Genomic DNA, 100117 nt, shown 5'->3' with positions numbered 1-100117 from the left:
TCCGGCCATCCTGGGGCACATGCTGTGGAACGGCGGCCCCGCGTTGTTTTTCGGGGACTTCTTCCTGTTCTACTTCCTGCTCCAGGTTCCGTTCTTCGGCGCGGCGGTCACCGGGGTGTGGCTGCTGCGCCGCGCGGAGCAGCGCCTGACCCTGCAACGGCTTTCCGAATACGCCATGGCGGGCTGGTTCACCCCCGCAGAAGTGCGGATGCTGGCCACCGGCGCCGGCCGCCGCCAGGCCATGGGCTGGGCACGGGCCACCGGGGCGGCACCGCACATGAAGGAGTTCATCCGGCGTGCCACCCGCCTGGCATTGACCCGGCAGCAGATAGCCTCCGGCCGGGATGTCAGCGCCAACATGGAGTATGAGCGGACCCTGCTGGGTGAACTCACCGGCATCCGGACCACCATGCTGGCCGGGCAGGCCCTCCAGGCCAGGTGAAACCCTGCAGCCCAGGTAAAACCCTCCAGCCCGGGTGAAACCCGCAGCCGAAGTGAAACGGCTGGAAACGCAGAAAAGACCGGCCCCGCGGGGCCGGTCTTTTCTGGATGCTTGGATCCTGGCTAAGCCAGCAGGGAGGGCTTCAGTTCCTGCAGCCGTCCGAGCAGGCCGTTGATGAAGGCCGGTGATTCGTCCGTGGAGAGTGCTTTCGCCAATTCCACGGCTTCGCTGATGGCCACCTTGTCGGGAACGTCGTCGTTGTAGAGAAGTTCCCAAGTGCCCAGGCGGAGGATGATGCGGTCCACCGAGGGCATGCGATCAAGCGTCCAGCCCTGCGAATACGTGCTCAGGAACTCATCGATCTGCTCCTGCATCGCAACCACGCCTTCCACCAGGTCCATGGTGTAGGGGTTGATGGTCTGGTCGGTCTTTTCGCGGCGGGCCCGAATGGCATCGAAGGCAGAAACCGAACGCTGTTCGGCTTCGAAAAGGACCTCCAGTGCCCGGGTCCGTGCTTTACTGCGTGCACTCACTCGTTAACGCGTCCCAGGTAGTCGCCGGTGCGGGTGTCGACCTTGACCTTGGTGCCCTGCTCCAGGAACAGCGGCACCTGGATCTCGTAGCCGGTCTCGATCGTGGCGGGCTTGGTGCCGCCGGTGGACCGGTCGCCCTGCAGGCCCGGCTCGGTGTACGTGATCTCCATGGTGACCGACGGCGGGAGTTCGATGTACAGCGGCGAACCCTCGTGGATCGCGATGGTGACCATCATGGACTCCATCATGAAGTTCGCGTTGTCACCGACGATCTTGCCGGGGACCGTGAGCTGGTCAAAGTCGGAGGTGTCCATGAAGACGTAGTCTTCGCCGTCCTGGTACAGGTACTGGTAATCGCGGCGGTCCACCGTGGCGGTCTCGACCTTGATGCCGGCGTTGAACGTCTTGTCCACTACCTTGCCCGAAGTCACGTTGCGCATCTTGGTACGGACGAACGCACCACCCTTGCCCGGCTTCACGTGCTGGAACTCGATGATGCTCCAGAGGTTGCCTTCAAGCTTCAGCACGGTGCCGTTCTTGATGTCGTTGGTCGTCGCCACAGTTTCTCTTCCGTTGTTCGTCAGTCGTTAGTCAAAGTACGTTCGTTAGTCAAAGTACGTTTTATTCAAGTCCGTCGACTATTCTACCCGCTCGCGCAGAACCTACAGGCTGAGGCGGATTCCGCCCTGCGGCTCGGAGGCGATCTCCTGGTAGGCCGCGAACAGCAGCGAGGTATCCGGCACCTCCAGCATGGACGGTTTCGCCAGTCCGTCCAGCACCACGAAGCGCAACAGGTCCCCGCGGGACTTCTTGTCCCGGCGCATGCCGTCCAGCAGGGCGGACCAACGGTCCTTGCGGTAGGTCACGGGCAGCCCCAGCGAGGAGAGGATCTCCTTGTGCCGGTCCGCAGTCGCGTCATCCAACCGGCCCACCGTCCGTCCCAGTTCCGCGGCGAAGACCAGGCCAACGGACACTGCCGCGCCGTGCCGCCACTGGTAGCGTTCCGCCAGCTCGATGGAATGGCCCAGGGTGTGCCCGTAGTTCAGGAATTCCCGCCGGCCGGATTCGCGCAGGTCCGAGGAAACAATTTCCGCCTTGACCCCGATGGAGCGTTCCACCAGTTCGCGCACGACGTCGGAAGCGCCGTCGGCCACTGCCTCCGGGTTCGCTTCGACCAGGTCCAGGATGGCAGGGTCGGCGATGAACCCGCATTTGATGACCTCGGCCATGCCGCTGAGCAGCTCGTTCCTGGGCAGGGTGGCCAGGGCGTCCAGGTCCGCCAGGACCCCGGCGGGCGGATGGAAGGCGCCCACGAGGTTCTTGCCTTCGGCGGTGTTGATGGCGGTCTTGCCGCCCACGGCCGCGTCCACCATGCCCAGCAGGGACGTGGGGATGTGCACCACTTTAATGCCGCGCAGCCACGTGGCGGCCACGAAGCCGGCCACGTCGGTGACCGCTCCGCCACCGACGGCGACAATGGCATCGGACCGGGTGAAATCGTTCTGGCCCAGGACCTGCCAGCAGAAGGACGCCACCTGGATGTGCTTGCCCTCTTCGGCGTCCGGGATCTCCGCGGTGACGGCGGTCAGGCCCGTGGCGGCGAGTTCGTCGCGTACGGTATCGCCGGTGGTGCGCAGGGCGCGCGGGTGGATCACCAGGACGCGGCGCACGCGCTCACCCAGCATGTCCGGCAGCCGGCCAAGCAGGCCGTTGCCTACGACGACGTCGTAGTTCTCTGCGGGGTTGGTGCCGGTCACCGGGATGATCGTGGGGTCGGAGGGCATCTAGTCTTCTCCTTTGATGAGGACGGAAGTCAGCCGGTCAATAATGGCCGGAACGGTAAGTCCCCTGGTGTCAATGGTGATGTCGGCCAGGGATTCGTATATGGGACGGCGGATGTCCGCCAGTTCCTGCCAGCGCCGGACCGGGTCCGGTGCGAGCAGGGGACGGTGGCCTGCACGGGTGATCCGTGGAAGCACGGTGGCAAGGTCCGTATCCAGAAACACTACAGTGGCGCGGCCGAGCAGTTGCTGGGTCCCCGAGTCCAGCACGGCGCCTCCGCCCAGGGAAATCACGGTGGGCACGCGGGCTTCAAGGGCAGCGGCAACGGTCCGCGCTTCGACCTCGCGGAAATAGTGCTCACCGTACGCGCTGAAAATGCCGGCAATGGGACCGTACCGTGCCACGACGGCCTCGTCCGTGTCCAGGAAGGGCATTCCCTGGCGGGCAGCGAACCCGCGTCCGACGACCGACTTCCCGGCCGCCATAAAGCCCATCAGGACCAGGTGCCGGTCGAGCCCGCTGGACCTGTCGCTCCTAGGGGACATCGGTACCGGCGGATTCCAGCGGCTGCGGAATGGCGGCCAGGTAGGCGTGCAGGTTCCGTGCAGTTTCGGGCACGGAATCGCCGCCGAACTTCTCGATCACGGCTTCGGCCAGGACCAGCGCCACCATGGCTTCGGCAACCACGCCGGCAGCGGGGACCGCGCAGACATCCGACCGCTGGTGGTGGGCCCGGGCCGGTTCGGAAGTACTCACGTCAACGGTGCGCAGCGCCCGCGGCACGGTGGCAATGGGTTTCATTGCGGCACGTACCCGCAGCAGTTCGCCGATGCTCATGCCCCCTTCGATGCCTCCGGCGCGGTTGCTTGATCGGACCACGCGGCCCTCGGCGTCCTGCAGGATTTCGTCGTGGGCAGCGGAGCCGCGGCGGGTGGCAGTGAGGAAACCGTCCCCTACTTCCACGCCCTTGATGGCCTGGATGCCCATCAGGGCGCCGGCGATGCGGGCGTCCAGCCGGCGGTCCCAATGAACGTAGCTGCCCAGTCCCGGCGGCAGGCCGTAGGCCAGCACCTCCACCACTCCCCCGAGCGTCTCGCCCTCCTTGTGCGCGGCATCGACTTCGGCCACCATGGCCGCCGAGACGCCTGCATCGAAGCAGCGCATCGGGTCGGCGTCGAGCGCGTCGACGTCGGCCGGGAGCGGCAAGGCCGAGTCGCCCGGCGCCATCACACCGGCGATGCCCACGGTGTGGCTGACCAGTTCAATGCCCAGCTGCTTCAGGAAGGCAGAGGCGACGGCGCCAAGCGCCACGCGGGTGGCGGTTTCCCTTGCGCTGGCGCGTTCAAGGACGGGACGGGCTTCGTCGAAACCGTACTTCTGCATACCGGTGAAATCAGCATGCCCAGGACGGGGACGGGTGAGGGGCGCATTGCGTGCAGAGTTGGCCAGGACCGCCGGATCCACCGGATCGGCAGCCATCACCTGTTCCCACTTGGGCCATTCGGTGTTGCCGATCTCGATGGCGACCGGGCCGCCCTGGGTCTTGCCGTGGCGGACGCCGCCCAGGATGCGCACGGCATCCTGTTCAAATTTCATTCGGGCGCCGCGGCCGTAACCGAGGCGGCGACGGGCAAGAGCAGCGGAGATGAGGGTGCTGTCCACCTCCACTCCGGCAGGGACACCTTCAACAATTCCAACCAAAGCAGGGCCATGGGACTCACCGGCGGTCAACCAACGCAACATGCTTTCAATACTGCCATGCCCGGCGTGGGCGTTCAGCGCCGCGGGATTCGCACAGCGTCACACATGGCGTTTATGACGCCGGGTTCGTCGAAGAACGCGTCCCCGGTAAACAGTTTTACCTGCTCCACGGCCTGGTAAAGCAGCATCTCGATGCCCGGCACCACCGTTCCGCCGAACCCGGACCAGACGGACGCGATCCGGCTTGGCCATGGGTCGTACGCGGCATCCAGGAGGATGGCGTCCTGCCGGACTTCGGAGATTGCGTCCGCGAGGCCGTCTGCACCGTGCGGCGGCAGCGTGCAGATTACGACGTCGGCCGCCTCGCAGGCTGTGGCTGCCTCCTCCCACGGCCGCGGGTGCACGGCAACGCCGGTTGCGTGGCCTGCCTCCAGCACCCCTGCCTGCCCGGGGGCAGGTACCGGGAAGCGTCGGGCGCAGACCACCGTTTCGGACGGGTCCAGCCGCGCCAGTGCCGCAACAGCGGCGCACGCGGTTCCGCCCGCGCCAAGCACCACGGCCCGCGCTCCGGAACCGACTCCGGCGTACCGCAGGGCGCCGACAATGCCGGCCACATCGGTGTTGTGGCCGGTCAGGACCGTGCGGGAGCCTGTCCGGGAGAAGGTCACGGTGTTCAGCACTCCGAGCGCCTTCACCAGCGGCCCGACCTCGTCCATCTCCTCCGCCATGACGGCCTTCAGCGGCATAGTGACGGACAGACCGGTCCAGCCCTCCTGCCCGCGGAGGGAGGCCGCGAATCCCGCGGCCTCCTCAACACGGAGGTCTATCGCCTCGTAGCTGCAGTCGAACCCCAGATGGTTGTACGCGGCCTGGTGCAGCCGGGGTGACTGGGAATGGCTGATCGGATGCCCCAGCACGGCTGCGCGCCGCGGGGCGCTATCCACCGCTAACCACACCGCCCGGCTTTTTGGGTACTGCACCAGTTCTGGTATTCCTCGACGTACTTGGCGTGCTCGGCGAGGGTGGAGGAGAACTTGGTTTCGCCGCTGTCCAGGTTGACGGTGACCCAGTAGTAGTACGGGACGTCATCAGGGTTGGCCGCTGCCTCAATGGCCTCCCGGCTCGGGGAACCGATGGGACCGACGGGCAGGCCGGGGTTGGCGTAGGTGTTGTACGGGTTGGATTTGTCCGCCTTTTCCTCCGCGGTGAGTTCATAGCTCTTGCGGTTCAGGCCGTACGTCACCGTGGCATCGGACTGGATCAGCCCGTTGGTTTCCTTGTTGTCCGGGCCCAACCGGTTCTCGATGGAGCCGGCGACGGCACCGTAGTCAGCCTCCCCGGCCTCGGCCTGGATGATGCTGGCCTTGGTCAGGATCCGGTACTGCTCGGCGGGATCGGTAATACCGGCCGCTTCGAGTTCAGCGAACGTGTTATCCACCATCTCGGTGATGATCTCGGTGGCGTCCTTTTCGACGTCGAACCGGTATTCGCCCGGATGCAGGTAGCCTTCAAGGCTTACTGCTTCCTCCGGCAGGCCGAACTGCTGCGGGTCCGCGGCCAAGGCCTGGAACTCAGAAAGCGGGATCCGGGTGGAGGTATTCAGGACTTCGAAGACCTCGCCCTGGCGCAGGTCGCGTGCCACTGCCGCGTAATGCACCTGGCTGCCGCCGTCCCCGAGCAGGGCATCCACGGCAGCGGAGGAGGACATCTGGTATTTCATTTCGTACGTCCCGGGCTGGATTTCCCGTCCGTCCGACTGGGCGGTGAAGGCGTTGACGAATTCCTTGGACGTGGCGACGATGTCTTCGGCTTCGAGCTTTCCGCCGATCAGCAGCGGGCCGTCACCTTCTGCCACGGTGAACGCCACGGTGCCGTTGCCTGCACCCTCGTAGTCCTGGATCTCGTTCATGCCCAGCAGGTCCCGCAGGAACATGATGAGGCCGAAAACCACGCCTGCGAACACGGCCAGCACGGTGACCATGATGATGGTGCGGCGACGGCGGCGGCGCTGCTTTTCACGGCTCGGCCGCTGGCTCCTGCGGCTGGGAAGGTCCGAGGGCTCCTCAAAGAACACGCCCACGGGGAGTTCATGACTGCCGCCCTGTCGGGGCCTGCGGTCAGGCTCCGCCATGGCCGGGTACTCGGGATATCTGTGGCTCACGGCGTATTACCGCTTTCGCGCTCGATGTCCTGCGAAATTTCGAACTCCTCGGTCGGGGCCGGCACCCCGCCGCTTTCGCGGCGCGGCCGGCGCAGTGTAACCAGCTCCCCTACGTCCCGGTTCAGGGATCGTTGTGTGTCAATAGACTGCTGCAGAATCGCTACAGCAGCCGCTTGATCAACCACTGTACGGTGATTCCGGCTGTTCATTCCAGCTTCGCGCAGGGAACGGTGCGCGGAGACCGTAGTCAGGCGTTCGTCCACCAACCGCACCTGCTGTTCCTGGCCGGCGTCGGCCAGGGCCCGGACCAGCGCCTGCGCGTAGTCCCGGGCCATCTGGGTGGAGGCGGTTTCGCCGCCGCCCAGGCTGCGGGGCAGGCCGACAAACACTTCGACGGCACCCCGCTCCGCAGCTTCCCGGACCACCACGCGGATGTCGCTGTTCTTCTTCGCGTCCCGCTTCAGCGTCCTGACCGGCATGGCCAGGACGCCGTCGGGGTCGCTGGCGGCGAGGCCGACCCGAACCAGGCCGACGTCGACACCCAGCTTCACCCCGTGCAGACCACTCAAGTCAGCTCCGCCCGGCCACGGCTTCGCGGATCGCCGTGAGGGCAGCTCCGATCCTGCCGGCATCGGAGCCGCCGCCCTGGGCGACGTCGTCCTTGCCGCCGCCGCCGCCGCCAAGCACGCCGGCGGCAACCTTGACGAGGGCACCGGCCTTGACGCCGGCGCCGCGGGCGCCTTCGTTGGTGGCGACAATCACTACGGGACGGTTGTTGGAGACACCGGCGACAGCCACCGCTGCGGGTTCGCTGCCCAGGCGGGAACGCAGGTCAAGGGCCAAGGTGCGCAGGTCATCCGCTCCCCCGACCTCGCCGGCATTGTGGGCCAGGAGCCGGACGCCGTCTACATCCACTGCGGTGCCTACGAGGGCGGCGGCGGAAGCGGCCAGCTGCTCGCGGCGCAGCTTTTCGAGTTCCTTCTCGGTGGACTTCAGCTTGGCCAGGGTGGCAGCGAGGCGGTCCGGCAGCTGCACCGAAGGGACCTTGAGCATCTCGGACAGCTCATTCACCAGTGCGCGCTCGGCGGCGAGGTGGCGGAAGGCGTCCATGCCCACGAAGGCTTCGACCCGGCGGTTGCCGGATCCGACGGACTGCTCGCCCAGCAGGGTCAGGCTGCCGATGCGGGAAGTCGAGGCCACGTGGGTGCCGCCGCAGAGTTCGCGGGACCAGTCGCCGTTCATTTCCACGACCCGCACGGTGTCACCGTAGGCTTCGCCGAACAGTGCGGTGGCGCCCAGTGCCTTGGCGTCCGCCAGGGACATGACCTTGGTCTCCACCTGGTAGTTGCTGCGGATCGCGAGGTTGGAGACCTCTTCGATTTCGGACTTCGCGGCGTCGGAGAGACCTTCGCCCCAGGAGAAGTCGAAGCGCAGGTAGCCGGCCTTGTTGAAGGAGCCGCGCTGCAGCGCTTCCGGGCCGAGGATCTGGTGCAGGGCCGCGTGCACGATGTGCGTGCCGGAGTGCGCCTGCTCTGCCTCGTGGCGGCGCTGGGCGTCGACGGCGGCCAGCACGTTGGCGCCGGCAGCGATCTCGCCTTCGCGGACAATCGCCTTGTGCACGCTCAGCCCCTTGACCGGGCGCTGGACGTCCTGCACCTCGAGGACGAAGCCGTCACCGGTGATGAGGCCGGTATCGGCGGCCTGCCCGCCCGCTTCGGCATAGAACGGCGTCGAGTCCAGCACCAGGGAGATTTCGGAACCCTGCCCGGCGTATTCCACCCGGGAGTTCCCCGAAATGATGCCGCGGACCTTCGATTCGGTCTTCAGCTCGTCATAGCCGGTGAATACTGTGGAGCCGGCGGCCAGCAGTTCGTTGAACACCGACATATCGGCGTGCCCGTGCTTCTTCCCGCGGGCATCTGCCTGGGCGCGCTTGCGCTGCTCGGACATCAGCGAGCGGAATCCGGCCTCGTCGACCTTCAGGCCCGCTTCCTCGGCCATTTCCAGCGTGAGGTCGATGGGGAAACCGTAGGTGTCGTGCAGGGCAAACGCTTCTTCGCCGCTCAACGGAGCTCCGGCGGCCTTGGAAACCTTGACGGCCTCTTCCAGGCGCTCGGTGCCGGAGGCGATGGTGCGCAGGAACGCCTTCTCCTCGGCATAGGCGATCCGGCTGATCCGGGCGAAGTCGGCTTCAACCTCGGGGTACGTGCCCTTCATGGCGTCGCGGGAGACGGGCAGCAGTTCGGGCAGCACGGCGGTGTCCACGCCCAGCAGGCGCATGGCGCGCACGGCCCGGCGGATGAGGCGGCGCAGCACGTAGCCGCGGCCTTCGTTGGACGGGCTCACGCCGTCGGAAATCAACATCAGGGCGGAGCGGATGTGGTCGGCCACCACGCGCATCCGGACGTCGTCCGTGTGGTGCGGGTCCGAGGGGTCTTCGGAGCTGGTGTAGGTCTTGCCGGAGAGCTCGGCGGCCTTGTCCAGCACCGGACGGACCTGGTCCGTCTCGTACATGTTCTCCACGCCCTGCAGGATCATCGCCAGGCGCTCCAGGCCGAGACCCGTGTCGATGTTCTTCTGCGGCAGTTCGCCGGCCACGTCGAAGTCCGTCTTGGAGCGCACGGCGGAGAGCTGGTACTGCATAAAGACCAGGTTCCAGATCTCGATGTAGCGCGTCTCGTCTACTGCCGGGCCGCCCTCCTGGCCGTAGGCCGGACCGCGGTCGTAGTAGATCTCGGAGCAGGGGCCGCCCGGGCCTGCCTGTCCGGTGTTCCAGTAGTTGTCTGCCTTGCCGGTCCCGATGATGCGGTCATTCGGGATGCCGATCTTGTCCCGCCAGATGGCGCGCGCTTCGTCGTCGCGCTCGTCGCCGTCTTCGTAAACGGTGACCCAGAGCCGCTGCGGGTCCAGCCCGTAACCGCCCTTCTCGACGTCGGAGGTCAGCAGTTCCCAGGCGTAGGTGATCGCTTCTTCCTTGAAGTAGTCACCGAAGGAGAAGTTGCCTGCCATCTGGAAGAAGGTGCCGTGGCGGGCGGTCTTGCCCACTTCTTCGATGTCCGCGGTGCGGATGCACTTCTGCACGCTGGTTGCCCGGCTGTACGGCGCCTTTTCGCGGGCGGTTAGGTAAGGGATGAACGGCACCATGCCGGCCACGGTGAACAGCAGCGAGGGATCGTTGGAGACGAGCGACGCCGAGGGCACCACCGTATGTCCCTTATCGCTGAAGTAATCCAGCCAGCGGCGTGCAATCTCGTGGGACTTCATGGTGGTTCTATACCCTTCCGGTAATGGTGTTTCAGCAGGCAGGTGGAGCTGCGTGCGTAATGCTGTGCTGCCAGTGACGAAGAAGTGCGGCGCTTAGCGGCGCGTGGACCTCAGGGTCTCGGCAACGTTGTCGGAGTTGTCCAGGCCCAGGGCGGCACGCAGCTCGCCCTCGCGCTGGCCCATGCCTTCACGCAGGGCTTCGGCGAAGCTCTGCACGGCACCGGCTGCGGAATCCACCGCACGGTTGATCCCCGCCTGGCTCAGGCTGGTCTTGGCCTCGGAAACCCGGCGGACGGCGATTACGCCGATGGCAACGCCAATGGACATCCAAAATACGCGCTTGATCATGGCTGGCTCCTGTAGTTGTTGGTGTGCTTAGCGGCTGCGCCGGCCACGGCCGGCGGTCCTGCGGGAGGCGAGGGCGGAACGTACGCCGTAGCTGAACGCCGAGACCTTGATCAGCGGGGAACCCACGGTGGCGGCCACCAGGGAGGACAGAGCGGACAAGTTGGCCGATGCGTCCGAAACGTTCGAGGAGATGCCGTCCACCTTCTGCAGCTGCAGGTTGGTGGTGGACACCGTGGTGGTGACCTCGTCGATCAGCGGAGTGGTCTCCTCGCTGAGCGTACGAATGGCGCCGCGCATCTCGTCGAAGACCTTCCCCAGTTTCCAGACGGGAACGGCCAGCAACGCGACCAATACGGCAAACACACCGGCCGCGATCAGACCGGCTATATCTCCACCCGACATGGGACTCCTTCTTGCGCAAAAATTCGTGGTTCGCATCGCCGTGAACGGCTCTGCCCGGAAGTCCCCGCCTGGATACGGCGAAAGACTCCGGTATGTACCTTACCTACTGCAACGCCGCGGCACTTACTTTTGCCGTGTACGCCACGAAAGGAGGAATACTGCCCCGGATAACGGAACAGCCCGCGGCACAAGGCCGCGGGCTGAACAGTAAACGGAAAAGTTTCCGTTATTAGCGTGCGTAGTATTCCACCACGAGCTGCTCTTCGCAGGTCACGGGGACTTCCGAGCGCTTCGGGCGACGCACGAGGCGTGCCTGCAGCTTGTCCAGGGAAACATCGAGGTAACCCGGAACGGCGGGCAGGACGTCGCGGTGGGCGCCGGCTGCGGCAACCTGGAACGGCGTCATGGTCTCGCTGCGCTGGTGCACGTGGATGAGCTGGCCTTCGGAAACGCGGAAGGACGGGCGGTCCACGCGGGCGCCGTCAACCATGATGTGACGGTGCACAACCAGCTGGCGGGCCTGGGCGATCGTGCGGGCAAAGCCGGCACGCAGCACGAGTGCGTCGAGACGCATTTCGAGCAGTTCGATCAGGTTTTCACCGGTCAGGCCGGCGGTACGGCGGGCTTCTTCGAAGACACGGGTCATCTGTGCTTCGCGGATGCCGTACTGGGCGCGCAGACGCTGCTTTTCGCGCAGACGTACGGCGTAGTCGCTGTCCTGCTTGCGACGGGCGCGGCCGTGCTCACCCGGGGGGTAAGGCCGACGCTCGAAGTACTTTGCTGCCTTGGGGGTCAAAGCAATGCCGAGGGCGCGCGATGCGCGTGCCTGCCGGCGTGCACGTGTGTTGTTAGCCACGTTCACCTTTCACTGTTTGGCGGTTTGGCCACGGCGGTAGTACGTGCCGTGACTGCTGCGAAATATGCTGGCCTCCATTAGGGAGAGCTCCGGCCAACCGCTGCCGTCTGCTACAGCCGAGGGTGTCGAAATCGACAACCGGCTTGCCAGTCAACCATCAATGCTAACACGCACTGCGGGGCCCGCCGGCAGGAACAGCCGGGGCCGGTCAGGACTTCTCGCCCCGGATGATTCCCCGCAGCCGCTCCAGCCTGGCGGAAATGTCGCGCTCCACTCCGTTGCCGGTGGGTTCGTAGTAGTTTTTTCCGACCAGGTCATCCGGCGCGTACTGCTGGCGTGCGACGCCGTGCGGGGAGTCATGCGAATAGATGTACCCCTTGCCGTGTCCCAGCTGCTTCGCGCCCGGGTAGTGGGCATCGCGCAGATGGGACGGAACGCCCTGCCCGCGTCCGGCCCGCACATCGGCGATGGCCGCGTTGATGCCGTTGTAGGCAGCGTTGGATTTCGGTGCGGTGGCAATATGCACCACCGCCTCGGCCAGGATGATCCGCCCTTCGGGCATGCCGATCAGCTGGACGGCCTGGGCGGCCGCGACGGCGGTCTGCAGCGCGGTCGGGTCCGCCATTCCCACGTCCTCCGATGCCGAGATGATCAACCGCCGGGAAATGAACCGGGGGTCCTCCCCCGATTCCAGCATGCGGGCCAGGTAGTGCAGGGCGGCGTCGACATCGGATCCCCGGAGGGACTTGATGAACGCGCTGGTGATGTCGTAGTGCTGGTCACCCGCGCGGTCGTAGCGCAGCGCCGCAACGTCCAGTGCCTCTTCGGCGTGTCTCAGGGTCACTTCGGGAATATCGTCGTCGTCCGCTTTTTCGGAGTAGGCGACGCCGGCGGCGGCCTCGAGCGCGGTCAGGCCGCGGCGGGCGTCCCCTGCCGCCAGCCGGACCAGGTGCTCCAGCGCCTCGGAGCTAAGCGTGACCCGTCCGGCCAGCCCCCGTTCATCCTCGACGGCGCGTTGGAGCAGGGCGGCGATGTCCTCCTCGGTCAGCGGTTTCAGTGTCAGCAGCAGCGACCGGGACAGCAGCGGGGAAACCACGGAGAAGGACGGGTTTTCCGTGGTGGCTGCCATCAGGACCACCCACCGGTTTTCCACCCCGGGCAGCAGGGCATCCTGCTGGGCCTTGTTGAAGCGGTGGATCTCGTCCAGGAAGAGGATGGTGGTGACGCCGTGCAGGTCCCGGTCCGTCAGGGCCTGCTCCATGACCCGGCGGACATCCTTGACGCCGGCCGTGATGGCGGAGAGTTCCACGAACTTGCGCCCGGCACCCCGGGCGACGACGTGCGCCAAAGTGGTCTTGCCGGTGCCGGGCGGCCCCCACAGCATGACCGAAGAAGGTCCGGCGGGATTGCGTTCATCGGCGAAGGAAGCCAGCGTGCGCAGCGGGGAGCCGGGGCCGAGCAGGTGCTGCTGTCCCACCACCTCGTCCACCGTGCGCGGGCGCATCCGCACAGCCAGGGGGCTGCGCGGCCGCACTCTCGTGCCCGGGGCTGCCCCGGCGTCGTCGAACTCTGCGTCGTCGTCTCCGTCTACGCTGAACAAATCATTCCCCGGCAAACCATTCACGCTTCAAGGCTACTCGTGCCGTAACCTGAGCAGGTCCACCCCGCTTTTCGTTGAAAGCAGACCCGGCCATGCCTGCCTCGCGCACCACCTATGTTCCGGCAGAGCGGCTGACCGGGTGGCTGGAACGGTTCGAAGCGGGCCAGGGTGCACTGGAGTTTGTCTCCGGGAATGAGGGTGTCCGGGTCCGTGCTGCGTCCGGCGCCGAGGCCGAGCTATTGGGGCCGTGGCCTGCCGACGGCCGCCCCGGGCGGGGAACCAACGACGTCGAACGCCTCGCTTCGCTGGCAGGGCAGGCCCGGACCCTGGGCCTGGTGCTGGTCCGCCGCGGCGGATATGCCGTGGGCGTTGCCCGGGAAGGCCGCCTGCTGGGCTCGAAGACGGGTTCGCCGAACAACCGCCGGGCAAACGCGGCCGATGCGTTGGCTGCCACCGCCGCGGAGCAGGCAGCGGCCGTATTCAGCAGCGCCGCTCCGGAGTACCTGGTCTTCGGCGGCGACCGGATGCTGGCCGAGCAGGTTGCCGGCCGGCGGGAGTTTGCCCGCTGGGCCGGGCTGCCCCGGCTGCGCCCGCTGGACGTACCTGACCCGAAAGCAGCGGTGCTGGCGCAGGCGGCCCGGGATGCGGCGTCGGTGTTTGTCCGGATCAGCCTGCCCTAGGAACGGTTACCGCATCCCCAGCCGCACGACAACGGCGGCGGCCGGCTCCGGCAGTGCCGAGTGGTAACCGGTTCCGGCCCAGAGGCTGGTGCCGTGCGGATTCCCCGACGCTGCCGCCTGTGCCCTGAGCCCCTTGGTGACCTGGTTGACCAGCGGGTAGGCGGCCGGAGCGTCAGAGTGTTGGGCCATAAACCGGTTGGCCAGTCCCCGTGCGGTGCGGCCGGAAAAGGCCCGGGTCAGTGCGGTCTCCGTAAACTGCGGGTCCTGCAGGGCCGCCCGGTGCACGGCCGCGGTCCCGGCCTCCGGGCTCAACAGCAGCGCGGTGCCGACCTGCACGGCGTCGGCCCCGGCAGCCCGCAGGGTCCGGACCTGTGCAGGAGTGCTGATGCCTCCGGCGGCAATGAGTTCAACATCGTCATTGAAGGCGTCCCGGACCGCACGCACCAGCTCATCCAACGACTGCGCGGACGGTTCCGCCGCGGCGTCGAAGGTTCCGCGGTGACCGCCGGCCGCCGGTCCCTGCAGGCACAGCATCCGTGCACCTGCCGCAACGGCCAGCTCCGCTTCCCATGAGGTGGTCACGGTGACGGCGACGGCGGTGCCTGCCTCCCGGAGCGCAGTAATAACGTCTCCGCCGGGCAGGCCGAAGGTAAAGGACACCACGGGTACCTGCAGGCGGAGGACCAGTTCGAGCTTGGCGTCCCATCCGTCGTCGTCCTCCGGGTCCGGCAGCGGCAGCAGCTCCGGCGGATAGTCCCGGGCCAGCTGCTCCCGGTAGGCCAGGGCGGCAGCGACCTGCCGGGATGTTCCGGAACCGCCGGTGTTCGCGGCATCCGGCACGAAGAGGTTTACTCCGAACGGCCGGCCGGTCAGCGCCCGGGTCGCCGTGATTTCCCCGGCCAGAGCCTCAGCGCTTTTATAGCCTGCCGCGAGGAACCCCAGGCCTCCGGCGTTGCTGACCGCCGCTGCCAGCGCCGGAGTGGACGGCCCGCCGGCCATGGGCGCGCCGACGACGGCGTGCGGAAGGGACCCCAGCATCAACATTCCCGCCGCCTACAGCTTTACGGTGCCGTCGATGCAGGTGGCGGTTTCCCCGCCGACCCAGATCTTCCGGTCCCGGGTAAAGATCCGCACCAGTCCGGAACGCTCCAGCACGGTGCCCTGCGTGACGGTGTAGCGCTCCGGTGCGAGTCCGGCTCCGATCAGCCACTGCGCCAGTCCGGCGTTGAGGCTGCCGGTGACGGGATCCTCCCGCACCCCGTGGCCGGGCGCGAAGGCGCGGACTTCGAAGTCCGTTTCGCCGCCGTCGGGCTGCGGGCCGATGACTCCCACGGCCAGGGAGCCCATAGCTGCCGGATCCGGCGTCAGGGACAGCACGGTTTCGGCATCCTTCAGGAGCAGACCCAGCCAGCCGGGACCGTTGTCGATCCAGTTCGAGGCGGAGACCTGGTCCCGGGTAATCCCGAGGGCGTCCACCGCCTGCTTCAGCACGGCTTCCTCCAGCTCGCCCGAGCGGATCAGCGGCGGTGCGCCGAACGCGGCCATCCCGGCCGAGGCGTGCAGGGTCACCAGGCCCACTTCGCATTCGGAAATCACCACGCCGGGGTAATGCGGGATGTTGCCGGCTTCGAGCCAGGCGTGGCAGGTGCCCAGCGTGGGGTGCCCGGCGAAGGGGATCTCTCCCCCGGGCGTGAAAATGCGGACCCTGTAGTCGGCGCCTTCCTGGGTGGGCGGCAGCACGAACGTTGTCTCGGACAGGTTGGTCCACCGGGCAAAGGAGGCCATGGCGGCGTCGGAAACGCCGTCGGCATCCAGCACCACGGCCACCGGGTTGCCCAGATAGGGCTTCGTGCCGAATACGTCCACCTGCTTGAACCAGCGATCTCTCATGCCCAAACACTATCGGGTGCCGGTGCCGGACTGTCCAGCGGAAGCGGGCATGTCAAAACACGGTTAAAGTACGGTACCCGGCCGCATGCTGCGACCGGGTACCGTACCTGCGGCGGGAAGCTATGCTTCCTTCGCGGCTGCTTCCTTGTCCTTCTTCGCCTCAGGCTTGAAGTCCACGCCGGCTTCCTTGCGCTGCTGCGGCGTGATCGGTGCCGGAGCCTGCGTCAGCGGGTCGTAGCCGCCGCCGGACTTCGGGAAGGCGATGACGTCGCGGATCGACTCGGTGCCGGCCAGCAGGGCCACTACGCGGTCCCAGCCGAACGCGATGCCGCCGTGGGGCGGTGCGCCGTACTTGAAGCCTTCGAGCAGGAACCCGAACTTTTCCTGGGCGTCTTCCTGCGAAAGGCCCATGACCTTGAAGACGCGTTCCTGCACGTCGCGCTGGTGGATACGGATGGAACCGCCGCCGATTTCGTTGCCGTTGCAGACAATGTCGTAGGCGTAGGCCACTGCCGACTCGGGATCCGTGTCGAAGGTATCCATGAATTCGGGCTTGGGCGAGGTGAAGGCGTGGTGCACGGCCGTCCAGGCCCCGCCGCCCACAGCCACGTCGCCGGCGGCAACTGCGGCCGACGCCGGCTCGAACATGGGTGCGTCAACCACCCAGACGAAGGCCCAGTCCTTGGGATCGATCAGGCCGGTGCGGTGGCCGATCTCCACGCGTGCGGCGCCGAGCAGGGCACGTGCCTCGCTCTTTTCGCCGGCACCGAAGAAGATGCAGTCACCGGGCTTGGCGCCCACCTTTTCGGCGAGGTTCTCCCGCTCGAAGTCGGTCAGGTTCTTGGCGACCGGTCCGGTCAGCGTGCCGTCTTCCTGGATCAGCACGTAGGCCAGGCCCTTCGCGCCGCGCTGCTTGGCCCATTCCTGCCAGGCATCAAGGGTGCGGCGTGCCTGGGAGGCACCGCCCGGCATCACCACGGCACCCACGTAGGGAGCCTGGAAGACGCGGAAGGTGGTGTCCTTGAAGAATTCGGTCAGCTCGGTGAGTTCCAGGCCGAACCGCAGGTCCGGCTTGTCGGAACCGTAGCGGGCCATGGCATCGGCGTAGGTCATGCGCGGGATGGGGGTGCTGATCTCGACGCCGATCAGCTTCCACAGCGACTTCACGATCTGCTCGCCCAGGGCGATGATGTCGTCTTCCTCAACGAAGCTGGCTTCAATGTCCAGCTGCGTGAACTCCGGCTGGCGGTCCGCGCGGAAGTCCTCATCGCGGTAGCACCGGGCAATCTGGTAGTACTTCTCGAAGCCGCCAACCTGCAGCAGCTGCTTGAACAGCTGCGGGGACTGCGGCAGGGCGTACCAGGAACCCGGGGCCAGGCGTGCGGGAACCACGAAGTCGCGGGCACCCTCAGGGGTGGACCGGGTCAGCGTGGGGGTTTCGATCTCCACGAAGCCTTCATCGTGCAGCAGTTCACGGGCCACGCGGTTGGCTTCCGAGCGCAGGCGCATGGCCGCGGCCGGTGCCGGGCGGCGGAGGTCCAGGTAACGGTGGCGCAGGCGTGCTTCCTCGCCGACCTCCACGTGCTCGTCGATCTGGAACGGCAGCGGGTCTGAAGTGTTCAGGATGACGACGTCGTCCGCGATCACCTCGACTTCGCCCGTGGCCAGGGCCGGGTTCTCGTTACCCTCGGGCCGCTTCTGCACGGTGCCGGTGATCTGCAGGACGTACTCGTTGCGCAGCCCGTGGAAGACATCCTCTTCACGCACCACAACCTGCGCCACACCCGAGGCATCGCGGAGGTCGAGGAAGGCAACGCCGCCGTGGTCGCGCCGTCGGGCGACCCATCCTGCGAGAGTAACGGTCTGTCCAATATGCTCGGCCCTCAGGGAACCAAGGGCATGAGTGCGCAGCACAGCTGTCCTTTCGAAAAACTTGCGGAAACCACTGTTTCCGCCCATTGTAAATACACGGTCTCCTTGAGAGTTTACCGGTGAACCGACCCCCACCCCGCCATGTACCTACCGATTGGATAAGCCTGTTGTCCGGCACTACCCAGCCGCGTGTTCCCCTGGGCGGCTTTGATGCCACCACTGCCGGCCTAGGCTCCATCGTCGGTGCGGGCGCGTTCGTCGCCTTCGCTCCGGCTGCGGCCGCTGCAGGACCGGCGCTGGGCGCGGGCCTCGGCATAGCCGCTGTTGTGGCCTTCCTCTGCGGGCTCTCCACCTTCCAGCTCAGCAGGGCCGTTTCGCGCCGGCTCCCCGAGGACCGGGGCGGAGACGCCACGGCGCGGACAGCCGCGCGGATCCTCCTGGGGCCGTACAGCGGTTTCCTTTCCGGCTGGACCCTGATCTGGGCGTTGCTGCTTTCCTCGGCTGTCCTGGCCCTCGCGTTCGGGGCGTATGTCTTCCCTGAGCATCCCCGGGCCGGCGCGGCGGGAGCCGTGTTTGTCATGGCTGCGGTGAACCTGCTGGGAGTGAACAGGAGTTCCTGGGTCACCCGCTTCATAGTGGCCTTTGTCTTCAGCGTCCTGGCCTTCACGGTGGTGGTGCTCTTCAACGAGGCGCCTCACCAGCCGGTGCGGGTGGGTGCGGAGATTGAGGCTTCCACCTCGGGCGTGCTGCAGGCCGCCGGACTGCTGTTCTTTATTTTCTCCGGGTACACGCGGCTGGCCACGCTGGGGTCCGGTGTGCGCAATCCCTCACGCAACCTGCCCATCGCGATCCCCGCTGCCATTGCCGTGGCCTTCGGACTGTATTGGTTCATGGGTTCATCAATGCTGGCCTACTACGGAGCGGCTGCCCTGTCCGCCGAGACGGCTCCCCTGCTTGAACCCCTGGAGAGCGTGGGCGCGGGCGTGGGCACGGGTGCCGTCATCCTTGCCGTTGCCGCCGCTGCCCTGGGCGGCCTGTGGTCGCTGCTGGAATCGGCAGGCCGGACAGCCTCCGACATGGCCGCCGACCGTGACCTTCCGCCCTTCTTTGGTGCGTCGAGGGAATCCCGCTTCGGCCGCGGGCAGACCCCTTGGGCCGCCGAAGCCGCGGCCGCCGCCGTCGTGCTGCTGCTTGTGCTGCTCGGGGATCTGGACGCGCTGCTGGGGATGGCGTCCTTCGCCCTGCTGTTCTACGCGGCCATCACCACCGTGTGTGCTTTCACACTGAAGGACCGCACGCGCTACGCACCCCGAGTCCTGAACCTGGCCGGGGCGGTGGGGGCGCTGCTGCTGGCACTCGCCCTGCCGCCGGTGTCCATCAGCCTGGCACTGATCATCCTGGTGGCGGGGCTCGTGGTCCGGTTGAGTTTCCGGCGGCCGCGGACCGCAAGGACGCCGCCGTTCTAGCCTCGTCCAGGGGCCGGCGCCCACCTAGGCGCCGGCTGCCTCCCACGCACGGACCTCACCCAGCAGTTCGGCGCGGCGTCCGGCAGAGGCGAACGAGGCTTCAATCGAGTTGGCGGCCAACCGGGCAAGCTGCGCCCTGCTGAGCCCGAAGGTTTCCTGTACCGCCCGGAAATTGTCATCCACGTAGCCGTCAAAGTAGGCCGGGTCATCCGAGTTCACGGAAATGTTCAGCCCGTGCTCAAGCATCCGCGGCAAGGGATGCTCAGCCAGCGCTGACACCGCCTGCAGCCGCACATTGGACAGCGGGCAGACGGTCAGCGGCACCTGATCGCGGACCAGCCGGTCCACCAGGTCCGGGTCATCCAGGCAGCGGATGCCGTGATCGATGCGGTCCGCCTGAAGCAGGTCCAGCGCCTCCTCGATGTAGGAGGACGGACCCTCCTCGCCTGCGTGGGCTACGCTCCGCAGCCCTGCCTCCCGGGCACGCCGGTACAGCTCGATGAACGACGACGGCGGGTTGCCCACTTCCGCGGAGTCCAGGCCGATTCCGATGATGGGCGCGTCCATGGCCAGCAGTTCCTCCAGCACCTCCAGCGCTTCGGCTACCGGGTGGTCGCGCAGGAACGCGGCAATCAGCTCCGTGGAGATCCCGAACTCTTCCTCGCTGCGGGCCAAAGCCGCCCAGACGCCACCCACGGAGACGCTCAGTGGGACGCCTCGGACAAGGTGCGCCTGCGGATCCATCATCATTTCCACGTGCCGCACCCCGGCCGCCGCTGCCCGGCGCAGGTAGGCACGGGTCATGTCGGTGAAGTCCGCCTCGGTCCGCAGCACATCCATATTGGAGTAGTAGAGGTCCAGGAAGGACTGCAGGTCCGTGAACCGGTACCGCGCACGGAGGTCCTCGAGGCTGTCGTAGGGCAGGTCCAGGCCGTTGCGGGCAGCCAGTTCGAAGATCAGCTCCGGTTCCAGTGTTCCCTCGATGTGGAGGTGGAGTTCGGCGCAGGGCGGGGTGGGAAGCAGGTCAACAGGCATGGTTAAAGCCTAGGGGCCTTATGCCTTGGACCGCCATTCACCAGGTCAGCGGCGGCCGGCACGTTCCCGGGGAGCGGTTTCAAACATTCCGTACACCGGACCGGCCAGCAGCCAGATCCCTGCGACCAGGCCGGCCCGCTTCACCCAGTCCCACAGCACCTCCGCTTCCCCGGGTGCGGCCACGATCCCGATCATGCCCACCAGGACGGCGACGGCAATCCCGGTGGCCAGCAGGACGCGGCCGTATTCCACCCACAATGACCGGCGATACTCCGGCGTCCCCTTCCCCGGCTTCACGGGTGCCGGTCCCCCGGCAAACCGGTGGGCAACCCGTACATCCGCCCACCGGATCAGGCTGCGGCCGAAGGCGACGCTGAAGCCAAGGTAGAACGCCGCAAGGCCGTGGATGGACTCGGCCCGTCCGCCCAGTGCCAGGTCAGCGGCGGATGCCGCCAAAAGCACGACGTCGAGCAGCGGAACGCAGGCGAGCAGCAGCAGGCCCAGCCGGCGGCGGTGAAGCAGGTAGCGGGCGCCCAGGCCGGCCGCCAGCAGGACCCAGAAACCGATCTCTGAGCCGATGATCAAATACACGAGGATGTCCATGACCCCAGCCTTCCGTGCGGAAAACCCGGTGTCGTCGGCGAAAGGTGCCACCGCGAGGGTGCCTTCCGTCATCCCTTTGGAGGACATAGCCCGCCGCCCGGGCCCAGGGGAACGCCGCTCATTTAGGCTGAACCCATGCAAAGAACCCCAAACCAGGGCACCGGGAACGGAATCTGGCCTTCCGGCGCCGCCGCTGCCGCCGGCTATCTGGTGGGCGGTACCGTGCTGAAACTCCTCGGGGTGAACGCCGCAGGTCTGTTCCCGCCGATTCCGGGCGCACCGGGCTGGGCCTGGGTACCGGTCCTGGTGCTGGGATGTACGGGCCTGCTGTTCCGCCGCCGGAATGTTCCGCTGATGCTGGCCGTCACCGGAACGGCAACCGGTGCCGGCGCACTGCTCGGCGGCGGAATCATTACCTACCTGCTCCTGTTCGAGGTGCTGTACGCCGGGATCCTCTTTGGCTCCCCGCGTGTAAGCCGCGGCGTGCAGCGCGCGGCGGTAACCGGCATGGTCGTCCTTCCCGTTTCCGTAGGACTGGTCTACCGGGGATGGCCGTACCTGCTCTTCGGTTTGTTCCAGGCGGTTTTTGTCTGCCTGGTTCCGCTCTGGTGGGCCGGCTCCCTGCGCCGCCAGACCGAGAGAGCGGAACGCGAACGGCAGCGGGCGGAAACGGAACGGCTCAAGGCCGAACGCACCGCCCAGCTGGCCGAGCTCAACCTGCAGGTTGCCGTGGCGTCGGAGCGCGGAGCCATGGCGCGCGAACTGCACGACGCGATTGCCGGGCATCTGTCCGCCATAGCACTGCAGTCCGGCGCAGCGCTGGCGGCAGGTGACGCTGCCCTGGACCGCAGGGTGCTGGCCCAGGTCCGGACGGAAAGCGTCTCCGCCCTGCGGGAAATGAGGTCCATGATCGACCTGCTCCAGTCCGACGGCCCGTTGGACAGTCGGGAGCAGGCGGAAGCCGCTGCGGCCGCAGGGGGCCTGGGCCATCTGGAGTCCCTGGCCGCTTCCGCCCGGCTGGCCGGAAGCCCGGTGGAGCTGGATCTGTCCGGCGACGTTGAGGTGCCGGTGCTGGTGGGCAGCAGCGTGTATCGGATCGTGCAGGAATCGCTGGCCAACGCGGTCCGGCACGCGCCCGGCTGCCCCGTGAGTATCTCGGTCCGGCGGCAGGACAAGCAGCTGGAGCTGCGGATCCGCAACGCGCTCCCTGCCTCCGAGGGCGGCAGTTCCGCAGCCGCCGGAAACGGTTCGGGCCTGCGGAATATGAAACTGCGGGCAGCTCAGCTCGGCGGCAGTTTCTCTGCCGGACGGGTGGCAGGTCCTGCCCCGGGACTGGATGCCGCCTGGCTCGTGGAAGCCACCCTGCCTACAGAAGAAGCCGACGGAGCCTCCGTGTTCCCCCGCGTGCTCCCCCGCGTGCCCCGCCAGCCCCAGGAGATGCTTTGAGCGCCGCCACTGTGCTGCTGGCGGATGACCACTCGGCCATCCGCGGCGGCCTGCGCATGATTCTGGAGTCCATCGGCGGCTTCACCGTCGTCGGCGAGGCTGCCGACGGAGCCGGAGCCGTGCGCATGGCACGGGCCCTGCGGCCCGACGTCGTCCTGATGGACCTCCGTATGCCCGGAATGGACGGAATCGCCGCCACCGCCGAGATCACCGGAGAGGGGCTGGCGGCGGTGCTGGTGCTGACCACCTTCGACATTGACGAGTACGTTTTCGCGGCGCTGCGGGCCGGCGCCGCCGGTTTCCTGTTGAAATCGGTGGAACCTGCCGAATTGGTCCGTGCAGTGCAAAGCGTGGCCGACGGTGACAGCGTCCTCTCCCCGGAGGTCACCGGCAGGCTGATCTCCGCCTTCGTGCAGTCACCGGCCGCGGCACCGGCAGCGGCTACCGGTGCCGGTGCCGGTGCCGGGACCGGAACCATGCCGGCGGAGTCCCTGACCGCACGGGAGGAAGCGGTCCTGGCCTGCATCGGCGAGGGATTGTCCAACCAGCAGATTTCCCGCCGGCTGGGCATCGCCGAGACCACCGTTAAAACGCATGTGTCCCGGGTCCTGGCCAAGCTGGGAGTCTCCTCCCGGGTGCAGGCCGCCATCGCGTTCCGGGGACGCGGCTAGCGGCCCGGGCCGCTAGGCGGACGGCACCTGTACAGGGGTCACCTGCACGGTGAGGTCCTCGGCCGGCGGAGTCCACAGCGCGGGATCCGCCGGCACCTGCTCGCCGGTGCGGATGTCCTTGACCTCGTGGCTGCCGTCCTCGGCGGTGAACCAGACAAACGGGATGCCCCGGCGGTCGGCGAACTTGATCTGCTTGCCGAACTTTTCCGCCTTCGGGGCCACTTCCACCGAAATTCCGCGGCCGCGCAGCTGGGCGGCGGTGTCCTGGGCTTCGGACCAGGACTCGTCGGCGGCCAGGGTCAGCAGCACGGTGGTGGGAACGCTGCGCGAAGCCTGCGCGAATTCCTGGCTGAGGATGCGCATGACCAGCCGCGTGACGCCGATGGAGAGTCCGACGCCGGGGAAGGTGCGGTTGCCCTTGCTGGCCAGGGAATCGTAGCGGCCGCCGGAGCAGATGGAGCCGAGCGCTTCATGGCCCACCAGGACCGTTTCGTAAACGGTGCCGGTGTAGTAGTCCAGGCCGCGGGCAATGCTGAGGTCTGCGAGGACCCGGCCCGGAGCGCGGCGGGAGGCTTCGCTGATGACCTGGAACAGCTCATCGAGGCCTTCGTCCAGCAGTTCATTGGACACGCCCAGTGCCCGGACCTGCTCCACGAACGAGGTGTCCTCCGTACGGATGGAGGCCAGCTTCAGGGCAGCCTCGGCCTGTTCGGGGGTGGCGCCGAGTTCTTCCTGCAGGAGCTCGGCTACGCGCTGCGCTCCGATTTTCTCCAGCTTGTCGATGCTGCGCAGCACACCGGCGGTGTCCGCCAGGCCGATGCCGCGGTAGAAGCCTTCGGCCAGCTTGCGGTTGTTGACCCTGATCTTAAACTCGGGGATGGGCAGCGCGCCGAGGGCTTCGGCAATCACCAGCGCCAGCTCGACGTCGTACCGGAACGGCAGCTCTCCGTCGCCCACCACGTCGATATCCGCCTGCGTGAACTCGCGGGCCCGGCCTTCCTGCGGACGCTCGCCGCGCCAGACCTTCTGGATCTGGTAGCGGCGGAACGGGAAGGAGAGGTGGCCGGCGTTCTCCACGACATAGCGGGCAAACGGCACGGTCAGGTCGAAGTGCAGGGCCAGCTGGTTGGGATCTTCCTTGCCGGCCGCCTCGCCCTCTTCGGCCTGCAGCCGGCTCAGCGCGTAGACTTCTTTGTCGATATCGCCCTTGCGCAGCAGCTGGCCCACCGTTTCCACGGCCCGGGTTTCGATGTTGGAGAAGCCGTGCAGTTCAAAGGTGCGGCGCAGTACGTCCAGGACATGGAGTTCAACAAGGCGCTCCTGCGGTAGCCATTCGGGGAAACCGGACAGTGAGGCCTTGCGTGCCATGGTGGCAACTCCTTAGGTGTGCGAAACGGCGCAGGCGGAACCCCGCCCGGCCACGGTGCACGCATGAGCGTGCATAAACTATGTGCGGCACTCATTTTAGCCGCTTGGGACGCAGCCCCCGTTTCAGACCGGCGCGCCGCTCCCAGCCCGATCCCGATCCGATCCAGTACAGGAGGCAACGGTGGCAGCAAACCGCACCAGCCGTGAAGACAGGCGCCGGCTGGCCCGGATGGAAGCACGGAAGGCTTTCGCCGCTGCCCGTACCAAGCGGCGCAAGCGTGACAACCTCTTCGCCGCAGCGGCCGCCGTCGTTGTCCTGGCCCTCGCCGTTGCACTGCAGGTGGCGTGGTTCAGTTCCGACCCCACGGCGAAGGACCTGGAGCTGCTGCGGGAACAGGCCGACGTCGCCGAGCTGCCCGACGTTCCGGATCCCTCTGTCGCCGAGGGCAGGACCTTCACCGGGTCCCTGGCGCTGGGCCAGGGCGAGATCGGCGTGGAACTGGACGGCACGGCGGCGCCGCAGGCGGTTGCCTCCTTCAAGACGCTTGCCGATGCGGGCTACTTCAGCGGCAAGGACTGCCACCGCCTGACCGCCACCGAATCCACGTCCGTGCTCCAGTGCGGTTCGCCGAACGGGGACGGAAAGGCCGACCAGGACTTCCTATGGGGGCCGGTGGAGAATTCGCCGGCGGACGGCTTTTACCCCGCCGGCACCATCGCCGTCGCCCGCGGTGACGACGTCATGAGCCACGGCACACAGTTCTTCATTGTTTACAAGGATTCGACGCTAACGCAGGAAACCGGCGGCTACACGATAATGGGTAAGGTAACGTCAGGTCTTGACGTACTGGAGGCCATTGCTTCCTCGGGGACAGCCTCCGGGGAGACCGATGGTTTCCCGAAAGACCCGGTGACGATTAACTCGTTCACCCTGAACTAAGTGGCGGCGCGGGCTTCGCAAACTGCCATCCATCGAGTGAAAGACTTTTAGCGGTGACAGACAGTCAGAAATCCGACGAAACAGCAGGCCCTTCCACTACGGAGACATCCCGGCCTGCCACTCCGAGCCCCGCAGCACTTGCGGCGCGTCGGCCCTCCCCCGCCGCCGTAGGCCCCCGGCCCGGCGCGGCAGCCCAGCCGGTGGTGGCTGTCCCGGCCGCCCACTCCACCCCGTTGGAGGAAGCCGCCCGCTTCGCGCGGGTCGAGGAGGACGGCCATGTCTTCCTGATCGTGGACGGCGAGGAATCCGCCGTCGGCCAGTTCCCCGACGCCTCCAAGGAAGAAGCGCTGGCCTACTTCGTGCGCAAGTACGACGACGTCGCCAGCCAGCTGCTGCTCCTGGAGCAGCGGGTGCAGGTCAAGGCTCCGGCCGCGGACATCCACAAGACCCTGAAGCACCTGGCCCAGCAGGTGGCCGAGCGCAAGATGGTGGGCGATATCAAGGCGCTCGATGCCCGCATCGAAGCACTCGAAGCCTCGCTCAAGGAAGCCGAGGCCGCCGAGCGCGCCGAGGCTGAGGCCGCCAAGGCCCGTGAGCTTGCCGCCCGTGAAGCCATTGTTGCCGAGGCGGAGGAAATCGCCGCCAAGGATTCGGCCACGATTCAGTGGAAGACCAGCAGCAACCGGATGAACGAGCTGTTCGATGCGTGGAAGACCGCGCAGAAGAACGGCCCGCGCCTGGGCCGCAGCACCGAGGACACCCTGTGGAAGCGGTTCCGTTCCGCCCGCACCGTCTTCGACCGCCACCGCCGTGCCTACTTCTCCCAGCTGGACAGTGAAAACTCGTCCGCCAAGGCTGCGAAGGAAGCACTCATTGCCCGCGCCGAGGAACTGGCGACGTCAACGGACTGGGGCAACACCGCCGCCGAATACCGGCAGCTCATGGACGAGTGGAAGGCGTCCAAGCGCGCCAGCCGCAAGGATGACGATGCCCTGTGGGCCCGCTTCCGTGCCGCGCAGGATCAGTTCTTCGCCGCCCGCCAGGCGGCCAACGAGGTTATCGACGAGGAATTCGCCGCGAACCTCGTAGTCAAGGAAGAGCTGCTGAGGGAAGCGCAGGCCCTCCTGCCGATCACGGACCTGAACGCTGCCCGCAAGGCCCTCCAGTCGATCCGGGAACGCTGGGAAGACGCCGGCAAGGTGCCCCGGGCCGATATGGGCCGCATGGAGGCCGGCATCCGCAAGGTTGAGGAAGCCGTGAAGGCTGCTGAAGACGAGCACTGGCAGCGGAGCAACCCCGAGACCAAGGCACGCACCAATTCGGCCCTGTCCCAGCTGGAGGCGACCATTGCGTCCCTCGAGCAGGACCTGGCCGACGCCGAGAAGGCGGGCAACGCGAAGAAGATCGCGGACGCCCGCGAGGCCCTGGAAGCCCGCCAGCAGTGGCTGGCAATGCTGCAGAAGTCCGCGCAGGACTTCGCCTAGGCCGCGTACCGGCTCCACGAAAGCCCCGCTCCTCCCGTTATCCACAACGGGCGGGGCGGGGCTTTCGCTTTGCCTGCAGGCTGCACATGCTGGTGTGCATGCCTGCGCAGCTCTTTCCCTACCCCGGTGCCCTCCCGCAGATCACCTCCACGGGCGGAGCGCTGTTCACCGCCGGGGACGTGTTCCGGCACGAGGAACTCCAGGCCATGGCGATGGACGGGTTGCTCCGGCACGTGTACGCGGGAACCTTTGTGCGCTGGGATGTCCGGCCGGACCCGGTGGTCCGTGCCCTCGCGGCGTCTGCCGAGCTGCCCGTGCAGCTGCGCCGCAGGCTGACCATGGGGAGACTGACGGCTGCCTGGATCTACGGCTGCGCTCCACGGCCGCCGCGGCTCGATGTCCTGGCGGACCGCCGCAGCCGCACCGGTGCCCTGCAGCCGTTCAGTACCGCAGTCCTCCACGAGGTCCTGCTGGGCCCTGCGGACCGCGCGGACGTAGGAACGGTGTCGGTTACCTCACCGCTGCGGACCGCCGTCGACGTCGCCCTCTATGCGGGCACCGCAGAAGCGGTTTCCACCCTGCGGCGCCTGGCGGCGCTCCCGGGTCTGGCTTGCCGGCTGGACCTCGTGCAGCGGGCCCTGGAAGCCGGACACCGGGTGCCGGGCAAGGCGGCGGCACTGGAACGCGTTGCGGCTGCCGCCGAGCCGACCGGTTAGTGGAACCCGGAGCCTAGACCCGCCGCTGCGACCCCGTGGTGCGGTAGACGTCGAACACGCCGTCGATCTTGCGGACCGCGCTGAGGATGTGGTTCAGGTATTTCGGATCCCCCATCTCGAACACGAACTTCGACATCGCCACACGGTCGCTGGAGGTGTTGACGCTGGCGGAGAGGATGTTCACGTGGTTTTCCGAGAGGACCCGCGTCACGTCCGACAGCAGGCTCTTGCGGTCCAGGGCCTCCACTTGGATCTCGACCAGGAAGACGCTGGACTGGGTGGGTGCCCACTCCACGGGGACTATGCGGTCCGGCGTGGCACGCAGTTCCTGTACGTTGCGGCAGTCGCTGCGGTGTACCGAAACACCCGAACCGCGGGTCACGAACCCGATGATCGGATCCGGCGGAACCGGGGTGCAGCAGCGGGCCAACTTGACCCACACATCGCCGGTACCGCGCACGGTGACGCCGGAATCGGAGAACTTGGGACGGCGGGCTGCGGTAGCCACCGGCGTTTCGGCCAGGTCCTCCTCGGCGCCCTGGTGCCCGCCCATCAGGTTGACCAGGTGCTCAATGACATTCTGGGCAGAGGTATGGCCGTCGCCCACCGCGGCGTACAGCGCGGAAATGTCCTGGTGGTGCAGTTCTTCGGCCACCGCCACCAGCGCATCATGCGTCATCAGGCGCTGCAGCGGCAGGTTCTGCTTGCGCATGCCGCGGGTGAGCAGGTCCTTGCCCTTTTCGATTGCCTCTTCGCGGCGTTCCTTGGTGAACCACTGCCGGATCTTGTTCCGGGCGCGCGGGCTCTTGACGAAGCCCTGCCAGTCCTGGCTGGGACCGGCGCCCTCGGCCTTGGAGGTGAAGATCTCCACCCAGTCGCCGTGCTGCAGTTCGCTGTTGAGCGGCACCAGTTTCCCGTTGACGCGCGCCCCGATGGTCCGGTGGCCCACCTCGGTGTGCACGGCGTAGGCGAAGTCCACCGGCGTCGAGCCGGCCGGAAGCGCCATGACCTCGCCCTTGGGCGTAAAGACGAAGACTTCGCGCGCATTGATCTCGAACCGCAGCGAATCCAGGAACTCGTCGGGATCCGAGGTTTCCTGCTGCCAGTCCACCAGGCTGCGCAGCCAGCCCATGTCGTCAGGGGCTTCGGGGCCCTTGTTTCCGTCCTTGTACTTCCAGTGCGCGGCCACGCCGTATTCGGCGCGGCGGTGCATGTCGTGCGTGCGGATCTGGATTTCCACGGGCTTGCCGCCGGGGCCGATCACCGTGGTGTGCAGCGACTGGTACATGTTGAACTTCGGCATCGCGATGTAGTCCTTGAACCGCCCGGGAAGGGGGTTCCACCGCGAATGCAGGGCACCGAGGGTGGCGTAGCAGTCGCGGACGGAGTCCACCAGGACGCGCACGCCCATCAGGTCATGGATGTCGTCGAAGTCCTTGCCCCGCACGATCATCTTTTGGTAGATCGAGTAATAGTGCTTGGGCCGGCCGGTGATGGTGGCTTTGATCTTGACCGCGTGCAGGTCATCGGCGATCTGCGACCGCACGGTGCCCAGGTACTTTTCCCGCTCCGGAGTCCGGTCGCCCACCATCCGGACGATTTCGTCATACACCTTGGGGTGCAGTGCGGCGAAGGAAAGGTCCTCCAGCTCCCACTTGATGGTGTTCATACCCAGCCGGTGGGCCAGCGGGGCGAAGATTTCCAGCGTTTCGCGTGCCTTCTTGGCGGACGATTCCGGCGATACGAAACGCCAGGTTCGGGCGTTGTGGAGCCGGTCCGCGAGCTTGATGACCAGGACGCGGATGTCCTTGGCCATGGCGACGACCATCTTGCGTACGGTTTCGGACTGCGCGGCGTCGCCGAAGGTGACCTTGTCCAGCTTGGTGACACCGTCCACGAGCATCGCGACCTCCGGGCCGAACTCGCGCCGCAGTTCGTCCAGGGTGTAGCTGGTGTCCTCCACCGTGTCATGCAGCAGGGCCGCGGCCAGAGTGGTGCCGGTCATGCCCAGCTCCGCCAGGATGGTCGCAACCGCCACCGGGTGCGTGATGTACGGATCCCCGCTCTTGCGCTTCTGGCCCTCGTGGCTCCGCTCGGCAACCACATAGGCGCGCTGGATCAGGTCCAGGTCTTCCTTGGGGTTGTTGACCCGGACCGTGCGAAGCAGCGGTTCCAGCATCGGCGAGTAGCCGGGGTTGCCCCGGCCGGCCAGGCGGGCGAGCCGGGCACGGGTGGAAGCACGGCGGCCGGTCGAGGGTGCACGGCCTGCGCCGCTGCCGGGTTTCACCGGTACGGGGGCCTTGGCCGGGCCGGGGACGGGAAGCAGGGCGTCAGTGTTGCTGGCGGCAGCATCCAATGCCGCAGCTTCGCGCGCTGCGGTGCTCTCGTGCCCCGGGTCGATCCCCGCGGTGCCGCTGTTTCCTGCCTCATCGGCAGGCGTTGCACTGTTGGCCACTGACGACCTTTCTTCGTACGCTCAAAAGCAGGTAATCAAAACGTTTTCGGCGGCCGCGCCTGACGCGGCTCCTGTCAACCAGTCTAAGCCTGCCCGCACCGCACTTAAACCGCCGGTTCCGTACTCCTTTGGCGTGGAGTACGGAACCGGATGGTCGGGGCGGGCTTTATTCCTTAGGCGCTGACCGCCGCGGAGCCCTTTGCTTCGTTAGCCCGGCGTTCGGCCACCCGCTTGGCCTGCTTGCGGATGTCCGGTTCGTTCCGGCGCAGCCACGCGTACAGCGGCGCTGCAATGTAGATGGTCGCGATGGTGCCCAGGATGATGCCCACGAACAATGCCAGGGACAGGTCCTTCAGGGTGCCCGCGCCCAGCAGCAGCGCACCGATGAACAGGATGGAGGCCACCGGGAGGACTGCCACCACGGAAGTGTTGATGGACCGCACCAGAGTCTGGTTCACGGCCAGGTTCACTTCTTCCGCGAAGGTCCGCTTGGTCCGCTTGTCCAGGTCCTTCGTGTTTTCCCGGACCTTGTCGAACACCACCACGGTGTCATACAGCGAGTAGCTGAGCACGGTAAGGAAGCCGATGATGGCCGACGGCGTGACTTCGAAACCGCTCAGCGCGTAGACGCCGGCGGTGACCACCATAACCACCAACAGCCCGACGACGGCGGCTACCGACATCTTCCAGGTCCGGAAGTACAAGGCCATCAGCACCGCGGCCAGTGCCACGAAGACGACGAGGCCCACCAGGGCCTGCCGGCTGACGTCGCTGCCCCAGGTGGGACCGATGAAGGTGGAGGTGACTTCGTCCTGGCTTACGCCGTAGGTCTCCGCCAGTGATTCCTTGACCTCGATGGTCTGGTCATCGCTCAGCTTCTCCGTCTGGATCCGCATGGTGCCCGGGGCGATGTTGGTGACCTTGGGGTCGGCGGTGCCGGCAACCTCGGCCACGGCCTTCTCGCCGCCGCTGACGTCAGTGTTGCTGACGTTGGAGACGGTGAATTCGGAGCCGCCGCGGAACTCGATGCCGAGGTTGAATCCGCCCTTGGCCACCGGTATGAGGATCGAAAGCAGCACGGCTGCCGCTGCGATGATGAACCACAGCTTTGCCTTGCCGACGAAGTTGTAGGACCGCTTTCCGGTGTAAAGGTCGTTGCCGAATGCGGCGAAACTGGGGAGCTTACTCATTACTCGCCGTCCTTCTCGGAGCTGCGGCCGGTACCGGCCATTGAATCCTGCTTTTCGGCAAGCCGCCGTTCGGCGATGGTCATCCTTCGTTCGGCTTCCTTGGCCGCTCCCTTGTTCTTGGTGCGCGCAGCCGGCGCTTCGGAGGGATCACGCAGCCGTCCGGCACCGCGGTAAAGCGGTACCGCACCCAGCTTGCTCGCATCGAGGCCGGAGAAGCGGTGGCCGTCGCCGAAGAACTTGGTTCGGGCCAGAAGCACCATGGTGGGGTGGGTGAACATAAAGACCACGATGAGGTCCGCAATGGCGGTGAGGCCCAGGGTGAAGGCGAAGCCCCGCACGTTGCCCACTGCCACGAAGTACAGGACGACGGCGGCCAGGATGTTCACGGCCTTGGAAGCCAAGACGGTGCGCTTGGCGCGTTTCCAGCCGTTGTCCACCGCGGAAACCAGCCCGCGGCCGTCGCGAAGCTCGTCACGGATGCGTTCGAAGTACACGATGAACGAGTCCGCGGTCTGCCCGATGGCGACGATCAGGCCGGCCACGCCGGCCAGCGAGAGCCGGTAGTTGTGGCTCCAGCCCAGGATGGCGATGGCCAGGTAGGTCAGCAGCCCGGCAACGACGAGCGAGATGATGGTAACGAAGCCCAGCGCGCGGTACTGGAAGAGCGAGTAGACGGCAACGAGGGCCAGGCCGATCAGGCCGGCGATAATGCCCATCCGCAGCTGGTCCGCGCCAAGGGTCGCCGAGACCTGCTGTTCGCTCTGGATCTCGAAGCTGATCGGCAGGGCACCGTATTTCAGCTGCTCGGAGAGCGCTTCGGAGCTTTCCTGCGTGAAGTTGCCGGTGATCTGGGGCTGGCCGTTGGTGATGACCGCGTTCACGGTCGGCGCCGAAATGATCTGCCCGTCGAGGACGATGGCGAACTGGTTCCGCGGGTCGCCCTGCGGGAAGGCGAAGAGACGCTCGGTCACTTCGCGGAACTTGTCGGTACCCTCGCCGTTGAACTCGATGTTCACGGCCCACTGGTTGGTGGAGACACCGTTGTTGCCCTGTGCCATGCCGAAGCTGGCGGTGGAGATGTCTACGCCGGGAACTTCGACCGGGCCCAGGATGTACTTGCCGGCGGTGCCGGGCTCGCAGGCCACCATCGGCTGGTCGGCCGGTGCCTGCTCAGCGTTGGCGATGGTGTCCGGGTTCAGGCAGTCAGTGGTTTCGAACTGCGTCTGCAGCTCGGGTGAAATCCAGTTGGTGTCCGAAGCATCCGTGGGTTCCGCCGACGGGGTGGGCAGCTGTTCCGCAGGAGTGGGATCCGTTACTGCTGCACCTTGTCCCCCGCCGCCGGCCAGGACCGGGCGGAACTCCATGTTCGCGGAAGCCTGGATCAGCTCGCGGGTCTCGGGATCGGGGACGCCGGGCAGCGATACCACGACGTTGCGGTTGGACTGCGTGCTGATCTCCGCTTCGGAGACGCCGCTGCCGTCCACGCGCTGGCGGATGATCTCCACGGCCTGGTCGAGCTGTTCGGTCGAGATTTCGGAGTCACCGCCCTGCACCTCGGGAGCAAGGATCATCTGGGTGCCGCCCTCAAGGTCGAGGGCGAGTTTCGGGGTCCAGCTGGCGTTGCTCCACATGGAACCACCGCCAAGCAAAAGGGCCAGGGCAGCAAAAATGACGCCCAACCAGAGGAGCGTCTTTTTCGCGGCCGAGCCGGGGCCGGTACGGGGCATAGGGAATTTTCCTTAAGGGCGAAGATCACCGGAACCGTCGTGGTCTCCGGGCGGCAAGCGGGGCACCGATGCCCCGCTTGGCTCGTGGAGAGTCTAGTTCTCTTTTTTGTCGTCGCGGTTCAGGCGCTTGAGTGTTTCTTCAGGCGTCTCGTCCTGCACGGCGTCGTTGCGCTCGGAGGTGTCCTTGCCGAGCGTGAGGGACGAGGCGTCATCGGGGACCGCGGCGGCGTCATCGGCCGGTGCTTCTTCAGCGGGAACAGTGACGACCTTGGTCAGTGCCTGAAGGTGAACCGTGGCGGTGTTGCCGGGGGAAAGCTCCAGCACGGCCTTGTTTTCTTCCTGGTCCACGGAAACGATCCGGCCGAAGAGCCCGAACTGGGTCATAACTTCGGTGCCGGGAAGCATTTGGGCCCGCTGCTGGACAACCGTCTGCTGCGACTTCTTCTGCTTGCGGAACATGAGGATGACGAAGACCGCCAGCAGCAGAGGGATAAAGAGATCAGCGATAGACACGTGGAGAGTTCCGTTTCTGTTGGGGTAGGGCGGGGCTGGTCCGGACATGGTGCCGGGACCGTGCCCTAGGGCCAGTCTAAACGGAAAACGTGGGAGCGGACGGTTAAGTTTCCGGCCCGGTCTCCTCGGCGGGAGCGGATGAGGTGTTGGTGCCGGGGCCGGAAAACATGTTCTGCGGCATCGCGGCCGCCACGTTCTCGGGCATCTGGAGCCCCAGATGCTCCCACGCGGCCCGGGTCGCGATGCGGCCCCGCGGGGTCCGGCCGAGCAGGCCTTCACGGACGAGGTACGGTTCGGCCACCGTCTCCACTGTCTCCGGTTCCTCGCCTACGGCGATCGCCAGCGTGGAAAGGCCCACCGGTCCCCCGTTGAACTTGGTGATCAGTGCGGTCAGCACGGCGCGGTCCAACCGGTCGAGGCCGAGGACGTCCACCTCGTACATATCCAGCGCCGCTCCGGCCGAGCGGGCGTCGATCTGCTCGATGCCGTGCACCAGCGCCCAGTCCCGGACGCGGCGCAGCAGCCGGTTCGCGATACGCGGGGTGCCGCGCGAGCGTCCGGCAACCTCGGCAAATCCCGCGGAGTTGACCTTCATGTCCATCAGCATGGCCGAACGGCGCAGCACCAGTTCCAGTTCATCCGTCGAGTAGAACTCCAAGTGGCCGGTGAATCCGAAACGGTCCCGCAGCGGACCGGGCAGCAGGCCGGCGCGGGTAGTGGCTCCCACCAGGGTGAACGGGGGCAGGTCCAGCGGAATGGCGGTGGCACCGGCACCCTTGCCGACGATGATATCGACGCGGAAATCCTCCATGGCCATGTAGAGCATTTCCTCGGCCGGCCGGGACATGCGGTGGATTTCGTCCAGGAACAGCACCTCGCCCTCGGTCAGGGAAGACAGGATGGCTGCGAGGTCCCCGGCATGCTGGATGGCCGGCCCGGAACTGATCCGCAGCGGTGCGTTCATTTCCGCGGCAATGATCATGGACAGGGTGGTCTTGCCCAGGCCGGGCGGGCCGGACAGCAGCACGTGGTCGGCGCTGCGGCCGCGCAGCCGGGACGCTTCGAGTACCAGCGACAGCTGTTCGCGGACGCGCTTCTGACCTACGAAGTCGTCCAGGTTCTTGGGCCGCAGGGCGGCTTCGATGGCTTTGTCGTCCGGATCGGGACCGGGCGCGACGAGGGAGTCGGCGGTGGACACCTCAGCCGGCCTTTCGGCGCGAGGAGGTCCGGGCGCCGTCGGTCCCGAGGCGCCGCAGCGTCAGTTTCAGGATTTCCCCGACGTTGCCGGCGGCAGCGACGTCGGGATGCTCGGCGGCGGTGTCGTCCATGGCGGCGGTGGCGTCCTTTTCGGACCAGCCGAGGCCGGTCATTGCGGCCAGGACCTGTTCCTGCCAGCGCGGTGCCGCCGGGTTCTCCACGGTGCCGTGCGGCACCAGCTTGTCGGCCAGCTCGAGGACAATGCGGCGGGCGCCCTTGGGGCCAATGCCGGAAACCTTGCTGAAGGCCTTGTCGTCCCCGGTGGATGCGGCCACCCGGATGGCTTCAGGAGTGTGGACGGCCAGGACCGCGAGGGCGATCCGCGGACCCACGCCGCTGACGCCGAGGAGGATTTCAAAGACCTCGCGCTGGTCCGCGTCGCTGAACCCATACAGGGTCATGGAGTCTTCGCGCACGATCATGGCGGTATGGACGCTGGCTTCACTTCCCGTGCGCAGCGAAGCCAGGGTCTGCGGGGTGGCCTGGACGAGCATCCCGAATCCTTGGACATCAATGACGGCAGAGGTAAGGCCCACGTGCGAAACGACCCCGCGGAGGGAACTGATCATGAAGGAACTCCAGAGGCTGTATAGAACATATCTACGAATACCCTACTTGCTGGCGCCCGCATTCCCCTGCTGTTCAGTAGCTTCCGCGTTTTGCCCGCGCTTCCGCTTCGGCCCACAGCCGCTGGGCCGGAGTTAACCCGGTAGCCGGTGCCGCGCCCCGCGAGGCGGAGCCGGCGGTGGGTCCGGGACCGGCGACGCCGCGGCGCCAGGCGTGGGTGATCGCCAGGGCAAGGGCGTCGGCGGCGTCGGCGGGCTTGGGCATCTCGTCCAGCCGCAGGATCTTGGTCACCATCTTGCCCACGGCGTCCTTGTTGGCCGAGCCGGAGCCGGTGACCGCCGCCTTGACCTCGGTAGGCGTGTGCAGGGCGACCGGGATGCCGCGCCGGGCGGCGGCGGCAATAACGACGCCGGAGGCCTGGGCGGTACCCATCACGGTGCTGACATTGAGTTGGCTGAACACCCGTTCCACGGCCAGGACATCGGGCCGGTGGGTGTCCAGCCACAGATCGATGGCTTCGGAAATGACCAGCAACCGGGCGTCAAGCGCGGTGCCGGCCACTGTGCCGACAACTCCGACGGCCACGAGGGTGGCCCGGCGGTTTCCCTCGACCTCAACTACTCCAAGGCCGCAGCGGGTCAGGCCGGGGTCCACCCCCAGGACGCGTAAAGACACAGGTACGTCTTAGTCGTCTTCTTCAAGCTCGGCCATAACGGCGGCCGGGATATCAGCGTTGGAGTAAACGTTCTGGACGTCGTCGAGGTCTTCCAGCGCATCCACGAGCTTGAGGAACTTGCGGGCAGCATCCGCATCCAGTTCCACATGCATGGACGGAACGAATTCGGCTTCATCGGTTTCATACTCGATGCTCGCCTCTTCCAGCGCACCGACGACGGCACGGAGGTCCTGCGGCTCCGAGATGATCTCGAAGTTCTCGCCCGATTCCTTCACTTCGTCCGCACCGGCGTCAAGGACGGCCATCAGCAGATCGTCTTCGGTGAGGCCGTTCTTGGGCAGGTTCACTACGCCCTTGCGGGTGAACATGTAGGCGACGGAACCGGGATCGCCCATATTGCCGCCGTTGCGGGTCACGGCAAGGCGGACCTCGGAGGCCGCACGGTTCTTGTTGTCCGTAAGGCACTCGATCAGGAGGGCGGAGCCCTGCGGTCCGTAGCCCTCGTACATGATCGTCTGGTAATCGACGGCCTCGCCGAGCAGGCCGGCGCCGCGCTTGACCGCACGGTTAATGTTGTCGATCGGCACCGACGTCTTCTTGGCCTTGGAAACGGCCAGTTCAAGGGCCGGGTTGCCTGCCATGTCGGCTCCGCCGGCGCGTGCTGCAACTTCGATGTTCTTGATCAGCTTGGCGAAGGACTTGGCGCGCTTGGCATCAATTACGGCCTTCTTGTGCTTGGTGGTTGCCCATTTAGAGTGGCCCGACATGCTCTACGCTTCTCCTCTGATCGATAAAAAAGTCCGGCTGCTTGCCACCCGTCCAGGACCCCGGGGAACCCGGGCCGAACAGGGAGACCAGCTAAGCTTCCCGAACGCACTGCCACAATTCTAGCGACCGAATCCGTTTCCGGGGCCGGAAACGCTTCCGCGCTCCGGGCCGGGGACGGATCCCGACGGATATAACACCGTTGACCTGCCCGGATGCGTGCAGCCTCACCCCTTGCGGATCGGTGCTGTACCAAGGGTGTGCGCTATATTCAGTAACCATGAGTTCTTTCTCCATCCTGGTCGGAAAACTGGTCCGCAGTGCCTCCAAACTGCGTGGCGGCGGCTCCGCCCTGCCGGGCCTGGTAGTGGAGAAGATCGATCCCGATTTCATTCGCCGTACCCTCGCAGACCTGCCGCTCGGCGTCGCCGTCGTGTCCGGAACCAACGGCAAGACCACCACTACCAAGATGGTGGTGGAGCTGCTGGAGAGCCAGGGGCTAAAGGTCTTCACCAACCGCACGGGCAGCAACTTCACCCGCGGCGTCGCAGCGGCGCTGCTGGGCGAAGTGAACCTGCGCGGGCACCTGGATGCGGACATCGCCGTCCTGGAACTGGACGAAGCCCACGCCGTGCACTTCGTGAAACTGATCCAGCCGCGCTACAGCCTGCTGCTGAATGTCCTGCGTGACCAGCTGGACCGGTTCGGCGAGATCGACAAGACCACCCGCCTGCTGGAATCCATTGCCCGCGCGACCACCGAGACGGTGGTGCTGAACCGCGAGGATCCCCGCGTGGCGGGCATTGCCGATTCCCTGAACGGCCAGCGTGCCGTGTACTTCGGTCTCGACGCGTCGCTGCGCAGCACCTTCCCCAACGACGACGAGATGCGCGGCAGCCTTGCCGAGGCGCTGGCCGCAACCCAGGAGGCCGACGTCGTCCTTGAACGCGTGAGTGAGACGGACGCGGATTTCCTGATCGACGGACAGGTCCGCACCTCGGGGCTGAAGCTGCGCGGCGTTTACAACATCTTCAATGCCGCCGCTGCCCTCGCCTTTGCGCGGACAATCAAGGGCAAGGACCTCGACTCCGACGCCTTGTTCGAGGCGCTTGCCAATGTGGAGCCTGCATTCGGGCGCGGCGAGTCCCTGACCGTCAACGGCCAGCCGCTGGAGCTGGTCCTGGTGAAGAATCCCAGCGGCTTCCGCCTGGGCCTGAAGTCCTTTGCCGCACACGGCTACTCAACAATGATCGCCATCAATGACAACTACGCCGACGGCCGGGACATGTCCTGGCTGTGGGACGTGGACTTCGAATCCCTGGCCGAGGGCGGAGTCGACGTCGTCAGCGGTGTGCGCGCCTACGACATGGCGCTGCGGCTGAAGTACGACGACGTACCGGTGCGCACCATCGAAGCGGACATCACGGATGGATTGAAGCGTTTCATCAAGGACTCCCCCGGGGTTCCCATGCGGATCTTCTGCACGTACACGGCCATGCTGGCCGTACGCCGGGAACTCTCCAAGATCACGAAGGTAGAGGTGGTCTCATGACCGAGGACCGCACAATCAAGATCCTGCAGCTGTACCCGCGGGAAATGAACATTTACGGCGACTGGGGCAACGTGCTGGTGCTCAAGCAGCGCCTGAAGTGGTACGGCTACACGCCTGTTGTCGAGGAGTACAACGCCGGGGACGAGTTCCCTGCCGATGTTGACATCATTGTCGGCGGCGGCGGCCAGGACAGCGGACAGGTGGTGATCCAGCAGGATCTCCAGCAGTTGGCACCTACCCTTCAGGGACTTGCCGAGGACGGCCTGCCGATGCTGGTGATCTGCGGTTTGTACCAGTTGTTCGGACGGTTCTTCAAGACGCATGAGGGTGCGCTCATTCCGGGAATCGGCATCCTGGACATGGAGACCCACGGCGGTGACGTGCGGTTGATCGGCAACGTTCTTTCCGTCAGCGAAGAGTTCGGCGAGATCCACGGCTATGAGAACCACAGCGGCCAGACCTTCCTCGGTCCGGGCGTGAAGCCGCTGGCGGAGATCCGCAAGGGTGAAGGCAACAACACCAAGGACAGCACCGAGGGTGCGCGGTACAAGAACGTGGTAGCCAGTTACCTGCACGGTTCCCTTCTTCCCAAGAATCCGGCAATTGCGGACTTCCTGATCGAGAAGGCAGCCACGCGGAAGTTCGGCAGCTTCTCCCCTGTTCCCCGTTCGGAACAGGACCTGGCCGAGCTGTCGAAGCTTTCGGAAATGGCACGCCAGCACGCCGGGCAGCGGCCGCGCTAGCCTCTCTTGCCTTGGCGGGCGTTGGGCGGCCTTCCGGTCCCGTCATGCAGGGAGACGTGCTGCGTCGTACCAGCGCAGAACCCGCAGTGCCCTGAGAGTGTTCCACCGGCTCGGCGTCCCATCGGGTTCTTCGAATCGAAAGTGGACAGCACCGGGGTGACTGTTCTCCAGCAGCCAACGTCCATCTGGCTGACGCCTGGCACGAACTTGTTCGATCGCCTCAACCAGCCGCGGATCGGCAGGGCCGCCGCGCAGAGCGAAATAGCTCGTTGCCTTGAGCAGGTCATAGTGCCAGCGGGGAGGGTAGGAGAACTGAAGCCATTGTGGGTTCACCACCTCGCCGGTGCGCAATGAGCGGAACAGGGTACGTCGAAGCAGATACTCCTCGCCGTCATGGCGAGCCCGGCGGACCTCATCGGATCCACCGGTGTGTCGTTCCCACCTGAGTAAGGCGTCAACCACGTCAAGAGTGCTGGCGAAAGAGCCCGGCGTCGAAGGCGTCTCTGCCCAGCAGTTCCAGCCACCGTCAGGCAGCTGGTCGGCCACGAGCCGCTGCACCACCGGGTCGACGTCGATGCCCAGGAAGGTGCCGATCAGGATAGTGCCGGCGTTGATGCAGCAGTCGACTTCGCCGGCGAAGAACGGCAACCCGTTGTACTCCCACCGGCAGTTGTGGACGACCAACTGTGCGGTCTCCCGCATCACCGCACTGTCCGGCGGTACACCCAAGTGGCACAGGTCGAGCAGCACCGGGTAGGTAGCGGTCCATGGTTGCTCCGGTTCCTTTCCCGGCTGTTCTCCGGGCTGCTCATCTGGCTGCTCATCTGACTGCTCGCCTGGCGCTTCGGCCGGTTCCGCGTCGGGTTCCGCGTCGGGTGACGGGAACGGAGGCGGTGGCTCGCCGGCAGCCAGGGCCTGTGCGGTACTCTCGGCGAACGCCGCGGTGTCCGGGAAGCATGCCCCGTTTGCCCACTGTCCGTCAGGTGCCCGCAGCGCGAGCAGTCCAGCGCCCCATCCTTCGTGCTCCACCCGTGCCCGCTCAGCTGCCACCTCATCCTGCGGGGCGTCGAGGATGTCGCGTAACACCTGCCAGCGGATCGCTGGATCGCCTTGCAGCAGCCACTGCACGACCGGGTCGTCCTTGGCTGGCGGCGGCGTCCGGGGGACGTAGGCATCGTATTTCCTCTGCGGAGTTTCCACCGGGACATCGTATGCGGGCATGGTGATTGTGGGTAGAAGTGGTTGTGCCGGTCAGAACCCGGTGAAGGTTGAGCCCTTGTTTATCGTTGCCTGTTCGTTCGCTTCGCTGTGACGAATGACCAGGGAGATTGTGATGAGTACGGCGGAGAGCAACACGAAGGTAACCAGTAACAGCAAATAGATCAGCGATACCGCCACGGCAACAGGTACTGTCTCCCAGACCGCGGAAAGCCTCATAGAGTTAAGACTGTCTGCTATACCGAAGTTCCTGTTGATAAACGGACCCAGGACGAGGAGGACGACCGCTGCAATACCGAACCTTGTGCCGAACCTCATCGTGGGCCGCGCCAGTGTTGCACCAGACATCTCACTCCTAGGGTTCGGTGGGCGGGTTCGTCCTGCATCTGCTGTCTGAGTATGCACACCGTCTACGGCAGCATCAACACTGGGTTCGGATCGGAACCACCCGCCAGCCAGGCGTCCCGGTCAAGGATCGGCTACGGGACATCCATAATCGACGGTGCAAACATGGCGCTGCGCAACCTGCCAACTAGCGCTGCGACTCAGGTGCCCGGCAGCGGCGGCGCCGTGGATTGATAGGTGTATCCGGTCGGCGTGGTGATTTCGACCGCGTGCCGGCCGGGACTTCCAACACTCCTTGCCTGCCAGCCGGGTGCTTCCTTGGCTTGGTTGCAGGCTTCGCACAGGCCCTGCAGGTTTTCGGCCTTTGTACTCCCGCCGATGCGGTGCGGACGGATATGGTCGCGGTGCCGGATTGGGGCGTTGCACCACGGTGTCCGGCAGGTTTGGTCCCTCACGGAGATGAACCTCGCCAATAATCCAGGGACAAACCGCGCCTTGGAGTCCAGGCCAATGAGTTCACCTGAGGTCGGGGCCGTGTAGAGGCGCCGGAGCCAGAGGTCCGGCGACGCAGATGCTCGGCGACGGCTGGTCGGTTCTTCGTGTCCGGCTTTGTGTGACCGGTCCTTTCCGGTCTTTTCACCGCCGGGGCTGACGCTGTCGGCGGTATCCTCTCCGCCGCTGCAGCTTCCGGCATGGGCCTCACCGCCCTTGCGGCTTCCGCCCAATCCGCGACCAGCAATGCCGCTCGCGGCCAGACCACCACCAGCCTTGCCGTTCGCCGCTTTCCGCACCGCGTCGCGTGCCCACATGGCCGGCACCACGCCGTATCCGCTGAGGTAGGCCGGTTCGTTCGAACCCGCCAGCAGCGTACGGTCGGTCATAACAAGCTGGACCTCCAGCGGCACCCGGTCAGCGTGGGTAAGACCGGTGATTCTTTCAACCAGCGTGTCAGCCATGATCTGGCCCCGGCCGCGTTCATCGCCACGTGCCCGGAGGGAATCTGCTTCGCGGCTGAGGGCGGCAAAGACCGCGACCCCCTGGGCCACCGGCAATAGGCCTGTCAGGTAGGTCATGGTGTCCGGGGCAGGCCGGCAGGAAACATAGCGGTCCGACTGGGCCTTGGCTGCACGCCGGACCAGCGCCTCTTGGTCGATCCGGTACGTTAGTTTCCGAATCCTGCCAATCAGACGCCCGTCTCCGAGCCCCTCGAGTCCGGCAACGTCTCCGGCTACCTCACGGTCCACCAAGCGACGGTCGGATACCGACAGGCATGCCGTCTCACGGACCAGAAGCGTGGCCCGCCATTCGTTGAGTCTGCCCTCGGACAGCGCCCGGAGTGTGCATGGCATTTCAAGTGCAAGCGCTTTGGAAAAGCCAAGAATCCGCCCGCCGCGTGCCGGCGATTCGCGCCGGGCGAGGGCAATTTGAGCAGCAATGCCTCTCCCCTGCTGCTCTTCGGGAATGCCGGAGCGTGCATGTGCTGCACGGACGGAGGCATCGAAGGCGGCGGCGACACGAACCTGGGCTGCTGCAGCAGCGGCCTTGAGTTCTTCCAGGACGCGCAGCCGGCTTATGAGACCCGCGTCTGTATCGGAGGCGATCTCTTCCAGAGCGCGCCCGGAAGACAGCTCGGCGATCCACGCGGCGACCGGCGAGGATGGCGGTTCGTTGCCGCAATGCGCCTCCGCGACGGTTGCCGGACCAGGGCGCTCACGGCTGGACAGCGCCGGCTCGGCCGCCGGACCAGGGCGCTCACGGCTGGACAGCGCCGGCTCGGCTGCCGGACCGTTGTTGCCACTGCGGTGCCCAGCGGCTGTACCGAAGCGGAGCTCAGCGCCCTCAACGGATGCTGGATAGTCCCGATTTGATTCGAACATGTGTTCGATGCTATGGACTCAAAACCAAGCCTGCAATAGGAGTTTTCGTCCTTGTGGAAAACTACCCACACCTCTGGGTACCCCGGCTCTGACTTGGGAAAACAGTTGAAAGAGAGGGTCCGGATGCCGCGGCCTGCCAGTCCCGGGTGCTCGTTGGAGGCGTGCCTTCGTTGGCCCGGAGGCGAGGCTGGATCCGCTGCAGTCTGGCGGCTGGGCGTCCCGACGTCGGTCCACCCCAGGTCCGCCGGTCGCCTCCGCCAGCCAGCCCCAGGTCCAGGTCCGGCACGCGTGCTACCGTTCAGGCGCGCACCCAGACCGAACCCATCCTGCTCCCCAAGTGAAAAACCACCGACTGAAACGAGCCGCATGACTCCATCGGAGCCCGGGAACTACTACGCCGTCCCTGAACTTGCTGCCGCCTATGACGCCGATACGGAAGCCCGCCAGGACCTGCCGTTCTATTTGGCACTGGCTGCCGAGCTGGGAGCCCGCCGCGTTGCGGACATCGGATCAGGAACAGGCCTGCTGTGCAGCCTGCTGGCAGGGCAGGGATATGAGGTCACGGGAGTCGAACCTGAAGAAACCATGCTTTCGCTCGCAGCCACCCAGCCGCATGCCGACGCCGTCACCTGGATCCGGGGAACCGCGGACCACCTGCCGGCAGCCTGGGCCGATTTGGTGCTGATGACCGGGCATGTAGCGCAGTACTTCCTTGATGACGCCTCATGGGTGCAGGTCCTCACCCATGCCGGACGGGCGCTGAGGCCCGGAGGCCGGCTGGCGTTTGAAGTGCGCAACCCCGCCGTCGAAGCCTGGCGCCAATGGGAGGGCACGCACAGCACCAACCGGGGAACAGTCACCCAGACCGTCCGGCGGCAAAAGGACCTGGTCACGCACACCGATACCTGGACCGACGATTCCGGAACGCGGACGACAATCGAGACCCTCCGCTTCCCTTCCTGGGACACGGTTACCGCGGGTTTGGAAGCGGCAGGACTTACGGTCGGTCAGTGCTGGGGTCACTGGGATCGAAGCCCGGTGCGGCAGGATTCACCGGAGTGGATCTTTCTCACCGAAGCGGTCTGACCCGCCCGTACGCGGCCCGCCACCCCCGCACACCCCACGCTTACCCTCCCCCGCCGTCCTGCGTCATCAGCCATTCATGCGCCCCGGCGTCGGCCGCCCCCAGAGATTCGACCACCGGAACAGTCCGTGCGCGCACCGCTTCCCGCTGGGCCGGCGGCGCGCACTCCCCCTGCGGCAGGTCCCCCGCAACGGAACACCACCGGTACGGATCCCGGACAATCACCGACGGCGCCCAGGCGAGGTCGCTGACCGTCCAGGCCCCGGCGTCGTCGCGGGCGAACTGCGCCCGGACTATCAGGCCCTCGTTATTGACGTCGTACGAAGGCGAAAGCTCCGTCACGGCATTGCCGAGCCCGTAGACAATCCACGTGCCGTTGTAATTCTCGATAGGCAGTACCGAATGCGTGTGGTGGCCGTAAATGAAGTCGAACTCGCCGCTGTCCGCCAGCGCATGGGCGGTTTCCACCTGCTGCGCATTGGGCACCGACGCGTATTCCTCACCTGCGTGGATGGCAGCGACGACGACGTCGGCCCCTTCCGCACGGGCCGTTCGGGCCTTGTCGATCATCGCGGGGGCGTCGATCAGATCCACCTGCCACGGATACTCGGCAACCAACCCGTTCAACCCGTAAGTGGCTTCGATGACGGCCAGGTCGCCCGCCGGAGCGGACAGGAGCATGGGCGCGCCGGCGCCGGTCTCGGCGGCGTACGATCCGGTGTGCGCCAACCCCAGGGAATCCAGTACGCCTAGCGTGCGGTTCAAGCCGGCCGTACCGGCGTCGATGGTGTGGTTGCTGGCGGTGGTGCAGCCGGAATAGCCGACGGCGGCCGCTGCCGTGAGGATCTGCGGCGGCACGTTGAACATGGGATAACCCGTATACGGCCCGTCCGGTTCGGCCACCGGAGTCTCCATGTGGCACACGGCCAGGTCCGATCCGGAAATGTAGGTCCGTTGCCCGGCCAGCAGCGGCTCGAAGTCCAGCGGTCCCTTACCCGAGGCACCCGCATCCGCCGAGGCCTGCTCCCACAGCTGCGGATGGACCAGCAGGTCCCCGGCAAGCATCAGGGAAAAGCAGTTCTCCGTGGGACAGGCCGGACCCTTGCCGGGGTTGCCGGGCTCGGCGGACGGTAACGACGGCGGCGCCGACCGGGCAGGCGACGCTGGGGAGGATGACGCTGCCGGGGATGACGACGCCGACGACGGCCCGCCGGCGCCCTCGCCGCCCTCCGGCCCGTCTCCACCGGCCGCCATGCAGCCGCCAAGCAACAGGGCCAGCACCACCGCGAGCCCCGGCACGCGGAACAGCCCCGCAGGACGAATACCCGGATTGCGTTTCATGAACTTCCCCACGCATCTCCCCAGGCCCGCAGGCTGCGGCAGCGGGGAATCGGACCGATCCTACTGCAGTGCCAGGTTGGAGCGGGATGCCCCGCTGTGCCAGTCTTGGGCTTTATGGACAACCCTTTCCTTTACCCGAGTAGCCTGCCGTACCAGCTGCCCCCGTTCGAGCAGATCAACGAAGACGTTTTCCTGCCCGCCTTTGACTCCGGAATTTCCGGGCATGCCGCCGAGATTGAGCGCATTGCCGCGAACCCGCAGGCTCCGGACTTCGAAAACACGATCGAGGCCCTGGAATTATCGGGCCAGGAGCTGGGCCGCACCGCCGTCGTCTTCTTCACCCTCTGTGCCGCGCACGCCACCGACGGCGTGCAGCGGATCCAGCAGCAGATCGGCCCGCGGCTCGCCGCGCATGAGGACACGATTTACCTCAACCGGCAGCTCTTTGCCCGCGTCGAAGCCGTCGCTGCGAACCTTGCCGGCCTGGATGATGAGCAGGCACGCCTCGTGTCCGAGTACCGCCGCCGCTTCATCCGCGCCGGTGCGCAGCTCGATGACGCCGGGCAGGCCCGCATGCGGGAGCTGAACGCCCGGCTTTCGGAACTGGGCACCGACTTTTCCCAGCGCCTGCTGAAGGACACCAACGATTCGGCCCTGGTGGTGGACGACGCCGCCGAACTGGACGGCCTGTCCGACGACGACATAGCCGCAGCGGCGACCGCAGCGGCGGAAGCGGGACACGACGGCAAGTACCTCCTGTCCCTCGTGCTGCCCACCCCGCAGCCGGCCCTGGCGTCGCTGACCAACCGTGAGAGCCGCCGTCGGCTGCATGATGCCGCCCGTAACCGCGGTTTCCGGAACAATGACGGGAACACGCTTGCCCTCGCCGCCGAAATGGCCGCGCTGCGGGCGGAAAAGGCCGCACTGCTCGGTTTCGCGAACCATGCCGAGTACGGCACGGATGACCAGACCGCACCGTCCCTGGCCGCGATCCACGCCATGCTGGACAAGCTCGCCCCTGCAGCCGTCCGCAACGCCAAGGCGGAAGCCGAAGAGCTGCGCGAAGCGGCCCGGCGGGACGGACACGAACTGGCCGCCTGGGACTGGGCGTACTACTCCGAGCAGGTCCGTCGGGAGAAGTTCGACGTCGACTCCTCCGCCCTGCGGCCGTACTTCGAACTGGAGCGCGTCCTCACGGACGGCGTCTTCTATGCTGCCAACCGGCTCTACGGACTGACCTTCACCGAACGGGCGGACCTCGCGGGCTATCACCCGGACGTCCGGGTCTGGGAGGTCAAGGACGACGACGGCACCGGGCTGGGCCTGTTCCTGGGCGACTATTACACCCGGGACACCAAGAACGGCGGCGCCTGGATGAACTCACTGGTCCACCAGTCCCGGCTGCTGGATGCCCCGCCCGTGGTCATCAACAACCTGAACATTTCCAAGCCCGCTGCCGGTGAACCGACGCTGCTGACCTTCGGCGAGGTGGTCACGGCATTCCACGAATTCGGCCATGCGCTGCACGGGTTGTTCTCTGATGTCACGTATCCCCAGTTCTCCGGCACCGCCGTACCGCGGGACTTCGTTGAATACCCGTCACAGGTCAACGAAATGTGGATGCTGTGGCCGGAGGTGGTCGGCAACTTCGCGAAGCACTACGTCACCGGGGAGCCGCTGCCGCAGGAGGAAATCGACAAGGTGAATGCGGCGGCCGTCTGGGGCGAGGGGTTCTCCACCACCGAGTACCTGGGGGCCGCCCTGCTGGATCTGGCCTGGCACGAACTCGCACCGGGCGAAACGGTGCAGGATCCGGAAGCATTCGAGGCCGCTGCCCTGGCGGCGGCCGGCGTCGACCTGGACCTGGTTCCGCCGCGTTACCGCACCGGCTACTTCAAACACATCTTTGCCGGCGGCTACGCGGCCTCGTACTACGCGTACATCTGGAGCGAAGTGCTCGACGCCGACACAGTCGAGTGGTTCCGGGAGAACGGCGGCCTGACACGGGAGAACGGGGACCGTTTCCGGACGGAGCTGCTGTCCCGCGGCAACAGCATCGACCCGCTGCAGGCGTTCCGGAACTTCCGCGGACGCGATGCGCAGATCCAGCCGCTGTTGGACCGGCGCGGCCTGGCCTAAGCCCGACGAGGCCGCAGCGGCAACCGCAGCCGATAAACAGAAGGCGGGAACCGGATCACCGGTTCCCGCCTTCTATTGCGCCAACTACGCCTGCCTAGGCAGGGTTGGCCATCCGCGCCTGCTTCCGCACGGTGTGCATCCGCTGGCCGATGGTCACGCAGCTGGCCAGGGTCAGCAGGATCAGGACCACCAGCAGCAGGACCTCGGGGACGCCCAGGCCCACCAGCCCGGTAGCGACCAGCAGGGAGACCAGCCGCTCCGCCCGCTCGGCAATGCCGACGTTGGCGGAGAAGCCCAGCGACTCGGCCTTGGCGCGGATGTAGGACACCAGCATGCCGACCACCAGGCAGAGGATGGCCGCGATGCCGATCGCGTCGTTGCCGCCGCCGGTGAAGAACCAGATGGCGACGCCGGCAAACAGGGCGCCGTCGGCGAAGCGGTCGAGGGTGGAATCCAGGAACCCGCCCCAGCTGCCCTTGCGCTGCTGCTGCCGGGCCATGATCCCGTCCACCACGTCGGAGAAGATGAAAACGGTAATGAAGATGGTGCCCCAGAACAGCTCACCCAGCGGATAAAAGACCAGTCCGCCGACCATCACACCGAGCGTGCCGGCGATGGTGACCATGTCCGGGGTTACGCCGCGGCGGAGCAGCCAGGTGGCCAGCGGGCTGAAAACGGCAGTGAAGAATCCCCGTGCGTATTTGTTGAGCACGTGTCAGTCCTCGCTGTCCGGGCCGGAGCCCTCTTCGGGCCAGGCATCGGCCACTTGCCGGCGCACGTCGCCCAGGGTCTGGGTGATGGCCTTGGTCTGCGCGATGATCGGCAGGAAGTTTCCATCACCGCCCCACCGCGGAACGATGTGCTGGTGCAGGTGGGCGGCAATCCCGGCCCCGCCGGTTTCGCCCTGGTTCATGCCCAGGTTGAAACCGGTGGGGCTGGACACCTTCCGCAGCACGCGCATGGCGGTCTGGGTCAGCGCCGCGATTTCCGCCGTCTCCTCCGGGTCGATGTCCGTGTAGTCCGGCACATGGCGGTACGGGCAGACCAGCAGGTGGCCGGCGTTGTACGGGAAGAGGTTCAGGATCACGAAGGCGTGCCGGCCGCGGTGGACAATCAGCGATTCCTCGTCCGACCGCTCCGGCGCGGCGCAGAACGGGCAGGTCTCCTTCGAGGAGACCTGCTTCTGCCCGCCCTTGATGTAGGCAAGCCGGTGCGGGGTCCAGAGCCGCTGGAATGCGTCGGGGACGCCGGCGAGTTCGAACGTGTCCGTCACCGCGGCGTCGTCAGGTTGTTCTCCCATAGCGTCCCCGCCGCCCTACTTGTCCCGGTTACGGACGGCTTCGACAATCCGTTTGACGGCTTCTTCAACGGGTACGCCGTTGTCCTGGCTGCCGTCCCGGAAGCGGAAGGAGACGGCGCCTGCCTCGGCGTCGTCGCCGCCGGCGATCAGGACAAACGGGATCTTGTCCTTGGACGCGGTGCGGATCTTCTTCGGGAAGCGGTCGGTTCCGGTGTCCACCTGGGCGCGGATGCCGTGCGCCTTGAGCTTGTCGACGACGTCGAACATGTAGTCGTTGAACGCTTCGGCCACGGGGATGCCGACCACCTGAACCGGTGCCAGCCAGGCCGGGAACGCGCCGGCGTAGTGCTCGGTGAGCACGGCCATGAAGCGTTCCACGGAACCGAACAGGGCGCGGTGGATCATGACCGGGCGCTGGCGGGTGCCGTCTGCGGCCTGGTACTCGAGCTCGAAGCGCTCGGGCAGGTTGAAGTCCAGCTGGATGGTGGACATCTGCCAGGTGCGGCCGATGGCGTCACGGGCCTGGACGGAGATCTTCGGGCCGTAGAAGGCTGCTCCGCCCGGATCCGGGACGAGGTCCAGGCCGGAGGCTTCGGCAACCTCGGCGAGGGTGCGGGTGGCTTCCTCCCAGATGTCGTCGGAGCCGACGAACTTCTCCGGGTCCTTGGTGGAGAGCTCCAGGTAGAAGTCGTCCAGGCCGTAATCCTTGAGCAGGTCCAGCACGAACTTCAGCGTGGTGGTCAGCTCATCCTTCATCTGCTCGCGGGTGCAGTAGATGTGGGCGTCGTCCTGGGTCATGCCCCGCACGCGCGTCAGGCCGTGGATGACGCCGGACTTCTCGTAGCGGTACACGGAACCGAATTCGAACAGGCGCAGCGGCAGCTCGCGGTAGGACCGTCCGCGGGAGCGGAAGATCAGGTTGTGCATGGGGCAGTTCATCGGCTTCAGGTAGTAGTCCTGGCCGGGCTTGGTGACCTCGCCGGTCTCCGGATCGGTGACCTCGTCCACGTGCATGGGAGGGAACATCCCGTCGCGGTACCAGTCCAGGTGGCCGGATACCTCGTACAGGTGGCCCTTGGTGATGTGCGGGGTGTAGACGAACTCGTAGCCGGCCTCGGTGTGGCGCTGGCGGGAGTAATCCTCCATGGCCTTGCGGATGATGCCGCCCTTGGGGTGGAACACCGGCAGGCCCGAACCCAGCTCATCCGGGAAGGAGAACAGATCCAGCTCGGTGCCCAGCTTGCGGTGGTCGCGGCGCTCGGCTTCGGCCAGGCGCTCCTGGTAGGCCTTCAGTGCGTCCTTAGTGGGCCAGGCGGTGCCGTAGATGCGCTGCAGCTGCTGGTTCTTCTGGTTGCCGAGCCAGTAGGCGGCGGCGGAGCGGGTCAGGGCGAAGGCGTTGGAGATCAGCTTGGTGTTGGGCAGGTGCGGGCCGCGGCACAGATCGCACCAGACGACGTCGCCGGACTTGCGGTCCACGTTGTCGTAAATGGTGATCTCGCCGGCGCCGACCTCGATGCTGGCACCTTCGCCGGCTTCCTCGGCGCCGTCCTTCTTGCCCAGCAGTTCGAGCTTGTACGGCTCGTTCTTCATGGCTTCACGGGCTTCGTCTTCGCTGACCACGCGGCGGGCAAATTTCTGGTTCGAGTTGATGATCTTCTGCATCATCTTCTCGAGGGTCTTCAGGTCCTCCGGCGTGAACGGCTCGGCAACGTCGAAGTCGAAGTAGAAACCGTCCTTGATGTACGGACCGATGCCCAGTTTGGCGTCCGGACGCAGCTGCTGCACGGCCTGGGCCATGACGTGCGCGGTGGAGTGGCGCAGGACATTCAGTCCGTCTTCGGAGTCAATGGTGACGGACTCCACGATGTCGCCCTGCTCCAGCGGCGTATCCAGGTCCTTGAGGACGGAGTGCACGCGCATCACGACGACGTCGCGGCGTTCGAAGAAGAGCTGAGCACCAGTGGTGCCAGTATCCACCGTGGTCTCTTCGCCGTCGACGATGAGGGTGAACTTCTCTGGCACTGACACGGTTGTCTCCTAGATTTCGTTGTACGGCGTCTGCTGCACGGCCTGGACACGGCCGCACTTCCGCCCGTACCGATGTTATCCGCTGCGCTTGGACCCCACCAACATGCCGCGCTGACGGCCGGGTTTCGGAAGCGAGTCCGGGTCCGCCAGGTTCCATGCTTCGAGTGCCTGGAGGCTGATGCCCCGCGGGCCGGTGCGGCGGGTCAAGCCGCGGACCAGCAGCAGCTCCGTGCCGAAAAGCAGCGGACCGGATTTCTCCTGCGCCTCGTGGAAGAACGTGCAGTCAATGCATCCGGTGCCGTCGTCGAGGCTGATGAACACCACGCGGCGTCCCCCGCGCATGGGAGGAGTCTGAGTGGCCACCCGGATCCCGGCGACCAGCACCTCGGTCCCGTTGCGCAGGTCCATCAATGCTTCCGCGGGAGTGACGCCGAGTCCGCGCAGCAATGGACCGTAGCTTTCCATCAAGTGCGCGCTGACGTCCACGGACAAAAGATCCAGTTCGGTGCGGACCTTTTCCCGCAGCCCGGGTTCGGGCAGGTGATGGTGCAGGTTCGCCAGCTCGGTATCCCCCAGCGGCAGGGCCAGCTGCCCGGGAATCGGATCATGCTTCCGGGACGCGGACTTGGCCGGTGCGGCGTCCAGGTACTGGATCAGGTCCGCACGGCTGCCCTCGGAGCCGGTCTGCTTGCTGAGCGAATCGAACGCTCCGAGCTGCGCCAGCCGGCGCAGCGTGGGCCGGGAGACCTTCGCACGTGCCCTCAGGTCCGCCAGGGAGTCATAGGGCTGCCCGGCGGCGATGCGCATTAGCTCGACGGCGGACAGCCCGTAGATCCCGGCCAGGGACAGCCGGATGCCCAGCCGGCCGTCGTCGAGCCGCTCCACCCGGTAGGTTTCGCCGCTGCGGTTTATGTCCAGGGGCAGGATGGGGATGCCCATCCGCCGCGCCTCGGCGACGAGCAGCCGGCGCGGGTACATGCCGGGATCATGTTCGAAGATGCCGGCGAGGAACGCCGCCGGGTGGTGTGCCTTCAGCCATGCCGACTGGTAGGTGGGTACGGCGAAGGCAGCGCCGTGGGCCTTGCAGAAGCCGAAGCTGCCGAAGGCCTTGAGCGTGTCCCAGACCTTGTCGATGGTTTCCGGCGTGTAGCCGCGGGCGGCGGACTTGCTGCGGAAGTATTCCTCCACGCCCGGCTCGGCGGATTCGTTGCCCAGCAGGCGGCGCAGTTCGTCCGCCTTCGCCAGCCCGCAGCCGGTGAAGACATTCAGCGTCCGCAGCACCTGTTCGTGGAAGACGGTGACGCCGTGGGTTTCGGCCAGCACCGGGCGCAGCGCCTCGTGCGGGTAGACCTCCGGGGAGAAGCCGTGCCGGTGTTCCAAAAACGGCCGGACCATGTCGGATTTCATCGGCCCGGGCCTGAACAGGGAAATGTCGATGATCAGGTCATTGAACTCCCGCGGCGCCAGCTTGCCCACCAGCTCGCGCTGTCCCGGGGATTCGATCTGGAAGCAGCCCAGGGTGTGCGTGCTGCGGATCAGTTCGTAGGTGGGTTCGTCGTCGAACGGAACGGCGTCGAGGTTGATCCGGCCGTCGTGTTCGACGAACTCCGGGTCCGGCTCCTCCGGCCCGTCCCGATGCTTCCCGGCGGCAATGACCTCTTCACGGGAGGAGTGCACCCGCACCACTTCGCGTACGGCAAAGGCCATGGCGCTCTGCATCCGCACACCCAGCACGTCGAGTTTGAGCATGCCCATGGGGTCCATGTCGTGCTTGTCGAACTGGGACATGGGCAGGCCCAGGCCGCTGGGCTGCACGGGGGTGCGGTCCAGCAGGGAGGTGTCCCCCAGGATCACTCCGCAGGGATGCATGGAAATGTGCCGGGGCAGCCGGTCCAGGCGTTCGGTGAGGTCCACCAGCAGGTCCAGCTGCTGGTTCTTTTCCACCTGGCCGGAGAATTCCCGCAGTTCGGGCTTTTCGGCGAGCGCCTCGCGGAAGTTGCGGGCCGAGAAACGCCATAGCTGCTTAGCCACAGCGCCGATCTCCTCCTCGGGCATGCCCAGGGCCAGTCCGGCGTCGCGCACCGCTCCCCGTGCCCGGTAGCCGTTCTGCATGCTCATCAGCGTGACCCGTTCGGAGCCGAAGCGTTCGAAGATGCGGTGATAGACGTTGTGCCGCTCGGCGCTTTCCACGTCTATGTCGATGTCCGGCAGCGTGGAGCGGTCCCGGGAGAGGAAGCGTTCAAAGATCAGGTCGTGGTCCAGCGGGTTCACGTGGCTGACGCCCAGCAGGAAGTTCACCAGCGAGGAGGCCCCCGACCCCCGGGCAGCGGCGCGTACCCCCATCCCGGTGATCATGGCGGAGACTTCCGCAACCGTGAGGAAGTACGATGCGAAGCCCAGCCGCTCGATGATGCCCAGCTCGTGTTCGAGCCGGTTGCGCAGTTCCACCTCGGCAATCGAGTCCCGGGCGCGCAGCCTACGGGTAATCCCCGCCTCGCAGCGCTGGTGCAGTTCGATCATGGGTTCGGCCTCGATGCCGATCACCGAGGCTTCAGGTACCACGGGCTGCTTCCAGCCCATATCCGCCACGGGGTCTATCCGGCAGCTATCCGCGAGCGCCGCAGTGTCGGCCAGCATCCGTACCGCTCCCGAGGAACCGTAGCCCGCCTCGGAGCTGATCTCGCGGGCAAGCGCAGTCATCTCCCGTACCCCCTTGAGCCAGCCCTGCCCGTTGGGCTGTAAGTCCGGAAGGTGGGAGAGCGACGTCAGCGAGCGCGCGGCGTCGAGCACGTCAGCGGTGGCGGCTCCATCCTCGTCCACGTAGCGCACGGCATTGGTGAGGATGCCGGGCACACGCATCTCGTCGGCCAGCCGGAACATGCGTACGGCGTGGGCAAGGCTGAGGTTCTCCCCCGGGGCGGACAGATGGGTAACCACCTCGACGGCGAGCGCCCGGGCAGGGATCAGCGAGCGCCAGCGGCCGAACAGGGTACGGGCGACGGCGTAGCTTCGGCTGCGCATGGCCTGGCCGACGTCGGACTGCGGGCCGACGAGGACGGTGAGGACAGGTTCATCCTCCCCCTCTGTGCAGACGTACCCGGCCAGTTGTTCCATGGTGACGCCTACCGGTTTGCCGGCGCGTGCCCGGGAGGCTGAGGTGGCGGCGTGCGCGGCGGAGATCAGCCTGCACAGGGCACGGTAGCCTGCTCCCCCGGTATGCCCGTGGGCAAGGATGACTACCCGGCCCGTAACCGCGTTCCCGTCATCGAGCACGGCCAAATCCACGCCCACGATGGGATCGATACCGGCTTCCATGCAGGCCCGCAGGTGCTTGACCGTTCCGTAGAGCCCGTCCCGGTCTGTGCAGGCCAGTGCGTCCGCGCCGTCGGCCGCTGCGGACTGGGCCATTTCCTCCGGCCAGGACACCCCGTAGTGGGCGCTGAACGCGGTGGCGGCGTGCAGGTGGGTAAAGCTCATTGCTTAGGCACTGTCCCTCAGCGCGTCATGAATGCGGATCAGGCGCCAGCGGTCGCTGCGGACATGGTGCGAGAGGTCGAGGGTGCGCAGGTCGGAGCGGTCATTGACCCGGGCCTGGACCCGCCAGATCTCGGTATCCACCAGCCCGGCGCCATGTCCGCGTTCGGCGCGGGTTTCTTCCTCCCACCAGTTACGGCGTTCATACCAGCGCACAGGATCAGCCCCCACCTTGTAGGTGTGCCCGCCCCAGATAAGCCGGAGAGGCTGGCCCGCAGGCGAGCACACCACCTCGATCGCTTCGCTGAAGGTACCCATTCAGCTTCCTCTCCGCCCACGGATGCATGCGCACCGCACACGCACCAACCCACTGGTTATCCATTGGTTTTCAGTTGATTATCAGTTCGCAACTAATTCGAACATATGTTCGAACAGCTCCGCCACCAGTGTACGACCAGCAGGGGACAAACGGCACCACACGGAGATGGACGGGTAGGGAGATCCGCTCAGAAGCAGCAGCGCCCAGGTGTGCCGCTGACGGAGCCGACCCCCGCATGGTGCACACTGTTTCCAGACAGCTGGATTCTGCGCAGGATGCCTTGGTCCAGGCAATACTCATCGGATGGGGCCGGTTATGACAGCAGACAGCAACACACCGCCTAATGGACGGCAGCAACCGGAACCATGGAATCCGTTCGGGCAGGAGCCTGAACTGCAGCATCGGAATCCATATGCGCAGGACGTCCTGCCTGCGGATCAGGGAGCGGTTCCTCCAGAAGCGGCCTCCCGGAAAACACGGTTCAGCGCGGCAGCGATAACGGGAATGGTCCTCGTGTCGATCGTCTGGGCGATCGTCGTCCGCCCCCTCATCGCCTTCGCCGCCTGGGACACCTCCGGCTTCTCCATTTTTGGCTTCTTCGCCTTTTCCGGCCTGCTCACCCTGCTCGGAGGAGTAACGGGATTCATCGCGGCGCTTATCCAGGGAAACAGGAGGCTTGCCGCCCGCCTGTACATCATTCCCTCCCTGATCTGGCAGGGAGCGACCCTGGCTGCACTTTTCGCGCTGGTGTTCTCCCTATCCGGTTATGACGGCACCTAACCGCACCTAACCGCAGGTCCTATCTCCCGCTGTCCATGTCCACCCGGGCCGTGGTGGACAACGGCTGCTGCACAAGAAACAGCGTCAGGACAAAGGCCGCCGCCAGGATCGGCACCCCGAGCAGGAAGATCGGCGGCAGCGCCTCGCCGAACGCGGATTTGATGAAGTCCTGCGCCGGAGCGGGCAGCGCCCTGATGCTGTCCGGGCTGATCGAATTGGCGCCGCCCGACGCCGCATCGCCGGCTCCGGCCGGTGCGGAGGCCAGCTGGTCATTCAGCCGGCGGATGAACAGGGAACCGAACAGGGCAATCCCCAGGGAACCGCCCATCTGCCGGAAGTAGTTGGCGGTGGAAACCCCGGTACCCATGTCCTTGGCCGGGACGCTGTTCTGCACAATCAGCACCACGTTCTGCATCAGCGCCCCGATCCCCAGTCCCAGCACGAACATGCCCAGCGCGGTGAGGGAGTACGGCGTCGTGCTGGAGATGCGCGAGAGCAGCAGCAGGCCGCCGATCATGGTGAGGGACCCGAGAATCGGATAGATCTTGTACTTGCCCGTGCGGGAGATCAGCTGCCCCGTCCCGATCGAGGTGGTGAGCAGCCCTGCGGTCATGGGGAGCATCATCAGCCCGGACATAGTGGGACTGGCTCCGTTGACGATCTGCAGGAAGGTCGGCAGGTAGGCAATGGACCCGAACATGGCCAGCCCCACCGCCAGCCCAACCAGTGTGCAGATCAGGAAGTTGCGGATCCCGAACAGGCGCAGCGGAAGGATCGGTTCGGACGCGCGCAGTTCCACCGGAATGAAGATGGCGACGGCGACGGCGGCCACTGCTCCCAGTGTGAGGATGGTGGGTGAGGTCCAGGCGTAGTTGTTGCCGCCCCAGCTGGTCAGCAGCACCAGGGCGGCGCTGCCGACGGCAAGCAGTGCGGCACCGGCATAGTCCAGCCGGATCCCCTTGCGTTCGGACCGCGGCAGGTGCAGGGCGGTGACGATGACCGCGAGCGCCACCGCACCGATGGGCAGGTTGATGTAGAACACCCACCGCCAGGACCAGTAGTCGGTAAGGTAGCCGCCCAGCAGCGGTCCGCTGACGGAAGCGATACCGAACGCCGCCCCGATCATTCCCATGTACTTGCCGCGCTCGCGGGCGGGCACAATGTCACCGATGATGGCCTGCGCACCGATGATCAGCCCGCCGCCGCCTACGCCCTGGATGGCCCGGTAGGTGATGAGTTCGGCCATGCTGTGCGCCTGCCCGGACAGGGCGGACCCGCCCAGGAAAACCACGATGGCGAAAATGAAGATGTTCTTGCGCCCGAGCAGGTCCCCGAGCTTCCCGTAGATCGGCAGCCCGATTGTGGAGGTCAGCAGGTAGGCGGTGATCACCCAGGACAGGTGGTCCATACCCTGCAGGTCCCCCACGATGGTGGGCAGGGCGGTGGAGACGATGGTCTGGTCCAGGGCCGAGACAAGCACCGCCAGCATCAGCCCGGCGAAAACGACGGCGATCTGGCGCCGCGAATGCCCGCCTCCCGCATCGGCGCTGCCCTGCACGCTGTCCCCGCCCGTTGGCGGGCCGCTCCGGGCCTGCGGCGTGTGCGCCACCAGAGGGACGGCGTTGACCGGCGCTCCCATGGCACCGGCCATCCCGGCTATCGGATGGGTTGCTGCGGTTCCGTGGGGAGTAAACCGGTCGGCCATGCACTCCTCCTTGGAAATTTCCGCCGGATGTGGGAGTCCGGCCGGGACTTCCATTCGACGCCCACCGTCCCGCCAAGTCAACGGTCGGCGGCGGCCACCCATGCCGCCGGTACCGGCAGGCGTCGTGGTGGAGGGCGTTGAAGTTACCTACTCTAAGGAACGGCTCCCTGCCTCGGCGTTGTTCCACGGGTAGGACAGGCGCACACTGGCACTGAAAGCGGACCGGCCATGATGTCGAAGCCGCACGGGATCACCTTCGGGGTACGCCATGAACCGTACAATAAGCGTCATTTTCCGCGCCATACCGCTTCTGATGGGCGCTGTCTGTCTGTCCTATGGCCTCTACATCCTGTCCGGGCGGAACGATGCCGATCACTTTGTCGCCGGACACGTCAACGTCGGGCTGACCGCCATCTGTTATGCACTGTTCACCACGGCGGCCACCATCATTCGGCAGCTCATCAACCGCTATGGGCGCGTATGGGGGATCATCCTGCCGCTCTCCGGCTACGTGGCTGCTGCCGCCGCCGTCATCTGGGGCATCCTTCTGGCCAACCGGGACAACACCGCGGAGAACCTCACGGCGGGCTTCGTTGTGATCGGCATCGGCTTCGTCGCCGCGTGCGTCAGCACCGTCGCGGCCGCGTCCACGAAATTCACTCTCATCCAGTCAGCACAGTTACTCGAGCCACAGGGCGGCCCGCCGGAAGGTGCCCACTCCCGCGCCGTCGGCGCCGGGCTGCTCGCAGTTCCGGTTGGAGCCGCCGTCGTCGGTTTCTCCCTTGCGATCGGCCTGTTGGTGCGCGGGGATACGCCCGGATTCGTTGCCGGCCACGTCCTGATCGGCCTGTCGGCGATCTGCACGGCGCTGATCGCCCTGGTCGCGAGCATCGTGCGCCAGGTGCGCAACGAATTCAGCGACGGCGAGCGTTCCGCTTGGCCCTGGCTCGTCGCTGCCGCGGGCACGATCAACGTGCTGCTCGGACTATTCGTGCTGTTCAGTTCAGACGAACCCTATCGGCTGGCCCCGGGATGCGTGCTGATCGGCCTCGGGCTGATCTGCTTCAGCATCCTGTCGAAGGTGCTGTTGCTCGCCCTCGTCTGGCGTCGCACGTTTGCCCTGGCCAACCGCATCCCGCTGATGCCCATCGGAACAGCGCTCAGCTGCCTGTTCTTCGCCGCGTTCCTCTTTGAAGCCGCAGGCACAGACCCGGCGTTCTTTGTCCCCGCGCACGTGCTGGTTGGACTCGGGGCTGTCTGCTTTACGCTCTTCTCAATCGTGTCGATCCTCGAAGCGGGAACGTCGGAGTAGCAGGGCAGCATTAAGGCGTGGAGGGAACTGCTCCCCGCCAGGTGCGGATGCCGGTGCGGACTGCCTCCGGCAGCCCGGCGTCGTCAAAGAGCCGGTCCAGCGAAAAGCCGTCCGCCGCCGCGCGGAAGGCACCGTCCATGCTGGTTCCCTGCCCGGCGCACAGTCTTTCGCTCTCTGCCTCCGGATTGGGCCGTCCTGTTGCTGCTGCGAAGGCATCCGCGTTGCGGACGGTTTCGAAGTAATCCTCCCGGATCTCCTCCGGCTCCGCGTCCACTGCCGCGAGCAGGACCATTGCGGTCATTCCCGTCCGGTCCCGGCCCGCCATGCAGTGGAAGAGCACCCCGCCGGGCGGGGCATCGGCGAGCGCCTGCAGTACGGCGCCCATCCGGTCCGGCAGCCGGGTGAGGTGCGGCAGGTAGTACAGCGGCGTGCCCATCAGTCCGTTGTTCCAGTACCCCTCCCAGAACTCCGGATTTTCCGCCAGCCCGTCCAGGTCCACGGGAACCGTGGTGAGCCAGTCCGGGCGGGCGGCGGTGTCCCGTGCGCGTTCGGGCGGCTGCCGGAGGTCGACGACGGTACGCACTCCCAGCGCATGCAGGGTGTCCCAGCCGCGGGGGCGGATCAGGTCCACCGTTTCGGAGCGGAAGAAGACCCCGTGCGGCGTGAGCGTGCCGTCGCGCCGTCGTCGGCCGCCCAAGTCGCGGAAGTTCACCAGCCCCTCCACGGGGCGAAGAACCCGCGCGTCGGCTGCAGGGAGGCTGGCCGTATCCGGGGAACTAGGCAAATTCCATTCCTTCCGCCGGACGGGGGCGGGTGAGCCAGTACTGGGTGCCGGCGGCATCCCGGGCCACAATGCCTTCATCCACCAGATAGCGGCGGATGGCAGCGGGGTCTGCGGTGAAGGCCGTCAGCCGGGTGGTGAGTTCCTTCTCCGACAGCACTGGCCGCAGCCCCGGCTCCGGCGGCCGGGCATGTTCAAAGACCTCCCCGGCCAGGAAATGCAGCAGCTCCAGCCGGTCGGAGCGTTTGCGCGGGTAGGCCTCGACCCTGCCGTTGACCAGGAAGCGGCGGGCCGACGTGTCGGTTGGCCGTATCCCGGCGGCCAGCAGATCAGCGAAGACGGACGCCACGGGTTCCACCCCGCGCTCGCCGACGCGGACCAGGCCGGCGTTCTGCAGCACCGCCAACGACTTGGCCTCGGCAGAGGTGAGGTCCTCCGGGTCCAGGCGTGCGCCGTCGTCGGCCGCCAACACGGCGCGGGCGTACAGGTGCAGGCGCCGGCGGTCTGCGAGCGCCGCCGCCACGGGACGCCAGCGGTTCGCCTCCGGCCTAGTTTCCCCCATGGCTCCCTTTCACATCTGTGTCCGGTTCCTGACCGTCCCTGACCGGCGGTGACAGCACCTGGACCGCCGGCGGACGGTGCAACATCCCCATGACCTGCAGTTCGGCGTACAGGTCCGCCACGGCCGGGGCACGCCAGTCCCTCACCGTGATGAGCGTTCCGTCCGGGTAGTTCTGCACGGCGGCAGCAGCAATGGGGAAGGGCAGCCGCCCGTAGGCCGTCCGGGAGAACCAGTTGAGGTATCCGACGGCGGGCTCCCGGAAAGATGCATGTCCCGGCAATCCCAACCGGGTCCGGCGCTCGCTGACCCTGTCATGAACTTCCCAGCTGGTCAGGCTCGCCGTCTCCGGCTCCCAGATGCGGATCAGCTTCCGGAACCAGGCGGAGGCTTCATCGGGGGTGCCGATAGTGAAGTCCGGCGGCAGTTTCAGGGAGATCTCGTTGGGCCTTGGGCCGAGGTTCCGGCCGGCGGTAACGTCCAGGGAGAACAGTGCTTCCTTGGCATCTGTGTCAGCGTAAAGCCGGAACTGTGTCTTGCTGGTGCCGGTGGAGAACGGCGAGTCGGGGGCATCGCGCTCGCGGAAACTTTCAATCGCCCTGCCCAGCGCGGACGGGTCGGCAAAGTCTGCCGCCTCCCTGAACACAAGTGCCCGGCCGTGCCACCGCATCTCCGCAGCGTCAAACCGTCCCCGGAACAAATCCAGCATCGGCAGGATCCGGGCGGCCACCTGCTCCGCAGTTTCCCTCCGGGCACCCCACACCAGCCGGACACGGACAGCCTTATCCTCCGGAAACAGGTCGGCCACAGTGAGTGTCATGCGGCACAACCTACCCGATTCAGGACCCGTCTCCGCCGGCAGGCGCATCCAGGACCTGGAAAGCAGGCATCGTGTGAAGCATTCCCATGGTCTCCAGCTCCGCATACAGATCGGCCACCGCAGCAGCGGTCCAGTCCTTGACGGCTATCAGGGTCCCGTCCGGGTCCTCCCGGGTTACTGCATCCAGGGGGAAGGGAACCCTGCCGTACCCGGTCCGCGAGAACCAGTTCAGATAGCCGACGGACGGGGTGTAAATCGAGCGGTTCCCTCTGCCTAGCCGTTTCTCCATCTCCCTGCAGGCATCCATGGTGTCCGGGGTAAAAAGGCAGGCGGTTTCCGGCTGCCAGATCCGGGCCAGCCCGCCGAACCAGCTGTGGGCCTCCTCCGGTGGGCCAATGATGAATTCTGCTGGCGGCCGCAGGGAGATGCTGTTTGCCGGGGTGCCCCAGACATTACTGCGGCCGGCAGAGATATCGAACTGAAACAGTCCGTTGTCCGGATCGCCGGAACCGGTCAATGAGAATTTTGCCCTGAGTGTTCCGGTGTCCACATGCGAGTCGGGAACATCGCGCTGGCGGGGACTTTGAATCAGCGCACCCAGCGCTTCCGGCGCGTCCGGGATGTCGACCCATTTAGGTCCGGGCCCGAAGAGGGTTTTCACGGACATCTGCCATCGCGCATCGGGATCCGGGAACCTGCTTCGGAACAAGGGAAGCGTCAGCAGGATCCGTTCGGCGACCTGTACCGGAGTCTCCTTGCGCGACCCCCATTCCAGGGACAGCCAGGCATGGACCCGGTCGGTCTTCGGGAACAGTTCCCCCACGGTTTGTGCCATGGGCCACAACATACCCGACATGTTTCCGGTCCAGGGAGACAACCCGGCCGGGACGGGCGACCGGTTTCCTAGCTGCGGCTGAAGGCGTCCAGCTTACGCTGGGTCTCCATCTCGTGGCGGACCTTCAGCTCGTAGTCGATAAAGGCCTCGATCATGGCCGTGTACGTGCGTTCCACCACATTGCAGTCGCCGTCCTGCTCCTGGGCCGCATGGCGGACATGGGCAATGACTTCCTCCATACGCTTGGGCGAGCGGACGGCGTCGTCGTTGTCCTTCAGTCCCCCGGCGAGCCGGACCAGCCGCTGCCGCCGCCAGATCAGCGCGACAATTTCCTCATCGATTTCGTCAATTGCTGTCCGGACATTATCGAGCTGTCCCGAAACGGATTTCTGCTCAGCTGGTTCCATGCCTTAAGAGTAACCACCCCCGGGCTGCGGGCGCCGCACCGGGCCTCCGCTGCCCGGGTATGGCCGTTCGGCGTCTTCATGGCAGGATCAGAGGCGTGAACCCCCACGTTTCCGTGGTCACCGTAGGCGTACGGGACCTCGAAGTAACTCACGCGTTTTACGTTTCGCGGCTCGGCTGGGAAACAGTCCAATACGTCCCCGACGAGGTGATCTTCTTCCAGATCAACCACGGGCTGCTCCTGGCCTTTTTCCGGGCAGACCATCTGGCGGCGGAAGCCGGCGCGGTCGGCGAGCTCCACAACGCCCCGGTCACCCTCGGGCACAACGTGGACTCGGCCGCAGAGGTAGACGCCGTGCTGGCCAACGCCGCCGGTGCAGGCGGGGTCATCACCGCCCCCGGAACCCAGATGAGCTGGGGCGGCTATTCCGGCTACTTCACGGACCCCGACGGGCTGCGCTGGGAAGTCTGCTTCAACCCCGGCCTCAGGGTGGACGACGCCGGCCGGGTCACCCTGGCAATGATTTCCGAATAGGCTCCCGCTAGAACAGCACGTCCTCCGTCGGCACCGTCTCCGCCGGGTCCGGATGCAGCAGGTACTCGCCGTCGTTGCGCACGTTGCCCACGGCGGGGTGGGCTTCGGACAGTGCCCAGTCCGCCGCCGTCGTGTAGGCCTGTGCCGTAGCCAGGGCTACCAGCATGCCGGCATCCCGCCGTGCCGGGTCCAGCCAGGCAGCCATTGCGTCCGGGGACAGCGGCAGCGGCAGCCGGTCATGCAGGCCGGCCAGTTCGCCCAGCACGGGTTCGGCGCTGTCCGCCGGAGGCGAGGCGACGGTGAGGATCGACGTCGAGAGCAGCCACTTCTCCGGGTCGCCTTCGGCCTTGGCCGGATCCCGCCACCACTCGTACAGGCCGGCAAAGTAGATCGGGGCGCCGTCGGCCCGGGAAACGTGGAACGGGCGGCGGACCTTGCCGGGGCCTGCCTTCCATTCGTAGTAACCGTCCACCGGCACCGCGCAGCGGCGCGAGAGAACTGCGTCACGGAAGGTGGGCTTTTCCAGGACGGTCTCGCTGCGGGCATTGAACGCACGTACGCCTACGGATGCATCGGCTGCCCACCCCGGCACCAGGCCCCACCGGGCAACGTGGATCTGGCGCACCTGCGTCCGTCCCCGGCCCGGCACCTCCACGAACCGTTCCAGGACAACGGGGACGTCCGACGTCGGGGCCACGTTCCAGGACGCGCGCAGTTCCAGACGGGCGTCAGCCTCCGCTTCAGCGTCGGCCACAAGGTCCCCCGCGGAGCGGGCCATGACGTATCTTCCGCACATGCCTCCAGTCTGCCACCGGGAATGCCGTCGGCCGGAATACTGTTGGATCAGGCAACAATCCATTTCGACGAAGAGGAGCAACCATCGTGGCTGCCACTGCTGAAGCTTTCACTCCCGCAACCGGAACCATCACCATGTTCTCCACCTCCTGGTGCGGATACTGCCGGCGGCTGAAGTCCCAGCTGGATGCCCAGGGCATCGGTTACACCGAGGTCAACATCGAGGACGTGGAAGGTACTGCGGATCTGGTGGCCTCGCTCAACGGCGGCAACCAGACCGTTCCGACCGTGATTTTCCCGGACGGTTCAGCGGCCACCAACCCTTCCGCTTCTGAGGTGAAGTCCCGCCTCGGCCTCTAGCGGGCGGGGCCCCTCGGGGCCGTCGGACGGCGGAACGACGTGCTTGACTCTCGGTTACTGAGTAGTAGTGTGGGGGCTCTTCCAGAGGGAACGGTACTACCGGGACACGAAGGAGCGAGATGAAGACCACGATGACACGGACCGCCGTCCTCCTATCGACAGCCGGACTGATCGCCGGTTCCGCGGTTTTTGCGGCACCAGCTTCAGCGGCCGTCACCGAATGCGAACCCGGATCGACGGCAACCACCTTCACCGGGTCCACCACAAGCCGGGAAACAGCCGGCACGGCAACGCTCACGAACAGTTCCACGGTCACTGCACCTGTCGGGCTCACCAGTGAACGTTCCGTGACCAGCCAGGCGTCTACCAAGGGGCCGGTACCGCTCAGTGCAATTCTCCCCGCAGTGCGGACCGAGGTCAGCCCGCTGGCGTTCGAAACCGCCAGCTGGCGTGCCGGACAGTCGATATTCCAGCTGACCTTGCCTGCGGGCCAGTCACACGATGTGACATACGGGTTCAACCTGATGTCGTTTTCCGGTTCGCAGCAGGAATGCGGACTCGACGGACGCTTCGGTCCCGCAACGGACTTCAGCGGCACCGTTCCGACCGGAACCTTCGTAGACTTCTAGCGCCGCGGGTGGGAACCTGCCGGGCGGTGAGTCAGGGACGCAGCAGTGCCTTTATGGTCCGCCGTTCGTCCATGGCCCGGTAGGCTTCCGGGGCCTCGCCCAGGGGCAGCTCCAGGGTAAACACCTTCCCCGGGTCGATTTTCCGCTGCAGGATCAGCCCCATGAGTTCGGGCAGGAACCGGCGTACCGGTGCCGGGCCCCCCAGCAGATGGATCTCCGCGAAAAAGAGCTGTTCCCCGGGCAGCTGCACGCCGTGCGGCACCCCCACGTAGCCCATATGGCCGCCGGGGCGGGTGCAGCCGATGCCCTGCAGCATCGAAGCCTGGGTTCCCACTGCCTCGACCACGCTGTGGGCGCCCAGCCCGCCGGTCAGCTCGCGCACCGCTGCCACGCCGTCGTCGCCGCGCTCCTGGACAATGTCCGTGGCTCCGAACTCCCGGGCCAGTTCCTGCCGGTCCGGGTGGCCGCTCATGGCGATGATCCGTTCGGCGCCCATCTGCCGGGCGGCCAGCACGGCCAGGAGGCCCACCGCGCCGTCGCCCACAACCGCAACTGTCTTGCCGGGCGCGGCTTCGGCAGCAGCCGCCCCGAACCAGCCGGTGCCGAGCACGTCCGAAGCGGCAAGCAGCGACGGGATCACCTCTGGCTCCGGCGCTTCCGCCGTCGCCACGAGCGTGCCGTCCGCGAGCGGAACCCGCAGATACTCGGCCTGCGCTCCGCCGACGCCGGCGGCATGGACACACCGGCTCTGATACCCCGCTGCACAGATCTCGCAGGTGTTGTCGGAGGCGAAGAAGGAACCCACCACAAACTGGCCCGGCTTGATCTGTGACACGGCCGTGCCCACTTCTTCGACCACACCCACGTATTCGTGCCCCATCGGGCGGGGACGGCGCACCGGCTCGATGCCCCGGTACGGCCACAGGTCCGATCCGCAGACACAGGCTGCCACGACCCTCAGGATGGCGTCAGTGGACTCCTTGAGCACCGGCCGGGGGACATCCTCCACCCGGACATCCCGCTCTCCGTACAACAGGGTTCCTAGCATGGGCACTTCCTGGTGTTGGCAGCCGACAGTCTCCGGACCCGTTCCTGCCTTCCATGCTAGGACGGTGCCCGGCCCGGCGGCAGGCCCTGACGGCTAAGCCCGGAGCGGAAGGGTAATTCCGGCTTCGCTCCCGGCGCTTGGGGTCCATAGGATGGGAAGCGGGATGCTGGACTCAGGCTTCCCGCCCGGACATCGAAAGAGGCAGCACACTCATGGTTCATAAGGTTCAGGCCGTAGTCGTCAAGGAAAAGAACGCCCCCGTCTCGCTGGAGACCATCCTGGTTCCGGATCCCGGGCCCGGCGAAGCGCTGGTGGACATCCTCACCTGCGGCGTCTGCCATACCGACCTGCACTACAAGCAGGGCGCCATCAACGATGACTATCCGTTCCTGCTCGGACACGAAGCCACCGGCGTCGTTTCCGCCGTCGGTCCCGACGTTACCGAGGTAGCCCCCGGCGACCGCGTGGTGCTGAACTGGCGCGCTGTCTGCGGCGAATGCCGCGCCTGCCGCAAGGGCGAGCCGCAGTACTGCTTCAACACCGCCAACGCCACGCAGAAGATGACCCTGGAGGACGGCACCGAGCTGACGCCCGCGCTGGGCATCGGCGCGTTCGCCGAGAAGACCCTCGTGGCCGCCGGCCAGTGCACCAAGGTGGACGACGACGTCGACGCCGCCGCGGTGGGCCTGCTCGGCTGCGGCGTGATGGCCGGCATCGGTGCCGCCATTAACACCGGCGCCGTGCAGCGCGGAGAATCCGTGGCCGTAATCGGCTGCGGCGGCGTGGGCATTGCCGCCGTCGCCGGCGCGAAGCTGGCCGGGGCCACCACCATCATCGCCGTGGACATCGATTCGGCCAAGGTTGAACTGGCCATGGCCCAGGGCGCCACGCACGGCATCAACTCCAAGGACGAAGATCCGGTGGAAGCCATCCGCGCCCTCACCGGCGGCTTCGGCGCCGACGTCGTGATTGACGCGGTGGGACGCCCGGAAACGTATAAGCAGGCCTTCTACGCCCGCGACCTCGCCGGCCGCGTGGTCCTGGTGGGCGTGCCGAACCCGGAGATGAAGATCGAGCTGCCGCTGGCGGATGTGTTCGGCCGCGGCGGCTCCCTGAAGTCCTCCTGGTACGGCGACTGCCTGCCCTCCCGGGACTTCCCCATGCTGGTGGAGCAGTACAAGCTCGGCCGGCTGGACCTGGATGCCTTCGTCACCGAGCGCATCGGCCTGGGCGACATCGAGGAAGCCTTCACCAAGATGCATGACGGCAAGGTCCTGCGTTCGGTGGTGGAACTGTAATGTTCCGCATCGACAACGTGGTCACCTCGGGGACCTTCTCCCTGGACGGCGGCACCTGGGACGTGGACAACAACGTCTGGATTGTCGGCGACGACGCCCAGGTCATCGTCATCGACCCCGCCCACAACATCAACGCGGTTGCCGAAGCCGTGGGTGACCGGGAGGTCATGGCCATCCTGCTCACCCACGGGCATGACGACCACATCCGTGCCGTCGGCGAGGCCCGGGACCGGTTCAGCGCCCCGGTGTTCCTGCACGCCGCGGATCGGATGCTGTGGGACGCCGTGTTCCCCGAGGAGGGACCGGACGATGTGATCGAGGACGGCGACACGTTCGAGATTGCCGGCCATACCCTGCGCGCCCTGCACACGCCGGGCCACTCCCCCGGGTCGGTCTGCTTCTCGCTGGCGGCCGGCGAAGACGTTCCGGAGCCCGTGGTGTTCAGCGGTGACACGCTGTTTAACGGCGGTCCCGGTGCCACCGGCCGTTCCTACAGCGACTTCCCGACCATCATCGAGTCCATCCGGGAACGGCTGCTGACGCTGCCGGCGGAGACGAAGGTGCTCACCGGGCACGGGGATTCGACGTCGATCGCCGCCGAAGGCCCGCACCTGCAGGAATGGATCGACCGGGGGCACTAGGACCCGCCGTGGTCTTCCATGCGCATGCCTTGACCGCCCGGGTTAGGGTATGCGCATGGGGGACCACAGGAACATGCTGCTGGATTTGACCGTCGACGAGGCCCGCGCGGAGGAACACGTGGTCCATGTGCGGGACTGGTTCCGCCGCACCGGGTGGAGCAAGGCCGATCCCGAGGCTTATGACGAGTCCTACGAGATGTACCCCGCCGATTCCTTCGGAGAGCGCAGTGCCACGCTGTTTGCGGGAAACGGCGTGTACTCGTTTGTGCCCCTTCACGGCATCTACACGGGCGGCGGTGATTCCTACGGTCCGCGCTGCCGGGAATGCGGCACGGAATACGACCTCGACGAAGCTGTCCAGCTGGCGATTGCCTGGTCGGACAGCCACGTCGAGCCGGTCCTGTCCTGTACGAGCTGTTCCAGGCAGGAGCCGATGGGCGACTGGGAGATCCTCAGTTCCCTGACGGTGGCCTCCTTCGCCGTCATCATCGATGTCCACGACCGCTCGTTGGATCCCGATCGCCTCATCGCTGCCCTGCGGGAAGAACTCCGCAGCCAGCTTGGCGGACGCTGGGTCCATATGGTCGAGAACATGTGAGCATCTCCAGCCCTGCGTTAGGGTATGCGCATGGGGGATCACCGGGAGATGCTGCTGGATTTGTCCGTCGACGATTCGAGTGCCGAAGCGCGGATGCATGAGGCACGGAAATGGTTCCGGGACAGCGGCTGGAGTGCATCCGCGCCCGACAACTACGACTTGATCCATAGCAAACATGTGTCCGACGGACCTGGCCCCCGCCTGCTGGGGCAGCTGGACCCACGCTCGCCACACTTTGTCTTCACCTTCATCCCCGGCCGCGATTTATACATTCTGGGCGACAGCACGGCAGGTCCGGAGTGCCGAAAATGCGGTGAAACTACGGATATCGATGAGGTTGCCGGAATGGTCGGGGAGTGGCTGGACTCCTACCGGGAACCAGACCTTACCTGTCCCCGCTGCTCATGGCATGCGCCTTGGGGAAACTGGGACCTCAGTTGGTCACTGGTGGTTTCCTCGTTTGCCGTCATCATTGACCAGGACTCGCAGACCCCGGACCAGCGCGAATTTCCCCGGTACCTCATGTCCCGGCTACAGGCCGACCTCGGCGGGCGATGGGTACTCATGCACTATCACGATTAGGGGCCGGGGCCGCCGATTCGGGCAGACCCTTGTATCGGGTGTTATCCCGCCGGAAACTGAACTTATGGCCCTGCAAATCAGTCCCGCTTTCTGGAAAATCCTGCCGGAGTTGCGCTACGAACCCACGCCGCGGCGTATCCGTGCACAGCTCGGCGGCAACACCGTGGTGGACTCCACCGACGCCGTGCTGGCCTACGAGCCGCGGCGGGTCACCCCCATCTACGCAGTGCCCGCCGAGGACATCGCGGCAGAGGCGACAGCTGCCTCGGAGCCCGACGGCGACCCGCTGGCCGAGGTGCCCCCGGATGCCCTGATGGACCCGCGCTACCCGTTCTCGGCACACACCGCCCCCGGCCAGCCACTGGACCTGCGCGCGGGATCGCACGAGCTGCCCGGCGCCGGGTTCCGTCCGGATGATGCGGATCTTGGCGGGTATGTGCTGCTGGACTTCAACGCGTTTGACCGGTGGCTGGAGGAAGACCAGGTGGTCGAGGGGCACCCCCGGGATCCCTTCCACCGGGTCGACGCCCGGGATTCCTCGCGTGCGGTGCGGGTGCATCTGGACGGACAGCTGCTGGCCGAGACCCGCCAGCCGCTGCTCGTCTACGAAACCATGCTCCCGCCGCGGACCTATTTTCCGCGCCAGGATGTTGACTGGGATGTCCTCAACGCATCAACCTTCCGCTCCGTCTGTCCGTACAAGGGGACGGCGAACTACTGGTCGGTGACCGGGCATCCGGGGGGCGCGGACCTGGCCTGGTCGTATGAACGGGTGCTGCCCGATTCGGCGCAACTGAAGGACCGGGTCTCGTTCTTCGATGAGCGCACCGAGGTCTACGTCGACGACGCCAAACAGGAGATCACCTCCCTGTTCCGCTTCTGAGGCTGTTTCAGTCCGCCGTATCAGCGATCTGGATGAGGTTGCCCACGGTGTCAAAGAAAACCGCCGTCGTTATTGGTCCCATCCGGGTAGGCGGCTGAGTGAAGGCCACGCCCAGGTCCAACAGCCGGTGAAATTCGTCCTCCACGCTGTCCACGGCGAAGGAGGTGAACGGGATCCCGTCCGCTACCAGCGCCTCCGTGAACGGCGCGACGGCGGGATGCCCGGCCGGTTCGAGCAGCAGTTCCACCCCGGCGTCCTCCCCCGGCACCCCCACGGTCAGCCAGCGCGCCCCGCCCGCCGGCACATCCTGCCTCTGTTCGAATCCCAGCACCCGCGTGTAAAAATCCAGTGCCTTGTCTTGGTCGTCCACAAAAATACTGGTCACCACAATTCTCATGGGTGCTCCCTGTCCGTTCGGGTTTTCACGAGCCGACTATCCGGGAGTTCCGTCGGCACACGGCCAGTATCCGGTGCACCAGGCAAATGCGGGAGGGGGTCCTGTCAAACCCCCGGCTGTGCAGGGCACTGGCCGCTGATTACCGGGACTCGTAGCGTTGTTGCCCCAATGCCGCATCAATAGGGAAGGCAACACCATGTCAACGCCTAATGAATCGTACGAACTTGCCCGCCGGCGCGTCATCGCAAAAACCATCTACAAGGGAGTGGTCGGTCTCTGGCTGCTGCTCGCGGTCCTTCAGGTCGCTATCTGGTACTTCACGACGCCGGACGGCTACTTCTGGCCGGTCTGGCCGATCCTGGGAACTCTTGTCGCCGCAGTCATTGCGGGGATCCCCGTCTACGCAGGCCGTCCCGCCATATCGGATCGCCGTATTGAGGCCGAAGTGGCTCGGATGCGGCGAGACGGCTGACCCGTACCAGGAGAGGACATCATGCTCGACAGCACCCACCAGGTCATCGCCGGCGTCGTTCTCCTCACCGTCATCGGCGTCGCATACGGTGGCCGGTTCGTCTTTACAGCGGTAACCGGACGATTCCCGGCGAACGACCTCCAAAAGAGCTTCTTCCGCGCCGGCCACGCTCACGCGGGAGTGCTCATCATCCTCGGCCTCCTGGTCATGGTGATCGTGCAGGCGAACGGCGTGCCCGAGCCGTTCGCCACGATTTCCCTCGGCGTCCTCGTGGCTGCAATCCTGATGCCCGCCGGTTTTTTCGTCTCCGTCATCGGCCGCGATCCCGCACGGCCTAACCGGGCCATTATGCTTCTCTGGATTGGAGCGGCTGTGCTGGGCGTCGGCCTGCTGGCCGCAGGCGTCGGACTCATCATTCAGGGGGTCACGTCAGCGCCATGAACGTGACTGAGACAGTTGCCCTGGTAACCGGAGCGAACAGGGGGCTGGGGCGTTTCTGGATGCAGACACGCAAGCCGTCAAGGACCAGCTGAGCCTGCCTCCCGAAGCTTTTTACGCAGGCATGGGGCCCTTCGCCTGAGCCGCTGCCGGGGTTGAGCTGACGGACCGTTGAGCGCGCTGCAGATTGCGGATGAGTTCCTCGCGGCTTTGTCCATCGACGTGGTGCCGCCACATCGGCGTACCGGGGCTGCTGCGCCAGGATTCGCTCAGCGGACTGTTATCAACTGCGTCGAATCCGAGATCGTCATAGAACCGGGTCACCAGTTCGACGGCCTCCGGATAGTCGCTGGAGACGACCAGCGCCTTACGGTCAGGTGCTCCGGCCGGTCGCGCCAGCCGCATGATGGCCGGCAGCGCGTCGCTGGGGACACGGAGGTGGAAGCGCTCATGGAACTGGACGTGATTGAACGCCTTGACGACCTTCGAGGTGGGCAGCTGTTCCTGACGTAACTCATGAATTGTCTTGAGCCCCGAATCGACGTCGGGGAAGTTCCCGTCGCGCCAGACCATGTAGTTGTTGTTGTCGATGACGACCTTTCCTGCGAGTTCCTGCACCGGCAGCCGGTCACCGGGCGCATACGGAAACGCGGTAACCGCGAAGTCAGCTGCAGCCGCAGCCTCTGCCGCGGTGGCGACGCGTGCCCGCGGTCCCAAGTCCTTGACCAGCCGCTGCAAGGTTTCGGGTCCCCGCGAATTCGCGATAACGACGTCGTAGCCCGCCGCCGTTGCCACCCGGGCAAGCGTTGTTCCGGCCTGGCCCGCGCCGAGGATGCCGATAGTAGTCACGGTATTACTCCTTGGTTAGCCTGGCGCCGGTTTGCGGATGTTCCTGGCTCGTGTTCGTCGACAAGGCTGCGGAGGCAAGGAGCGCAAGTTTCTCGGCATTGTCCGAGCCGGCGTCGGGGTGGTAAACGACGAGCATCAGTCCGTCCGCTCCGTTGATACCCAGCCGCTCCCGGTTGAGCGTCATTTCCCCGACCTGCGGGTGGTTGAGCAGCATCGGTGTGCCTCTCTGGGCCCGCACTTCATGCCGTGCCCACATTCGGCGGAAGTAGGGGCTCGCCAGCGAAAGCTCTCCGACGAGTTCTATGAAACGGGGATTATCGACATCCTTGCCCACGGACTGCCGAAGGTTCGCAATGAAGCACTCCGTCACCACTTCCCACTCCGGATAAAGGGCCTGCTCGGCCGGGTCGAGGAACATGTCCCTCAGCTGGTTCCCCCCGACATCAAGACGCGGTGAGAGCGCTTTCGCCAGGCTGTTCGCGGCCAGGATATCGAAGTACCGCCCCTCGATGAAGGCGGGCTGGGCCAGCGAATCCAGCAGCTTGAGTGCACCGGCGGGAACGGTTTCCTTGGACGGCCGGCGCACGCGCTGCCGGGGAACGTCCGCGACCAGCGTGAGCAGGTACGCGAGGTGGTCGTCGTCAAGTTGGAGCACGCGGGCGATGGACTCGAGGACCTGCACGGAGGGGTGCCGGTCCCGCCCGCGCTCCAACCGCAGGTAGTAATCGGCGCTGATGCCGGCGAGCATGGCCACTTCCTCGCGCCGCAGTCCGGGCACGCGCCGCACACCTATCTCCGGGATGCCGGCCTGCTTCGGTGTTACCAGCTCGCGCCTGGCCCGCAGGTAGTCGCCAAGGGCGTTCGATGTCTTACTCATGGGAGCCAGCCTAGGACCTGGCAGGGCGGTTGGGACAGCGGCAGAGGGGGTCCTGTCACTCCCCCGGCTGGACAGGGCTCTGGCCGGTGAAAGCAGGCATTCGTAGCGTTGCAGTGGCTCAGCTGGAGCTGGAGCCTACCGAGAGGACAGAAAATTGACCATCACATTAATCACCGGGGCGAACAAGGGCATCGGATTCGAAACGGCCAGGCAACTGCTGGAGTTGGGGCATGTCGTTTACATAGGTGCCCGTGACGCCGAGCGGGGTGAGAAAGCCGCAGCAGGGCTGGGCGCCCGATTCGTACAGCTCGATGTAACCAACGACGCCTCAGCCAGCAGCGCACTCGCGAGCATCGATGCGGACGAGGGCCGGCTCGACGTCCTGGTGCACAACGCGGGCGTCCTCGAGACGGAGATGGACGGCCCCTCCGCCCTCCGGGCCTTCGATACCAATGCGGTAGGTATTGTCCGCGTCACGCAGGCCGCACTCCCCCTGCTGCGCAGGTCCGCCAACGCCCATGTGGTCACCATCTCGAGCAGCGCCGGTTCCTTCTGGGCAGTCACCAACCCCGATCGACCGGAGTTCGACCTGCCGCTTGCGCTCTACTCGGCGTCAAAGACGGCGGCGACCATGCTCACGGTGCAGTACGCCAAGTCCCACCCGGGCATTAAGTTCAACGCACTCGAACCCGGAACCACTGCCACGGATATGACGGCCCGCTTCGGTATCGGGAGGTCACCGGAAGAAAGCGCACGAGTCGTTGTACGCCTCGCCACCCACGGCTCGGAGGGCCCAACCGGAACCCTCCGGGACGAAAACGGCGAGCTGCACTTCTAGGAGAAGGATCACCACAATGACCGCCACCCCCGCACACATCACCAAAGCAGGCCAGACAACCTCCTGGGGTGGTGTCGTCTCGCTCGGCCTTGGAATTTTCGCGATCGTTATGTCTGAGTTCCTGCCCGCGAGTCTCCTCCCGCGTATCGCCGGAACCCTGGACGTATCGGTCGGTGCTGCAGGACAAAGCGTGACCATGACCGCCGTCGCTGCTGTTTTCTCGGCCCTCTTTATCGCAGTGGTCCTCCCCCGCACCGATCGCCGGCGGGTCATGATCGGCCTTACCGCCCTGGCCATCCTCTCGAACATCCTCGTTGCCCTGGCACCCGGCCTTTTCGTTCTTTTGTCCGCGCGGCTCCTGCTCGGCGTTGCCCTTGGCGGCTTCTGGGCAATGGCCACCGCCATGGCCGCGCACTTGGTGCCCGCCGACCATCTCGGCCGCGCGCTGACCGTCATCAACGCCGGTGTAGCGGTTGCAACCATCGTTGCCGTACCTCTCGGCGCCTGGCTCGGGGAAATCTGGGGATGGCGGGCCGTCTTTTTCATCGCCGCAGTCGTCGCAGCTCTGGCCCTGCTCGTGCAAGCGGCCACACTGCCGGCCATCAGACCTACAGGAGTGAGCGGGCTCCGCGCCCTCGGGTCGACCCTTCGCTCCGGAGTGGTCGTAGTGGGATTGGTTGCGGTCCTGCTGGTCTTCGGCGGCCACTTCGGCGGATTCACGTATATCCGCCCGGCGGCAGAAACCGTGTCCGGAATCGATGCCGGCGGTCTGGCCGTGCTGCTGCTCGTGTTCGGAGCCGCCAGCGTCCTGGGCACCGTTCTCAGCGGGCCCCTGGCCGACCGTGCGCTTCGGGCCGCAGTGTTCCTTTTCCCTGCGGTATTGGGACTCGGAATGCTCGTTATGCTCCTCGCCGGCGGATCAATCACCGGCCTTTTCATCGCCGCCGCACTCTGGGGGTTTGGTTTCGGCGGAATCCCGACCGCAGTGCTCAGCTGGGGTGCCAGGACTGCACCGACACGACTCGAACAAATCGGCGGGCTCGTCGTGACGGTCTGCAATATCGCGATCGCCGTCGGAGCTGGCTTCGGCGGACTCCTCGTCGACGGCGCCGGTGCCACCTATGCCCTGACCGTCGGTGGAATTGCGGCGATCGTCGGCGCGTTGATACTGACGAGTCTTCCCCGAACAAAAACGACGGTGGTGTCAGCCGGTTAACGCACCGCGGTCAAACCAATTCTATTGACGGGGCTGCGGCATGGCCGCGGACCAGGCCGTGCCGGGCCAGTTTCCGAAGGTGATAGCTGGTCGCTCCCCTCGATTCCCCCACCCGTTTTCCCATGCTGCTCGCTGTCTGAGGACCGTACTGGGACAAGGTGTCCAGCAGCTGCGCCCGGAGCGGGTGGGCGAGGGCCTTGAGAACGGACCGTCGAGGACGCGGCGGCGTTGGTCGGCTGCTGTGCGGGGCTGGGTGGACCCAGCATGACAAAATGACCTGCATCACTGTGTCTATGAGTCCCAGCACTCACCAGCCCTGAAGGAGCTCCGATGCCCGCTTCCGAAATGCGTTCAAAAACGCTTGAATACTCCCCTGCAGAACGGGACGTCGCACGCATATTCTCGCGGACCGGACTCGAGCACCTGCAGGCGCTTGCCGCCGGCGAGGTTCCCGGCCCGCCGATCAGCAGCCACGTGGGGCTGCGCCTCGTCAGCGTGAGCGAGGGGGATGTGGTGATGACGGCGGAACCGGACGAATCGCACTACAACCCGATCGGGTCCGTCCACGGCGGCTTTTTCGCCACCGTCCTGGACTCCGCCTGCGGCTGCGCCGTGCACTCCACGCTGCCGGCCGGCGCCGGCTACACCAGTCTCGAACTCAAAGTGTCCTTCCTGCGGCCCGCCACCGCGAACACGGGCACAGTCACCGCCCACGGATGGGTGACCAAGGCCGGGCGCAACGCAGCGTTTGTCGAAGCGGACCTGCGCGACGCCGCCGGCCGGGTTCTCGCTACCGCGTCAAGCACCTGCCTGGTGGTGGGTCCCGAGCCGTCGGGAAGTTGAGCCGGCGGTGAGGGAAACGGTGACGAGGACGGCGCAAAGCAGCACCGATGTCAGCAGCAAGACCAGATAGGCCACCGTTAGCAGACATGCTGGCGTGCCAAGGGCCGCACGACCCGGCATCCGGAAAGTCGACGCCCGTCTAGTCCAGCCCCTCGAACACATCGCCCAGTACGGCTGCCCCGGGCTGCCACGGCGGCCACGCGATGGCCAGCATCTCGGAGCTGACGGTGCGTCCCCAGCGGACATCTTCCTCCACGTCCGGCGGCACCCCCGGGGACACCACATGGCGCTGGGTCCGGTGCTCCATCAGGCCCGCCACCACCCGGTGAACCACGCTGCCGACATCGACCTCGATCCCGATCTGCTCGTCCGGGATCGGATGCACGTCGTACACCCTCCCCTCGATCCACGGTTGAAGTCCGTGCCGGATCCGGCTGCGGTTCCACCGGTCCCAGGTGGAGCGGCACACTCCGCCGTGCAGCAGGCGCTGCAGCCCCGGTCCGCCGTCGGCCTTCAGGCGCCCGAACGCCGCGTCCGTGGCCGCGCCGACCGCGATGTGGTCCGGGTGCCCGGTGAGCCCGTCGGGACCGAAAGTGGCGACGACGTCGGGCCGCTCCTGGGCCAGGATGCCGCCGATGCGCTCCTCGAGTTCCACGAAGGGAACCTCGGCGACCGCGCCGTCGTCGTAGTCCAGCCACTCGTGGCGGTCCGGCGGCCGGCCGTGAGCCGTCCAGGCGGCGTCCGTCTCCCGCCGGCGGATCCGGCCGAGCGGTTCGTTGACCGGCGGGTAGGACGGATCGATCTGCCCGGCGCCGCCGTCGGTCGCGTGGACCAGGACGAAGCGGAACTCCGGATCGTCTTCGTGCAGTGCCACTGTTCCCGCCAGCCCGTAGGCGTCGTCGTCGGGATGGGCGACGACGAGGGCAAGGACATGCGATCCGGTCATTTCCGGCACCTCCCGCGGCAGGGGATTCTGCCACCGTTCCAGCGTAGGACGAGGGGCAGGCCAGAGGAACCTGCTGCTCTTTCGGGTATTTTCCGGCGGCATTCGTTACGGTGTGGCATGAGCGATAACCGGGAACAACTGCTGGACCTTTCCGTAGACGCGGAAGGAAGCGAGGAACGATTCAGCCAGGTACGGAGCTGGTTCCGCAGCACCGGCTGGAGCATGGCCGACCCTACGGTCTACGACCCCTACTACGACAAGCATCCCGCCGACGCCTTCGGACCGCGCACTTTGGCGGCATCCGCAGACGCCAACGGAAGCTACAGCTTTGTCGCCGAACGGGAGTACTACTTTGCCGGTGAGGGTACCGGGGGTCCCGTTTGCACGCGCTGCACTTTCCAGTTTCCGCTCGAGCTGATTGTTCCGCTGGTCAGTGAATGGTACGACGGCGGCCCCGAGCCCCGGCTTGCCTGTCCCGACTGCTCATGGACGGGACTATTCGGTGACTGGGACCTGGGGAGTTGCATGGCCATGGCGTCCTTCGCGGTCATCATTGATACCGGCACCGGCGGGTATTCACCCGAACTCGTTACGACCCTGCTCGAAGCCCTCCGTACAGACCTCGGGGGACGCTGGGTGCACATCAATAAGTACATTTAAGCCGGGCCCCGGAACGGGCGGCGTCCGCCCGCCGCCGGAGCTAGGCTGACATGCCATGGAGTGGTTCAGCGCCGAAGGATACGAGTTCGCCCGCCAGGTGCTGCAGCGCGGCATCGCCGCCGTGTACCTGATCGCGTTCCTGTCCGCGGCCGCCCAGTTCCCGGCGCTGCTCGGCGAAAACGGCTTGCTCCCGGCCCCGCAGTTCCTGGTCCGGATCAAGGGCCGGGGCATCCCTACCCTCTTCCACTGGCACTATTCGGACCGGTTCCTGCTCGCCGTGGCGTGGGCGGGCGCCGCCGTCTCCGCGCTGCTGGTGGCGGGAGTGCCGCAGACCGGGCCGTGGTGGCTGCCGATGGCAGCCTTCCTGTTTATCTGGGGGCTGTACCTGTCCGTGGTGAACATCGGGCAGACGTTCTACGGGTTCGGCTGGGAATCGCTGCTGCTGGAGGCCGGTTTCCTGGCTGCGTTCCTGGGCTCCGACGACGTCGCGGTTCCGGTCGCGGTGCTGTGGGCCTTCCGCTGGCTGGTGTTCCGGCTCGAATTCGGTGCCGGCCTGATCAAGATGCGCGGCGACAAGGTGTGGCGGGATCTCACCGCCCTGTACTACCACCACGAAACCCAGCCGATGCCGAACCCGGCCAGCTGGTTCTTCCACCACTTGCCAAAGCCGCTGCACCGGATGGAGGTGCTGGGCAACCACTTCGCCCAGCTGGTGGTGCCGTTCTTCCTGTTCTTCCCGCAGCCGGTGGCCTCGATTGCCGCGGCGGTGGTGATTGTTACCCAGTTCTGGCTCGTCCTTTCGGGGAACTTCGCCTGGCTGAACGTGCTGACCATCCTGCTCGCGTGCACGGCGATCAGCGATTCGGCCGTGCAGGCGGTGCTCCCGGAGGCGCAGTTCGCCGCACCGGATCCGGCCGCAACCCCGGTGGCGTTCGCCGTCGTCGTCTCAGCGGTGACCCTGGCCGTCCTGTACTGGGCCCGGGCGCCGTTGAAGAACCTGTTCCGCCGCGACCAGCTCATGAATGCCAGCTTCAACCGCTGGCACCTCTCCAATGCCTACGGTGCGTTCGGCAGCATTACGCGGCACCGGAACGAGGTGGTCATCGAGGGCACCAACGATCCGCCGGGGCCGGACGCCCGCTGGCTGGAGTACGAGTTCAAGGGCAAGCCCGGTGATCCGCGACGGATGCCGCGCCAGTTTGCGCCCTACCACCTGCGGCTGGACTGGCTAATGTGGTTCCTGGGCCTGGGCGCCTCCGGTGCCTGGTTCCCGGTGCTGCTGCGGAAGCTGCTCACCGCCGACCGGCGGACCCTGCGCCTGCTGCGCAGGGACCCGTTCGACGGCGAGCCGCCCCGCTGGATCCGTGCCCGGGTCTACCGCTACCGCTTTTCCACGCCCGCGGAGCTGCGCCGCGAACGGGTCTGGTGGGTACGGGAACCCCGCGGATTCCTGGTGGACCCCGTTGAGGGTCCGGGCACGACGCCGGGCCGGTCCTAGGCGGTTGCCTTGGTGACTACGTTGTGCGTGGCGTGGTCATACAGGAACGTCAGCGGACCGCCGGTATGCCACAGCTCGATGTTGCCGCCGTCGCGGTGTGCGTCGAACCCGTAGTTCTCGTCCCACGAACCGTTCAGCGCCACCTTGTAGGTGTAGGTGCCCTCGGGCAGGTCCACCGTGAGCTTCCACAGTTCGTCGTGGCGGTCGAACGCGAACTGCGCTCCGGCCGGATTCCAGTCCTCGGTACCGAGTGCCGCGCCGAAATCGCTGGCGAGGGCCACGGACTCCGGCTGCGGGAAGGACGGCTCCGGGACGTCGGTCTCCGGGTGCGAGCCGTGCTGCTCGGCCGGAGCGGAGGGGACGGCGACGGCGTCGCGCAGGACCTCTTCCACTACTTCCTCGGCCGGGGAAGCGGCTTCGGCCGCAGCCACAGGCTTTCCGCTGAGGGCGGCCGACAGGTGCGCCGGCTCCGGGAAGTCCTTCAGGGCCCGGCGGCCCTCGTTGGTGATGCTCCAGCCGGAGCGGGCTTCCTTAAGGATCCAGCCCGCCTTGACGAGCTTGGTGGTGGCATTCACCAGGGCACGCTCACCCCGGGAGGTACCGCTGGCCAGGGCCTCCGCTTCGCGTCCTGCGAGCGGTACACGGTCCAGGGCGGCACCGAGTACCTTTGCCCTGCTGACCTTGCCGGTAGCTGACGGGTCCTCTGCTGCGAGGATCTCAAGGACCGCCTGCAGCCGCAGCGCAGTGTTTTCAACGGTGTCTGAGCCCAATGGAATTCCTTTGTTACGAAAATGTTGATAGCCGCTCCGGTTAAGCCGGCTCACCGCCATCAACACTATCCCCGGCAGCCGCCGGGGCGAAGCGACGCGGCCCTAGTGTTGCGCAACTCTCCCCTGCAGTGCGGTGAAGTCCCCGTCAACGAGGGGTGCGTAGCCCGCGTAGGCGGCCAGCACGGCATCCTGCACCTGGGCCATATCCAGTTCAGGTGCCAGGTCCCGGGCGGCTCCGGCGGTGCGCGGGTCCCAGCCCAGCCCGAGCTCGGCATAGCAGTCGGTCAACACCCGGCGGAGCGGGAGGGCGTTCTCCACCACCAGCACCGAGGAAAACAGCCAGCCGCCGGCAATCACCCGTTGGGCGGTGCCCACCAGTTTGATCTGCTCCCCGCCCGGGGCCCCGCCGGAGACGGTGAATTCCCCGGGGCAGTACTCCCCCGGGATTTCGCCTACACCGGCGGTCAGCCCGACCTTGCGGAACGCGCCGGCCAGCAGCTCGCCGAAGTCCGCGAACCGGCGCCTCGAGCCGGCGATGGCATCTGCGTCCGGCTCCACATGGTCCAGGACCAGACAGCCGTCGTGGTAGGCGGCGGCCCGGCCGCCGGCCTTGCGGACCAGGGGCTCGAATCCTTGCCGCCGGCAGGCCGCCTGCGCCGCGGCGAAGCCGGGCAGCTTCGCGTCGCGCTGCCCCAGGGCCACCGTGGGGCGGGGACGGTAAATGCGCAGGGCCGGGCCGAGCCCACCGCTGCGGACGGCGTCGAGCATGGCGAGCGCGAAGTCGAGGTCGGCGGCGGCACCCAGGGATTCCTCCTGCCGGAACACTTCCAGGGCGGCGCGCACCGCCTACGCTCCGCCGAGCGGCCGGACGGTCAGGATCTGCTCGCTGCGTCCAAACGGTCCCTGCAGGTCATGCAGGACCGTCGACGTCAGGCCAATGCCGTCGGCGCCGAACGTCACCTGGGTGTCCAGACCCAGCCATTCCCCCCGGGGTTCGCGGTGCAGGTGCAGCTGCAGGTCCACGTTCGGGAACATGTAGCTGTCCCCGCCCGGAGGCACACGGGTGGAAATACCGTTGGCGGTGTCTGCCATGCCCACGAGGCGGACCAGGTCCGACGTCGGCGTACCCTCCACCATTTCGTGCGGGGTGCGCAGCCACGCCCTGCCGCGGCCCGGGCGCAGACCCGGCAGCGCCCGCTTCTCCAGGGATTCAATAAACGCCCCGGGCCACTCGGTCATGCCCTCATGCGTGCCCGCCTCCGCCGGGCCGGGCATGGCTTCGTCCTCCACGGCAGCCACCTCGGCCGTCGAGCCGCGGGCCAGACGCCAGGCGGTGGCGCGGACGGCAGTGCGGCCCTCAACCACCATCTCGGCCTGCACCAGTTCAATGGTCCGCCCGGGACGCAGGACGGAGGTTTTCACCTCGAAGGCGGTGCGCGGGATCAACCCGAAAATGTCGTAGCTGATCCGGGCCATGCGCAGCTCGGGGCGTGGACGGAACTGCTCCAGGCAGTGGGCCAGCAGGCCGGAAATGGGAGCCATGTGCTGCTCCTGCGGATTCCAGGCGCCCTGGGTATGGATGGTTGCCTCATAGGCGTCGTTGCCCAGCGAGCGGTAATACGATTCAGCCACGTGCTTGCTTCTCCCTGCCGTTCCGGAATTGGCTTTCAGGCTACCCCAGCGCCGCCCGCCGGCTGGCTCCGCAACGTAACGGGGAGCACACTGGCCCGATGGACTATACGCATCTTGGCCGCTCCGGCCTGTCCGTGTCCCGCCTGTGCCTGGGCACCATGAACTTCGGACCCAAAACCGACGAGGCGGACGCCCACGCCATCATGGACTCCGCCCGGGAATCCGGCATCAATTTCTTCGACACCGCCAACGTGTACGGCTGGGGTGAGCGTAAGGGCTGGACCGAGCAGATCATCGGACGCTGGTTCGCCAAAGGCGGCGGGCGGCGCGAGGACACCGTCCTGGCCACCAAGCTCTACGGCTCCATGAGCGAGCGCCCCAACGACACCTACCTCTCCGCACTGAACATCCGCCGCGCCCTCGACGCCAGCCTGAAGCGGCTGCAGACGGATTACATCGATCTGTACCAGTTCCACCATGTTGACCGGAATACGCCGTGGGAGGAGATCTGGCAGGCCATGGAGGTGGCGGTGGCACAGGGCAAGATCATCTACAACGGCAGCAGCAACTTCGCCGGCTGGCACATTGCCCGGGCGCAGGAGAACGCCAACCGGCGGAACTTCGCAGGGCTGGTGAGCGAGCAGAGCATCTACAACCTGATCAACCGGTCCGTGGAGCTGGAGGTCCTTCCCGCGGCGCAGCAGTACGGGCTCGGAATCCTGCCGTGGTCACCGCTGCAGGGCGGCCTCCTCGGCGGGATCCTGGCGAAGGAGGCCGACGGCGGCGGGCGGCGTGCCGAGGGCAGGGTGCGGGACCTGCTCGAGAAACACGGGGAGCAGATCCGGCAGTACGAGGACCTGGCCGCCGAGCTGGACATCCTGCCCGGCGTCCTGGCACTGGCCTGGCTGCTGCACCAGCCCGCGGTGACGGCGCCCTTGGTCGGCCCGCGCACCCAGGAGCAGCTGGACGAGGCGCTGCTGGCCCTGGACGTTCCCCTGGATTCACGGACGCTGGCGCGGCTGGACGGGATCTTTCCCGGGCACTCACCGGCCCCGGAGGACTATGCCTGGTGATCCACCGGGGTTCACCAGGGGTCAGGCGCTCGCAGGCTCGATCAGTTCCGGCCCGTTGTTGCGAACCGAGTTGACCTCGCGGGACACCACCCGCGGGGTGAGCGTGGGCTCGGGCACGGCGTCCAGCAGTTGGGCGACGTCCGCTCCGTCGGTCAGCTTCGGGTCCAGCCAGTCCGTGTAGAGGTCCGGCGGGATGATCAGCGGGGTGCGGTCGTGGATGTGGCCCAGGGCGTCGGTGGCTTTCGTGGTGATGATGGTGACGCTCAGCAGCCATTTGTGTTCGTGGTCCTCCGGCAGCGCCGGGTCCGGCCAGAACTCGTACAGGCCGGCGAACGCCAGCGGGTCCTGTTTCCCGGAGTAGAGGTAGGTGGGGATTTTGCCGTCCGCGGACTTTTCCCACTCGTAGTAGCCGTCCGCCGGCACCAGGGCACGGCGCTTTACGGCCGCCTTGCGGAACGCCGGTTTCTCCAGGATGGTTTCCCGCCGGGCGTTGATCATCCGGGAGCCGATTTTGGGGTCCTTGGCCCAGACCGGCACCAGCCCCCATTTCGCCGTCGCCAGCCGCCGCACCGGTGCTTCGTTGGAGAACCGCTCGGTGACGATCCGGACGTCGTCCGTGGGAGCGACGTTCCAGGACGGCAGCACATCCGGTCCCACCGTTTGCTCGACGGCGAACGCTGAGACCAGATCCGACGTCGCCCTTGCCATTACGTACCGTCCGCACATGGCACCTATTGTGCACCATGGACCGGCCGCCGGCAGGAGCAGGGCAGGGACCCGGACCGGCTACCCGCATTCGAACATATATTCTATTTGTATGAACCAGGACGCCGCCGAGCGGCTGGCGGCCCGCTATGCGCGGCGGGCCGAGCCGATCAGCCTTACCCCGGAAGAGCTGGACTTCGAGCACAATCCGGTCACCACGTCCGTGCCCGGCGTGCCCGTCTGGGCCTGGATCCGGTTCCCCGGCGCTGCCGAGCGGGTGAAGGGCGAAGCCTGCAGCTGGTCCTCCCGGGCGGTGCAGGTGCTCTGGGAGGACGCCGGGCGGCGCCGGGCCACCTGGGTCTGGGCCTCGGCCGTCACCCGCCGGACCAACAACTCGCGCAAGGAAACCCTGGGCGACCGCACTGCCCGGGATGCCGGGTGAAGTCAGCTACCCCGGAAGGCTGCGGACATATTCCAGCGCCTCGCGGGTGAGTGCCACGATCTTGGGTCCGGTGCGCAGGCCCGGGCTGCGGAACATGGTGCCGCCGGTCAGCGGACCGTCGTCCTGCAGCTCGTTGGCGATGGCGTGGAGGAGATCCGGTGCTTCCCGCGACGGCCGCATCCATCCTCCCTGGGTTGTCCGGCCGGTCAGAGCTGACTGAAGTCCGCCGTCGCCGGATCGGCACCGATCCGGCGTCCGCCCTCCAACGTGTCCAGGAGGTCCAGCTCCTCCTGCGTCAGTTCGAGCCCGACAGCGGCCAGGTTTTCCCGCATCCGAGCCGAGTCGGACGATTTGGGAATGACGATCCTTCCCGAACCCAGATGCCAGGCCAGCACCACCTGAGCTGCCGTGGCTGCGTACTTCTCTGCGAGCGCGGCCACCTCCGCCCCGGCCAGTTCCCGGCCCTGCCCCAGCGGACTGTAGGCCTCGACGGCGATGCCGCGGGAAACGGTGTCGGCCGCGAGCACCGCCTGCTGATACCCGGGATGCAGCTCTATCTGGTTCACGGCCGGCAGGACCTGGCTCTGCTCATACAGGGCATCCAGGTGGTCCGCGAGGAAGTTGGAGACCCCGATGGCGCGCATATAGCCGTCCCGGTACAGGGCCTCGAGTTCCTTCCAGGCCTGCACGAACGTCCCCTGCGAGGGCACCGGCCAGTGGATCAGGTAGAGGTCGACGACGTCGAGGTTCAGCGCTCGCCGGCTGTCCAGGAACGCTGCCCTCGCCCTCCCCTGGTCTCCGTTGCGCAGCTTGGTGGTCACGAAGATCTCGGACCGCGGAATGCCGGACGCTGCGATGGCCGCTCCCACTCCGGCCTCGTTGCCGTACGCGGCAGCAGTGTCGATATGCCGGTATCCGGCAGCCAGGGCGTCCTCCACCACTTCCTGCGTCCGGTCCGCCGGAACCTGGAAGACGCCGAACCCCAATTGCGGAATCCGTACGGAGTTGCCGAGCGTCAGTTCCGGGACAACGGTGCGGGGACTCTCTGTCATGGCGGTGCCTTCCTGCCGTGCGTTCATCTAGGCTTGGTGCAGTTCGGAGCCTAAGCACCTCCACCTAAGCCCGGCTCCTGCCCCCAGTCAAGGAAACCCGTAAGGAAACCCGCAATGACGCATCCAGCGGCTCTTGATCTGCTTTTCATCGGCGGCACCGGCGTGATCAGTGCCGCTGCCGTCGCGCACGCTTCCAGTCTCGGACATCGGGTGACCGTATTGAACCGGGGTGTGTCTGCGCTGCGTCCGGTGCCGGCCGGCGTCGAAGTCCTGGCCGCGGATGTCCGGGATACAGGTGCCGTGCGGGACGCCCTGGGCAGCCGGACGTTCGACGCCGTGGCGGACTTCCTGTCCTTCACCGCCGAACATGTGGCAGCGGCGGTGGAGCTGTACCGCGGCCGGACCGGGCAGTATGTGTTCATCAGCTCGGCCTCGGCGTACCAGAAGCCGCCCGCGCGGCTGCCGGTGCGGGAGTCGACGCCGCTGCGCAACCCGTTCTGGCAGTATTCCCGGGACAAGATCGCCGGGGAGGACATCCTGGTGCAGGCCTACCGGAGCGAGGGCTTCCCGGGGACGGTGGTGCGCCCGTCGCATACCTATGACGCCACGATGGTCCCGCTGTCCGGGCACTGGACGGACATCCACCGGATGCGCTCCGGGCTGCCGGTGGTGGTGCACGGTGACGGCACGTCCTTGTGGACGCTGACGCACAGCCGGGATTTCGCGAAGGCCTTTGTGGGCCTTCTGGGCCGGCCCGCCGCCGTCGGTGAAAGCTACACCATCACGTCCGATGAGTTCCTGCCCTGGGATGCCGTCTACCGTTCCCTGGCGGCGGCCGCCGGTGTCCCCGACCCGCTCTTGGTACACGTGGCCTCTGAGACCATTGCAGCGCTGGATCCGGGGCGGGGCCCGGGCCTGCTGGGTGACAAGAGCCATTCGGTCATCTTCGACAACAGCAAGATCAAATCCCTGGTGCCGGATTACCGTGCAGTGATTCCGTTTTCCGAGGGTGCCCGCGAAATCATCCAGTGGCATGATGCCCATCCCCGGGAACAGGTTCTGGACGCCGGATGGATGGAAGTCAGCGACCGCCTCGCGGGCTGGGCACGGGCGGGCGCCTAGGGGCAGTTCCCTCCGGGGGCCCGGTTCCCTCCGGGTGGCGGGTCCGGAGCGTCCGTTTTCCGGCGGCTGTTAGAGTGCAGGCAGCAGGTATATCCGGATGGTTGCGGCGCTCGCCGCCGGAGTTGAAGCGCAGTCTCGACACCCGGTCCGGGATGGCTTCGAAAAAACGTTGGAGGAAACCATGTCAGGTAACGGTCCCGGTCAGGGAAACAACCACGGAAACCGGTGGTCCGACGAGTGGGACGAGCAATACGCCTCCCCCAAGAAACCTGAACCGACCCCGCCGCCGGCGGCCCAGGCTCAGCAGCCGCAGCAGCAGGCACCTCACTATCCCTCACCCGGCTACCCGAACCAGCCCGGCCAGGGGTATCCCGGCCAGGGCTACCGAACCAGGCCCAGGGGTATCCCGTCCAGGGTTACCCTGCCGCCGGCCACCAGCAGGCCCAGGGCTACGGCCATGCCCAGTTCGGCCATGCACCGCAGGGTACGGGTTACCGGCCGCAGAAATCCCGCGTCGCCGCCGGGCTGCTCGGAATTTTCCTCGGCGGCTTCGGCGTCCACCGCTTCTACCTGGGCAACAACAGCGTGGGCATCGCGCAGCTTGTCCTGACCTGTTTCACGGGCATGGGAGCCGTCTGGGGCTTCGTCGAAGGCCTGATGATTCTCTGCAACGCCAAGGCCTTCCGCACCGACGCGCACGGGATCCCGCTCAAGTAACGAACAGCAGTCCGGTGCTAGGCTAGGGTTCGAAAGTATGTTCTAGAAATCTCCCCGTTCTAGAAATATCCCCAGGAGGCCTCGGCATGGCGGTGTTCTCAGCGGACCGGTCGCGCCGCCCCGCACCGCCGACGGAGTCCGACGCAGCCACCGCAGCGGGCTTTCCCAGTCCGGCCCGGGACTACTTCGACGGACGGATCGACCTCAACCGGCACCTGATCCGGGACCCCACCTCCACCTACGTGGTGCGGGTGGAGGGCGATTCCATGGCGGGCACCGGTATCTGCAACGGGGATGAACTGATTGTGGACCGTTCACTCACACCGCGCGACGGCGCCGTCGTCGTCGCCGTGGTGGACGGAGAGCTCACGGTCCGGCGGCTGCTGCTGGGCGGGCAGCGGATCGTGCTGCGGGCCGAAAGCCCCGGGTATCCGGACATCCTCGTGGCGGAGCCGTCGGAACTGTCCGTCTGGGGTGTTGTGACCCGCTGCCTGCACCATGTCTGAGCAGTCCGTGTCGCCGAACGCCGCCCAGCGGATCGCCCTGGTGGACGTCAACAGCTTCTACGTTTCCTGCGAGCGCGCCTTCGACCCGAAACTGGCCGGGGTGCCGGTGGTGGTGCTGTCCAATAACGACGGCTGCGTGGTGGCGCGCTCGGACGAGGCGAAGGCGCTGGGCATCAAGACCGGCACGCCGTGGTTCAAGCTCGCCGAATCCGCGCCGCGCGTGGGCCTGATCCAGCGTTCGAGCAACTATGAGCTCTACGGAGACCTCAGTTCCCGCGTGATGGAACTGCTGGGGCGCTACGCGCTGTGGCAGGAGGTGTACTCGATCGATGAGTCCTTCCTCGGACTCGCCGGCACACCGCGCGATCTGGAGGCACAGGGCGCAACCATCCGCACCGCCGTCGCCCGCCACACCGGCCTGCCTGTCTGCGTGGGCATCGGTACCACCAAGACCCTGGCCAAGTTCGCCAATCGGATCGCCAAGCAGAACCGGCACCTGCAGGGTGTCTGCAACCTCGAGACCATGGACCCGGCAGCTGTGGAAGCCATCATGTCCCGGGTGCCGGTCACCGGACTCTGGGGCGTGGGGTCCCGGCTGGGCGCGAAGCTGGATGCCATGGGGATCTCCACCGTCGCGGACCTGCGCGCCGCCGACCCTGCACTGATCCGCCGGAAATTCTCGGTCATCCTGCAGCGCACCGTGCTGGAGCTCAACGGCACCGCCTGCATTCCGCAGGAGGACGAGCGGGCGGACCGCAAGCAGCTGATCTTCTCCCGAAGCTTCTCGACCCCGGTCACTACCGGTGCCGAAATGCGCCAGGTCATGAGTATCTACGCCCAGCAGGCGGCCGCCCGGCTGGAGCGCGAAGGACAGCAGGCCAGCATCCTCACCGCTTATGCCGGCACGTCGCACTTCAGCGAGCGGGCGGCGTCGTTCCCCTCTGCCACGGTGCGTCTGCCCAGCCCGACGTCAGATCCCGTGGTCCTCAGCCGGGCCGCCGTCGGTGCCCTCGAGTCCCAGGTGGTCGAGGGGGTGCCCTACACCAAGGCCGGGGTGATGCTCAGCGGGCTGGAATCGGCCGGCGCGCAGCCCCTGTTCGAGGAGTTCGTCTCCGCACAGGAACGGCGGAACCTGGGCGAACTGCTGGGGAAAGTCACGGACAAATACGGGGCGGCGAGCATCGGCCTCGGTTTGGCGGGGATGTCGACGGCGACGCCGGAGTGGACCATGTCGCGTAAGTATTCCTCACCCCGGTACACCACCGAGTGGAGCGAACTGCCGGTAGTGAAGGCGGTTTAGCCACACCCGATCAGTAGTCCGGGGCGGCCGGAAGACCGAGAAACTCCTCCAGCGTCAGTCCGGCGTCGTGGACTCCGCCGGCGACTTCCGGCCCCACGTACCGCAGGTGCCAGGGCTCGTAGGCATACCCGGTGATGTGTTCCGCCCCCGCCGGATAGCGGATGAGGAAGCCGTACCGGTGGGCATTCGCCGCAGTCCAGGCGCCGGCCGCCGTTCCTTCGAAACAGGTTTCCAGCGCACACAGGCCATCCGGATTGCCGATGTCCACGGCCAGCCCGGTTTCATGCTCGCTGTAGCCGGGCCGGGCAGAGAGCGAATCTGCTCCCTCCTGCCCGTACCTCTCGGTGTTGGAGGTGTGCAGCCGGGACTGCTCTTCGCTCGACCGGTAGCCGCTGACGGGAGAAATGGGGATGCCCTCCGCCGCGGCAGCACTAACCATGCCGGTATAGGCCGCAGCCGCTTCGGCCCGCAGCAGCAGCCCGCCCGCGTCGACCAGGTCCGGCGGCACATAGCCCGCCGCGAGGGGACGGTGCTTGTTGACCACGAGCGTGACGCTGTCCGGCGCCTGGGCCCCGGGGGCAGCCGCCGCGTCGGCCGGCTCATTGGGAAGGCGCAGAAACACGGCAAGGGAGACGACCAGGCACAAACACAGCAGGGCGGCCATGGACGCGCATGTCCGCAGGTACAGGTACCGCATTGTTCCCCTACCCATCCCTCGTCCGGCATGGTGCCCTCGTCATTTCGCGCCATCCTCGCACGTGCGGGGCAACGCGGGCGGCACCGGCACGCCCGTGCCGGCAACGGACGTCCTTGGAGGAGCGGTTAGCGTGGAGGCATGAGCTATACGTACGACGTCGAGATCCTGCACCTGCTGGTATCACCGGCGCACGCCTACTTCGGGCGCGCCAAGGACGGGCCGGCCGACGTCGTCACCACCGATGCGGACGAAGCTCAGGTAGTAGCCGGCAAGGGGATTGTCGGGGACCGGTTCTTCGGCAAGGCCGCCCACATGGATGCGGCCGTGACCCTGTTCGCTGTGGAGTCGTTGGAGGCCATCGCCGCGGAGCTTGGTGCCGATCCTTTCGACCCGCTGCTGGCGCGCCGGAACGTGGTGCTCCGCGGCGCTGAACTGTCGCCGCTGCTGGGCCAGGACTTTGTTCTCGAATCTGCCGACGGCCGGGTGGAATTCCACGGCGGCCGGCAGGCCCACCCGTGCGCTTGGATGGATAAAGTTCTGGCTCCCGGCGCGCACAAGGCGATGCGGGGCCGGGGCGGACTGCGCTGCCGGCCGCTGAGCAGCGGGACGCTTCACCGCGGACCGGCCCTGCTTATCAGCCCCGTACCGTTGGACCCGGCCCTCGCTGCCGTCCCCTCGCTGCTGAGGCCCGGCCGGCTCCCGTAAGCCACGCGGTCCATGGGTAGTTCTCCCCATGGGCTGTTCCGCTTTCTCCCATCCCAGCCACAAGGGAGAGGTCAACGCCCGGACGGAGTAGGACGGCCCCCGGGCGAAGAAACAGGTAATCACCCAGTGACAGCACAGGCCCGATGACTTAGCATTCCGGCAGCCCGGTATCCGGGCCCAGTCTCATTCATCGGGGGTTCTTTATGTCCGTTTTCTGGCCGGGAGTCATTATTGGCTCACTCATTATTGCCGGGTGTTTCCTCGGGTATTCCCGGCGTGACTGGCTCGCCAGGACCACGAACTCCGTGTTGGAGTCGTCTTACGGCAGGCGGGCCGCCGGAACTTTCACCGGGAACCGCGATACAGCCAAAGCAAACCTGATCATTCCCTTGTTCGGGGGAATGGCCTTGGGCGCGGTGATGGTCATTCTGTCCGTCATCGGCGTCATAGGAAACGACCAGGCTCCCGAGGGTCCGCCGTTGAATCCGGCGGTCATTGTGCTTGCACTGATCGGTTTCGGTTTCGGCATCCTGGCTATTATTCATTTGCTCACCCGAAGGGGCAGGAAACCGTCCCGCCTGCTTACGGCCGGATCATCAACGGTCGGCATGCTCTTCATCGTCGCAGCCGGGGCGGTGTTCTACTTTTCTACGAACTGACTGCCACAGAGAGCACATTCATTAATCGGCTTGGGAGAGCTCCTGACCGGCGGAGACTTACCGCGGTGCAGCCGCGGCGAAACGGGCCGCCAGCGTTCCGAAGGCGGACGCCAGCTCAGGCGGACCAACCACCTCCAGCTCGGCGTCGAACCTGCCGAAGGCCGCCGCAAGCGCTGCCCAGGACCAGGAGCCCGCTTCCAACCGGCACCGGTCGGATCCAACCGCTTCGACCGTGCCGTCACCGGCGAACGGGACGACGTCGGCCGCCGGCAGATGCAGGACCACGGCGCCGCGGCAGGGCCAGTCTTCAGCGGGACTCTTCCCCGGTTCCGTTCCCCGGAACCGTGCGGAAAGGAAATCATGCACGTTGCCGCCGGGCAGTTCCCGCTCCCGGAACCGGGGACCGGCGGGCAGCCGCGGAGTGATCCGGTCGGCCCGGAAGATCCGCCAGTCGTTTCGGTCCAAATCCCACGCCACCAGATACCAGCGTCCGCGCGATGCCACCAGATGGTGCGGTTCCGCGCGGCGCGGCGGCGAGAATCCGACGTCGCCGTCTCCCGACTGGGCACCTGCATAGTCAAAGCGCAGCACCTGACGTGTGCCGACGGCTGTGGAGAGGGCCAGCAGCACGTCCGGCTGGACAGATTCGGCCGCACGGCCCGGCAGCGCGGTGAACTGCAGTCCGTCCAAACGGTGGCGCAGCCGGGAGGGCATCACCTGCCGGACGGTGGCCAGCGCGCGGGCGGCGGCCTCCTCGATGCCTGCTCCGGTCAGGGGCGCGGAGTGCAGTGCGACGGCGAGGGCCAGCACCTGGTCGTCGTCAAAAAGCAGCGGCGGCAGCTCGGCACCGGCGTCGAGGCGGTAGCCACCGTCCGGCCCCTTCAGCGCGGAGATGCGGTAACCCATTTCCCGTAGGCGGTCGACGTCGCGGCGCACTGTCCGGGGGCTGATCTCCAGCCGGTCCGCGAGCACCTGCCCCGGCCAGTCCCGCGGGGTCTGCAGAAGTGAGAGGAGCAGCAGGAGACGCGACGTCGTGGTGGGCATACGAGAAAGATAAACGAAATAGCGGCCAGAAACTGACCTCTACTAAGAGAAGAGTGGGTGTTACCGGGAAACACCCGGGCCATTCCAGAAGGAGCAACCCATGTCTGTCACCACCACGCCCCACCTGAACTTCCGCGGCGATGCCCGGGCCGCCCTCGAGTTCTACCACTCGGTTTTCGGCGGGCAGCTTATCGTCGTCACCAACGAGGACGCCTACAGCGTCGAGCTCCCCGAGGAGGCCGGCCAGGTCAAGTTCGGGCAGGTCATCGGCGGGAACGGCTTCTCGATCATGGCCTACGACGTTCCCGCCAGCGTGTCCTACGACCAGGGGGATAAATCCTCCTTCGTCTCGGTCCGCGGCGACTCGTCCGAGGAGATCGCGGATCTCTGGGGGCGGCTTGCCGAGGGCTCCACCGTGCTGCAGGACCTGGCGCCCTCGGCCTTCTCCCCCGCATACGGAATGGTGCAGGACCGCTTCGGCGTCACGTGGGTGCTGGACGTCGCCGTCGCCTATGACCCTGCCGGTTAACCTCCATGCGCCGGTACACCGCGGGCACGGACCGTTCCTCTGTCCGTGCCCGCCGCGGCGCCGTGCCCGGGGAAACCGAGACCCGCTAGTCTCAGAGGCATACATCCGGCGGTTTTCTCCGCCGGTCACCTCTGACATGGGAGCATCATGGCCTCGGAAGTACTGGTAGTTATCGGCATGGGCGGCATGGGCCAGGCGGTTATGCGCCGGTCCGGCGCAGGACGGAAGGTCCTCGTGGCGGACTTCAATGAAGAGCTGCTGGAGAGCACAGTGGCCACCGCGCTCGGTGAGGGCTACGACGTCGTTTCCCAAAAGGTCGATGTTTCCTCCCGCGAATCCGTGGCCGCCCTGGCCGCAACGGCCCGCGAGCTGGGAGCGGTGACCGGCGTCGTCCACACCGCAGGGCTCTCCCCCGTCCAGGCACCGGTGGAGGCCATCTGGAAGGTGGACCTGTTCGGTGTGGCCGTGGTGCTGGAGGAATTCGAAAAGGTCATCGCCCCGGGCGGTGCCGGCGTCGTCATTTCCAGCATGTCCGCCTACATGGCCGGCGGCCAGATGCCCGCCGACGTGCTGGCGAGCCTGGCCACCAAGCCTGCCGATGATCTGCTGCTGATTCCGTTTGTTGCCGCTATCGACCACCCCGGACACGCCTACAGCGTGGCCAAGCGCGCCAACCAGGTCCGCGTCCAGACCGCCAGCCTGCGCTGGGGTGCCCGCGGGGCACGCGTGAACAGCATCAGCCCCGGCGTCATCTCCACGCCGATGGGCCAGCAGGAACTCTCCGGCGAATCCGGCTCGCAGATGCGCGCCATGATCGAAGCTTCCGGCACCAAGCGCCTCGGCACCGCCTTCGACATCGCCAGCACAACGGCGTTCCTGCTCAGCCAGGACGCCAGCTTCATCACCGGCGCGGACCTGCTGGTCGACGGCGGTGCGGTGGCCGCCGTCGACACCGGCCAGCGCAGCCAGGTGGCCGGCTAGGCCCACTGACGGCGCGGCGGCGGGGTGCCGGATGCACGGGAAGTTTGGCCGCCGGGAGCAGCGGATGCGCAGCCACTGATTGCCGGGGCCTCGCCGGCGTGATCGAATCTGGGCATGTTGTACGCAGACTCAGCAGACGGCACCCGGATCGCCTTCGACCAGACGGGCCACGGCCCGCCGGTGGTCATTGTCGGCGGTGCGTTTTCAACCGCCGACGCCGGCGCCCCGTTGGCCGCCGCGCTCAAAGCCGCCGGTTTCCAGGCGGTGACGGTGGACCGCCGAGCCCGCGGGAAAAGCACGGATACTTCCCCTTACTCTCCTCGGCGGGAGGTGGAGGACCTCACGGCGGTCCTCAACGCCGTCGGCGGTGACGCGGCAGTCCTCGGACATTCCTCCGGTGCCATGCTCGCCCTGCTTGCCGCGGCCGAAGGGGCACCGATCAGCCACCTGTTCCTGTCCGAGCCGCCGTTCCTCTTCGGCGAGGGGGAACCTTCGATCGACCTTCCGCAGCGGCTTCAGGCCCTCGTTGATTCAGGTAACCCGGCGGACGCCGTCACCACCTTTCAGCGGGAAGGTATCGGCCTGCCCGAAGCGTTTATTGAGCAGATCCAGGCCAGCCCCATGTTCGATTCCCTGGTTCCGCTGGCGCAGTCCGCCGTCTACGACGCGCTGCTGTCGCAGGCCGTGTCCACCCCGACGGCGGCGATGGCCCAGGTTTCGGTACCCGTCACCATCCTGCGCGGTACCACCACCTACCCGGTCATTATGGACGCCACCGAGAAGCTGGCGCGGCGGATGCCGCAGGCCGTCCTGGTAACAGTGCCCGAATCCCACGACCACTCCCCCGATCCGACCGGCACCGTGCGCGAAATCCGCCGCCGTATCCCGGTGCAATGACCGACAGCCCGGCCGCGGACACGCTCCCTTACCTGGCTCTCCTGCGCGGCATCAACGTCGGCGGGCGGAACAAGGTCCCCATGAAGGAGTTACGGGGGCATCTTGAAGGCCTCGGGTTCCAGCAGGTGTCCACCTACATTGCGAGCGGGAATGTCTTCCTGGCATCGAGTGACGACGCCGGCTCCGTCGGCCGGCAGATCGAAGCCGCACTCACGGATAACTTCGACCTCGACGACGAACTCATCAAGGTCCTCGTGCTGGGCCGGGCGCAGCTGCAGGCCGTCGTCGAACACCGGCCCCAGCACTTTGGAGAGCGGCCGGACCTCTACCACTCGGACGCGATTTTCCTCATGGACATCGATGCGGACACCGCCATGGACGCTTTTCGTCCTAGGGAAGGCATTGACGAGATCTGGCCGGGCGACGGCGTCATCTACTCGCAGCGGCTCAGCTCCGAGCTGACCAAGAGCCGGCTGAGTGCCATCGCGGCCTCGCCGCTGTACAAGTCGATGACCATCCGCAGCTGGAACACCACCCGGAAACTGTGGGAGCGGCTGCCGGGTGATGCTTAGGTGTTAGGGTCCTGCCATGTCCGAACCCCTGCCGTCCGACAACACCTTCGACCATCTGCGCAGCCTCGACGGCGAGCACGTCGGCTACATCCATATGACCGACGACGGCGGGTTTGTCCCGTATGACCTGCTGCACCGCCGTCGCGCTGAGGCCGGTGACCTCGATGCGGCCGAAGCCCTGCTCGATGAGCTGGGCCTTCGGATGTTTATCGAGGAGTGGTGGCTCGAGGACGGCGGGCAGCAGATACCGGTGCTGATCCAGGAAGTGCGCCGGGACCGGGTGGTGGTGGCTCCGACAGCGGAGGGCGCGATTGCTAAGGCCGCCGATATGACCGCTGCAATCGAGTTGCTGCTGCCCACCGACCGGCTGCACTCGCGTTAGCCCTACCGGATTCGTTCGTGCGACGCTGGAGGGATGGATTTGGTGGTGTCGCCCGCGCTCACGATTCCCGCCGCTGAACTCGACTGGCGGTTCTCCCGTTCGTCCGGCCCCGGGGGCCAGCACGTCAACACCTCGGACAGCCGCGTTGCACTCTCCTGGAACATAGCCGGTTCTGCGGTGCTGTCGGAACAGCAACGCCTGCTGCTGCTGCAGCGGCTGAAACGCAGTCTCGTGGCCGGAGTGCTGACCGTGACGGCCTCCGAGCAACGTTCCCAGCTCCGCAATCGGGAAACAGCCCTGGCCAAGCTCGCCGCACTCGTGGCAAACGGACTGGCGCCCGGACCTGCCCCGCGCCGCACCACCAAACCTACCCGGGGCTCAAACTACCGCCGCCTCGATGCCAAGAAACAACGGGGTGCCACGAAGCGGCAACGGCAACGGCCGCCGGCTGACTAATTCCACCAGGGATTGGCATCAATCTGAGGGCTGCTGCCCGCTGGCCGGTTGTATCCGGGTTAGCTCGGCGTCGTCGAAGTTCCGTACTGGGACGGGCCTACCCGGCGTCGAAGCTGCTCATTTTCGGAAACCCGGTCCCGAAGACCCATAACAACCCTCATAAGGGCATCGTCAACGTGATCCTGCAAATATCCCTCACGGAATTTTGTCGGTGAGAACTTCTGATTCATTACCTGGTCAGCAGTGATAATCGGCGAGGTGTGAGGAACGGACCGACCCAGGGAAACGGCCTGCTGCACCTGAGTGTTTTCCTTATCGAGGCGCTGAAGCTCCCTGACTACCCGCTCAAGCAAGTCATCGACCTCGTCCTGGTCATAGCCCTCCTTGAATTTCGTGGGCTGGAAACGCATAGCTGTAACTTCTTCAGCAGTGAGCTGCCCGGTACCCAGCGATCCGGCACCCTGCGACCCGGATTTCCCCTTGGATTTGGAGGGTATGAAACATACCAAACAGACCAAAACAATCATCCCTACAAGAATCCAATTACTCCCTGAGCCGTCGCTTTCGCTGCCGCTTTGGGCCATTACCGCTGAAACATACTCAAAAGACATGGATATCCGGCTTTCGTTGGGTCGGTTTGCTGTGCCGCAGAACGGGTAGTGCTAGCGGCAATAACTGTAACCGTCCCCCTTTTAAACGCTGGCATTTGATTCACGCAATTTACCAGGACGTTCTACAACCAGGACCACCCTGCGGCCGGCCGCCCACGGCCTTCTGCCACTGCACCGGATTTGGACAATGCAGGGTTGCGGGCCAGCATCCGGCCCAGGTTGGAAGAGTCCGGTTCGGTGCGTCCGGCGGCGGCCGCCAGGCTCCGGCTCATCCGTGCGGCGTGGGCCGTGGTGAAGTGCTTCCCCAGCAGCGCCTTGGTCAGTCCCGCGTCCACCCAGAGCGCGTCCAGCACGGTGCCGGCGGTGCGGCGGATGATGGTGTCGTGGTCAAAGGGCAGCCCGGATACCCGTTCCACCGGGGTGACCTTCACCGCGGTTTCATTGAGCCGGGCGTCCGGATGCAGGACAACGGTGTGGACAATCGAGATGGTCGGCCCGCGCGGATCCCGGTCCGGGTTGTCGTAGACGCCCGCCGTGTCGAGGTGCTGCACTTGGTCCTCCCCTACTCCGGTCTTGACCGTCAGCGCGCGCAGTGCGGCCTCGGCCAGCCGTTCGGAGGGAAGCAGGAGAACGCCGGGGAGCGCCTGCGCGCCGGCGAAGGGTTCGTTGACCCGCTCCGCGGTGACCAGGCACAGTCCCCCGTCCCTCACGATGAAGGGCACGGTATCGATCGAGACGAGGGGCTGCAGCCTTTCGGAACTCATGAGGCAATGTTACCGAGCACTGCACGGACGTCCGCGAAGGATTGGCGGCGGAGGAACTCGCCGTTGGCCCAGACGGGCTGCAGCAGGGATGCCTCTTCCTGCTCGGGGGTGGCCTTCTCGATGAGGACCAGTTCGCCGTCGTCGTTCCGGGTGACGGCCAGGCGGCCGGTGGCCGAACGCTTGGAACCGAAGCCCTTGGCAGTGATCGGATCCTTGAACACGTTGCGGGGCTGGCCGTTGACCTCGATGTAGGTGACCTTGATGGCCGAGGAGAACGTGTCCCGGGTGACGTACTGGTAGGTGAACGAACCGGCGCCGAGCACGACATTCTCCGAGGCGTAGCCCGCTTTCTCCAGCCGTGCAGTGATGTCCGCGGCACGCTCGGGGGTGATGGAGTCGCCGTACATAACGCGCACGTTGTTCAGGACCTTGTAGCCGGCGTCGTTTCGGGTGGAGCCGAACTCGGCCTCCAGGAGGGCGACGACGCCGAAGTAGGCCGGGTCCTCTGCCATCGATGGTGCCGTGTCGGGGACGACGGCGCCGGGGCGGGTGGAGGTGCCGCAGACGATGTCGGCCGGGTCTCCGGAGTCCGGACGGATGACGACGTTGCCGTCCCGCGCGGTGATGATGTCCTTGAGCCCGGGCAGGATGCCCTGCAGTACGTGCCACAGGTCGTACCCGTCGGAGACCAGGGAGATGTTGCCGGTGGGGTTGACCTCCAGGATGTGGCGGAAGGTTTCCGCTTCTCCGTCCTGGCCGCCGGCGCACATCACGGCGTGCTCGCTGGCGGGGATGGAGCCGAGGATCTGGCCGTTGTCCGTGCCGAAGGAGGAGTTGTAGTAGCGGCGGATGAAGTCGGCCGAACCGAGGGAGTCCGAGCCCTTGAAGGAGAGCAGGTGGCCGGCGCCGGAAGCGGCGGCAGCTTCGACACCGGGCATGCCCCGGAAGGAGAAGTCGTGGAGCTGCCAGTCCACATAGCCGGCGTCCGTGCCGGTCTTCGCGGCGGCGGTGTCGAGGATGCCGCGGTACTTGTCGGCAATGGTCGCCGCGGTGGAGGGCTGCCAGATGGAGGCGCTGAGCGCCGTCTCGATGTAGTTGACCAGCCAGAAGAACTCCGGCTCGGTGGATTCGACGGTGACCGAGGGGACCTGCAGGGGCACCCGGGTTCCCTCGGGCACGGCACGGAAGATCAGCGGCAGGTAGCCGCGGCGGTGCAGGGACCGGATGTGGTCGGTGCCTACGGTGTTGGGGCCGAGGATGTCGTTGAGGCCGGCCTGGTATTCGGCCACGGCGTCGTCTTCATCGGCGGCGAAGAACGGGGCGAAGGCTTCAATGCAGAACTTCTGCAGGAAGGCCTGCAGGCCGAAGTGCACCACGTGGTCCACGCCCTCGATCCGGGAGCCGCGGTTGGTGAAGTTGGAGAGAACCTTTGTGGTGCCCCGGGGGTACATGTGGATGTGGCCGAGCTTGTACGCGTCCGTCTGGAACAGGGCTGCGGTGATGCTGGCGGTGGTCAGGGCGATCGGTGCTGCTGTCGTGGTCATGGCCGGTTCCTTAGATGAGGTGGGAGATCAGGGGCGTGATGGAAGCGGCGACTGCCGGGTTGGCGGCGCCGGGGTGTGAATCCGTGGTGTAGATGGAGCCGTAGGCCTGCCGCAGCTGGGCTGCCTTGCCGGAGAACACTCCGTGGCTGACCCATAGGTCCAGGCGGTCCGGCCCGAGCCCCGTGGCGGCTGCCAGGCCCATGAAGGTTCCGCCGCCGTCGCAGATGTCGTCGACCACCAGGAAGCGTCCGTCGTCGGGCAGTTCCTCGCAGGTGAACCCGGACAGCTTGCCGGTGGCAAAGTCCCGGTGCTTCTCGGCGGAGTAGAGCGGAAGTCCGAGGGCTGCGGCGGCTCGGGCGGTGCGTTCCTTCGCCCCGGCGTCCGGGCAGATGACGCCGGCATACTCCCCCGCCTTGTTCCGCAGGACCTGGGCGATGACGGCGGAGGAATCCACGACGCGCAGGTTGCGGACCAGGGCCGGCATGACGGGCGAGTGCGGGTCGAAGCAGACCACTTCGTCGGCGTTCATGGCGTTGATGAGGTTGGCGTAGACCTTGGCACCGAAGGGGTTGCCGCGGTCCTGGCGGGCTCCGGGCAGGTACGGAATGAGGGCCTGGACCTTGTGGCCGCCCTGGTGGGCGTAGTCGATCCACATGGCTGCGGTTATGTACTCGTTGGCGTCGGCGCCGGTCAGATAGAAGTACAGCGGGGTTTCCTCCGGGCTGCCTGCGACCTTGAGGTGGGCCTCCCCGGCAGGGAAGGACATCGGCGTCGCTGCCGAGTGGACGGTGTATCCCTGCGGGACTGTGGCGTATGCGGTGAACATGCTGCCAGCCTACACCGCTTTTTCGTCAATGGACGTTTATTGGTGCAATAAACGTACTGTTACGAATAATGAACAATGGGTGCGGGCTACCCGGTCGCTGGGCTGACGAAACGGCCGCCCAACTCCTCGGCGAGAGCGGCGGTTTGGTCCGGCCCCGGCATCTGCCCCTCACGGCCCGGCAGGACCAGCACGTGCCAGTTGCTGCCTTCGGCGAAGTACGGGAGCGGGTTTTCGGCGGCGTTCAGCAGTTCGGACGCCTTGGTCCGGTCCGCCTCGTTCTCGTAGCGGACTATTTCGACGGTGTCGGTGCACATCCGATACTCGGGAAGATATCCGTCTATCTGCATCGTGACAGGCTCCGCTGTGGTGCCGGGGTCGCAGTCCAGGACGCCGACGACGGCGTCGTACACTTCGTTGACCGACCCGAAAGAGGAAAGAGTTCCCTCGACGGTGCGGCCGGCCGGAGCGGCCTGCTCGTCCGCGCTCGACGACCCGGCGTCCGTGCAGGCAGAAAGCAGCAGCACCGTCGCTGCTGCGGCTGCGAGTTCCTTTACTTTGCGCATTGGCGTCCACCCCGTCGTTTTGGTGGGGACATCATTGCACAGGCCTGCCAATCACGTGCCGATGTCCCTCCGGGTAAGCGCGAAGGCAGCGAGCAGCACCAGCAGCGCACTTGTTCCATACAGTGCACCGAGCCCGGCCCAATCGGCCCCGTTGCCGAGCGGGCTGCCGCCGAAGGCCCAGTGATAGGGCGTCCAGGAGTGAAGGTAGTCCAGGTCCGGATTCTGGTTGGCCACCGCATTGAGAGCGTACCCGCCGACGGCGACCGCAACGGCCGCGGTGAGCGCCCAGACGCGGCGGCCGGTAAAGGCTCCCGCAGCAAGGGCGACGGACGCAGTCAGCAGCGCCAGTCCGATGAGCGCCGCACACCCGGCCCAGACATGGGAAGGAATGAGACCGAGTTGTGCGGGGCGGTTGAAAACCAGCACGGCCAGGCCCGCGAAAAGGCCGAGCAGCAGCAGACGGGCAGCAATGGCGGCGCTGCGCTCCAGCACGAGCTGGACCCGGCCGACCGCGTGGGCCAGCACGAGTTCCAGCGTCCCGCTCTCCTCGTCGCCGGCAATCGCCCGGGTTCCCCAGGAAATGGCGGCGATGGTGAAGAGGGCGAACCCGATGAGGCCGAAGAACGTCGACTGGGTATAACCGGCGCCGGTGGTCAGCTCGTCATAGCCCAGTGCGGATATGAGTTCGGGCGGCAGGCTCTGCAGGAGATCCTGGAAAGCCTGACCGGCCAGGGATGGATAGAGGGGCAGGTACAGACTCAGGACAGCCAGGATACCCGCCGCCCATCCCAGAAGCGGACGCCATGACGCGGCGAGTGAACGGGTGAACAAGGGGAGGCGGCTCATTCGGCGGCACCGCCGTCGTCCGGTCCGGCGGCGTTCTCCGGCCCATAAAACCGCAGTACGGCTTCCTCGAGGTCGGGCTCCTGAACCACCAGGTCGAGGAGGTGATGTCCCGCCAGGGCCGTGATCAGGTCCGGCATGTCACCCTTGAACCGGCCATGGATTGAGGTTGGGTCCCGGGGGTCCGGGTCAGCGGGTACCTGCAGCAGCTCGAATCCGGGCACCTGCCGAAGGCGTTCAACCAAGGCAGGTGCCTCTGCTGCGGTGATTCCAATCCGCACGCGGCGACCGGCTGAAGCCCGGATATCCGCGGTGCTGGCAGCGGACACCACTGTCCCCTTCCGGAGGATGGCCACAGTGTCAGCTGCCTCCTCAATCTCGCTGAGAACGTGCGAGCTGAGCAGCACCGTCTGGCCGTTGCTGCTCGCTTCCCTCACCAGCGCCAGGAACTCCTGCTGGACCAACGGGTCCAATCCGCTGGTTGGTTCGTCAAGGATGAGCAGTGGCGGTTGATGCATAAACGCCTGAATGAGTCCCAGTTTCTGCCGGTTTCCCTTGGACAGGGCACGCACCGGGCGGCCGAGGTCCAGATCGAGCCGCTCCGCCAGCGCCGGAACGGTCCCCGGATCCACGTGTCCACTGATGTGCGAGAAAAAGCGAAGGAGTTCACGTCCGCTGACCCTGTCCGCCAGGGCCGGATCTCCCGGCAGGAAGCCGATGCGACGACGCAGGGCCGACCCTCCGCTGCGGGGATCAACACCGAGGACGGTTACCTCCCCGGAGCTGGGACGCAGCAGGTCCAGCAGCAGGCGCATCAATGTGGTCTTGCCGGCGCCGTTGGGACCGATGACCCCGAAGATGCTTCCCGTGGGAACCTCCAGATCGATGCCTTTCAGCGCTTCAACGCGTCCGAAGTTCTTATGCAACCCGCGGGTGCGGACGACGGCGACGCCAGAGCCAGATTCCATGCGGTCAGGCTACGCGCCTGCAGCGGGTGTCGGGTAGGCGGCGGCACCGGTCGCCGGGGCGGGCCAGGAGGCAACGCAGGATCCATGCTTGAACCATTGACAAATTCAATAATAGTTGGTCAACTGTGACGCACGCCACAACCTTAGCTGAGTCGTCCGGCAATAGGCGACACATTTGTAATCGTTCGATCAGGAAAGTGTCGCTTAGTTCCCCCCTTGATGGGCAATGCCGGCCAGCAACGGGCGAAACTTCCAGACGCAATCAGAGGAGTCAGAGCTGACTATGAACCAAAACACCAAGGCCTTTGCCGCCCTAGCCGTCGCCAG

107 protein-coding genes and 1 pseudogene (1 of these 108 running past the window's edge) are annotated in these 100117 nt (G+C 66.4%); 44 read left to right on the top strand and 64 right to left on the bottom strand.

Annotated features, from left to right (window positions below; all coding sequences use genetic code 11):
- Positions 1–442, top strand: a pseudogene (locus tag LJ760_RS14035) (PrsW family intramembrane metalloprotease); the annotation flags it as partial.
- Between the two features lie 122 nt (positions 443–564).
- Here LJ760_RS14035 and nusB read toward each other — a convergent pair.
- From nusB to LJ760_RS13970, 13 genes are all read right to left on the bottom strand, one after another.
- A complete protein-coding gene (nusB, locus tag LJ760_RS14030; RefSeq protein ID WP_227921364.1) occupies positions 565–975 on the bottom strand; it encodes a transcription antitermination factor NusB in 411 nt (136 codons plus the stop codon).
- On the bottom strand, positions 972–1535 hold the full coding sequence (efp, locus tag LJ760_RS14025) for an elongation factor P (protein WP_227911484.1): 564 nt from the start codon (positions 1533–1535) through the stop codon (positions 972–974). Before efp ends, nusB begins: the two co-directional genes overlap by 4 nt.
- A gap of 102 nt (positions 1536–1637) precedes the next feature.
- On the bottom strand, positions 1638–2759 hold the full coding sequence (gene aroB / locus LJ760_RS14020; RefSeq protein ID WP_227921362.1) for a 3-dehydroquinate synthase: 1122 nt from the start codon (positions 2757–2759) through the stop codon (positions 1638–1640).
- Complete coding sequence (locus LJ760_RS14015) at positions 2760–3302, bottom strand: shikimate kinase (RefSeq protein ID WP_227921360.1); 543 nt, start codon at positions 3300–3302, stop codon at positions 2760–2762.
- Complete coding sequence (gene aroC, locus LJ760_RS14010; protein ID WP_227921359.1) at positions 3292–4500, bottom strand: chorismate synthase; 1209 nt, start codon at positions 4498–4500, stop codon at positions 3292–3294. The genes LJ760_RS14015 and aroC overlap by 11 nt, the downstream gene beginning before the upstream one ends.
- Before the next feature lie 32 nt (positions 4501–4532).
- The gene (locus LJ760_RS14005) at positions 4533–5402 is read right to left on the bottom strand and encodes a shikimate dehydrogenase family protein (protein WP_227921358.1); all 870 of its coding nucleotides are present in this window, start codon (positions 5400–5402) and stop codon (positions 4533–4535) included.
- Positions 5403–5404: 2 nt separating this feature from the next.
- Positions 5405–6619, bottom strand: coding sequence for an endolytic transglycosylase MltG (gene mltG, locus LJ760_RS14000; protein ID WP_227921355.1), 1215 nt, complete (start codon positions 6617–6619; stop codon positions 5405–5407).
- Positions 6616–7188 carry a Holliday junction resolvase RuvX gene (ruvX, locus tag LJ760_RS13995; RefSeq protein ID WP_227921352.1) on the bottom strand — a complete coding sequence of 191 codons (573 nt, stop codon included), beginning with the start codon at positions 7186–7188 and terminating at the stop codon, positions 6616–6618. The genes mltG and ruvX overlap by 4 nt, the downstream gene beginning before the upstream one ends.
- A 1-nt stretch (position 7189) precedes the next feature.
- Entirely contained in the window at positions 7190–9883 is a 2694-nt protein-coding gene (gene alaS / locus LJ760_RS13990) for an alanine--tRNA ligase (RefSeq protein ID WP_227921350.1), read from the bottom strand.
- A 93-nt stretch (positions 9884–9976) separates the two neighbouring features.
- A complete protein-coding gene (locus tag LJ760_RS13985) occupies positions 9977–10231 on the bottom strand; it encodes a hypothetical protein (RefSeq protein ID WP_227921347.1) in 255 nt (84 codons plus the stop codon).
- Between the two features lie 27 nt (positions 10232–10258).
- The gene (locus tag LJ760_RS13980) at positions 10259–10633 is read right to left on the bottom strand and encodes a DUF948 domain-containing protein (protein WP_227921340.1); all 375 of its coding nucleotides are present in this window, start codon (positions 10631–10633) and stop codon (positions 10259–10261) included.
- Between the two features lie 229 nt (positions 10634–10862).
- Positions 10863–11489, bottom strand: coding sequence for a 30S ribosomal protein S4 (rpsD, locus tag LJ760_RS13975; protein ID WP_104054795.1), 627 nt, complete (start codon positions 11487–11489; stop codon positions 10863–10865).
- Positions 11490–11697: 208 nt separating this feature from the next.
- Positions 11698–12993 (bottom strand): replication-associated recombination protein A, encoded by a 1296-nt coding sequence (locus LJ760_RS13970; protein ID WP_442860653.1) that lies wholly within the window; start codon positions 12991–12993, stop codon positions 11698–11700.
- 188 nt (positions 12994–13181) lie between these two features.
- Here LJ760_RS13970 and LJ760_RS13965 point away from each other — a divergent pair, with 188 nt between their 5' ends.
- A complete protein-coding gene (locus LJ760_RS13965) occupies positions 13182–13769 on the top strand; it encodes a Vms1/Ankzf1 family peptidyl-tRNA hydrolase (protein ID WP_227921332.1) in 588 nt (195 codons plus the stop codon).
- 6 nt (positions 13770–13775) lie between these two features.
- On the opposite strand, the gene LJ760_RS13960 is transcribed toward LJ760_RS13965, so the two are convergent.
- From LJ760_RS13960 to aspS, 3 genes are all read right to left on the bottom strand, one after another.
- Positions 13776–14807, bottom strand: coding sequence for an NAD(P)H-dependent flavin oxidoreductase (locus LJ760_RS13960; protein WP_331460713.1), 1032 nt, complete (start codon positions 14805–14807; stop codon positions 13776–13778).
- 15 nt (positions 14808–14822) lie between these two features.
- Positions 14823–15659 carry a PhzF family phenazine biosynthesis protein gene (locus tag LJ760_RS13955; protein ID WP_227921328.1) on the bottom strand — a complete coding sequence of 279 codons (837 nt, stop codon included), beginning with the start codon at positions 15657–15659 and terminating at the stop codon, positions 14823–14825.
- Between the two features lie 120 nt (positions 15660–15779).
- Positions 15780–17573 (bottom strand): aspartate--tRNA ligase, encoded by a 1794-nt coding sequence (aspS, locus tag LJ760_RS13950; protein ID WP_227921325.1) that lies wholly within the window; start codon positions 17571–17573, stop codon positions 15780–15782.
- Between the two features lie 125 nt (positions 17574–17698).
- On the opposite strand from aspS, the gene LJ760_RS13945 reads away from it, so the two are divergent.
- Positions 17699–18997, top strand: coding sequence for an APC family permease (locus LJ760_RS13945; protein ID WP_227921322.1), 1299 nt, complete (start codon positions 17699–17701; stop codon positions 18995–18997).
- A gap of 24 nt (positions 18998–19021) precedes the next feature.
- On the opposite strand, the gene LJ760_RS13940 is transcribed toward LJ760_RS13945, so the two are convergent.
- On the bottom strand, positions 19022–20032 hold the full coding sequence (locus LJ760_RS13940) for an adenosine deaminase (protein ID WP_227921320.1): 1011 nt from the start codon (positions 20030–20032) through the stop codon (positions 19022–19024).
- Between the two features lie 45 nt (positions 20033–20077).
- A complete protein-coding gene (locus LJ760_RS13935) occupies positions 20078–20722 on the bottom strand; it encodes a hypothetical protein (RefSeq protein WP_227921317.1) in 645 nt (214 codons plus the stop codon).
- Positions 20723–20770: 48 nt separating this feature from the next.
- Between LJ760_RS13935 and LJ760_RS13930 the strand changes: the two genes are divergently transcribed.
- Positions 20771–22081 (top strand): sensor histidine kinase, encoded by a 1311-nt coding sequence (locus LJ760_RS13930; RefSeq protein ID WP_227921316.1) that lies wholly within the window; start codon positions 20771–20773, stop codon positions 22079–22081.
- Positions 22078–22752, top strand: coding sequence for a response regulator (locus tag LJ760_RS13925; protein ID WP_227921311.1), 675 nt, complete (start codon positions 22078–22080; stop codon positions 22750–22752). The genes LJ760_RS13930 and LJ760_RS13925 overlap by 4 nt, the downstream gene beginning before the upstream one ends.
- Before the next feature lie 12 nt (positions 22753–22764).
- Here the strand turns inward: LJ760_RS13925 and hisS are convergent, their stop codons facing one another.
- Complete coding sequence (gene hisS, locus LJ760_RS13920) at positions 22765–24120, bottom strand: histidine--tRNA ligase (protein WP_227921306.1); 1356 nt, start codon at positions 24118–24120, stop codon at positions 22765–22767.
- A 181-nt stretch (positions 24121–24301) separates the two neighbouring features.
- On the opposite strand from hisS, the gene LJ760_RS13915 reads away from it, so the two are divergent.
- The 3 genes from LJ760_RS13915 (at position 24302) to LJ760_RS13905 (ending at position 27260) form a co-directional block, all read left to right on the top strand.
- A complete protein-coding gene (locus LJ760_RS13915; protein ID WP_227921303.1) occupies positions 24302–25060 on the top strand; it encodes a peptidylprolyl isomerase in 759 nt (252 codons plus the stop codon).
- A gap of 53 nt (positions 25061–25113) precedes the next feature.
- Positions 25114–26544, top strand: coding sequence for a DUF349 domain-containing protein (locus LJ760_RS13910; protein WP_227921301.1), 1431 nt, complete (start codon positions 25114–25116; stop codon positions 26542–26544).
- 98 nt (positions 26545–26642) lie between these two features.
- A complete protein-coding gene (locus tag LJ760_RS13905; RefSeq protein ID WP_227921299.1) occupies positions 26643–27260 on the top strand; it encodes a type IV toxin-antitoxin system AbiEi family antitoxin in 618 nt (205 codons plus the stop codon).
- Between the two features lie 13 nt (positions 27261–27273).
- Here LJ760_RS13905 and LJ760_RS13900 read toward each other — a convergent pair whose 3' ends face one another.
- The 8 genes from LJ760_RS13900 to LJ760_RS13865 form a co-directional block, all read right to left on the bottom strand.
- Positions 27274–29715, bottom strand: a complete 2442-nt coding sequence (locus tag LJ760_RS13900; RefSeq protein ID WP_374200049.1) for a RelA/SpoT family protein — start codon at positions 29713–29715, stop codon at positions 27274–27276.
- Positions 29716–29888: 173 nt separating this feature from the next.
- Positions 29889–30905, bottom strand: a complete 1017-nt coding sequence (secF, locus tag LJ760_RS13895) for a protein translocase subunit SecF (protein ID WP_227921297.1) — start codon at positions 30903–30905, stop codon at positions 29889–29891.
- The gene (secD, locus tag LJ760_RS13890; RefSeq protein ID WP_227921294.1) at positions 30905–32632 is read right to left on the bottom strand and encodes a protein translocase subunit SecD; all 1728 of its coding nucleotides are present in this window, start codon (positions 32630–32632) and stop codon (positions 30905–30907) included. Before secD ends, secF begins: the two co-directional genes overlap by 1 nt.
- 93 nt (positions 32633–32725) lie before the next feature.
- On the bottom strand, positions 32726–33145 hold the full coding sequence (locus LJ760_RS13885) for a preprotein translocase subunit YajC (protein WP_227921292.1): 420 nt from the start codon (positions 33143–33145) through the stop codon (positions 32726–32728).
- A 103-nt stretch (positions 33146–33248) separates the two neighbouring features.
- Positions 33249–34343, bottom strand: a complete 1095-nt coding sequence (gene ruvB, locus LJ760_RS13880; RefSeq protein ID WP_227921289.1) for a Holliday junction branch migration DNA helicase RuvB — start codon at positions 34341–34343, stop codon at positions 33249–33251.
- 1 nt (position 34344) lies between these two features.
- Entirely contained in the window at positions 34345–34971 is a 627-nt protein-coding gene (gene ruvA / locus LJ760_RS13875) for a Holliday junction branch migration protein RuvA (RefSeq protein WP_227921286.1), read from the bottom strand.
- A 73-nt stretch (positions 34972–35044) separates the two neighbouring features.
- Positions 35045–35644 carry a crossover junction endodeoxyribonuclease RuvC gene (ruvC, locus tag LJ760_RS13870; RefSeq protein WP_227921282.1) on the bottom strand — a complete coding sequence of 200 codons (600 nt, stop codon included), beginning with the start codon at positions 35642–35644 and terminating at the stop codon, positions 35045–35047.
- Positions 35645–35653: 9 nt separating this feature from the next.
- Positions 35654–36412 (bottom strand): YebC/PmpR family DNA-binding transcriptional regulator, encoded by a 759-nt coding sequence (locus LJ760_RS13865; protein WP_227921280.1) that lies wholly within the window; start codon positions 36410–36412, stop codon positions 35654–35656.
- A gap of 278 nt (positions 36413–36690) precedes the next feature.
- Here LJ760_RS13865 and LJ760_RS13860 point away from each other — a divergent pair, with 278 nt between their 5' ends.
- Positions 36691–37962 carry a Mur ligase family protein gene (locus LJ760_RS13860; RefSeq protein ID WP_227921277.1) on the top strand — a complete coding sequence of 424 codons (1272 nt, stop codon included), beginning with the start codon at positions 36691–36693 and terminating at the stop codon, positions 37960–37962.
- Complete coding sequence (locus tag LJ760_RS13855; RefSeq protein ID WP_227921275.1) at positions 37959–38705, top strand: type 1 glutamine amidotransferase; 747 nt, start codon at positions 37959–37961, stop codon at positions 38703–38705. Before LJ760_RS13860 ends, LJ760_RS13855 begins: the two co-directional genes overlap by 4 nt.
- A 42-nt stretch (positions 38706–38747) precedes the next feature.
- On the opposite strand, the gene LJ760_RS13850 is transcribed toward LJ760_RS13855, so the two are convergent.
- The 3 genes from LJ760_RS13850 to LJ760_RS13840 form a co-directional block, all read right to left on the bottom strand.
- Positions 38748–39926, bottom strand: a complete 1179-nt coding sequence (locus LJ760_RS13850; protein WP_227921271.1) for a hypothetical protein — start codon at positions 39924–39926, stop codon at positions 38748–38750.
- A gap of 30 nt (positions 39927–39956) precedes the next feature.
- Positions 39957–40271, bottom strand: a complete 315-nt coding sequence (locus LJ760_RS13845; RefSeq protein WP_227921269.1) for a hypothetical protein — start codon at positions 40269–40271, stop codon at positions 39957–39959.
- A 197-nt stretch (positions 40272–40468) separates the two neighbouring features.
- Positions 40469–42145: an HNH endonuclease gene (locus LJ760_RS13840; protein WP_227921267.1), complete on the bottom strand. Its 1677-nt coding sequence runs from the start codon at positions 42143–42145 to the stop codon at positions 40469–40471.
- Between the two features lie 366 nt (positions 42146–42511).
- On the opposite strand from LJ760_RS13840, the gene LJ760_RS13835 reads away from it, so the two are divergent.
- Positions 42512–43231 carry a class I SAM-dependent methyltransferase gene (locus LJ760_RS13835; protein ID WP_227921264.1) on the top strand — a complete coding sequence of 240 codons (720 nt, stop codon included), beginning with the start codon at positions 42512–42514 and terminating at the stop codon, positions 43229–43231.
- Between the two features lie 40 nt (positions 43232–43271).
- On the opposite strand, the gene LJ760_RS13830 is transcribed toward LJ760_RS13835, so the two are convergent.
- Positions 43272–44570: a CapA family protein gene (locus tag LJ760_RS13830; RefSeq protein WP_227921262.1), complete on the bottom strand. Its 1299-nt coding sequence runs from the start codon at positions 44568–44570 to the stop codon at positions 43272–43274.
- 114 nt (positions 44571–44684) lie between these two features.
- On the opposite strand from LJ760_RS13830, the gene LJ760_RS13825 reads away from it, so the two are divergent.
- Positions 44685–46709 (top strand): M3 family metallopeptidase, encoded by a 2025-nt coding sequence (locus LJ760_RS13825; RefSeq protein ID WP_227921259.1) that lies wholly within the window; start codon positions 44685–44687, stop codon positions 46707–46709.
- A gap of 94 nt (positions 46710–46803) precedes the next feature.
- Here LJ760_RS13825 and pgsA read toward each other — a convergent pair whose 3' ends face one another.
- The 5 genes from pgsA to LJ760_RS13800 form a co-directional block, all read right to left on the bottom strand.
- Positions 46804–47421: a phosphatidylinositol phosphate synthase gene (pgsA, locus tag LJ760_RS13820; protein WP_227921257.1), complete on the bottom strand. Its 618-nt coding sequence runs from the start codon at positions 47419–47421 to the stop codon at positions 46804–46806.
- 3 nt (positions 47422–47424) lie between these two features.
- Positions 47425–48009: an HIT family protein gene (locus LJ760_RS13815; RefSeq protein ID WP_227921255.1), complete on the bottom strand. Its 585-nt coding sequence runs from the start codon at positions 48007–48009 to the stop codon at positions 47425–47427.
- A 15-nt stretch (positions 48010–48024) separates the two neighbouring features.
- Positions 48025–50037, bottom strand: coding sequence for a threonine--tRNA ligase (gene thrS / locus LJ760_RS13810; protein ID WP_227921253.1), 2013 nt, complete (start codon positions 50035–50037; stop codon positions 48025–48027).
- Between the two features lie 75 nt (positions 50038–50112).
- Positions 50113–53514 carry a DNA polymerase III subunit alpha gene (locus LJ760_RS13805; protein ID WP_227921251.1) on the bottom strand — a complete coding sequence of 1134 codons (3402 nt, stop codon included), beginning with the start codon at positions 53512–53514 and terminating at the stop codon, positions 50113–50115.
- A 3-nt stretch (positions 53515–53517) separates the two neighbouring features.
- Positions 53518–53829, bottom strand: a complete 312-nt coding sequence (locus LJ760_RS13800) for a DUF6504 family protein (protein WP_227921249.1) — start codon at positions 53827–53829, stop codon at positions 53518–53520.
- Between the two features lie 514 nt (positions 53830–54343).
- Here LJ760_RS13800 and LJ760_RS13795 point away from each other — a divergent pair.
- A complete protein-coding gene (locus LJ760_RS13795; RefSeq protein ID WP_227921247.1) occupies positions 54344–54610 on the top strand; it encodes a hypothetical protein in 267 nt (88 codons plus the stop codon).
- Positions 54611–54629: 19 nt separating this feature from the next.
- On the opposite strand, the gene LJ760_RS13790 is transcribed toward LJ760_RS13795, so the two are convergent.
- On the bottom strand, positions 54630–56315 hold the full coding sequence (locus tag LJ760_RS13790) for an MDR family MFS transporter (RefSeq protein WP_227921244.1): 1686 nt from the start codon (positions 56313–56315) through the stop codon (positions 54630–54632).
- 268 nt (positions 56316–56583) lie between these two features.
- Between LJ760_RS13790 and LJ760_RS13785 the strand changes: the two genes are divergently transcribed.
- Positions 56584–57627, top strand: a complete 1044-nt coding sequence (locus LJ760_RS13785) for a DUF2776 family protein (protein WP_227921242.1) — start codon at positions 56584–56586, stop codon at positions 57625–57627.
- A 10-nt stretch (positions 57628–57637) separates the two neighbouring features.
- On the opposite strand, the gene LJ760_RS13780 is transcribed toward LJ760_RS13785, so the two are convergent.
- The 5 genes from LJ760_RS13780 to LJ760_RS13760 all read right to left on the bottom strand — a co-directional run bounded on the left by LJ760_RS13780 (position 57638) and on the right by LJ760_RS13760 (position 61029).
- Positions 57638–58411 (bottom strand): tyrosine-protein phosphatase, encoded by a 774-nt coding sequence (locus LJ760_RS13780; RefSeq protein WP_227921239.1) that lies wholly within the window; start codon positions 58409–58411, stop codon positions 57638–57640.
- Positions 58404–58970 (bottom strand): DUF2087 domain-containing protein, encoded by a 567-nt coding sequence (locus tag LJ760_RS13775; protein WP_227921237.1) that lies wholly within the window; start codon positions 58968–58970, stop codon positions 58404–58406. Before LJ760_RS13775 ends, LJ760_RS13780 begins: the two co-directional genes overlap by 8 nt.
- Complete coding sequence (locus LJ760_RS13770; RefSeq protein WP_227921235.1) at positions 58957–59787, bottom strand: hypothetical protein; 831 nt, start codon at positions 59785–59787, stop codon at positions 58957–58959. Before LJ760_RS13770 ends, LJ760_RS13775 begins: the two co-directional genes overlap by 14 nt.
- Before the next feature lie 19 nt (positions 59788–59806).
- Positions 59807–60622: a hypothetical protein gene (locus tag LJ760_RS13765; protein ID WP_227921232.1), complete on the bottom strand. Its 816-nt coding sequence runs from the start codon at positions 60620–60622 to the stop codon at positions 59807–59809.
- A gap of 68 nt (positions 60623–60690) precedes the next feature.
- A complete protein-coding gene (locus tag LJ760_RS13760; RefSeq protein ID WP_227921230.1) occupies positions 60691–61029 on the bottom strand; it encodes a chorismate mutase in 339 nt (112 codons plus the stop codon).
- 95 nt (positions 61030–61124) lie between these two features.
- On the opposite strand from LJ760_RS13760, the gene LJ760_RS13755 reads away from it, so the two are divergent.
- The gene (locus tag LJ760_RS13755; protein WP_227921228.1) at positions 61125–61562 is read left to right on the top strand and encodes a VOC family protein; all 438 of its coding nucleotides are present in this window, start codon (positions 61125–61127) and stop codon (positions 61560–61562) included.
- A 7-nt stretch (positions 61563–61569) separates the two neighbouring features.
- On the opposite strand, the gene LJ760_RS13750 is transcribed toward LJ760_RS13755, so the two are convergent.
- Complete coding sequence (locus LJ760_RS13750) at positions 61570–62358, bottom strand: SOS response-associated peptidase (protein ID WP_227921225.1); 789 nt, start codon at positions 62356–62358, stop codon at positions 61570–61572.
- Between the two features lie 134 nt (positions 62359–62492).
- On the opposite strand from LJ760_RS13750, the gene LJ760_RS13745 reads away from it, so the two are divergent.
- Together LJ760_RS13745 and LJ760_RS13740 are read left to right on the top strand one after the other, a co-directional pair.
- Complete coding sequence (locus LJ760_RS13745) at positions 62493–62717, top strand: mycoredoxin (protein ID WP_227922737.1); 225 nt, start codon at positions 62493–62495, stop codon at positions 62715–62717.
- Positions 62718–62836: 119 nt separating this feature from the next.
- Positions 62837–63346 carry a hypothetical protein gene (locus LJ760_RS13740; RefSeq protein ID WP_227921222.1) on the top strand — a complete coding sequence of 170 codons (510 nt, stop codon included), beginning with the start codon at positions 62837–62839 and terminating at the stop codon, positions 63344–63346.
- Positions 63347–63377: 31 nt separating this feature from the next.
- On the opposite strand, the gene LJ760_RS13735 is transcribed toward LJ760_RS13740, so the two are convergent.
- Positions 63378–64394: a zinc-dependent alcohol dehydrogenase family protein gene (locus LJ760_RS13735; RefSeq protein ID WP_227921220.1), complete on the bottom strand. Its 1017-nt coding sequence runs from the start codon at positions 64392–64394 to the stop codon at positions 63378–63380.
- 212 nt (positions 64395–64606) lie between these two features.
- Here LJ760_RS13735 and LJ760_RS13730 point away from each other — a divergent pair, with 212 nt between their 5' ends.
- The 5 genes from LJ760_RS13730 to LJ760_RS13710 all read left to right on the top strand — a co-directional run bounded on the left by LJ760_RS13730 (position 64607) and on the right by LJ760_RS13710 (position 68396).
- Positions 64607–65692: an S-(hydroxymethyl)mycothiol dehydrogenase gene (locus LJ760_RS13730; protein WP_227921218.1), complete on the top strand. Its 1086-nt coding sequence runs from the start codon at positions 64607–64609 to the stop codon at positions 65690–65692.
- The gene (locus LJ760_RS13725; protein ID WP_227921217.1) at positions 65692–66333 is read left to right on the top strand and encodes an MBL fold metallo-hydrolase; all 642 of its coding nucleotides are present in this window, start codon (positions 65692–65694) and stop codon (positions 66331–66333) included. Before LJ760_RS13730 ends, LJ760_RS13725 begins: the two co-directional genes overlap by 1 nt.
- A gap of 55 nt (positions 66334–66388) precedes the next feature.
- Positions 66389–66931: a hypothetical protein gene (locus LJ760_RS13720; protein WP_227921216.1), complete on the top strand. Its 543-nt coding sequence runs from the start codon at positions 66389–66391 to the stop codon at positions 66929–66931.
- Positions 66932–66961: 30 nt separating this feature from the next.
- A complete protein-coding gene (locus tag LJ760_RS13715) occupies positions 66962–67513 on the top strand; it encodes a hypothetical protein (protein ID WP_227921214.1) in 552 nt (183 codons plus the stop codon).
- Between the two features lie 64 nt (positions 67514–67577).
- Positions 67578–68396 (top strand): DUF427 domain-containing protein, encoded by an 819-nt coding sequence (locus LJ760_RS13710; RefSeq protein ID WP_227921212.1) that lies wholly within the window; start codon positions 67578–67580, stop codon positions 68394–68396.
- Positions 68397–68403: 7 nt separating this feature from the next.
- On the opposite strand, the gene LJ760_RS13705 is transcribed toward LJ760_RS13710, so the two are convergent.
- The gene (locus LJ760_RS13705) at positions 68404–68793 is read right to left on the bottom strand and encodes a VOC family protein (protein ID WP_227921210.1); all 390 of its coding nucleotides are present in this window, start codon (positions 68791–68793) and stop codon (positions 68404–68406) included.
- Positions 68794–68989: 196 nt separating this feature from the next.
- On the opposite strand from LJ760_RS13705, the gene LJ760_RS13700 reads away from it, so the two are divergent.
- The gene (locus LJ760_RS13700) at positions 68990–69265 is read left to right on the top strand and encodes a hypothetical protein (protein ID WP_227921207.1); all 276 of its coding nucleotides are present in this window, start codon (positions 68990–68992) and stop codon (positions 69263–69265) included.
- A gap of 21 nt (positions 69266–69286) precedes the next feature.
- Positions 69287–69706, top strand: coding sequence for a hypothetical protein (locus tag LJ760_RS13695; RefSeq protein WP_227921205.1), 420 nt, complete (start codon positions 69287–69289; stop codon positions 69704–69706).
- Positions 69707–69817: 111 nt separating this feature from the next.
- Here the strand turns inward: LJ760_RS13695 and LJ760_RS13690 are convergent, their stop codons facing one another.
- Together LJ760_RS13690 and LJ760_RS13685 are read right to left on the bottom strand one after the other, a co-directional pair.
- A complete protein-coding gene (locus LJ760_RS13690; protein ID WP_227921202.1) occupies positions 69818–70552 on the bottom strand; it encodes an NADPH-dependent F420 reductase in 735 nt (244 codons plus the stop codon).
- Between the two features lie 4 nt (positions 70553–70556).
- Positions 70557–71429, bottom strand: coding sequence for a helix-turn-helix domain-containing protein (locus tag LJ760_RS13685; protein ID WP_227921200.1), 873 nt, complete (start codon positions 71427–71429; stop codon positions 70557–70559).
- A 154-nt stretch (positions 71430–71583) separates the two neighbouring features.
- On the opposite strand from LJ760_RS13685, the gene LJ760_RS13680 reads away from it, so the two are divergent.
- Positions 71584–72267, top strand: coding sequence for an SDR family NAD(P)-dependent oxidoreductase (locus LJ760_RS13680; protein ID WP_227921198.1), 684 nt, complete (start codon positions 71584–71586; stop codon positions 72265–72267).
- Between the two features lie 16 nt (positions 72268–72283).
- The gene (locus LJ760_RS13675) at positions 72284–73483 is read left to right on the top strand and encodes an MFS transporter (protein ID WP_227921195.1); all 1200 of its coding nucleotides are present in this window, start codon (positions 72284–72286) and stop codon (positions 73481–73483) included.
- A 10-nt stretch (positions 73484–73493) separates the two neighbouring features.
- On the opposite strand, the gene LJ760_RS17595 is transcribed toward LJ760_RS13675, so the two are convergent.
- On the bottom strand, positions 73494–73766 hold the full coding sequence (locus LJ760_RS17595) for a winged helix-turn-helix domain-containing protein (RefSeq protein WP_442860652.1): 273 nt from the start codon (positions 73764–73766) through the stop codon (positions 73494–73496).
- Positions 73767–73813: 47 nt separating this feature from the next.
- Here LJ760_RS17595 and LJ760_RS13665 point away from each other — a divergent pair, with 47 nt between their 5' ends.
- Complete coding sequence (locus LJ760_RS13665; RefSeq protein ID WP_227921193.1) at positions 73814–74326, top strand: PaaI family thioesterase; 513 nt, start codon at positions 73814–73816, stop codon at positions 74324–74326.
- A gap of 139 nt (positions 74327–74465) precedes the next feature.
- Here the strand turns inward: LJ760_RS13665 and LJ760_RS17320 are convergent, their stop codons facing one another.
- Positions 74466–75272, bottom strand: coding sequence for a PIG-L deacetylase family protein (locus LJ760_RS17320; RefSeq protein ID WP_231709317.1), 807 nt, complete (start codon positions 75270–75272; stop codon positions 74466–74468).
- Between the two features lie 117 nt (positions 75273–75389).
- Here LJ760_RS17320 and LJ760_RS13650 point away from each other — a divergent pair, with 117 nt between their 5' ends.
- Both LJ760_RS13650 and LJ760_RS13645 read left to right on the top strand, forming a co-directional pair.
- Complete coding sequence (locus LJ760_RS13650) at positions 75390–75932, top strand: hypothetical protein (RefSeq protein ID WP_227921191.1); 543 nt, start codon at positions 75390–75392, stop codon at positions 75930–75932.
- A 55-nt stretch (positions 75933–75987) separates the two neighbouring features.
- Complete coding sequence (locus tag LJ760_RS13645; protein WP_227921189.1) at positions 75988–77430, top strand: lipase maturation factor family protein; 1443 nt, start codon at positions 75988–75990, stop codon at positions 77428–77430.
- Here LJ760_RS13645 and LJ760_RS13640 read toward each other — a convergent pair.
- From LJ760_RS13640 to LJ760_RS13630, 3 genes are all read right to left on the bottom strand, one after another.
- Complete coding sequence (locus LJ760_RS13640) at positions 77427–78200, bottom strand: pullulanase X25 domain-containing protein (RefSeq protein ID WP_227921185.1); 774 nt, start codon at positions 78198–78200, stop codon at positions 77427–77429. The genes LJ760_RS13645 and LJ760_RS13640 overlap by 4 nt on opposite strands.
- Positions 78201–78302: 102 nt before the next feature.
- Positions 78303–79043 (bottom strand): lipoate--protein ligase family protein, encoded by a 741-nt coding sequence (locus tag LJ760_RS13635; protein WP_227921183.1) that lies wholly within the window; start codon positions 79041–79043, stop codon positions 78303–78305.
- Between the two features lie 3 nt (positions 79044–79046).
- The gene (locus LJ760_RS13630; RefSeq protein WP_227921182.1) at positions 79047–79832 is read right to left on the bottom strand and encodes a thioesterase family protein; all 786 of its coding nucleotides are present in this window, start codon (positions 79830–79832) and stop codon (positions 79047–79049) included.
- Positions 79833–79930: 98 nt separating this feature from the next.
- Here LJ760_RS13630 and LJ760_RS13625 point away from each other — a divergent pair, with 98 nt between their 5' ends.
- Positions 79931–80905, top strand: a complete 975-nt coding sequence (locus LJ760_RS13625) for an aldo/keto reductase (RefSeq protein ID WP_227921181.1) — start codon at positions 79931–79933, stop codon at positions 80903–80905.
- Positions 80906–80926: 21 nt separating this feature from the next.
- Here the strand turns inward: LJ760_RS13625 and LJ760_RS13620 are convergent, their stop codons facing one another.
- Entirely contained in the window at positions 80927–81631 is a 705-nt protein-coding gene (locus LJ760_RS13620; RefSeq protein WP_227921180.1) for an SOS response-associated peptidase, read from the bottom strand.
- A gap of 91 nt (positions 81632–81722) precedes the next feature.
- Between LJ760_RS13620 and LJ760_RS13615 the strand changes: the two genes are divergently transcribed.
- A complete protein-coding gene (locus LJ760_RS13615; RefSeq protein WP_227921178.1) occupies positions 81723–82052 on the top strand; it encodes a hypothetical protein in 330 nt (109 codons plus the stop codon).
- Between the two features lie 6 nt (positions 82053–82058).
- On the opposite strand, the gene LJ760_RS13610 is transcribed toward LJ760_RS13615, so the two are convergent.
- The gene (locus tag LJ760_RS13610) at positions 82059–82232 is read right to left on the bottom strand and encodes a hypothetical protein (RefSeq protein WP_227921175.1); all 174 of its coding nucleotides are present in this window, start codon (positions 82230–82232) and stop codon (positions 82059–82061) included.
- A gap of 26 nt (positions 82233–82258) precedes the next feature.
- On the bottom strand, positions 82259–83104 hold the full coding sequence (locus tag LJ760_RS13605) for an aldo/keto reductase (protein WP_227921173.1): 846 nt from the start codon (positions 83102–83104) through the stop codon (positions 82259–82261).
- Positions 83105–83218: 114 nt separating this feature from the next.
- Between LJ760_RS13605 and LJ760_RS13600 the strand changes: the two genes are divergently transcribed.
- From LJ760_RS13600 to LJ760_RS13585, 4 genes are all read left to right on the top strand, one after another.
- Complete coding sequence (locus tag LJ760_RS13600; protein WP_227921171.1) at positions 83219–84226, top strand: NAD-dependent epimerase/dehydratase family protein; 1008 nt, start codon at positions 83219–83221, stop codon at positions 84224–84226.
- Between the two features lie 525 nt (positions 84227–84751).
- Positions 84752–84943, top strand: coding sequence for a TM2 domain-containing protein (locus LJ760_RS17590; protein WP_227922735.1), 192 nt, complete (start codon positions 84752–84754; stop codon positions 84941–84943).
- 86 nt (positions 84944–85029) lie between these two features.
- Complete coding sequence (locus LJ760_RS13590) at positions 85030–85449, top strand: LexA family protein (RefSeq protein WP_227921169.1); 420 nt, start codon at positions 85030–85032, stop codon at positions 85447–85449.
- On the top strand, positions 85442–86749 hold the full coding sequence (locus LJ760_RS13585; protein WP_227921166.1) for a Y-family DNA polymerase: 1308 nt from the start codon (positions 85442–85444) through the stop codon (positions 86747–86749). Before LJ760_RS13590 ends, LJ760_RS13585 begins: the two co-directional genes overlap by 8 nt.
- Before the next feature lie 10 nt (positions 86750–86759).
- Here the strand turns inward: LJ760_RS13585 and LJ760_RS13580 are convergent, their stop codons facing one another.
- Complete coding sequence (locus tag LJ760_RS13580; RefSeq protein WP_227921164.1) at positions 86760–87446, bottom strand: M15 family metallopeptidase; 687 nt, start codon at positions 87444–87446, stop codon at positions 86760–86762.
- A gap of 138 nt (positions 87447–87584) precedes the next feature.
- Between LJ760_RS13580 and LJ760_RS13575 the strand changes: the two genes are divergently transcribed.
- Both LJ760_RS13575 and LJ760_RS13570 read left to right on the top strand, forming a co-directional pair.
- Complete coding sequence (locus tag LJ760_RS13575) at positions 87585–88151, top strand: MOSC domain-containing protein (RefSeq protein WP_227921161.1); 567 nt, start codon at positions 87585–87587, stop codon at positions 88149–88151.
- A 203-nt stretch (positions 88152–88354) separates the two neighbouring features.
- Positions 88355–88810, top strand: a complete 456-nt coding sequence (locus LJ760_RS13570) for a hypothetical protein (protein ID WP_227921159.1) — start codon at positions 88355–88357, stop codon at positions 88808–88810.
- A 57-nt stretch (positions 88811–88867) separates the two neighbouring features.
- Here the strand turns inward: LJ760_RS13570 and LJ760_RS13565 are convergent, their stop codons facing one another.
- Entirely contained in the window at positions 88868–89854 is a 987-nt protein-coding gene (locus LJ760_RS13565; protein ID WP_227921157.1) for a helix-turn-helix transcriptional regulator, read from the bottom strand.
- A 100-nt stretch (positions 89855–89954) separates the two neighbouring features.
- Between LJ760_RS13565 and LJ760_RS13560 the strand changes: the two genes are divergently transcribed.
- The 6 genes from LJ760_RS13560 (at position 89955) to arfB (ending at position 93671) form a co-directional block, all read left to right on the top strand.
- Positions 89955–90383 carry a VOC family protein gene (locus LJ760_RS13560; protein ID WP_227921155.1) on the top strand — a complete coding sequence of 143 codons (429 nt, stop codon included), beginning with the start codon at positions 89955–89957 and terminating at the stop codon, positions 90381–90383.
- Positions 90384–90530: 147 nt separating this feature from the next.
- The gene (locus LJ760_RS13555; RefSeq protein ID WP_227921154.1) at positions 90531–91364 is read left to right on the top strand and encodes an SDR family oxidoreductase; all 834 of its coding nucleotides are present in this window, start codon (positions 90531–90533) and stop codon (positions 91362–91364) included.
- Between the two features lie 114 nt (positions 91365–91478).
- Positions 91479–92261, top strand: coding sequence for an alpha/beta fold hydrolase (locus LJ760_RS13550; RefSeq protein ID WP_227921153.1), 783 nt, complete (start codon positions 91479–91481; stop codon positions 92259–92261).
- Positions 92258–92833: a DUF1697 domain-containing protein gene (locus tag LJ760_RS13545; RefSeq protein ID WP_227921152.1), complete on the top strand. Its 576-nt coding sequence runs from the start codon at positions 92258–92260 to the stop codon at positions 92831–92833. Before LJ760_RS13550 ends, LJ760_RS13545 begins: the two co-directional genes overlap by 4 nt.
- Positions 92834–92849: 16 nt before the next feature.
- Positions 92850–93215: a serine/threonine protein phosphatase gene (locus tag LJ760_RS13540; RefSeq protein ID WP_227921144.1), complete on the top strand. Its 366-nt coding sequence runs from the start codon at positions 92850–92852 to the stop codon at positions 93213–93215.
- Between the two features lie 33 nt (positions 93216–93248).
- On the top strand, positions 93249–93671 hold the full coding sequence (arfB, locus tag LJ760_RS13535) for an alternative ribosome rescue aminoacyl-tRNA hydrolase ArfB (protein WP_227921142.1): 423 nt from the start codon (positions 93249–93251) through the stop codon (positions 93669–93671).
- Between the two features lie 59 nt (positions 93672–93730).
- On the opposite strand, the gene LJ760_RS13530 is transcribed toward arfB, so the two are convergent.
- The 7 genes from LJ760_RS13530 to LJ760_RS13500 form a co-directional block, all read right to left on the bottom strand.
- The gene (locus LJ760_RS13530) at positions 93731–94282 is read right to left on the bottom strand and encodes a DivIVA domain-containing protein (protein WP_227921141.1); all 552 of its coding nucleotides are present in this window, start codon (positions 94280–94282) and stop codon (positions 93731–93733) included.
- 122 nt (positions 94283–94404) lie between these two features.
- Complete coding sequence (locus LJ760_RS13525) at positions 94405–95046, bottom strand: NUDIX domain-containing protein (protein ID WP_227921140.1); 642 nt, start codon at positions 95044–95046, stop codon at positions 94405–94407.
- Entirely contained in the window at positions 95043–96590 is a 1548-nt protein-coding gene (locus LJ760_RS13520) for a nicotinate phosphoribosyltransferase (RefSeq protein ID WP_227921139.1), read from the bottom strand. Before LJ760_RS13520 ends, LJ760_RS13525 begins: the two co-directional genes overlap by 4 nt.
- 10 nt (positions 96591–96600) lie before the next feature.
- Positions 96601–97416 (bottom strand): ribose-phosphate pyrophosphokinase, encoded by an 816-nt coding sequence (locus LJ760_RS13515; RefSeq protein ID WP_227921138.1) that lies wholly within the window; start codon positions 97414–97416, stop codon positions 96601–96603.
- Between the two features lie 86 nt (positions 97417–97502).
- Positions 97503–97979: a hypothetical protein gene (locus LJ760_RS13510; RefSeq protein WP_227921136.1), complete on the bottom strand. Its 477-nt coding sequence runs from the start codon at positions 97977–97979 to the stop codon at positions 97503–97505.
- A 51-nt stretch (positions 97980–98030) separates the two neighbouring features.
- A complete protein-coding gene (locus LJ760_RS13505) occupies positions 98031–98825 on the bottom strand; it encodes an ABC transporter permease subunit (RefSeq protein WP_227921134.1) in 795 nt (264 codons plus the stop codon).
- Complete coding sequence (locus tag LJ760_RS13500) at positions 98822–99790, bottom strand: ABC transporter ATP-binding protein (RefSeq protein ID WP_227921132.1); 969 nt, start codon at positions 99788–99790, stop codon at positions 98822–98824. The genes LJ760_RS13505 and LJ760_RS13500 overlap by 4 nt, the downstream gene beginning before the upstream one ends.
- 283 nt (positions 99791–100073) lie before the next feature.
- Between LJ760_RS13500 and LJ760_RS13495 the strand changes: the two genes are divergently transcribed.
- Positions 100074–100117: the 5' portion of a phosphate/phosphite/phosphonate ABC transporter substrate-binding protein gene (locus LJ760_RS13495; protein ID WP_227921130.1), read on the top strand. The gene runs 961 nt beyond the window's last position; the window shows 44 of its 1005 coding nt (coding positions 1–44); it begins with the start codon at positions 100074–100076; its stop codon lies beyond the right edge, outside the window.

The organism is Arthrobacter sp. zg-Y895 (assembly GCF_020731025.1).
Lineage (GTDB): Bacteria > Actinomycetota > Actinomycetes > Actinomycetales > Micrococcaceae > Arthrobacter_B.
Note: the sequence above shows the minus strand (reverse complement) of the source record. Positions and strands in the feature narration are given on the sequence as shown.

Bases quoted from the DNA above. Each gene is read 5' to 3' on its own strand.
- LJ760_RS13805 (WP_227921251.1), bottom strand. From the start codon at position 53,514: ATGAGCTTTACCCACCTGCACGCCGCCACCGCGTTCAGCGCCCACTAC.
- LJ760_RS13720 (WP_227921216.1), top strand. From the start codon at position 66,389: ATGGGGGACCACAGGAACATGCTGCTGGATTTGACCGTCGACGAGGCC.
- LJ760_RS17595 (WP_442860652.1), bottom strand. From the start codon at position 73,766: ATGCAGGTCATTTTGTCATGCTGGGTCCACCCAGCCCCGCACAGCAGC.
- LJ760_RS13525 (WP_227921140.1), bottom strand. From the start codon at position 95,046: ATGAGTTCCGAAAGGCTGCAGCCCCTCGTCTCGATCGATACCGTGCCC.
- secD (WP_227921294.1), bottom strand. From the start codon at position 32,632: ATGCCCCGTACCGGCCCCGGCTCGGCCGCGAAAAAGACGCTCCTCTGG.
- LJ760_RS13830 (WP_227921262.1), bottom strand. From the start codon at position 44,570: ATGAAACGCAATCCGGGTATTCGTCCTGCGGGGCTGTTCCGCGTGCCG.
- alaS (WP_227921350.1), bottom strand. From the start codon at position 9,883: ATGAAGTCCCACGAGATTGCACGCCGCTGGCTGGATTACTTCAGCGAT.
- LJ760_RS13710 (WP_227921212.1), top strand. From the start codon at position 67,578: ATGGCCCTGCAAATCAGTCCCGCTTTCTGGAAAATCCTGCCGGAGTTG.
- aroC (WP_227921359.1), bottom strand. From the start codon at position 4,500: ATGTTGCGTTGGTTGACCGCCGGTGAGTCCCATGGCCCTGCTTTGGTT.
- LJ760_RS13545 (WP_227921152.1), top strand. From the start codon at position 92,258: ATGACCGACAGCCCGGCCGCGGACACGCTCCCTTACCTGGCTCTCCTG.
- LJ760_RS13550 (WP_227921153.1), top strand. From the start codon at position 91,479: ATGTTGTACGCAGACTCAGCAGACGGCACCCGGATCGCCTTCGACCAG.
- LJ760_RS13500 (WP_227921132.1), bottom strand. From the start codon at position 99,790: ATGGAATCTGGCTCTGGCGTCGCCGTCGTCCGCACCCGCGGGTTGCAT.
- LJ760_RS13645 (WP_227921189.1), top strand. From the start codon at position 75,988: ATGGAGTGGTTCAGCGCCGAAGGATACGAGTTCGCCCGCCAGGTGCTG.
- LJ760_RS13540 (WP_227921144.1), top strand. From the start codon at position 92,850: ATGTCCGAACCCCTGCCGTCCGACAACACCTTCGACCATCTGCGCAGC.
- LJ760_RS13800 (WP_227921249.1), bottom strand. From the start codon at position 53,829: ATGGGTACCTTCAGCGAAGCGATCGAGGTGGTGTGCTCGCCTGCGGGC.
- LJ760_RS13675 (WP_227921195.1), top strand. From the start codon at position 72,284: ATGACCGCCACCCCCGCACACATCACCAAAGCAGGCCAGACAACCTCC.
- LJ760_RS13970 (WP_442860653.1), bottom strand. From the start codon at position 12,993: ATGCGCCCGCGCACGGTGGACGAGGTGGTGGGACAGCAGCACCTGCTC.
- LJ760_RS13740 (WP_227921222.1), top strand. From the start codon at position 62,837: ATGAAGACCACGATGACACGGACCGCCGTCCTCCTATCGACAGCCGGA.
- LJ760_RS13860 (WP_227921277.1), top strand. From the start codon at position 36,691: ATGAGTTCTTTCTCCATCCTGGTCGGAAAACTGGTCCGCAGTGCCTCC.
- LJ760_RS13585 (WP_227921166.1), top strand. From the start codon at position 85,442: ATGTCTGAGCAGTCCGTGTCGCCGAACGCCGCCCAGCGGATCGCCCTG.
- LJ760_RS13580 (WP_227921164.1), bottom strand. From the start codon at position 87,446: ATGCGGTACCTGTACCTGCGGACATGCGCGTCCATGGCCGCCCTGCTG.
- LJ760_RS13560 (WP_227921155.1), top strand. From the start codon at position 89,955: ATGTCTGTCACCACCACGCCCCACCTGAACTTCCGCGGCGATGCCCGG.
- LJ760_RS13725 (WP_227921217.1), top strand. From the start codon at position 65,692: ATGTTCCGCATCGACAACGTGGTCACCTCGGGGACCTTCTCCCTGGAC.
- LJ760_RS13530 (WP_227921141.1), bottom strand. From the start codon at position 94,282: ATGTCTTTTGAGTATGTTTCAGCGGTAATGGCCCAAAGCGGCAGCGAA.
- LJ760_RS13760 (WP_227921230.1), bottom strand. From the start codon at position 61,029: ATGGAACCAGCTGAGCAGAAATCCGTTTCGGGACAGCTCGATAATGTC.
- LJ760_RS13600 (WP_227921171.1), top strand. From the start codon at position 83,219: ATGACGCATCCAGCGGCTCTTGATCTGCTTTTCATCGGCGGCACCGGC.
- LJ760_RS13730 (WP_227921218.1), top strand. From the start codon at position 64,607: ATGGTTCATAAGGTTCAGGCCGTAGTCGTCAAGGAAAAGAACGCCCCC.
- LJ760_RS13555 (WP_227921154.1), top strand. From the start codon at position 90,531: ATGGCCTCGGAAGTACTGGTAGTTATCGGCATGGGCGGCATGGGCCAG.
- LJ760_RS13815 (WP_227921255.1), bottom strand. From the start codon at position 48,009: ATGGGAGAACAACCTGACGACGCCGCGGTGACGGACACGTTCGAACTC.
- aroB (WP_227921362.1), bottom strand. From the start codon at position 2,759: ATGCCCTCCGACCCCACGATCATCCCGGTGACCGGCACCAACCCCGCA.
- LJ760_RS13935 (WP_227921317.1), bottom strand. From the start codon at position 20,722: ATGTCCTCCAAAGGGATGACGGAAGGCACCCTCGCGGTGGCACCTTTC.
- hisS (WP_227921306.1), bottom strand. From the start codon at position 24,120: ATGGCACGCAAGGCCTCACTGTCCGGTTTCCCCGAATGGCTACCGCAG.
- LJ760_RS13510 (WP_227921136.1), bottom strand. From the start codon at position 97,979: ATGCGCAAAGTAAAGGAACTCGCAGCCGCAGCAGCGACGGTGCTGCTG.
- LJ760_RS14015 (WP_227921360.1), bottom strand. From the start codon at position 3,302: ATGTCCCCTAGGAGCGACAGGTCCAGCGGGCTCGACCGGCACCTGGTC.
- LJ760_RS13745 (WP_227922737.1), top strand. From the start codon at position 62,493: ATGTTCTCCACCTCCTGGTGCGGATACTGCCGGCGGCTGAAGTCCCAG.
- LJ760_RS13570 (WP_227921159.1), top strand. From the start codon at position 88,355: ATGTCCGTTTTCTGGCCGGGAGTCATTATTGGCTCACTCATTATTGCC.
- LJ760_RS17320 (WP_231709317.1), bottom strand. From the start codon at position 75,272: ATGACCGGATCGCATGTCCTTGCCCTCGTCGTCGCCCATCCCGACGAC.
- LJ760_RS13770 (WP_227921235.1), bottom strand. From the start codon at position 59,787: ATGACACTCACTGTGGCCGACCTGTTTCCGGAGGATAAGGCTGTCCGT.
- LJ760_RS13665 (WP_227921193.1), top strand. From the start codon at position 73,814: ATGCCCGCTTCCGAAATGCGTTCAAAAACGCTTGAATACTCCCCTGCA.
- LJ760_RS13840 (WP_227921267.1), bottom strand. From the start codon at position 42,145: ATGTTCGAATCAAATCGGGACTATCCAGCATCCGTTGAGGGCGCTGAG.
- LJ760_RS13980 (WP_227921340.1), bottom strand. From the start codon at position 10,633: ATGTCGGGTGGAGATATAGCCGGTCTGATCGCGGCCGGTGTGTTTGCC.
- LJ760_RS13855 (WP_227921275.1), top strand. From the start codon at position 37,959: ATGACCGAGGACCGCACAATCAAGATCCTGCAGCTGTACCCGCGGGAA.
- LJ760_RS13930 (WP_227921316.1), top strand. From the start codon at position 20,771: ATGCAAAGAACCCCAAACCAGGGCACCGGGAACGGAATCTGGCCTTCC.
- LJ760_RS13765 (WP_227921232.1), bottom strand. From the start codon at position 60,622: ATGGCACAAACCGTGGGGGAACTGTTCCCGAAGACCGACCGGGTCCAT.
- LJ760_RS13775 (WP_227921237.1), bottom strand. From the start codon at position 58,970: ATGGGGGAAACTAGGCCGGAGGCGAACCGCTGGCGTCCCGTGGCGGCG.
- LJ760_RS13965 (WP_227921332.1), top strand. From the start codon at position 13,182: ATGCCTGCCTCGCGCACCACCTATGTTCCGGCAGAGCGGCTGACCGGG.
- LJ760_RS13605 (WP_227921173.1), bottom strand. From the start codon at position 83,104: ATGACAGAGAGTCCCCGCACCGTTGTCCCGGAACTGACGCTCGGCAAC.
- LJ760_RS13650 (WP_227921191.1), top strand. From the start codon at position 75,390: ATGAGCGATAACCGGGAACAACTGCTGGACCTTTCCGTAGACGCGGAA.
- LJ760_RS13610 (WP_227921175.1), bottom strand. From the start codon at position 82,232: ATGCGGCCGTCGCGGGAAGCACCGGATCTCCTCCACGCCATCGCCAAC.
- LJ760_RS13750 (WP_227921225.1), bottom strand. From the start codon at position 62,358: ATGTGCGGAAGATACGTCATGGCCCGCTCCGCGGGGGACCTTGTGGCC.
- LJ760_RS13615 (WP_227921178.1), top strand. From the start codon at position 81,723: ATGAACCAGGACGCCGCCGAGCGGCTGGCGGCCCGCTATGCGCGGCGG.
- arfB (WP_227921142.1), top strand. From the start codon at position 93,249: ATGGATTTGGTGGTGTCGCCCGCGCTCACGATTCCCGCCGCTGAACTC.
- LJ760_RS13850 (WP_227921271.1), bottom strand. From the start codon at position 39,926: ATGCCCGCATACGATGTCCCGGTGGAAACTCCGCAGAGGAAATACGAT.
- LJ760_RS13785 (WP_227921242.1), top strand. From the start codon at position 56,584: ATGAACCGTACAATAAGCGTCATTTTCCGCGCCATACCGCTTCTGATG.
- LJ760_RS13520 (WP_227921139.1), bottom strand. From the start codon at position 96,590: ATGACCACGACAGCAGCACCGATCGCCCTGACCACCGCCAGCATCACC.
- LJ760_RS13590 (WP_227921169.1), top strand. From the start codon at position 85,030: ATGGCGGTGTTCTCAGCGGACCGGTCGCGCCGCCCCGCACCGCCGACG.
- LJ760_RS13700 (WP_227921207.1), top strand. From the start codon at position 68,990: ATGTCAACGCCTAATGAATCGTACGAACTTGCCCGCCGGCGCGTCATC.
- ruvA (WP_227921286.1), bottom strand. From the start codon at position 34,971: ATGATCAGTTCCCTCCGCGGGGTCGTTTCGCACGTGGGCCTTACCTCT.
- LJ760_RS13960 (WP_331460713.1), bottom strand. From the start codon at position 14,807: ATGCTGGGGTCCCTTCCGCACGCCGTCGTCGGCGCGCCCATGGCCGGC.
- LJ760_RS13705 (WP_227921210.1), bottom strand. From the start codon at position 68,793: ATGAGAATTGTGGTGACCAGTATTTTTGTGGACGACCAAGACAAGGCA.
- LJ760_RS13905 (WP_227921299.1), top strand. From the start codon at position 26,643: ATGCCTGCGCAGCTCTTTCCCTACCCCGGTGCCCTCCCGCAGATCACC.
- LJ760_RS13845 (WP_227921269.1), bottom strand. From the start codon at position 40,271: ATGTCTGGTGCAACACTGGCGCGGCCCACGATGAGGTTCGGCACAAGG.
- LJ760_RS13735 (WP_227921220.1), bottom strand. From the start codon at position 64,394: ATGCTAGGAACCCTGTTGTACGGAGAGCGGGATGTCCGGGTGGAGGAT.
- LJ760_RS13790 (WP_227921244.1), bottom strand. From the start codon at position 56,315: ATGGCCGACCGGTTTACTCCCCACGGAACCGCAGCAACCCATCCGATA.
- LJ760_RS13835 (WP_227921264.1), top strand. From the start codon at position 42,512: ATGACTCCATCGGAGCCCGGGAACTACTACGCCGTCCCTGAACTTGCT.
- LJ760_RS13685 (WP_227921200.1), bottom strand. From the start codon at position 71,429: ATGAGTAAGACATCGAACGCCCTTGGCGACTACCTGCGGGCCAGGCGC.
- LJ760_RS13505 (WP_227921134.1), bottom strand. From the start codon at position 98,825: ATGAGCCGCCTCCCCTTGTTCACCCGTTCACTCGCCGCGTCATGGCGT.
- LJ760_RS13955 (WP_227921328.1), bottom strand. From the start codon at position 15,659: ATGAGAGATCGCTGGTTCAAGCAGGTGGACGTATTCGGCACGAAGCCC.
- secF (WP_227921297.1), bottom strand. From the start codon at position 30,905: ATGAGTAAGCTCCCCAGTTTCGCCGCATTCGGCAACGACCTTTACACC.
- LJ760_RS13695 (WP_227921205.1), top strand. From the start codon at position 69,287: ATGCTCGACAGCACCCACCAGGTCATCGCCGGCGTCGTTCTCCTCACC.
- LJ760_RS13715 (WP_227921214.1), top strand. From the start codon at position 66,962: ATGGGGGATCACCGGGAGATGCTGCTGGATTTGTCCGTCGACGATTCG.
- LJ760_RS13985 (WP_227921347.1), bottom strand. From the start codon at position 10,231: ATGATCAAGCGCGTATTTTGGATGTCCATTGGCGTTGCCATCGGCGTA.
- LJ760_RS13515 (WP_227921138.1), bottom strand. From the start codon at position 97,416: ATGTTCACCGCATACGCCACAGTCCCGCAGGGATACACCGTCCACTCG.
- LJ760_RS13620 (WP_227921180.1), bottom strand. From the start codon at position 81,631: ATGTGCGGACGGTACGTAATGGCAAGGGCGACGTCGGATCTGGTCTCA.
- LJ760_RS13565 (WP_227921157.1), bottom strand. From the start codon at position 89,854: ATGCCCACCACGACGTCGCGTCTCCTGCTGCTCCTCTCACTTCTGCAG.
- LJ760_RS13575 (WP_227921161.1), top strand. From the start codon at position 87,585: ATGAGCTATACGTACGACGTCGAGATCCTGCACCTGCTGGTATCACCG.
- LJ760_RS13940 (WP_227921320.1), bottom strand. From the start codon at position 20,032: ATGCCTGTTGACCTGCTTCCCACCCCGCCCTGCGCCGAACTCCACCTC.
- LJ760_RS13825 (WP_227921259.1), top strand. From the start codon at position 44,685: ATGGACAACCCTTTCCTTTACCCGAGTAGCCTGCCGTACCAGCTGCCC.
- LJ760_RS13865 (WP_227921280.1), bottom strand. From the start codon at position 36,412: ATGTCGGGCCACTCTAAATGGGCAACCACCAAGCACAAGAAGGCCGTA.
- LJ760_RS13625 (WP_227921181.1), top strand. From the start codon at position 79,931: ATGGACTATACGCATCTTGGCCGCTCCGGCCTGTCCGTGTCCCGCCTG.